This is a genomic window from Candidatus Planktophila lacus, from assembly GCF_002288385.1.
GTDB classification, from domain to species: Bacteria; Actinomycetota; Actinomycetes; order Nanopelagicales; family Nanopelagicaceae; genus Planktophila; species Planktophila lacus_D.
Window position 1 is genome coordinate 970,716 of sequence record NZ_CP016783.1, and the last position, 112,738, is coordinate 1,083,453.

At 47.2% G+C, this 112,738-nt stretch carries 115 protein-coding genes, 4 tRNA genes and 1 riboswitch (2 of these 120 only partly in view); of the genes, 32 read left to right on the forward strand and 87 right to left on the reverse strand.

Features of this window, described 5'->3' with window-relative positions:
• A protein-coding gene (locus A1sIIB60_RS04865) for a mechanosensitive ion channel family protein (RefSeq protein WP_095689334.1) crosses the window boundary here: on the forward strand, positions 1 to 411 show its 3' portion. Its footprint begins 135 nt before the window's first position; the window shows 411 of its 546 coding nt (coding positions 136–546); the start codon falls outside the window, past its left edge; the stop codon is at positions 409 to 411.
• Here A1sIIB60_RS04865 and A1sIIB60_RS04870 read toward each other — a convergent pair.
• From A1sIIB60_RS04870 to ettA, 4 genes are read right to left on the reverse strand one after another with little or no spacing between them, the layout of a single operon-like run.
• Complete coding sequence (locus A1sIIB60_RS04870; protein WP_095689335.1) at positions 383 to 769, reverse strand: globin; 387 nt, start codon at positions 767 to 769, stop codon at positions 383 to 385. The two genes, A1sIIB60_RS04865 and A1sIIB60_RS04870, sit on opposite strands and share 29 nt — an antisense overlap.
• The gene (locus A1sIIB60_RS04875) at positions 766 to 2,034 is read right to left on the reverse strand and encodes an MFS transporter (protein WP_223298658.1); all 1,269 of its coding nucleotides are present in this window, start codon (positions 2,032 to 2,034) and stop codon (positions 766 to 768) included. Before A1sIIB60_RS04875 ends, A1sIIB60_RS04870 begins: the two co-directional genes overlap by 4 nt.
• Positions 2,034 to 2,441: an acyl-CoA thioesterase gene (locus tag A1sIIB60_RS04880; RefSeq protein ID WP_095671345.1), complete on the reverse strand. Its 408-nt coding sequence runs from the start codon at positions 2,439 to 2,441 to the stop codon at positions 2,034 to 2,036. The genes A1sIIB60_RS04875 and A1sIIB60_RS04880 overlap by 1 nt, the downstream gene beginning before the upstream one ends.
• Positions 2,441 to 4,108 carry an energy-dependent translational throttle protein EttA gene (gene ettA / locus A1sIIB60_RS04885; RefSeq protein ID WP_095689336.1) on the reverse strand — a complete coding sequence of 556 codons (1,668 nt, stop codon included), beginning with the start codon at positions 4,106 to 4,108 and terminating at the stop codon, positions 2,441 to 2,443. Before ettA ends, A1sIIB60_RS04880 begins: the two co-directional genes overlap by 1 nt.
• A gap of 51 nt (positions 4,109 to 4,159) precedes the next feature.
• On the opposite strand from ettA, the gene A1sIIB60_RS04890 reads away from it, so the two are divergent.
• From A1sIIB60_RS04890 to A1sIIB60_RS04915, 6 genes are all read left to right on the forward strand, one after another.
• Positions 4,160 to 4,233 (forward strand) — tRNA-Arg (locus A1sIIB60_RS04890).
• Between the two features lies 1 nt (position 4,234).
• A complete protein-coding gene (gene orn, locus A1sIIB60_RS04895; RefSeq protein ID WP_095677550.1) occupies positions 4,235 to 4,807 on the forward strand; it encodes an oligoribonuclease in 573 nt (190 codons plus the stop codon).
• A gap of 51 nt (positions 4,808 to 4,858) precedes the next feature.
• Positions 4,859 to 4,934: transfer RNA gene (locus A1sIIB60_RS04900), tRNA-His, on the forward strand.
• A 42-nt stretch (positions 4,935 to 4,976) separates the two neighbouring features.
• A complete protein-coding gene (locus tag A1sIIB60_RS04905; RefSeq protein ID WP_095677551.1) occupies positions 4,977 to 5,462 on the forward strand; it encodes an inorganic diphosphatase in 486 nt (161 codons plus the stop codon).
• 66 nt (positions 5,463 to 5,528) lie between these two features.
• Complete coding sequence (locus A1sIIB60_RS04910) at positions 5,529 to 6,797, forward strand: ammonium transporter (RefSeq protein ID WP_095689337.1); 1,269 nt, start codon at positions 5,529 to 5,531, stop codon at positions 6,795 to 6,797.
• A 27-nt stretch (positions 6,798 to 6,824) separates the two neighbouring features.
• Positions 6,825 to 7,163: a P-II family nitrogen regulator gene (locus tag A1sIIB60_RS04915; protein WP_095689338.1), complete on the forward strand. Its 339-nt coding sequence runs from the start codon at positions 6,825 to 6,827 to the stop codon at positions 7,161 to 7,163.
• On the opposite strand, the gene A1sIIB60_RS04920 is transcribed toward A1sIIB60_RS04915, so the two are convergent.
• Positions 7,160 to 7,816 carry an HNH endonuclease family protein gene (locus tag A1sIIB60_RS04920; protein ID WP_095689339.1) on the reverse strand — a complete coding sequence of 219 codons (657 nt, stop codon included), beginning with the start codon at positions 7,814 to 7,816 and terminating at the stop codon, positions 7,160 to 7,162. The two genes, A1sIIB60_RS04915 and A1sIIB60_RS04920, sit on opposite strands and share 4 nt — an antisense overlap.
• Positions 7,817 to 7,905: 89 nt before the next feature.
• Here A1sIIB60_RS04920 and A1sIIB60_RS04925 point away from each other — a divergent pair.
• Positions 7,906 to 7,978: transfer RNA gene (locus tag A1sIIB60_RS04925), tRNA-Lys, on the forward strand.
• Between the two features lie 147 nt (positions 7,979 to 8,125).
• Here the strand turns inward: A1sIIB60_RS04925 and A1sIIB60_RS04930 are convergent.
• Entirely contained in the window at positions 8,126 to 9,313 is a 1,188-nt protein-coding gene (locus A1sIIB60_RS04930; RefSeq protein ID WP_095689340.1) for a hypothetical protein, read from the reverse strand.
• A 70-nt stretch (positions 9,314 to 9,383) separates the two neighbouring features.
• Complete coding sequence (locus tag A1sIIB60_RS04935; RefSeq protein ID WP_095689341.1) at positions 9,384 to 10,586, reverse strand: cysteine desulfurase-like protein; 1,203 nt, start codon at positions 10,584 to 10,586, stop codon at positions 9,384 to 9,386.
• Between the two features lie 97 nt (positions 10,587 to 10,683).
• On the opposite strand from A1sIIB60_RS04935, the gene A1sIIB60_RS04940 reads away from it, so the two are divergent.
• Positions 10,684 to 11,547 (forward strand): alpha/beta fold hydrolase, encoded by an 864-nt coding sequence (locus tag A1sIIB60_RS04940; protein WP_095689342.1) that lies wholly within the window; start codon positions 10,684 to 10,686, stop codon positions 11,545 to 11,547.
• Here the strand turns inward: A1sIIB60_RS04940 and A1sIIB60_RS04945 are convergent.
• The 22 genes from A1sIIB60_RS04945 to A1sIIB60_RS05050 form a co-directional block, all read right to left on the reverse strand.
• Positions 11,537 to 13,747, reverse strand: a complete 2,211-nt coding sequence (locus A1sIIB60_RS04945) for a hypothetical protein (protein WP_150131914.1) — start codon at positions 13,745 to 13,747, stop codon at positions 11,537 to 11,539. The genes A1sIIB60_RS04940 and A1sIIB60_RS04945 overlap by 11 nt on opposite strands.
• A gap of 53 nt (positions 13,748 to 13,800) precedes the next feature.
• Positions 13,801 to 15,489 (reverse strand): hypothetical protein, encoded by a 1,689-nt coding sequence (locus A1sIIB60_RS04950; protein ID WP_095689344.1) that lies wholly within the window; start codon positions 15,487 to 15,489, stop codon positions 13,801 to 13,803.
• Between the two features lie 58 nt (positions 15,490 to 15,547).
• On the reverse strand, positions 15,548 to 17,251 hold the full coding sequence (locus A1sIIB60_RS04955) for a hypothetical protein (protein WP_095689345.1): 1,704 nt from the start codon (positions 17,249 to 17,251) through the stop codon (positions 15,548 to 15,550).
• A gap of 116 nt (positions 17,252 to 17,367) precedes the next feature.
• Entirely contained in the window at positions 17,368 to 18,306 is a 939-nt protein-coding gene (locus tag A1sIIB60_RS04960; protein WP_095689346.1) for a sulfotransferase family protein, read from the reverse strand.
• Between the two features lie 9 nt (positions 18,307 to 18,315).
• Positions 18,316 to 19,071: a sulfite exporter TauE/SafE family protein gene (locus tag A1sIIB60_RS04965; protein ID WP_095677560.1), complete on the reverse strand. Its 756-nt coding sequence runs from the start codon at positions 19,069 to 19,071 to the stop codon at positions 18,316 to 18,318.
• Complete coding sequence (gene cysC, locus A1sIIB60_RS04970; RefSeq protein ID WP_095689347.1) at positions 19,068 to 20,891, reverse strand: adenylyl-sulfate kinase; 1,824 nt, start codon at positions 20,889 to 20,891, stop codon at positions 19,068 to 19,070. Before cysC ends, A1sIIB60_RS04965 begins: the two co-directional genes overlap by 4 nt.
• A complete protein-coding gene (gene cysD, locus A1sIIB60_RS04975) occupies positions 20,891 to 21,772 on the reverse strand; it encodes a sulfate adenylyltransferase subunit CysD (RefSeq protein ID WP_095689645.1) in 882 nt (293 codons plus the stop codon). Before cysD ends, cysC begins: the two co-directional genes overlap by 1 nt.
• 53 nt (positions 21,773 to 21,825) lie before the next feature.
• Positions 21,826 to 22,665, reverse strand: a complete 840-nt coding sequence (gene mutM, locus A1sIIB60_RS04980) for a bifunctional DNA-formamidopyrimidine glycosylase/DNA-(apurinic or apyrimidinic site) lyase (RefSeq protein WP_095671380.1) — start codon at positions 22,663 to 22,665, stop codon at positions 21,826 to 21,828.
• A gap of 3 nt (positions 22,666 to 22,668) precedes the next feature.
• Positions 22,669 to 23,127 carry a 6,7-dimethyl-8-ribityllumazine synthase gene (ribH, locus tag A1sIIB60_RS04985; RefSeq protein WP_095689348.1) on the reverse strand — a complete coding sequence of 153 codons (459 nt, stop codon included), beginning with the start codon at positions 23,125 to 23,127 and terminating at the stop codon, positions 22,669 to 22,671.
• Positions 23,127 to 24,320, reverse strand: coding sequence for a 3,4-dihydroxy-2-butanone-4-phosphate synthase (gene ribB / locus A1sIIB60_RS04990; RefSeq protein WP_095689349.1), 1,194 nt, complete (start codon positions 24,318 to 24,320; stop codon positions 23,127 to 23,129). Before ribB ends, ribH begins: the two co-directional genes overlap by 1 nt.
• Positions 24,317 to 24,925, reverse strand: coding sequence for a riboflavin synthase (locus A1sIIB60_RS04995; RefSeq protein WP_095689350.1), 609 nt, complete (start codon positions 24,923 to 24,925; stop codon positions 24,317 to 24,319). The genes ribB and A1sIIB60_RS04995 overlap by 4 nt, the downstream gene beginning before the upstream one ends.
• Positions 24,925 to 25,944 carry a bifunctional diaminohydroxyphosphoribosylaminopyrimidine deaminase/5-amino-6-(5-phosphoribosylamino)uracil reductase RibD gene (ribD, locus tag A1sIIB60_RS05000; RefSeq protein ID WP_095689351.1) on the reverse strand — a complete coding sequence of 340 codons (1,020 nt, stop codon included), beginning with the start codon at positions 25,942 to 25,944 and terminating at the stop codon, positions 24,925 to 24,927. Before ribD ends, A1sIIB60_RS04995 begins: the two co-directional genes overlap by 1 nt.
• 114 nt (positions 25,945 to 26,058) lie before the next feature.
• Positions 26,059 to 26,187, reverse strand: a riboswitch (FMN riboswitch).
• Between the two features lie 8 nt (positions 26,188 to 26,195).
• The gene (locus A1sIIB60_RS05005; protein WP_095689352.1) at positions 26,196 to 27,743 is read right to left on the reverse strand and encodes an inositol monophosphatase family protein; all 1,548 of its coding nucleotides are present in this window, start codon (positions 27,741 to 27,743) and stop codon (positions 26,196 to 26,198) included.
• Positions 27,744 to 27,746: 3 nt separating this feature from the next.
• Positions 27,747 to 28,760: an ABC transporter ATP-binding protein gene (locus tag A1sIIB60_RS05010; protein ID WP_095689353.1), complete on the reverse strand. Its 1,014-nt coding sequence runs from the start codon at positions 28,758 to 28,760 to the stop codon at positions 27,747 to 27,749.
• A 19-nt stretch (positions 28,761 to 28,779) separates the two neighbouring features.
• Positions 28,780 to 29,622, reverse strand: coding sequence for an ABC transporter permease (locus A1sIIB60_RS05015; protein WP_095689354.1), 843 nt, complete (start codon positions 29,620 to 29,622; stop codon positions 28,780 to 28,782).
• Positions 29,622 to 30,482, reverse strand: coding sequence for an ABC transporter permease (locus A1sIIB60_RS05020; protein ID WP_150131915.1), 861 nt, complete (start codon positions 30,480 to 30,482; stop codon positions 29,622 to 29,624). Before A1sIIB60_RS05020 ends, A1sIIB60_RS05015 begins: the two co-directional genes overlap by 1 nt.
• Positions 30,483 to 30,607: 125 nt before the next feature.
• A complete protein-coding gene (locus tag A1sIIB60_RS05025) occupies positions 30,608 to 31,726 on the reverse strand; it encodes an extracellular solute-binding protein (RefSeq protein ID WP_150131916.1) in 1,119 nt (372 codons plus the stop codon).
• A 216-nt stretch (positions 31,727 to 31,942) separates the two neighbouring features.
• On the reverse strand, positions 31,943 to 32,413 hold the full coding sequence (locus tag A1sIIB60_RS05030) for an FKBP-type peptidyl-prolyl cis-trans isomerase (RefSeq protein ID WP_095689357.1): 471 nt from the start codon (positions 32,411 to 32,413) through the stop codon (positions 31,943 to 31,945).
• Entirely contained in the window at positions 32,413 to 33,753 is a 1,341-nt protein-coding gene (gene argG / locus A1sIIB60_RS05035) for an argininosuccinate synthase (RefSeq protein WP_095689358.1), read from the reverse strand. Before argG ends, A1sIIB60_RS05030 begins: the two co-directional genes overlap by 1 nt.
• A gap of 10 nt (positions 33,754 to 33,763) precedes the next feature.
• Entirely contained in the window at positions 33,764 to 34,945 is a 1,182-nt protein-coding gene (locus tag A1sIIB60_RS05040; RefSeq protein ID WP_223298659.1) for a class I SAM-dependent methyltransferase, read from the reverse strand.
• 40 nt (positions 34,946 to 34,985) lie between these two features.
• Entirely contained in the window at positions 34,986 to 36,197 is a 1,212-nt protein-coding gene (locus tag A1sIIB60_RS05045) for a sensor histidine kinase (protein WP_095689360.1), read from the reverse strand.
• A 2-nt stretch (positions 36,198 to 36,199) separates the two neighbouring features.
• A complete protein-coding gene (locus A1sIIB60_RS05050) occupies positions 36,200 to 36,907 on the reverse strand; it encodes a response regulator transcription factor (RefSeq protein WP_095689361.1) in 708 nt (235 codons plus the stop codon).
• Positions 36,908 to 37,052: 145 nt separating this feature from the next.
• Between A1sIIB60_RS05050 and A1sIIB60_RS05055 the strand changes: the two genes are divergently transcribed.
• Positions 37,053 to 37,526: a hypothetical protein gene (locus tag A1sIIB60_RS05055; protein WP_095689362.1), complete on the forward strand. Its 474-nt coding sequence runs from the start codon at positions 37,053 to 37,055 to the stop codon at positions 37,524 to 37,526.
• Here A1sIIB60_RS05055 and hpf read toward each other — a convergent pair.
• From hpf to msrA, 9 genes are all read right to left on the reverse strand, one after another.
• Positions 37,523 to 37,870 (reverse strand): ribosome hibernation-promoting factor, HPF/YfiA family, encoded by a 348-nt coding sequence (gene hpf / locus A1sIIB60_RS05060; RefSeq protein WP_095689363.1) that lies wholly within the window; start codon positions 37,868 to 37,870, stop codon positions 37,523 to 37,525. The genes A1sIIB60_RS05055 and hpf overlap by 4 nt on opposite strands.
• Before the next feature lie 85 nt (positions 37,871 to 37,955).
• Complete coding sequence (locus A1sIIB60_RS05065; RefSeq protein ID WP_095689364.1) at positions 37,956 to 38,339, reverse strand: hypothetical protein; 384 nt, start codon at positions 38,337 to 38,339, stop codon at positions 37,956 to 37,958.
• The gene (locus A1sIIB60_RS07285) at positions 38,340 to 38,492 is read right to left on the reverse strand and encodes a hypothetical protein (protein WP_190277166.1); all 153 of its coding nucleotides are present in this window, start codon (positions 38,490 to 38,492) and stop codon (positions 38,340 to 38,342) included.
• Positions 38,493 to 38,526: 34 nt separating this feature from the next.
• Positions 38,527 to 39,645 (reverse strand): trans-sulfuration enzyme family protein, encoded by a 1,119-nt coding sequence (locus A1sIIB60_RS05070; RefSeq protein ID WP_095689365.1) that lies wholly within the window; start codon positions 39,643 to 39,645, stop codon positions 38,527 to 38,529.
• Positions 39,646 to 39,654: 9 nt separating this feature from the next.
• On the reverse strand, positions 39,655 to 41,202 hold the full coding sequence (locus A1sIIB60_RS05075) for a phytoene desaturase family protein (protein WP_095689366.1): 1,548 nt from the start codon (positions 41,200 to 41,202) through the stop codon (positions 39,655 to 39,657).
• Positions 41,203 to 41,209: 7 nt separating this feature from the next.
• Entirely contained in the window at positions 41,210 to 42,376 is a 1,167-nt protein-coding gene (locus A1sIIB60_RS05080) for a MalY/PatB family protein (RefSeq protein WP_095689367.1), read from the reverse strand.
• A 17-nt stretch (positions 42,377 to 42,393) separates the two neighbouring features.
• Positions 42,394 to 43,407, reverse strand: coding sequence for a LacI family DNA-binding transcriptional regulator (locus tag A1sIIB60_RS05085; protein ID WP_095689368.1), 1,014 nt, complete (start codon positions 43,405 to 43,407; stop codon positions 42,394 to 42,396).
• A gap of 137 nt (positions 43,408 to 43,544) precedes the next feature.
• The gene (gene msrB, locus A1sIIB60_RS05090) at positions 43,545 to 43,949 is read right to left on the reverse strand and encodes a peptide-methionine (R)-S-oxide reductase MsrB (RefSeq protein ID WP_095689369.1); all 405 of its coding nucleotides are present in this window, start codon (positions 43,947 to 43,949) and stop codon (positions 43,545 to 43,547) included.
• Positions 43,949 to 44,479, reverse strand: coding sequence for a peptide-methionine (S)-S-oxide reductase MsrA (msrA, locus tag A1sIIB60_RS05095; RefSeq protein ID WP_095689370.1), 531 nt, complete (start codon positions 44,477 to 44,479; stop codon positions 43,949 to 43,951). The genes msrB and msrA overlap by 1 nt, the downstream gene beginning before the upstream one ends.
• Positions 44,480 to 44,531: 52 nt before the next feature.
• Between msrA and A1sIIB60_RS05100 the strand changes: the two genes are divergently transcribed.
• Together A1sIIB60_RS05100 and A1sIIB60_RS05105 are read left to right on the forward strand one after the other, a co-directional pair.
• A tRNA-Arg gene (locus A1sIIB60_RS05100) sits at positions 44,532 to 44,603 on the forward strand.
• Between the two features lie 166 nt (positions 44,604 to 44,769).
• Positions 44,770 to 45,039 carry a WhiB family transcriptional regulator gene (locus A1sIIB60_RS05105; RefSeq protein WP_095671403.1) on the forward strand — a complete coding sequence of 90 codons (270 nt, stop codon included), beginning with the start codon at positions 44,770 to 44,772 and terminating at the stop codon, positions 45,037 to 45,039.
• A 12-nt stretch (positions 45,040 to 45,051) separates the two neighbouring features.
• On the opposite strand, the gene A1sIIB60_RS05110 is transcribed toward A1sIIB60_RS05105, so the two are convergent.
• From A1sIIB60_RS05110 to A1sIIB60_RS05125, 4 genes are read right to left on the reverse strand one after another with little or no spacing between them, the layout of a single operon-like run.
• Positions 45,052 to 46,521, reverse strand: coding sequence for a sensor histidine kinase (locus A1sIIB60_RS05110; RefSeq protein ID WP_095689371.1), 1,470 nt, complete (start codon positions 46,519 to 46,521; stop codon positions 45,052 to 45,054).
• A 6-nt stretch (positions 46,522 to 46,527) separates the two neighbouring features.
• Positions 46,528 to 46,920 carry a DUF6912 family protein gene (locus A1sIIB60_RS05115; RefSeq protein ID WP_095689372.1) on the reverse strand — a complete coding sequence of 131 codons (393 nt, stop codon included), beginning with the start codon at positions 46,918 to 46,920 and terminating at the stop codon, positions 46,528 to 46,530.
• A 33-nt stretch (positions 46,921 to 46,953) separates the two neighbouring features.
• A complete protein-coding gene (locus tag A1sIIB60_RS05120) occupies positions 46,954 to 48,048 on the reverse strand; it encodes a CpaE/TadZ family protein (protein WP_095689373.1) in 1,095 nt (364 codons plus the stop codon).
• Positions 48,049 to 48,051: 3 nt separating this feature from the next.
• Positions 48,052 to 48,654, reverse strand: a complete 603-nt coding sequence (locus A1sIIB60_RS05125) for an SAF domain-containing protein (protein ID WP_095689374.1) — start codon at positions 48,652 to 48,654, stop codon at positions 48,052 to 48,054.
• Between the two features lie 123 nt (positions 48,655 to 48,777).
• Between A1sIIB60_RS05125 and A1sIIB60_RS05130 the strand changes: the two genes are divergently transcribed.
• A complete protein-coding gene (locus A1sIIB60_RS05130) occupies positions 48,778 to 49,317 on the forward strand; it encodes an Rv3235 family protein (RefSeq protein ID WP_095689375.1) in 540 nt (179 codons plus the stop codon).
• Here the strand turns inward: A1sIIB60_RS05130 and secA are convergent.
• The 13 genes from secA to fdxA all read right to left on the reverse strand — a co-directional run bounded on the left by secA (position 49,314) and on the right by fdxA (position 65,474).
• Positions 49,314 to 51,986, reverse strand: a complete 2,673-nt coding sequence (secA, locus tag A1sIIB60_RS05135) for a preprotein translocase subunit SecA (protein ID WP_095689376.1) — start codon at positions 51,984 to 51,986, stop codon at positions 49,314 to 49,316. The genes A1sIIB60_RS05130 and secA overlap by 4 nt on opposite strands.
• Before the next feature lie 63 nt (positions 51,987 to 52,049).
• Positions 52,050 to 52,709 carry a ComF family protein gene (locus tag A1sIIB60_RS05140; RefSeq protein ID WP_190279196.1) on the reverse strand — a complete coding sequence of 220 codons (660 nt, stop codon included), beginning with the start codon at positions 52,707 to 52,709 and terminating at the stop codon, positions 52,050 to 52,052.
• A 40-nt stretch (positions 52,710 to 52,749) separates the two neighbouring features.
• Positions 52,750 to 54,324: an MtrAB system histidine kinase MtrB gene (gene mtrB, locus A1sIIB60_RS05145; protein ID WP_095689378.1), complete on the reverse strand. Its 1,575-nt coding sequence runs from the start codon at positions 54,322 to 54,324 to the stop codon at positions 52,750 to 52,752.
• Between the two features lies 1 nt (position 54,325).
• Positions 54,326 to 55,012, reverse strand: coding sequence for an MtrAB system response regulator MtrA (gene mtrA / locus A1sIIB60_RS05150; protein ID WP_095671412.1), 687 nt, complete (start codon positions 55,010 to 55,012; stop codon positions 54,326 to 54,328).
• A complete protein-coding gene (gene ahcY, locus A1sIIB60_RS05155; protein WP_095677587.1) occupies positions 55,012 to 56,292 on the reverse strand; it encodes an adenosylhomocysteinase in 1,281 nt (426 codons plus the stop codon). Before ahcY ends, mtrA begins: the two co-directional genes overlap by 1 nt.
• A gap of 95 nt (positions 56,293 to 56,387) precedes the next feature.
• Positions 56,388 to 57,761 (reverse strand): phosphomannomutase/phosphoglucomutase, encoded by a 1,374-nt coding sequence (locus A1sIIB60_RS05160; RefSeq protein WP_095689379.1) that lies wholly within the window; start codon positions 57,759 to 57,761, stop codon positions 56,388 to 56,390.
• 42 nt (positions 57,762 to 57,803) lie between these two features.
• Positions 57,804 to 58,181, reverse strand: coding sequence for a DUF3499 domain-containing protein (locus A1sIIB60_RS05165; protein WP_095677589.1), 378 nt, complete (start codon positions 58,179 to 58,181; stop codon positions 57,804 to 57,806).
• A 42-nt stretch (positions 58,182 to 58,223) separates the two neighbouring features.
• Positions 58,224 to 59,537 (reverse strand): DUF5719 family protein, encoded by a 1,314-nt coding sequence (locus A1sIIB60_RS05170; protein WP_095689380.1) that lies wholly within the window; start codon positions 59,535 to 59,537, stop codon positions 58,224 to 58,226.
• On the reverse strand, positions 59,534 to 62,575 hold the full coding sequence (locus A1sIIB60_RS05175; RefSeq protein WP_095689381.1) for a glycosyltransferase family 2 protein: 3,042 nt from the start codon (positions 62,573 to 62,575) through the stop codon (positions 59,534 to 59,536). Before A1sIIB60_RS05175 ends, A1sIIB60_RS05170 begins: the two co-directional genes overlap by 4 nt.
• Positions 62,576 to 62,580: 5 nt before the next feature.
• Complete coding sequence (locus A1sIIB60_RS05180) at positions 62,581 to 62,889, reverse strand: WhiB family transcriptional regulator (RefSeq protein WP_223298661.1); 309 nt, start codon at positions 62,887 to 62,889, stop codon at positions 62,581 to 62,583.
• 177 nt (positions 62,890 to 63,066) lie between these two features.
• Positions 63,067 to 64,044: a nucleotidyltransferase family protein gene (locus tag A1sIIB60_RS05185; protein WP_095689382.1), complete on the reverse strand. Its 978-nt coding sequence runs from the start codon at positions 64,042 to 64,044 to the stop codon at positions 63,067 to 63,069.
• Entirely contained in the window at positions 64,045 to 65,115 is a 1,071-nt protein-coding gene (gene dapC / locus A1sIIB60_RS05190; protein WP_095689383.1) for a succinyldiaminopimelate transaminase, read from the reverse strand.
• Positions 65,116 to 65,156: 41 nt separating this feature from the next.
• Positions 65,157 to 65,474, reverse strand: coding sequence for a ferredoxin (fdxA, locus tag A1sIIB60_RS05195; protein WP_095671419.1), 318 nt, complete (start codon positions 65,472 to 65,474; stop codon positions 65,157 to 65,159).
• Positions 65,475 to 65,578: 104 nt separating this feature from the next.
• Between fdxA and A1sIIB60_RS05200 the strand changes: the two genes are divergently transcribed.
• Together A1sIIB60_RS05200 and cysS are read left to right on the forward strand one after the other, a co-directional pair.
• Positions 65,579 to 66,562: a GNAT family N-acetyltransferase gene (locus tag A1sIIB60_RS05200; RefSeq protein ID WP_095689384.1), complete on the forward strand. Its 984-nt coding sequence runs from the start codon at positions 65,579 to 65,581 to the stop codon at positions 66,560 to 66,562.
• Positions 66,559 to 67,932, forward strand: coding sequence for a cysteine--tRNA ligase (gene cysS, locus A1sIIB60_RS05205; protein ID WP_095689385.1), 1,374 nt, complete (start codon positions 66,559 to 66,561; stop codon positions 67,930 to 67,932). The genes A1sIIB60_RS05200 and cysS overlap by 4 nt, the downstream gene beginning before the upstream one ends.
• Before the next feature lie 5 nt (positions 67,933 to 67,937).
• On the opposite strand, the gene A1sIIB60_RS05210 is transcribed toward cysS, so the two are convergent.
• The 3 genes from A1sIIB60_RS05210 to moeZ are packed head-to-tail and all read right to left on the reverse strand — an operon-like array spanning position 67,938 to position 70,328.
• A complete protein-coding gene (locus tag A1sIIB60_RS05210; RefSeq protein WP_095689386.1) occupies positions 67,938 to 68,252 on the reverse strand; it encodes a hypothetical protein in 315 nt (104 codons plus the stop codon).
• The gene (gene mshB, locus A1sIIB60_RS05215) at positions 68,253 to 69,119 is read right to left on the reverse strand and encodes an N-acetyl-1-D-myo-inositol-2-amino-2-deoxy-alpha-D-glucopyranoside deacetylase (RefSeq protein ID WP_095689387.1); all 867 of its coding nucleotides are present in this window, start codon (positions 69,117 to 69,119) and stop codon (positions 68,253 to 68,255) included.
• Positions 69,120 to 69,131: 12 nt separating this feature from the next.
• On the reverse strand, positions 69,132 to 70,328 hold the full coding sequence (moeZ, locus tag A1sIIB60_RS05220) for an adenylyltransferase/sulfurtransferase MoeZ (protein ID WP_095689388.1): 1,197 nt from the start codon (positions 70,326 to 70,328) through the stop codon (positions 69,132 to 69,134).
• Between the two features lie 120 nt (positions 70,329 to 70,448).
• Here moeZ and A1sIIB60_RS05225 point away from each other — a divergent pair, with 120 nt between their 5' ends.
• The 3 genes from A1sIIB60_RS05225 to A1sIIB60_RS05235 all read left to right on the forward strand — a co-directional run bounded on the left by A1sIIB60_RS05225 (position 70,449) and on the right by A1sIIB60_RS05235 (position 72,750).
• Entirely contained in the window at positions 70,449 to 71,078 is a 630-nt protein-coding gene (locus A1sIIB60_RS05225; RefSeq protein ID WP_095689389.1) for a TetR/AcrR family transcriptional regulator, read from the forward strand.
• Positions 71,079 to 71,141: 63 nt separating this feature from the next.
• Positions 71,142 to 71,399: a DUF3107 family protein gene (locus A1sIIB60_RS05230; protein WP_095689390.1), complete on the forward strand. Its 258-nt coding sequence runs from the start codon at positions 71,142 to 71,144 to the stop codon at positions 71,397 to 71,399.
• Between the two features lies 1 nt (position 71,400).
• Positions 71,401 to 72,750, forward strand: a complete 1,350-nt coding sequence (locus A1sIIB60_RS05235; RefSeq protein WP_095689391.1) for a DEAD/DEAH box helicase — start codon at positions 71,401 to 71,403, stop codon at positions 72,748 to 72,750.
• On the opposite strand, the gene A1sIIB60_RS05240 is transcribed toward A1sIIB60_RS05235, so the two are convergent.
• Genes A1sIIB60_RS05240 through A1sIIB60_RS05260 form a run of 5 tightly spaced genes read right to left on the reverse strand, consistent with a single transcriptional unit; the run spans position 72,751 to position 76,612 of the window.
• On the reverse strand, positions 72,751 to 73,419 hold the full coding sequence (locus A1sIIB60_RS05240; protein ID WP_095689392.1) for a ParA family protein: 669 nt from the start codon (positions 73,417 to 73,419) through the stop codon (positions 72,751 to 72,753).
• Entirely contained in the window at positions 73,419 to 74,225 is an 807-nt protein-coding gene (locus A1sIIB60_RS05245) for an oxygenase MpaB family protein (RefSeq protein ID WP_095689393.1), read from the reverse strand. The genes A1sIIB60_RS05240 and A1sIIB60_RS05245 overlap by 1 nt, the downstream gene beginning before the upstream one ends.
• A gap of 16 nt (positions 74,226 to 74,241) precedes the next feature.
• Positions 74,242 to 74,859, reverse strand: a complete 618-nt coding sequence (locus A1sIIB60_RS05250; protein ID WP_095689394.1) for a MarC family protein — start codon at positions 74,857 to 74,859, stop codon at positions 74,242 to 74,244.
• Entirely contained in the window at positions 74,856 to 75,701 is an 846-nt protein-coding gene (locus A1sIIB60_RS05255) for a PHP domain-containing protein (RefSeq protein ID WP_095689395.1), read from the reverse strand. The genes A1sIIB60_RS05250 and A1sIIB60_RS05255 overlap by 4 nt, the downstream gene beginning before the upstream one ends.
• Entirely contained in the window at positions 75,701 to 76,612 is a 912-nt protein-coding gene (locus A1sIIB60_RS05260) for a DMT family transporter (protein WP_095689396.1), read from the reverse strand. Before A1sIIB60_RS05260 ends, A1sIIB60_RS05255 begins: the two co-directional genes overlap by 1 nt.
• A gap of 47 nt (positions 76,613 to 76,659) precedes the next feature.
• Here A1sIIB60_RS05260 and A1sIIB60_RS05265 point away from each other — a divergent pair, with 47 nt between their 5' ends.
• Positions 76,660 to 78,009: a magnesium transporter MgtE N-terminal domain-containing protein gene (locus A1sIIB60_RS05265; RefSeq protein ID WP_095689397.1), complete on the forward strand. Its 1,350-nt coding sequence runs from the start codon at positions 76,660 to 76,662 to the stop codon at positions 78,007 to 78,009.
• Positions 78,009 to 78,509 carry a DUF1003 domain-containing protein gene (locus A1sIIB60_RS05270; protein ID WP_095689398.1) on the forward strand — a complete coding sequence of 167 codons (501 nt, stop codon included), beginning with the start codon at positions 78,009 to 78,011 and terminating at the stop codon, positions 78,507 to 78,509. The genes A1sIIB60_RS05265 and A1sIIB60_RS05270 overlap by 1 nt, the downstream gene beginning before the upstream one ends.
• On the opposite strand, the gene A1sIIB60_RS05275 is transcribed toward A1sIIB60_RS05270, so the two are convergent.
• The 9 genes from A1sIIB60_RS05275 to A1sIIB60_RS05315 all read right to left on the reverse strand — a co-directional run bounded on the left by A1sIIB60_RS05275 (position 78,477) and on the right by A1sIIB60_RS05315 (position 84,789).
• Complete coding sequence (locus A1sIIB60_RS05275; RefSeq protein WP_095689399.1) at positions 78,477 to 79,610, reverse strand: Mrp/NBP35 family ATP-binding protein; 1,134 nt, start codon at positions 79,608 to 79,610, stop codon at positions 78,477 to 78,479. The genes A1sIIB60_RS05270 and A1sIIB60_RS05275 overlap by 33 nt on opposite strands.
• Positions 79,607 to 79,915 carry a sec-independent translocase gene (locus A1sIIB60_RS05280; RefSeq protein ID WP_095689400.1) on the reverse strand — a complete coding sequence of 103 codons (309 nt, stop codon included), beginning with the start codon at positions 79,913 to 79,915 and terminating at the stop codon, positions 79,607 to 79,609. The genes A1sIIB60_RS05275 and A1sIIB60_RS05280 overlap by 4 nt, the downstream gene beginning before the upstream one ends.
• A gap of 41 nt (positions 79,916 to 79,956) precedes the next feature.
• Positions 79,957 to 81,090, reverse strand: coding sequence for a S1C family serine protease (locus A1sIIB60_RS05285; RefSeq protein WP_095689401.1), 1,134 nt, complete (start codon positions 81,088 to 81,090; stop codon positions 79,957 to 79,959).
• 12 nt (positions 81,091 to 81,102) lie between these two features.
• A complete protein-coding gene (locus A1sIIB60_RS05290) occupies positions 81,103 to 81,747 on the reverse strand; it encodes an O-methyltransferase (protein WP_223298662.1) in 645 nt (214 codons plus the stop codon).
• Positions 81,726 to 83,276: a leucyl aminopeptidase family protein gene (locus A1sIIB60_RS05295; RefSeq protein ID WP_223298663.1), complete on the reverse strand. Its 1,551-nt coding sequence runs from the start codon at positions 83,274 to 83,276 to the stop codon at positions 81,726 to 81,728. Before A1sIIB60_RS05295 ends, A1sIIB60_RS05290 begins: the two co-directional genes overlap by 22 nt.
• A gap of 9 nt (positions 83,277 to 83,285) precedes the next feature.
• On the reverse strand, positions 83,286 to 83,465 hold the full coding sequence (locus A1sIIB60_RS05300; protein ID WP_020045748.1) for a DUF3117 domain-containing protein: 180 nt from the start codon (positions 83,463 to 83,465) through the stop codon (positions 83,286 to 83,288).
• A 105-nt stretch (positions 83,466 to 83,570) separates the two neighbouring features.
• Complete coding sequence (locus A1sIIB60_RS05305) at positions 83,571 to 83,765, reverse strand: sigma-70 family RNA polymerase sigma factor (protein WP_190279197.1); 195 nt, start codon at positions 83,763 to 83,765, stop codon at positions 83,571 to 83,573.
• Between the two features lie 10 nt (positions 83,766 to 83,775).
• Complete coding sequence (locus A1sIIB60_RS05310) at positions 83,776 to 84,231, reverse strand: SRPBCC family protein (protein WP_095677608.1); 456 nt, start codon at positions 84,229 to 84,231, stop codon at positions 83,776 to 83,778.
• A gap of 9 nt (positions 84,232 to 84,240) precedes the next feature.
• Positions 84,241 to 84,789 carry an LOG family protein gene (locus A1sIIB60_RS05315; protein WP_095671439.1) on the reverse strand — a complete coding sequence of 183 codons (549 nt, stop codon included), beginning with the start codon at positions 84,787 to 84,789 and terminating at the stop codon, positions 84,241 to 84,243.
• 30 nt (positions 84,790 to 84,819) lie between these two features.
• Between A1sIIB60_RS05315 and dapD the strand changes: the two genes are divergently transcribed.
• Positions 84,820 to 85,755, forward strand: coding sequence for a 2,3,4,5-tetrahydropyridine-2,6-dicarboxylate N-succinyltransferase (gene dapD, locus A1sIIB60_RS05320; RefSeq protein WP_095689402.1), 936 nt, complete (start codon positions 84,820 to 84,822; stop codon positions 85,753 to 85,755).
• On the opposite strand, the gene A1sIIB60_RS05325 is transcribed toward dapD, so the two are convergent.
• The 4 genes from A1sIIB60_RS05325 to A1sIIB60_RS05340 are packed head-to-tail and all read right to left on the reverse strand — an operon-like array spanning position 85,752 to position 89,607.
• Positions 85,752 to 86,999: a SpoIID/LytB domain-containing protein gene (locus A1sIIB60_RS05325; RefSeq protein WP_095689403.1), complete on the reverse strand. Its 1,248-nt coding sequence runs from the start codon at positions 86,997 to 86,999 to the stop codon at positions 85,752 to 85,754. The genes dapD and A1sIIB60_RS05325 overlap by 4 nt on opposite strands.
• A complete protein-coding gene (locus A1sIIB60_RS05330; protein ID WP_223298664.1) occupies positions 86,992 to 87,807 on the reverse strand; it encodes an ABC transporter ATP-binding protein in 816 nt (271 codons plus the stop codon). Before A1sIIB60_RS05330 ends, A1sIIB60_RS05325 begins: the two co-directional genes overlap by 8 nt.
• On the reverse strand, positions 87,785 to 88,612 hold the full coding sequence (locus A1sIIB60_RS05335; RefSeq protein WP_095689404.1) for an ABC transporter permease: 828 nt from the start codon (positions 88,610 to 88,612) through the stop codon (positions 87,785 to 87,787). Before A1sIIB60_RS05335 ends, A1sIIB60_RS05330 begins: the two co-directional genes overlap by 23 nt.
• A gap of 11 nt (positions 88,613 to 88,623) precedes the next feature.
• A complete protein-coding gene (locus A1sIIB60_RS05340; protein WP_095689405.1) occupies positions 88,624 to 89,607 on the reverse strand; it encodes a glycosyltransferase family 2 protein in 984 nt (327 codons plus the stop codon).
• A 36-nt stretch (positions 89,608 to 89,643) separates the two neighbouring features.
• On the opposite strand from A1sIIB60_RS05340, the gene A1sIIB60_RS05345 reads away from it, so the two are divergent.
• Positions 89,644 to 90,768 (forward strand): LCP family protein, encoded by a 1,125-nt coding sequence (locus tag A1sIIB60_RS05345; RefSeq protein WP_095689406.1) that lies wholly within the window; start codon positions 89,644 to 89,646, stop codon positions 90,766 to 90,768.
• A 23-nt stretch (positions 90,769 to 90,791) separates the two neighbouring features.
• Positions 90,792 to 92,096: a UDP-glucose dehydrogenase family protein gene (locus A1sIIB60_RS05350; protein WP_095689407.1), complete on the forward strand. Its 1,305-nt coding sequence runs from the start codon at positions 90,792 to 90,794 to the stop codon at positions 92,094 to 92,096.
• 3 nt (positions 92,097 to 92,099) lie between these two features.
• Here A1sIIB60_RS05350 and purE read toward each other — a convergent pair whose 3' ends face one another.
• Genes purE through A1sIIB60_RS05365 form a run of 3 tightly spaced genes read right to left on the reverse strand, consistent with a single transcriptional unit; the run spans position 92,100 to position 94,480 of the window.
• Positions 92,100 to 92,606, reverse strand: coding sequence for a 5-(carboxyamino)imidazole ribonucleotide mutase (gene purE / locus A1sIIB60_RS05355; RefSeq protein WP_095689408.1), 507 nt, complete (start codon positions 92,604 to 92,606; stop codon positions 92,100 to 92,102).
• Positions 92,599 to 93,711, reverse strand: a complete 1,113-nt coding sequence (locus A1sIIB60_RS05360; protein WP_095689409.1) for a 5-(carboxyamino)imidazole ribonucleotide synthase — start codon at positions 93,709 to 93,711, stop codon at positions 92,599 to 92,601. The genes purE and A1sIIB60_RS05360 overlap by 8 nt, the downstream gene beginning before the upstream one ends.
• Positions 93,712 to 93,715: 4 nt before the next feature.
• Positions 93,716 to 94,480, reverse strand: a complete 765-nt coding sequence (locus A1sIIB60_RS05365) for a biotin--[acetyl-CoA-carboxylase] ligase (protein ID WP_190279198.1) — start codon at positions 94,478 to 94,480, stop codon at positions 93,716 to 93,718.
• Between the two features lie 18 nt (positions 94,481 to 94,498).
• Here A1sIIB60_RS05365 and A1sIIB60_RS05370 point away from each other — a divergent pair, with 18 nt between their 5' ends.
• Genes A1sIIB60_RS05370 through A1sIIB60_RS05405 form a run of 8 tightly spaced genes read left to right on the forward strand, consistent with a single transcriptional unit; the run spans position 94,499 to position 103,496 of the window.
• The gene (locus tag A1sIIB60_RS05370) at positions 94,499 to 96,070 is read left to right on the forward strand and encodes an acyl-CoA carboxylase subunit beta (protein WP_095671449.1); all 1,572 of its coding nucleotides are present in this window, start codon (positions 94,499 to 94,501) and stop codon (positions 96,068 to 96,070) included.
• Positions 96,070 to 96,255 (forward strand): hypothetical protein, encoded by a 186-nt coding sequence (locus A1sIIB60_RS05375; protein WP_095689411.1) that lies wholly within the window; start codon positions 96,070 to 96,072, stop codon positions 96,253 to 96,255. The genes A1sIIB60_RS05370 and A1sIIB60_RS05375 overlap by 1 nt, the downstream gene beginning before the upstream one ends.
• The gene (locus tag A1sIIB60_RS05380) at positions 96,255 to 96,857 is read left to right on the forward strand and encodes a Maf family protein (RefSeq protein ID WP_095689412.1); all 603 of its coding nucleotides are present in this window, start codon (positions 96,255 to 96,257) and stop codon (positions 96,855 to 96,857) included. The genes A1sIIB60_RS05375 and A1sIIB60_RS05380 overlap by 1 nt, the downstream gene beginning before the upstream one ends.
• Positions 96,854 to 98,572, forward strand: a complete 1,719-nt coding sequence (locus A1sIIB60_RS05385; protein ID WP_095689413.1) for an acetyl/propionyl/methylcrotonyl-CoA carboxylase subunit alpha — start codon at positions 96,854 to 96,856, stop codon at positions 98,570 to 98,572. Before A1sIIB60_RS05380 ends, A1sIIB60_RS05385 begins: the two co-directional genes overlap by 4 nt.
• Positions 98,573 to 98,627: 55 nt before the next feature.
• Entirely contained in the window at positions 98,628 to 100,259 is a 1,632-nt protein-coding gene (locus A1sIIB60_RS05390) for a phospho-sugar mutase (protein ID WP_095689414.1), read from the forward strand.
• Positions 100,256 to 101,203 (forward strand): deoxyribose-phosphate aldolase, encoded by a 948-nt coding sequence (gene deoC, locus A1sIIB60_RS05395; protein WP_095689415.1) that lies wholly within the window; start codon positions 100,256 to 100,258, stop codon positions 101,201 to 101,203. Before A1sIIB60_RS05390 ends, deoC begins: the two co-directional genes overlap by 4 nt.
• A gap of 22 nt (positions 101,204 to 101,225) precedes the next feature.
• Positions 101,226 to 102,659: an aldehyde dehydrogenase family protein gene (locus A1sIIB60_RS05400; protein WP_095689416.1), complete on the forward strand. Its 1,434-nt coding sequence runs from the start codon at positions 101,226 to 101,228 to the stop codon at positions 102,657 to 102,659.
• Positions 102,660 to 103,496 carry an aldehyde dehydrogenase family protein gene (locus tag A1sIIB60_RS05405; RefSeq protein WP_095689417.1) on the forward strand — a complete coding sequence of 279 codons (837 nt, stop codon included), beginning with the start codon at positions 102,660 to 102,662 and terminating at the stop codon, positions 103,494 to 103,496.
• 3 nt (positions 103,497 to 103,499) lie between these two features.
• On the opposite strand, the gene A1sIIB60_RS05410 is transcribed toward A1sIIB60_RS05405, so the two are convergent.
• The 6 genes from A1sIIB60_RS05410 to A1sIIB60_RS05435 are packed head-to-tail and all read right to left on the reverse strand — an operon-like array spanning position 103,500 to position 109,576.
• Entirely contained in the window at positions 103,500 to 104,594 is a 1,095-nt protein-coding gene (locus A1sIIB60_RS05410; RefSeq protein WP_095689418.1) for an adenosine deaminase, read from the reverse strand.
• On the reverse strand, positions 104,594 to 105,892 hold the full coding sequence (locus A1sIIB60_RS05415) for a thymidine phosphorylase (RefSeq protein ID WP_095671458.1): 1,299 nt from the start codon (positions 105,890 to 105,892) through the stop codon (positions 104,594 to 104,596). The genes A1sIIB60_RS05410 and A1sIIB60_RS05415 overlap by 1 nt, the downstream gene beginning before the upstream one ends.
• A complete protein-coding gene (locus A1sIIB60_RS05420) occupies positions 105,885 to 106,283 on the reverse strand; it encodes a cytidine deaminase (protein ID WP_095689419.1) in 399 nt (132 codons plus the stop codon). Before A1sIIB60_RS05420 ends, A1sIIB60_RS05415 begins: the two co-directional genes overlap by 8 nt.
• Positions 106,273 to 107,262 (reverse strand): BMP family lipoprotein, encoded by a 990-nt coding sequence (locus A1sIIB60_RS05425; RefSeq protein WP_095689420.1) that lies wholly within the window; start codon positions 107,260 to 107,262, stop codon positions 106,273 to 106,275. Before A1sIIB60_RS05425 ends, A1sIIB60_RS05420 begins: the two co-directional genes overlap by 11 nt.
• A complete protein-coding gene (trpS, locus tag A1sIIB60_RS05430) occupies positions 107,262 to 108,260 on the reverse strand; it encodes a tryptophan--tRNA ligase (protein WP_095689421.1) in 999 nt (332 codons plus the stop codon). The genes A1sIIB60_RS05425 and trpS overlap by 1 nt, the downstream gene beginning before the upstream one ends.
• A gap of 23 nt (positions 108,261 to 108,283) precedes the next feature.
• On the reverse strand, positions 108,284 to 109,576 hold the full coding sequence (locus tag A1sIIB60_RS05435) for a hemolysin family protein (RefSeq protein WP_095689422.1): 1,293 nt from the start codon (positions 109,574 to 109,576) through the stop codon (positions 108,284 to 108,286).
• A 179-nt stretch (positions 109,577 to 109,755) separates the two neighbouring features.
• On the opposite strand from A1sIIB60_RS05435, the gene A1sIIB60_RS05440 reads away from it, so the two are divergent.
• A complete protein-coding gene (locus tag A1sIIB60_RS05440) occupies positions 109,756 to 110,838 on the forward strand; it encodes an ABC transporter ATP-binding protein (RefSeq protein WP_095689423.1) in 1,083 nt (360 codons plus the stop codon).
• A gap of 59 nt (positions 110,839 to 110,897) precedes the next feature.
• Here the strand turns inward: A1sIIB60_RS05440 and eno are convergent, their stop codons facing one another.
• Positions 110,898 to 112,166: a phosphopyruvate hydratase gene (gene eno / locus A1sIIB60_RS05445; protein ID WP_095689424.1), complete on the reverse strand. Its 1,269-nt coding sequence runs from the start codon at positions 112,164 to 112,166 to the stop codon at positions 110,898 to 110,900.
• Positions 112,166 to 112,738, reverse strand: partial view of a phosphotransferase family protein gene (locus A1sIIB60_RS05450; RefSeq protein WP_095689425.1) — the 3' portion only. Its footprint extends 399 nt past the window's final position; the window shows 573 of its 972 coding nt (coding positions 400–972); its start codon lies off the right edge, out of view — the gene reads right to left on this strand; the stop codon is at positions 112,166 to 112,168. Before A1sIIB60_RS05450 ends, eno begins: the two co-directional genes overlap by 1 nt.

Consider the following 112,738-nt stretch of genomic DNA (forward strand, 5'->3'; position numbering starts at 1 on the left):
ACGGCTGATCTAAAGCCAGGTCCAGGTTTTGCAAAGCGCCAATCTGAGCGCGCCCGAACAACCGGTTCAGTACTCACTTCGATATTGAAGGCGGCAGTTTGGATTATTGCGATCGCAATGATCCTGGGCGAATTCGGATTTAACTTAGGTCCGGTAATTGCATCAGCAGGCGTGATCGGCGTTGCTATTGGTCTTGGTGCGCAAACTTTGGTGCGCGATATCTTGTCAGGAATCTTTATGTTGATCGAAGATCAATATGGTGTTGGAGATCAGATCACAACTTTGGAGATTGAAGGCGTTGTTGAAAAAGTTGGTCTGCGCATAACAACGATTCGCGATAAAAAAGGCGTGCTTTGGTATGTACGAAATGGCGAAATATTAGTTATTGGGAATGCGTCTCAGAAGCATTAACCATGCCATGCGCGGCCATCTCTAGATATTCGCGCAGCTGCACGCGGTGAAGCTCTGACATCTCCATACCTTCGAGTGCGCCCATCGCACAATCAAGCCAAGCATCGCGCGCTGCTAAATCGATGTGAAATCCTGCATGGCGCATACGAAGGCGTGGGTGTCCACGTTCATCAGAGTAAGTAGTTGGACCGCCCCAATATTGTTCAAGGAACATCTTTAGGCGAAGTGCTGCACCATGCATATCTTTCTCGGGATACATCGGGCGCAATATTGGATCTGTTGCGACTCGCGCGTAAAATTGCGAAACGAAGTCGTTGAAGAAAGGCTCTCCCCCAACTTCTTCGTAAAACGTAGTCATGTTCGCAAGACCTTTTCGTCAACATTGCGCGCGATCTGTAATACAAAGTAAGCGGTAATGATGCACATTGCACCGCTTATGTAGAAGGCAACTGCATAATCTCCAAGTTGAACGCGCAAGATGGCGGCGCCGAATGCGGCAATTGCTCCACCAATTTGATGGCCTGTGAAAACCCAACCGTAAACGATGCTGGCTCTTTCTGGTCCAAGAATTGCGCGGCAGAGCATGATTGTTGGTGGAACCGTTGCAACCCAATCAAGTCCGTAGAAGATAACAAAGACCAAGGTGGATGCATGAATGTCGGAGAATAAAATTGAAGGCAATAGGAATAGAGAAAGCCCTCTTGTTCCGAAATAGAAGAAGAGCAGCTTTCTTGGGTCGTAACGATCAGTTAGCCAGCCACTGAAAACAGTTCCAATAACATCAAAGATTCCAACCATTGCAAGAAGCGAAGCAGCAAGCGTTGTTGGCATACCGTGATCGTGCGCCGCAGGAATAAAGTGCGTGCCAATCAGACCGCTAGTTGAAAGTCCACAGACAAAGAATGACCCGTACAAATACCAGAAATCCTTCTTTTTAGCGCTCTGCTTCAAAGTATCGATAGCTAGTGCGCCAGCACTTAACTCACTCTTTGCAGGTGGTTGCCAATCCGAATTGGCCCCGTATGGAAGGAGACCAACTTCAGCGGGGCTTTCGCGCAAGAAGAAAAATATAAAGGGAACAACCAAGATTGCAAATGACGAGACGGTTATTGAGACGCTCTTCCAGCCATAAGTATTAGCAAGATGTGACAGTCCGGGTAAGAAAATTAACTGGCCGGTTGCAGATGCAGCGGTAAGGACTCCGGTTACTAATCCACGTTTAGCAACGAACCAACGATTTGCAACCGTTGCGGCAAATACCAAAGCCATTGAACCAGTGCCGATTCCGACAATGACTCCCCAGGTAGCAATTAGTTGCCATGGCGCTTGAATAAAAATAGTAAGAAAGGCGCCAATTGAAATAGTTGTTAGCGCCGACATTACGACTCGTCGTATTCCAAACTTTTCCATAAGCGCTGCTGCAAAGGGTGACATCAGCCCAAAGAGAAGAACGTTTATCGCAACCGCTAAAGAAATATCTGAACGAGACCAACCAAAGGCGTCTTCAAGCGGAACGATCAGGACTGATGGCGCTGATCTAAACCCTGCCGTTGCCATGAGCGTTGCAAAGGTGACTGCAACGGCTATCCAGCCTGGGTGAATACGGCGCGAAACTGGAACCACTAATTACTCTCTTGGTAGCGCGAGAGGAATTCTCGCTCCGCATCGGTTAGCGGGCGAGACTTCTTGGTCTCCATAGAAACAGCAACTTGCACAGTTTTGATCTTTGCAAAGACTTTGCCGCCGTCAGAGATTGTGTAGAGAAGAACAAACGAGGTGTTTCCGATTTTCTCAACAGTTATCTCTACATCAACAAAGCGACCGCCTTCGTATATCGGTTCAACGAAATCAACTTCAGCGCGTGCAACAACCATCTCGATTAAAGAGGACTCTCGCATGGCTGCTGCGAATTCTTCAGTTGACCAGATAAAGCGCGCCTCTTGAGCAAAGGTTAAATACTTAGCGTTATTGACATGCCCCATGGCATCAAGGTCATCCCAACGAACAAATTGCTTATTGATGTACTTCATTAACGGGTTAGCTTTCGGTAGGTCGCACGATGTGGACGCGCTGCATCTGCACCAAGGCGAGAGATCTTATTTTCTTCGTAGGACTCGAAGTTTCCTTCAAACCAGAACCAATTCGAATCGCCCTCGTAAGCCAAGATATGTGTTGCTACACGGTCAAGGAACCAACGATCGTGAGAGATAACCACTGCGCAACCCGGAAATTCAAGGAGCGCATTTTCAAGTGAACCAAGAGTTTCCACATCAAGATCGTTTGTTGGCTCATCGAGAAGTAATAGGTTTCCACCGAGCTTTAAAGTCAACGCCAAGTTCAAGCGGTTGCGTTCTCCACCTGAGAGCACGCCGGCCTTCTTCTGCTGATCAGGGCCCTTAAATCCAAAGGCCGAGACGTATGCACGAGAAGGCATTTCAACTTGGCCGACCTTTATAAAGTCCAAACCATCTGAGACAACTTCCCAAAGTGATTTAGAACCATCGATACCACCGCGTGACTGATCGACATAGGCGATCTTTACCGTTTCACCAATTTTTACAGTTCCAGAATCTGCTTTTTCGAGACCGAGAATAGTTTTAAAGAGCGTTGTCTTTCCGGCACCGTTAGGCCCGATGACTCCAACAATTCCGTTGCGCGGCAAGGTAAATGAAAGGTTATCGATCAAGATGCGATCGCCAAAACCTTTAACTAAGTTTTCTACCTCAACAACAACATTTCCAAGACGTGGTCCAGGTGGAATCTGAATTTCATCAAAGTCCAACTTACGCATCTTGTCGGCCTCTGCCGCCATTTCTTCGTAACGAGCAAGACGCGCCTTTGATTTAACTTGGCGTCCCTTTGCGTTCTGGCGAACCCATTCAAGTTCTTCAGTTAAACGCTTAGCGCGCTTGGCATCTTTCTGTCCTTCGATTTTCAGACGCGTTGCCTTGGTCTCTAGATAAGTTGAGTAGTTACCTTCATATGGATAAGCGCGACCACGATCGAGTTCGAGGATCCATTGTGCGACGTTGTCGAGGAAGTACCGATCGTGCGTAATCGCAACGACTGCGCCAGGATATTTATTTAAATGTTGTTCGAGCCACAGAACAGATTCGGCATCAAGATGGTTTGTCGGTTCATCGAGAAGTAAAAGATCTGGTGCTTCCAGGAGCAACTTACAAAGTGCAACGCGGCGCTTTTCTCCACCAGATAGAACCTTCACATCAGCATCAGGTGGTGGACAGCGCAGGGCATCCATCGCCTGCTCAAGTTGTGAATCTAGCTCCCAAGCATTTCGGTGATCTAGCTTTTCTTGTAGGTCGCCCATTTCGGCAAGTAGCTTGTCGTAATCTGCATCAGGCTGTGACATCTCATCGCTGATTGCATTAAAGCGATCGAGCATTGCAACGGTTTCAGCAACGCCCTCTTTAACGTTATCAATTACATTTTTCTCTTCATTTAAAATTGGTTCCTGCATCAAGATGCCAACGGTGTAACCAGGAGTTAGGTATGCCTCACCATTTGATGGTTGCTGCAAGCCAGCCATAATCTGCAAGACCGTTGACTTACCAGCGCCGTTAGGACCGACCACGCCAATCTTTGCTCCAGGATAGAACATCAAGGTGACGTCGTCGAGAATTACCTTTTCACCATGCGCTTTGCGCGTCTTTTTCATCGTGTAAATGAACTCAGCCATAGAGAAAACCTTAGTGGTTGGTTTCGGTACAATTAACTATCGACCCTGCAGGCGCCTGTAGCTCAGTCGGATAGAGCACTCGCCTTCTAAGCGAGTTGTCGCTGGTTCGATTCCAGCCAGGCGCACATGACTACACCTCTGCCCCACCTGATCTGGATCGATTGCGAAATGACCGGACTCGACTTGGCATCTGATGCCTTGGTTGAGATTGCGGTCTTAGTGACCGATTCTGACCTCAATGTAATTGGTGAAGGTGTAGATCTCGTTATCGCAACGACCCCTGAAAAATTGGCGGGCATGAACGAGTACGTAACCCAAATGCACACAACCTCAGGTTTGATCACTGAAATTCCAAATGGAGTAACTGCAAGTCAAGCTGAAGATGCGATAATTAAATATCTCGAATCCACTGAAACTGTTGCGGGTAAATCACCACTTGCGGGAAATTCCGTTAGCGTCGATCGCAATTTCATCGCCCGCGATATGCCCCGCCTTAATGAATACCTGCACTACCGAACTGTCGATGTTTCATCGATTAAAGAGTTGGCACGACGCTGGTATCCCAAGACCTATTTCGCGGCCCCGGCCAAGACCGGCAACCATCGCGCGCTGGGTGATATCCAAGATTCGATCGCTGAACTGGCGTATTACCGCTCAACCTTATTTATCCCGACCGCTACGACAGCCGAGTCAAACTAGATAACAGGTACGACCAGATAACAGGTACTATTGCCTTTCAATCAGCACATGGTGGACGTAGCTCAGCTGGTAGAGCACCCGGTTGTGGTCCGGGATGTCGCGGGTTCGAGCCCCGTCGTTCACCCCAAGTTTTTCTTTCCTACTTAAGCACTAAACGAGAGCGGTAATTATGATCTTCGACGTTGTAGTTGAAATCCCTGCTGGCTCGCGCAATAAATACGAAATCAATCACACAACTGGTGAAGTTCGTCTTGATCGCATGCTCTTTACCGCAACACGCTTTCCGCACGATTATGGATTTGTAAAGAACACTCTCTCAAACGATGGCGATCCACTCGATGCTTTGATTATGTTGGATGAACCAACATTTCCTGGCTGCGTAGTTTCTTGCCGCGTTATCGGAATGTTCCGCATGACCGATGAAAAAGGCGGAGACGACAAGTTGCTCTGCGTTGCAGCTGGAGACATTCGTAAATCAAATCTCAATGATCTAGACGACGTCCCTGTTTACGAACTCGATGAAATCAAGCACTTCTTTGAGGTTTACAAGACGCTCGAGCCAGGTAAGGAAGTTCACGGCGGAGATTGGGTCGGACACGACGCCGCTGAAGAAGAAATCCTCGCGTCATATAAGCGATATAACGAAACCCACTAAGACTCCCCTTTAGCATTGCTCCATTGCTTCGCCACACATTAGGCGGAGCAGATTTCGGAGAGCGCTGTGATTGATGTAAATACTGGTGATACCGCTTGGGTTCTAGCAAGCGCTGCCTTAGTTCTTTTCATGACACCTGGTTTAGCCGTTTTCTATGGCGGCATGGTTCGCGCCAAGAGCGCGCTAAATATGATGATGATGTCATTTGCCGCAATCGGTGTGACAACGATTATCTGGGTGCTTTATGGATATTCGTTGGCGTTCGGTAAATCAAATGGTGGATTAATCGGAAACTTCGATCACATTGGTTTATCAAATACTTTAGATCAAGTAACTGGGGCTGAAGGTCATCAGATTCCTGTTCTTGCCTTTGCCATGTTCCAATTAACTTTCGCGATCATCACCGTTGCACTACTTTCGGGCGCAATCGCAGATCGCGCAAAATACGGCTCATGGGTTGTCTTCGTAGCTGTCTGGATCACACTGGTTTATCTTCCAATTGCGCACTGGGCATTTGCCACACAAGGCGGTGATGGCGGATGGATCATCGACAAACTTGGCGCGCTCGATTTCGCTGGCGGAACTGTTGTTGAAATCAACTCCGGTGCTGCAGCTCTTGCACTCGCAGTAGTTCTCGGAAAGCGGGATGGTTTCAAACGCGATCCAATGCGTCCACACAATATGCCGTTAGTTCTTCTTGGTGCAGGAATGCTCTGGTTTGGATGGTTTGGATTTAACTCGGGATCCGCACTATCTGCAGGATCTCTTGCAGCAACAGCAATGATTAACACTCAAATTTCTACTGCAGCTGCAGCCATGACCTGGATCGCTTATGAAAAGAAGCGTGATGGCAAAGCAACAACCTTGGGCGTTGCATCTGGTGCAATCGCTGGCGCTGTAGCAATCACGCCTGCATGTGGTTTCTTAAATCCAATGGGCGCACTAGTTCTTGGACTAATCGCAGGTGTTGCATCTGCTTGGGCGGTAACTCGCAAATACAAGTTCGGATATGACGATTCACTAGATGTTGTCGGAGTTCACGGCATGGGCGGACTTATCGGAATGCTCTTTATCGGTTTGGCGGCAACAGTTACCGCTAACGCTGCGGGCAAGGATGGCCTCTTCTTCAAGGGTGGCACAGACCTGCTGCAATCTCAGGTAATCGCGATTGTCGCTGTTGCAACCTTCTCTTTCTGCGCAACATGGTTAATCGCAACCGTGATTTCAAAGACCATCGGCTTCCGAGCATTCCGCGACGACGAGCTAAATGGCCTCGATACGACTTATCACGCCGAATCGGCATATGACATAACCGGAAACTCAAACCGGTACTAGAGTTCAAACAAGAGAAGCGAGATAAATATGAAGTTAATAACTGCAATCGTTAAGCCAGCAAAGGTAGATGACATCAAAGTTGCTCTACAGGCAGCCGGCGTTCACGGCATGACCGTCTCTGAAACCCGCGGCTTTGGCCGTCAAAAGGGCCACACCGAAATTTATCGCGGCGCTGAATACACAGTTGATTTCATTCCAAAGGTGCGAATCGAACTTCTTGCAGAAGATGCTGACGCCGCAAACCTTGTAGACATCATTGCAAACACTGCTAACACTGGATCAATCGGTGATGGAAAGATCTGGGTTACCCCAGTTGAAACCGTTGTTCGTGTGCGCACTGGCGAGCGCGGAGCAGACGCTCTTTAATTTGTCGGTGCTTTAAAGCCTGGACATTTAGCAAGCAGGGATTGCATGGCGGCCTTTTCAGGCGGTGTAACCCAAAGGCCATACTTGGCCTTCACGACTATCTGTTGTGACACGTATGCACATCGAATCTCTTTGCGCGGTGGAAGCCAAGTCGCAGCATCGCCATCGCCCTTCTGTGAATTCAGCCGCCCCTTTACCGCCAATAAATTCATCGGGTCATTGGCAAAGGCCAGTCGCTTGTCGTAACTCAATTTAAATGCCCCGGTCTGCCAAGCATTCGACAACGCCACAACGTGATCTATCTGAACATCCATGCTCGATTTAACGCCGCGTTCGAATGAGATCTTCTCCCCCGAATACGGATCCAGCAAAATTCCAGATATAACCACGCAATCTCGAGTCCCTGATTTGTAAACAATTGAAGTTAAATCTCGATACAAAATATCGTTACGGGTATCGCACCCATTGCGGTCGACATCAGACCATGCCGGACCAAATTGCGATCTCTCATACCCAGTCTTTGGCGCTCTACCTTTAACGGCCAACGTTTCCAATACCGCTTCCGCTGTCTTCGTCGAAGCCTCAACTGGTACTTGACCCATGAAAACGCCTGCGGCCAATAGCACCGCAATACGTATCTGCCAGCGACTCATGTCACCATCTTCGTGGCAGCCGAGGTGTTAGACAAGCCGCGCTGCCCTGATAGGGTCTGCTCTGCATTCAAACATTCGACCGTTTGAATGGGTTGTTAGCTCAGTTGGTAGAGCAGGTGACTCTTAATCACCGGGTCGGGGGTTCGAGTCCCTCACAACCCACGTATGTAAGTAAATCCGAGTTCCATTTCCAAACCTTGGATGTGGTTCAAATCCTTGAATAGTGGATATATCTGCCAAACCTTTATATCCAGTATTTGATCTCTTGACTCCTTTAGTCATAGGGAGAAGATGATTTTGGTTAGCGAATTAACGCGCTTCTAGGAACTGCTTTGAAACAGTCCGTGCCAGAATTGGCTTAGCGTTCGCCCAAGAAATTCCGTAGACCTTTTCAAAGGCTTGATCAAAAGTCATTCCTGACGCATATTTATCCAGTACATCAAAGGTAAATGAAATTCCACCAATCGATGTCAGTGCCTCAACAGCTATAAATCCGATGTCATAAATATGTAGACGTGTTGCTGAATCACATGGCTGCTGATGCTGCAGATCAAAGAATTTGTTGATACTTGCTTCTGAAAAATCAGGTAATCCACGCAGTGGCGGACGAAGCCAACTGCGACGGTTCTTTACGTATTCACTTAAACTTGCGCTGCTAGAAGTTTGCCCAACAACCTGCGGCTGTCCCTCAGAAAACCAGCAGGGAATCGAAAATCTCTTCAAGCCATACTTTTTGTAGATTGATTTCTGGATTGTGTGAGTAGTTTCGTGCGCATAGTGAGATCGTATAATTGCAGTATTTGTGTTTGAAGAGTTTGGTAATCCAGACACACCCTGAATTATCAACCCTGAATCAAGTGAAATATTTCCAAAAGCATTGTCACACTCTGCTTGCGAACTACAAGCTACGCCTACTTGATCTGAAAATGTGTCATTTAATGTGAATGGGGACGCAATCGTGCTGAGTCGAGTTTTTGCCCAATCCCTGTCGGTGAAATTAAACGCAACCACTAGGAATTTGGATTGTTTGGGGAAGTTTCCACCGAGTTGTTGAGCTCTAGAAATTCCATACTCAATTTCTGAGTAGGAATAAAGGATTTTTGTAGATTCACCTTTTTCAACATCCACCTTAATTGGCGTGCTCAAGGGTTGAGCAAAGAGTCTCTCGGCATCGACCCACACAGAATTAGGAATACCTTTGTAATTCGCTTCTAAATCTTCGAATGAAGTTGGCATTGCGGGAACGATTTCAATTTTAGGTGTTGGAGTTGGAGTTGGGGTCGGCGTTACGACTGGCATCGGCGTGGACAACTTCACGCCTTTGTTCCATATAAGTTTTTTGCCGGACTTGATGCATTTGTATTTGATTCCAGAAACAGTTGTAGCTGCATTAAGTTTGGTACAAGGCGCTCCCGCCTTAACTGCGCCAGAAGCCGACATCGCAGGAACCAGAACCATGATCAAGGCAAGAACGACTGCGGATATGGATCGCTTCATAGGATGATCTTAGATTTCCTTCTTAGTCGAGGCTAGTGGTGTTGAGGAGATTTTGAAGTGATTTTGTTACTTACCCAATGATTTCTTTCAATCCAGCCACTAAACGATCAACATCGTCGCGCGTGGAATAAGGCGCCAATCCGGCACGAAGTGCACCTGCATCACCGAGCCCAAGCTTGCGAGAAGTTTCCAAGGCATAGAAATTAGATGCCGGAAGTGTCACGGCCTTCTTCGCCATCGCTTTATAGATCTCTGCACTTTCAAAGCCTTTGAATGAGAAGTAAAGCGTAGGCGTGCGTTTCTTAGCATTGCCATAGAGAGTGATCCCCGGCAGAGCTTTCAGTGAACTTTCCATGTATTCCAAGAGTTCGTCTTCATAGGCTTCAAGCGCACGCATTGAGTTAACAATCTTGTCACGACGGCTTGTGGCACCGCCTGGCGCGAGATTTGCAATGTATTCAATTGCTGCAACGCTTCCCGCCATTAATTCATAAGGCAAGGTACCGAATTCAAATCTTTCCGGAACCATGTTAGTTGCAGGAAGCAACTTATCGTTCTGCAAAGTTTCAAGAAGTGCCGGAGCAGCAGCCAGTGCTGCGCAGTGTGGGCCGAACATCTTGTAGAAGGAAAACCCTATGAAATCGGCGCCAATCTCTTTTGCACTGATTGGTGCGTGCGGGGTTAGGTGAACTGCATCGACATAGAAGAGTGCACCAACTTTGTGGACTGCGGCACCAATCGCCTTTAAGTCGGGGCGAGTACCAATAGTGTTTCCAGCCCCGGTTACTGCAACAAGTTTTGTTCTGGCAGATAAAACGGATTCGACGGCTTCTACTGACAACTCTGTTGTATTTGGATCTAACTGTGCCCACCGTACGGTTGCGCCCACTGCTTCTGCCGCCTGTACCCAGGGGCGAACATTGGAATCATGATCGAGAGTAGTGACTACAACTTCATCTCCTGGCCCCCAATTTTTGGCAAGGGTGCGTGAAAAATCGTACGTCAGCTGAGTCCAGGATCGGCCATAGACAACGCCACGTGGATCTACATCGATTAAATCTGCAACTGCTGCACGAAAACTTAGAACGATTTCTTCCGCGTTCTTTTCAGACTCAGTATTCACATTACGATTAGAAATCGGCTTAGTGATGGCATCGGAGATCGTTTTGCCAACAACGTCAGGTACTTGGCTTCCGCCTGGTCCACAGAAAAAGGCGAGGCCTGTATTTAACGATGGGAAACTTGCACGGACTTTGTTGACGTCATAGCTCATAAGGTTGAGGCTAACAGCGGTTGCATGAACTTCTCAATAGCAAAAGAGTGTGGTCGTTTACCTGCAAAACTGAGGCTTTCTCCGATACGCTTTTTAAATGACGCAGACCCGCCAGAATTTCACGCTCTCCGATGGACGCAATCTTGAGTATTTAACTAACGGACTCAAATCAGAGGCCGCGATTATTCTGCATGCCGGAACTACACAAGACATAACTGGTTGGCAGACCTGGCTTGATTACTTCGCGGCTAAAGGCATATTCGCGCTCTCATTTGGACGAAGTGGATATGCCGGAAGTACCAAACAACCAGGACGTATAACTATTGATGTAGCCAAAGATATTGCTGAACTTTCCCAACATCTCGGGATAACCATGTTTGTAAATTTGGGACTCTCTGGTGGTGGGCAACATGCGATCGCAACAGGGTTAGACCCGCGTTCAGTTGGCGTTGTAACGGTTGGAAGCTTGGCTCCCTTTGCTGAACTCGGTGAGCGCTTCTATGACGGCATGCAACAAGCTGATCTCGATGAGTACGCAGATGCACTGCGCAATATCAACGACTTAATCAAACGTTTTCAGGGTTGGCAAGATGGAAACGTTGCCGATTCCGTTGCTGGAGCAGAATTGAGCGAACGCGATCAATTGGCAGCCTCAAAGCCAACTTGGAAAGTTGTTCTCGATTCCTGTGCATTCACAATGGGAAAAGGCTGGGATTGGGTTGCAGATGATTACAGCTCTTATTTGGAGCCATGGGGTTTTGATCCGCGCGATGTAAAGGTGCCAACAGTCATTTGGCAAGCAGAGTTAGATAAGAATGTTCCAGTTCAACACGGAAAATGGCTTTCAGAAAATATGCCAAGCGCCCGCTTAGAACTCCGCGCTGGCGAAAGCCACTTAGGGATTTACGTGAACTACGAGGAAGAGATTATGCAGAGCGCAATTGCCCTGCTTACTGCTTAGCCGGTTGCATCGGTATACCTGGTTGAACTGGATCTAGCGGTAGACCTGGCATGCCTGGTTGTCCTGGTCCCATTGGCTTCATCTGATAACCACTAGGGCATTGCACGGGTGATTTACCTGTAACTTGTTTAGATTCAGCACCTTTTACACAGGTAATAGTTATATCAGCGTTTGGATCAAATTGCGGCGCAGGTGCAATTGGTTGTGGTTTTGTCGGTTGATTTGGAGTTCCTGGTTGTCCAGCCGGTGATTGCGGTGCAGGCATATCTGCAGGTGCATCCGGTTGTTGCGCCGCAGGTTGTGCGGGAGATGATGGCGCTTTTACTGGTGTTGCCGCACTCATTTTGTAACCTGCTGGACATTGTGGCTTTACACCAGTCACTATTTTCTTAGTTGCTCCCTTTGTGCATGTTACGGTCACTTGAACTTGTTGAGCAGCAGGTGCGCTAAAGTTTTGCATTTTGTATCCACTTGGACACTTTGGTTTAACACCCGTCACCTGCTTCTTTGTCGAGCCCTTTACGCAAGTGATCGTAACTTTTCCGCCACCTGAATTCGGTACAGAAGGGGTTGAACCTTGAGCACTAGAGTTAGGAGTTGGTACATTTGAATTTGCAGAAGTTGATTTAACCCATCCATCTAATTTCACGCTAACAGTCGGTGGAGCACCTGTGTACTCGAAGTTATCTGCGTGTAGATTTACCCAATCTTTATTGGTACCAAGAATTACAGACGCTGTTTTCTTCTCACCTGTATCGTCATAAGTAATTTCAACTTTTGCATAAGCTGGCAATTTACTCATTCCATAAACGCACTTGATAAGTTCAGCTTTCATAGCAAATGCATATCGGCCGACATTCTGTGTTTTACCATCCGCCCTATAAGTAGGCGCGGCAATTCGATAACCAAGGGCGCCTTCATTGCCATCCCACTTCGGAGATCCGGGCTCATAAACAGATGCATTGCTAGTAACAATTCCTTGCACTCCATCCGTTTTCTGACAAGGACCAGAAAATTGTTGCCCAGCGCTTGAAGTCGTATTTAGGCGCCAAGAAAGGGCGTTAGAAAGGGCAGAATTGCCGAATAACTTTGAGAGAGAACTGTAGTAGCGAACTGAATTCGCATCATCAGGATCTACACCGGCAATATCTAAATTTTTTGAGCCTGGCGCAGCTGTCTGAGCACGTTTTGTTTCCTCTAGGTACTGTGTGACCGCACCAGTATTGGGTAGCCACTTGCCAGTCATTATCTCTTCGAGAGTGTTGCCTTCAACAATAAGTTCTGAATAGTTTTCGTCGTAATCTTCAGAGTAGGCGACTGGTTTATCGAGACGACCGTTTAGCCACCCAGTGATTACCTTTGGAATTCTCATAACAAGGGCAAATCGTAGATTTGAAGCAAAAGCGATTCTTTGATAACAAACCCCGGTATCAACAGCTAAACATCCAGTAACGCCGGATCCTTCAACTAGCGCCGGGTTCTCGAATTTCTTAACCGGATAAATTGATAGGCGAAGACTTTTTTCGGAGGCATCCCAAGTTGACACACCATTTGGTCTATTAAACAGCGCACTTACCAACCCCAGAATCAGGTAATCGGTACTCTTGCCACCATCGTTGATTCTCCAGATCCAAGGTCCATCAGAACCTGGATAACCTGAATTTGTCTTTGAGTTGAATGTGGATGCCCAACCCGGACTTGTTTTTCTATAAACCCTAGTAACCGGATCCGCTTTAACCTTCGAGCCATCTTCTTTGACTAGGGTCAAACTCTTAATGCATGCAGCTATTTGTCGAGCATCGCACGAACCCATAGCCACGTCATATTTGATTTGTTGAAAAGATGAATCAGCTAGTGCAGAAACACACTTTGGATCATCAGGTGTTAGGCAAGTTACAGCACCGCCTGCACCTGCTTGCCCTGCGCTTTGTTTCTCTAGAGAAATATATGACTTGAAATTAACTTGGTTCTGATCGAAGTAGACCATGGCGTTATCTGAAGAACTTGGTTCAATCACACGCAGAATTGAGCGAGCATCTTTAATAACTTCAGGATCTTCCGGCGGGGAAAATGCTGGACCGTTAGGGGCTGAAGAACCTGGCTGAGGTGTATCAACGGCGAAAGTCGATGTTGGTAATAAGGAGAGGAATAGAACTGAGGTCAACAGAAGAATCGACACTTTTCGCGATGAAATTACCACGTCACTTAGTCTAGAAGTTCTGTCCATAAATAAATAGACCTAGGCTTGGAAATCTACTTCTTCTTAAATCCTGTTGGACAGACCGGCTTAACCGCAGTTACCTTCTTGGAAGTTTTCCCCTTTACGCAAGTAATAGTTGTCTTACTCCCACTTGTTCCGGCCTGAGTGATCTTCATCTTGATAGTTGGTGATGAGAATCCAAAGCCGTAAGCGCCCATTCGGAAGAAACCGTTCTTCTCATTAACAACCGTTGTAGCCACTTGTGCTTGGCCATCGCTACTTAATACTGAAACCGTTGCCCCTATTGGCGCCTTTGAGAATCCATAGAGGCACCGTGCAACGCTTGAGTTGAGAACCAAGTCATAACTTCCTGTAGTCAGCGTGCCATCTGGTTTGGTGTGAGGGGATGCAACTTTGTAATCCAAAGTTCCTTCAGATTTATTGAAAGCTGGTGCGCCAGATGAAAAGACGCTCGCATTGGTAAAGACCAAGCCGGCGAGAGAATTAACGCTTGCTGTACATTTCGAAAGTTCTGCTGCTGTATCGCTATTTAGATTAAGCGTTTGGAAACTCCACTGGCTAGGCATCGCTACCGCTTTATCGCCGAGGAATGGCAACCATGACAAGAATTCATCTATTCCAAGAGCATCATATTTGTTGCTGTGGCCTTTAAGAATTGAGACAGAATCAAATGGATCTTGCCGACTCGCGCCGGCATAGAGACCACCACCGCGATCCTTTTGATATCTCTCGCGCAATTCTGCGGTCAAATCTGAATTCTTCGTCCAACCAAAGACGATTGGCACCTTTACTGGCTCAGCGAGAATTTCTACTTTAACCGAACTACCGCTGGCAGCAGTCACAGACACTTCTGGGTTTGCCATTCGTCCGTAAAGCCAACCGTTAAAGCGCTTAGACATATTTAGGCTAATTCCAAAAGAGTAGTTTGCAGGAAAAGGTTGCGACTTTATACAAGTGGTTCGAGTTGCCATCAAACATCTGTCATCTGTTATGAATCCAGATAAACTGGAGTCCATAGTGTTTGTCCCTGGTCCCACTGGCTTTCCAACGTAAAACATAGGATCTAAATTTGGTCCACCAGGAACGAATTGTCCTGTTTCTACCGTAACCGGATAAATGCTGTTAGTTAGTTGATCTAGAACGAATCTATTTGCTGTGCCTGCGTCACGATGCGTAAAAAAGTCAGATTTGACCAGATATAAATCTCCGGCTGAATGTGCGGCGCTAGGTATCGAAACAACCAGTGGGTTTCCACCATTTGGTAAACCGATACTTGGATCCCCCTTGATTGCAGCGTCAAAGCTTTCAGTTAACTCTGGTCTTGGGGTAAATGAATTTGAAACTGCGCCCGTCGTTAAATTCTTGGTAGTGATTCCTGCAATGCAATCAACCTCGGTTGAGTTTGCGCAGGGAGTTAAATTCATATCCCCCAATTGAAAAGTGAAATTCGTCGGGCACTTATCCAGGGATTTGCATCTGGCCATCCCAGTAATTACCTGATTCTCAACCTTGAAAGTTGCTAAGTTGGTCCAGAATCGAGCAAGAGATCGTGAGTTATTTACTAGGTAGCCGGTGTATCCAGGACCGGGAGGATTTGCAACCTGAAATTGCTCATCAATTTCAGCTACCGCTTGTGCAGAATTCATCGCAGGCGAAGCTAAGAGGCCAAGGCAAAGCGATCCTATGACAACTGCAAATTTAGCGCGGTGAGTGAATTTCATTTAAGTAATCTATCCTTCCTGTCTGGATTGCCCTATAGAGATATGGATGAAATACAAGTTATTTCTTCTTGTAACCAGTTGGGCAGACAGGTTTCACGCCAGAGACTTTCTTGGATGTCTTGCCTTTCACGCAAGTTATAGTGATCTTCTTTGCGACCGCAGGCTTTGCAACCGGAGTAGCAACCGGCTTGTCTGCTTCTTGTGTCAACTTAACGCGAACTGTTGGAGCCGAGTAGGTAAATCCATTTGCTGATAGGTAGAGCCAGCCATTCTTTTCGTTGACTGTAGTTGTCGCTACTTGAGCAGTTCCGTCTGAAGAAATGATACTGACCGTCGCAGATACAGGCGCCTTGGTAAAACCATAAATACAGCGGGCAGATTCTGAACTTATGACCAGGTTGTAATTACCGACATTTTCTTTACCCGCTTCATTGAAGTGCGGTGAGGTAACTCGGTAATCAAGAGACTGCGCCTCTTTGTTGAACGTTGGTGGAGAAGATACGTACATGCCAGCATTGGTAGTGACTATGCCTGTTAGATTCTTCGCATCACCCAGGCACTTGCGTATTTCTTCTCCCGCGCTGGCGACTTCAGAGCTGCTCAAGGTGTGAGCAATCCAGAGGGATTTATCGCCGATTGATTTATCCTTCGCCACATCTAGCCACCACAAATACTCTTTAAAAGTTTCGGCTGTGTATTGATCAAAAGTTTGTAAGAGCTGTACGTTATCCCGAGTATTCCCGATGCCATCTTGATAGGTGAAGAATCCACCCCAATTGGTCATTGCATATAAGTAGTCATACAAGGCTTTGGGCATATCTGTGTTTTTGACCCAAGTGCTCAAAACTGGAACAGCAACTGGTCCTGCTTCAACAGTAAAGAGCTGACGGCCAGAGGGATCGGTCTCTATCTTGATAGTAGGGTCTAGCAAGCGGCCGTGCATAAAACTGGTGATCGGAATACTTGTACGAATCTCAAGGCGATATTTAACATTTTTTGGTAGCGGCCAACTCAAGGCGCACTCACCTTCGACTGATCCATTTGATTGGCAACCATAATTTGAACCATTCCACCAGGTTCGAGTCTTATCTACAACAATATTGAACTTCTGCGCATTGGCTACTTTGCTCTTTGAAATAGCAAAGATTCCCATGTCAAACTGTTGAGGAGAAAGTGGTGGTTTACTTCCAAAAAATACATTTCCATTATGGAAATACCTTGGGAAGACCATGAACTGATCGCCACCTTGATGAGTTATCCCATCAAAAGTCCAAAGTGATGGAAGGCCACCATCTGGGATATTCAGGCCGGCATCGCCTTTAAACGCATATTCGTTTGATTCAGGATAATTCTGTGCATACTTTCCTGGGAATTCCTTCCCATCTTTTATTGCGGTAACCCCAACAACGCAATTTGTATCTGAAGTTGATTTGCATGCCCCAAGAATTGCGTCGTACCAAACATTGTCTGCATTGCTGCAATTTGGATCTGAGTAAGCAACACATGTCTTGGCATCTTTCTGTACCCAGTTACCATTCTTATTCTCAAAATAAAAACCGACCAGATTTGATTGCCGGGTAGTCAGCAGAAATGAATCTTCTACCAGTACGCCTGTATAACCGCCGACGTTCTTAACTGTGGGACCTTGGTCATAAAATTGTTCAATTGGCTTGGTATCTGCGCTGGCGAGAATCGGAACCGATAGCCCCAAAATCAGAAGTGTTGAAAGTAGGCTCTTGATCAGCTTCTTGGACTTGCTCATCTCGGCTCCCCCGCAGATTTAGAACATGGAACTATCTGGAACTTCACCGCATCTGGAAGCCATTTTTATGCGCCAAAGAGGAAAAGTCATCGAAATTCTCTACCTATTTCGTGGAATTATTGAAAGACCACGCCTGCTTTTATGAGTCTGGCGGTCATAGCCGCATAACCAGCGCTGAACTCTGGAGAATCAATCTCTGATTTCCAGCGGCCGCTCGTCGCCGCATCCGGCGTCATTGATTGTGTGAAGAAATCCTGCATGGCGGTTTCATCCAAGAGCTTGAGGAAGTCAAGGAGTCTCTTGTACGTAGCTTCTCGTTTCTTGATTGCGAGATCTTCTAAAGCGATCGTAATTTTCTTTTCTGGCTTAACTGCGGTCAAGGCTTCGTGGCCTGCCAGCAGTCGAGCTTCGATCCAATCCAAACCTTCTAGCGCAGTTGTTGGGCCCCACTTCTTGGTGAGAAGCGAGGCAATAACATCGCGAGGATCGCGAACCATATTTATAAAAAGCGCGTTGGGAAATAGTTCTTGAAGTTTATTAGCCTCTGGAATATTCATGGGAGTTGTCTCGACCCAATAAATCTCATCGCTGGCTTCAAATTGCTTGCTGATGAACGTGGCCATGAAGCGACGGGCAGCCCATTTGCGGTTGATCTTTAAATCGCGTTTAAGTCTCTTGAGTAAGTTTTCAAGATCTGTCTTTGCAATACCTGAGATTAGCCCGCGGCCATGCGGAGGGGGTGCATCAATATCCCACCACTTCTCCCAGATGAATTTATTGAACTCTGCAAGGATCTTAGAAAATCGTTCTTTCTCTTTTCGGTTACGTTTGCGGTAAGTGCGAAAGTTAAGGATTGAAACTTTTCCTGCGCTCTTTTCAATCTCATTGCTATATCCGAAGACCACATCGACAAGCCCCGATTTATTGGTAAGGAACTTTATTTCAATGGGCGTGCTGGTTCTGATCTTGGAATGATTTCCAAGCAGATCTCCAACGACAGTCGTTCCGCTGCGGCCGGTTCCGCCCACAAATACTGGGATGACCTTAGAACTCATTGGGTAAGACTAACTTGCGATGATTCGATAGCCGTTGATTACGATGACAGCTACTCCGACGAGGATCCCGATCTGCTTACGAGGTAACTTCACAACGATGCGAGCAGCGATTGGCGCCATTATGCAGCCACCGAGTGCAAGCCCGCCAACAGCGGCCCAGTTGATATCTAAGCGGTGCAGGTTCGCTAAGAAGCCAACGCTGGCAGAGACGGCAACGATAAATTCTGAGGCGCTCACTGTTCCGATAATTTTGCGAGGTTCTATCTGAGTAGTTGTCATAAGGGTTGGCGTAACTATTGGACCCCATCCCCCACCACCAGATGCATCTACAAAACCACCGGTAAAGCCTAGATAAGTTAAAAACCTTGGGTTGGTAACTTCAAGTGAATTTGTATTCACCTGCGGTTGAAAGATATTTCGGTATAAAAGTAAGAAGCCGAGCAATAGAAGAAGTGTTGAGATAAAGACTTTTGCGCTAGAGAGATCTATAGAAGATAGAAAGGTTGCACCTAGCAATGCGCCAATGCCACCTGGGATTGCGAGTTTAAAGAGAATTTTCTTATCTATGTTTTCCGCATGCCAGTGTGATGCGCCAGATACTAAGGTTGTGCCGATTTCAGCGGCGTGAACTGCAGCGGATGCAACCGCAGCAGATGCTCCTAAGGTCAACAACAGAGTTGAGCTAGTTAAACCAAAACCCATGCCGAGAGTGCCATCAATTAACTGTGCGACCGATCCTGCCAAAGCAAAGAAAATCCAGTTCATAGAGCCACCTTAAGTATCGCGCTAACGCTGGCATCAAGATCTGCAGTGCCATCGATTGTAATCTCAGGTTTTGCTGGGCGCTCGTAATCTTGACCTACGCCAGTGAAGTTAGGGATCTCTCCCTTGGCAGCCTTCTTATACAGACCCTTTGGATCGCGAGAGATACATACATCTACTGGTGTATCTACGAATACTTCAATGAAATCACCTTCTGCAAATATCGAACGTGCGCGCTGGCGATCAACTTCAAATGGGCTAACTAGCGCTGTAATAACAATTAACCCGGCATCGACCATTAGTTTGGCAACTTCAGAGACTCTACGAACATTCTCTGCACGATCTTCGGGGGTAAAGCCCAAATCAACATTGAGACCCATACGTAGATTGTCACCATCTAATACATAAGCATGTGCACCTTGAGCATGAAGGCGTTTTTCAAGAAGGTTGGCGATCGTAGATTTTCCTGAACCCGATAGACCTGTTAACCAGATAACTTTTGCGCGCTGATTTTTAGCCGCTTCGCGAGCAGTTTTATCGACCTCGTAGGCCTGTGCGGTGATGTTTTCACCACGGCGTAATGAGTGGCGAATCATGCCGGCGCCAACTGTTTGGAAGTTGGTGCGATCTACCAGGATAAAGTTTCCGAATTCGCGAGATTGTTTATATGGATCTAGTGCGATCGGTTGGTTTGTTGCAATTTCAACCTCGCCAATTTCGTTCATGGCCAGGGTATTTACTGAGAGGTGCTCACCTGTATGAACGTCAATCTTGTGACGAATCTTGGTGATGATTACTGGAGTCTCGCTAGGGCCTGATACGAGAAGATATGAACGGCTATGAATCAAGGCATCTTCATTTAGCCAGACTAGGTTTGCGTTAAAGCGATCAGATGGAGTTACAGCGCTTTGATTGGCGTAAACCAGATCACCGCGAGTTATATCTACCTCTGGCTCGAGTACCAGCGTCACCGCATCCGACTGAGCGGCAACTTTTTGGCTCTGCATGTCAGAAATTATCTGCGCAATCGTTGCTACTTGATTGCTAGGAAAGATCTTTACCTGATCGCCTAATTTGAAGTCACCTAAGTGAACCGTCCCGGTAACACCTCTGAAATCTTCGGCACGAGCGATAGATTGAACGCGCAGGCGAGCAGTTGCTTCTGCGGATTTGCCTGGTTGCCAACCTTGAATCGCCTCAAGCAAAGTCTCGCCTGAATACCAAGGCGTTGAATTACTGCGATAAACCACGTTATCGCCAGCTAGCGCACTAAGCGGAATAAAGTGAACGTCGGCGATATCAAGGCGCTCTAGAGTCTTTTCAATCTCACTCTTTATCTCGCTATAGATACTCTCTTGAAACCCAACGGCATCTAATTTATTGATCGCAACTAATACTCGCTGGACTCCCATTAGAGAACAGATAGTTAGATGGCGCAAAGTTTGGGTACGCACTCCCTTTGTAGCATCGACTAAAACTATTGAGATCTCAGCGCGTGATGCGGCAACAGCCATATTGCGTGTGTATTGCTCGTGTCCTGGAGCATCAGAGATGATTAAACGTCGTCCATCAAGAAGTGACATCGAGCGATATGCCACATCAATTGTGATTCCTTGTTCGCGCTCTGCTTCAAGGCCATCTGTAAGCAAACTAAAGTCAATTTCACCCGCTGGAATAATCGACCCTGCACGACGTACTTTTCGCGTTGAATCAATCGTGTCATGAGGAACGCTATCGGTCTCAACCAATAGACGTCCGATCAAGGTGCTCTTTCCATCATCAACGCTTCCACAAGTTAAGAGACGAACAATTGGGGTCTGCACTAGAAGTACCCCTCTTTCTTCTTCTTCTCCATCGAATCTTCATTTGCGCCGTCAATTAAACGCGTTGCTCGTTCGCTCAGCTTCACCTTTAAAACCTCGTCAACAACTTCAGAGATCGTTGTTGCAGTTGATTCAACGGCTGCGGTAAGCGGGTAGCAACCGAGAGTTCTAAAGCGAACCATCTTTGGCTCTGGAACTTCTCCAGGGTTAAGTGGGTAGCGATCATCATCGACCATAATTAATTGGTCACCGCGTTTAACCATGGGGCGATTTTTTGCAAAGTAAAGAGGATTTACTTCAATTTTCTCTTGTTGGATATAGCGCCAGATATCGCCTTCGGTCCAATCTGAAAGTGGAAAGACGCGCATTGTCTGACCAGGCGCTAAACGAGTGTTGTAAGAACGCCAGAGTTCGGGGCGTTGATTACGTGGGTTCCAGCTATGGCCTTCATCGCGAACGCTAAAGATTCGTTCCTTTGCGCGAGATTTTTCTTCATCACGGCGTGATCCCCCGATAGCGGCATCTACTTCATAGTGATCGAGCGCTTGCCGTAGTGCAACAGTCTTCATGATGCGCGTGTATTCAGAAATACCGGTAGTAAATGGATTTGCTCCGGAAGTTGCGCCCTCTTGGTTTGTGTGAACAATCAAATTCAATTTGTGATCGGCGACAATCTTGTCGCGGAAGGAGATCATCTCTTTAAACTTCCATGTTGTATCGATATGTAACAACCGGAAAGGAACTGGGGCGGGATAGAAAGCTTTGATCGCTAAATGGAGAAGAACGGAAGAATCTTTTCCAATGGAATACATCATCACGGGATTTCGGAAGGATGCGGCGGTCTCGCGCAGAATCTCTATCGATTCAGCCTCAAGGGCCATTAAAATTCCTTCATTCACATGCACGCGCCTACGCTACTGGTTAATCCTGTGATCTACCTGTATTTCTTCTGGCAGCGCGGGCAAAAATGCGATGATCTCGCACCAAATGTGATCCGGCGAATAGGTGTTCCACAACGCGGGCATGGCTCATCGGTACACCCATAAGCCGCAAGGGCTTGTTCGAAGAATCCACTTTCGCCATTTACATTTATATAGAGATCGTCAAACGATGTGCCACCTTGTTCGATTGCTTCACTCATAACCTCTGTTGCATAACTAATTATCGAAGCAAGCTTCTTCTTGGAAAGATCGGCTGTAGATACTTCTGGATGAACCTTGGCGCGCCAAAGAGTTTCATCGGCATAGATATTTCCAACACCGCTCATGATTTCTTGGTTTAGTAGCGCGGTTTTAATTCGGATCTTTCGCTTTGCAAACTTCTCAATCGTCTCTTGCAGATCAAATTGCGAATCAAAGGGATCGCGCGCAATGTGCTGGGCTGAACTTGGCACGCCATCAATTGTCTCTTCAACTGATACCCAGCCGAAGGTTCGCTGATCATTAAAAACTAGTTCGCGCTTGCGCATCTGCTTGGTCAGGTCAAACTGTGCGCGTACATGCTTTGCTCTGGGATGGCCTTGCTGATGAATTAAGAATTGCCCACTCATTCCCAAATGAGCAACTAATACCTGTGGGCGATCCAAAACAAACCAGAGAAACTTGCCACGTCGATTTAAATCGATGATCTTGGCGCCCTGAATAGATTTTAGCGGTGCGATTGATTCAGGTTTAAGCGCGCGTGGATGTAAATCATGCGCCCCAACAATTTTGTAACCTTTAACCAGGCTGACTAAACCGCGGCGAACCGTTTCTACTTCTGGGAGTTCGGGCACAACTTAACCTTTTTTTATCACGCTAAGTGCGGCAAGTGCGCTGTCATAACCCTTATCTTCTTTGCTTCCAGGAAGGCCAGCGCGCGCAGTCGCTTGTTCTAGGTTGTCGCACATAAGTACTCCAAAGCCAATTGGCTTAGATCTGCTTAGCGAAACATCCATTACGCCCTGAGTGAGGCCCTGACAGACATAATCAAAGTGCGGAGTTTCACCACGAAGAACAAGACCGACAATGACAGCAACGTCAAAGCCTTCATCAAAGGCTAACTGTGCAGCAAGTGGAAGTTCAAAAGAGCCAGCAACTGTGCGAACTACAGGATTAGCTATACCCGACTCTTTAAAACCACGAACTGCACCGGCAACTAGCGCATCACATATATCTGGATGCCAAGCAGCGGTGATGACAATTGCCTTGAGATGTGGCATTTGTGGAATCTTTACTTCGGGGGCATGTCCAGCCATTAGAGCGCTCCTAACGCGTGGTTTAACTTATCTCGCTTGGTTTCTAGATACTTCTGGTTATGTTTGTTAGCAATTACTTCAAGTGGTGCGGTAGTTAGAGAAATTCCAGTTGCCTTTATCGCGGCAATCTTTTCAGGATTGTTGGTCAATAAAGTTAGTGATTTTACTTTTAAGCGGTTAAGGATCTCTGCCGCATCTTCATAGGTGCGATCATCTACAGGCTGACCGATTGAAATATTTGCTTCAACGGTATCTTGGCCAGAATCCTGCAACGCGTAAGCGCGAATTTTCTCAGCAAGACCTATGCCGCGGCCTTCGTGATCGCGAAGATAGATGACATATCCGTGGCCGTTTTCTTCAATCAGGCGAATTGCTTCTTGGAGTTGCGGACCACAATCACAGCGCTTGGATCCGAATACATCTCCAGTTAAGCATTCGGAATGAACGCGCACTACCGGCTGACTACTTGGAGTCTGGGCAAATTTAAGAACTGCGTGTTCTGCTCCAGTTGGTGAAATATATGTGGAGATCTGCCATTGCGCGCTGCCAAGTGGAAGCTCTGCCCATTCAAGGCTTGCTATATCAGCGCTCTTCTTTTCGGGCAGTACGCGAGATAGTTCATCGATAGAGATCACTTCTAAATCATGCGCTTTGGCAAATTCGGTTATCTGAGAACCGCGCATCATCGATCCATCATCATTTACTAATTCAGAGAGAACTGCACAAGGATTAGATCCAGTTAGTTCGCATAGAGCCATACTTGCCTCGGTATGGCCACGACGTTGGTGAAGTCCACCCGGTACTGATATCAGCGGAAACACATGTCCTGGTCGTGCAAAATCTGTCGGCAGTGAACTGGCATTAGCAAGTGCACGCAGTGTGTTTGCTCGCTCGGCTGCCGGAATACCTGTCGAGCGGCCAGCGATTGCATCGACCGTAACGGTGAAAGCTGTTGTGTGGTTATCTTCATTACGCTTAACCATAAGTGGAAGTTTTAGCTTCTTGGCAGTTTCCTCAGTAATGATTCCGCAGATGACACCAGATGTGTATCGAACCATAAATCCGATATTTTCAGGGGTGGCTTTATCAGCGAGGAGAATTAAATCTGCTTCGTTCTCGCGATTTTCATCATCGGTTACGACGATGAACTTGCCCGCCTTGAATTCAGAGAATACTTTTTCTAAATTACTCATTTGTCATCCTGTCCACGTGCAATAAGTCTTTCAACGTACTTTGCTAGAACATCTACCTCGACGTTGAGGGGATCTGAAATCTTTTTGGCAGCAAGATTGGTCTTAGCTAGAGTTTCTGGGATTAACCAAACAGATACTTGATCAAGCCCATCGTTTAGTTCGCCAACCGTCAGCGATACACCTTCAATACAAATAGAACCTTGTGCAACCACGTACTTCATAAGGTGGGCAGGCACTGCAATATCCATGCGCGTCCACTCTTTATCAGCCGAGATTCCAGCAACTTTCGCTACGCCATCAACATGGCCCTGCACGATATGGCCACCAAGGCGATCTTGTGTGCGGGTAGCAAGTTCCAGGTTTACAGGAGAACCAACACCAAGTGCGCCCGTTGAAGTTAGGTTGAGCGTTTGCATCATTACATCTACTTCAAAACTCTGGCTATCAAAAGATGTAACAGTTAAACAGACACCGTTAACGCTAACCGAATCTCCTTGGGCTATTTGAGCGCAAATTTCGGCGCTCTTAATCTGCAACTTGGCGCTGCTTTCCTGGCGCTCAATTGCAGAAACTTGGCCGACTGCTTGAATTAGCCCTGTAAACATTAGCGCCCACCTTCTTCTTGGTTTGCGCTCTTTATAAGTGTTATCTTCAAATCTGCACCGATTACTTCAACATCTGCGATCTCGAAATCTAAACGCTCTGAAATAGTGGCAACTCCCAAATCTGAAATTGATGGTGTGCCCGAGCCAAAGAAAGTTGGCGCCTGATACAGAATTACTTCATCGATTAAGCCTGACTTCAAGAGCGCAGTTCCAAAGGTTGGTCCAGATTCAATTAGCAATTGGTTAAAGCCACGTGCCTTAGCCAAGTTGATTAGCTCTTGCAGATCACGAGATTTGATGGCAATGGTTTCTGCATCGGCGTTAAGAATCTGCGAGCTTGAAGTAATTTCAGAGCTACCCATCACAATACGGACCGGGTTCTTGCCGGCACCTTTACTGGTGAGCAAAGGATTGTCAGCCTTTACCGTTGTTGTAGATGTAACGATGGCATCGGCTTGTGAGCGAAGTAGCGCAACATCTGCTCGCGCTACTTCGCTAGTAATCCATTTGGAAGTGCCATCGGCGGCGGCAACTTTGCCATCCATGGTCGATGCGATCTTCCAGGTGATTCGCGGGCGCTCTTTGGCAATCTTGGTTATCCATGCGCGGTTATCAAAGGCTGCCTCACTTTCCAGCAGCCCTTGCTCTACATCAATTCCAGATGCGCGAAGGTACTCGCCTCCCCCAGAGGCAATCGGATTTGGATCGCTAACTGCATAAACAACTTTTTTGATTCCGGCGGCAATAATCGCTTGTGTGCAGGGTGGAGTTTTGCCCTGGTGGTTACATGGTTCAAGAGTTACATAAATGATTGCGCCCGCTGGAATACTCTTTGCCGCATTTATCGCAACTACTTCAGCATGGTCTGCGCCCTGATGAAAACCTTCGCTTATGAATTCATCGGTAGAGCTGGTTATAACTGCGCCAACAATTGGGTTTGGGAAAGTCTTACCAAGGCCAGCGCGAGCACACTCGATGGCGCGCGCCATCGCGGCTTCAGCACTTAACACTTGGTTCATCTTCAACACCCTTTATCGAGATTTGGTGTTGCATCTCGGGGTGGAAAGGCAGTGGCAGCCGACGCATTAGCCCTTTAAACAAAGTTAATTGCACAAAGGGTGCGACAGCTACACGTTGGTTTTCTCTCATCCGGACTTTAACCGTCGGTTCGGGAATTACACCCAATCCACCGGTCATTGGCTATGACCGGGTCGCAGACTTTCACTGCCGGTTCGAAATTACATCGACCCCGAAAAACAACACTCTTATTCTAGCGCCCCGCTTTGAGGGCTTTCATCCAAATCTCATAAAGTGGTTTTGCCGCCGCCTGTGTAGCGGTCATTACGCCACCTTTTTCAGGAAATAGGTTCTGTTTTCCATCTTCATCCCAGACTGCGCCACCTGCTTCAGCAACGATTAAGAGCGATGCCAAATGATCAATCGGACTGAAATGTCCAACGACTGCGCCAACACCGCGCGCAAGGGCCGGACCAACGATCGTTAGCGTGCCAGAGCCCATGATGCGCATTGTGCAATATTGCTCCGCAAGTCCATCAAGTAACCCAAGCATGCCGGGCCATGGTTGATATGCCGCAAGTTCGGTTGAAACTATTCGTGAAGCTAGTGGATTTTCAACGCCACTTTGATCTTCAATAACTAGCGGTTTGCCATTTCGTTTCGCACCTTTGCCACGCTGTGCTTCATACAACTCATCACGCCATGGATCTATAACAACGCCAACTAAGACATCGCGATTATGTGCAAGTCCGAAACAGAATGAAGTCCAAGGTAAACGGTTTGCAAAGTTAGTTGTTCCATCGATTGGATCGAGATACCAAGATGGAGTATCGGCAAGGTAAGCACCGCCCATCTCTTCGCCAACGAAGTTATGTCCAGGCAAGTTTGCCGCAATAACTTCACGTACGTGGGCTTCGATCATTACATCAATCTCGGTAACGATATCGGCGGCATTTGTCTTTAACTCAATTTTTCCAGGATCCATATTGCTAGCGACTAGAATCGCCCACTTGCCTAGATCGCGGGCGATAACCATCGCGCGGTCTAAATCAATATCTTCTAACTTCATCTTCCGTGGTCCACCTGTATCCATGGTTGGATTTTCAGCGATCACCTTTTGTAATTGAGTTAATTGATTAGAGGTAACTGAATCAACGCCGATAGCTGCTGCCCAGCGCATGGTGGCCTCGTCATCAACCGTCCAGACTGCAACTTTAAAACCTGATTCGTGGAGTGCCTTAACAGACTTCTGAGTAACAAATGAGTAATGCAAATTTATAAATTCGGGCTGCAAAATATCGGTCTCAGCCTTTGTAGGAAGCGCCAACTTATCCCACGGCATCCAGATGCGAGCTTTTGGTGATAGCGAACGGATGGTGTGCATTCCATCGAAATTTCCGCACCAAAATATTTGTTCTTCAGGAAGTGGGCCACCGGCAACAACCTCATAGGTTGGCTTTGCTGGCTCTGGTTGTTCCATATCGATCATCAAAATTGATTTGCTACCGACAAATAACTTTAAGACATCAATTAACAGCGGAATGCGATCTTCACCATGGCCGAGTTGAGAAATCTGCGCCCAATCCATCTCGGTGCTCTCTTTGGATATTCCCCAAAGGCGTTCTAGGTTTGAGTCATGTAGAACAATTACCTTGCCATCGCGAGTTATACGGACATCAATTTCAACGACTTCAGCGCCGGCGTCAATTGCGCTTTGGATAGCAACAATTGTATTCTCACGAAAGCGGCTGGAATCTCCGCGATGTGCGCAGGCAAAAGTTTTGGATTTGGATTCAGACATGGGTTAAGCAGTTCTAACTAGCTTGCCATCCTTGTAAATCAGAGCCTTGTTTATCTTTACAAAGCCAGAATCACCAACTTTAGGAACATCGACTGAAATGAAGGCGCGAAGTGATGCATCAGCGCGCTTTAAGTAGACCTCATGGAAGTGGCCACGAGGAACAACTAATTCGACCGTTGCTGGATAACTACCAGGAGCCTGAGTCTTCGAGAATGCAACATCTTCGGGGCGAATTCCAACTACTTCGTTTCCTGAAACAACTTGTCCATCGCTGTAACCGCCTTCGACGCGATTTAAACTACCGATAAAGTTGGCAACGTATTCGGTTGCTGGACGATCGTAGAGTTCTTGCGGAGTGCTGAACTGTTCAATTCGACCATCGTTCATAACTGCGATGCGATCTGAGATAGAGAGGGCTTCATCTTGATCGTGGGTCACAATGACAGTTGTAATTCCGAGGCGACGCTGTAGATCGCGGATATCTTCACGAACCTTTACACGCAACTTAGCGTCAAGATTTGAAAGTGGCTCATCTAGAAGCAAGATATCTGGCTCTTGTACTAAAGCACGCGCTAGAGCAACACGTTGCTGTTCTCCACCAGAGATCTGTCCTGGGCGAGAATCTTTATGGTGCATCAAATTAACAACTTCAAGTACTTCGTGAACTCGCTTTTCGATCTCGGCTTTACCCATCTTGCGGATCTTTAGCGGGTAAGCAACATTTTTAAATACTGTCATATGTGGCCAGAGCGCATAGTTCTGGAAAACCATCGCACTAGGGCGCTTTTCCGGACCAAGGTTAGTTACATCTTTACCTGCCAGATTTACAGTGCCTTTTTCAGGGATTAAAAAGCCTGCGATCATACGAAGGGTTGTTGTCTTACCGCATCCTGATGGGCCTAGCAGTGAGACCATCTCGCCTTTTTCAACGGTTAAGTTGAGATTATCAATGATGACGCGTCCACCAAGAATCTTGGTTAAGCCAATTAGCTCTAGACCTTGCGTTGCGTTGCTCATTTTAAGCCTTTCGTAGTCATCACTTGATTTGGAAACCTTCTGCTAACTGTCCACCAATAATCTGCTTGCGCGCCAATCCAATCAAAATCACTGAAGGGACTGCCAACAAGATTGAGAAGACCGCTGCAATTTGCACTGGGTAAGTAAGTACCAATGAATACATCTCAGTTGGCATTGTGAAGATCTCTGGAGAACCAACAAGGTATGTACCTTGCGCTTCATCGAAGGCAGAGATAAATGACATAACCATCGCAACTAAAATTCCAGGAGCGGCCATGCGTAGCGTTATGCCACGAAAGACGCGGAATTTAGAAGCACCGGCATCACGTGCAGCTTCTTCTAAGTTCTTTGGAACTGCAGCAAATGCTGCAGCAGGAATCCAGGTCATGTAAATGATTGTGCCGAGCAACTGGATGATAATCACACCCAGCATGGTGCCCATCAAGTTAAGTGTGTAGAAGAGCGTCGCAATCGATGCAAAGAGTCCCAACTTTGGAAACGAGTTTGCAGCAAACATACCGATGAGAAATACACGGCGACCGATGTAGTTATAGCGCGCTGCTGCATATGCCGCAGGAAGACAGATAAAGGCTGATACAAGCACAACTATTGGAGCGGTAATAAATGAGTTGCGGATCGCCTCCACCATTGATGGCGTTTCAAAGACGCGTCTCCACCAAATTAAAGTCCAACCATCTGGCTTCCAATTCGGAAATGTCCAAGAAGATGTAAATGCTTGCAAGGCGAGCCAGATAAGCGGCCCCAAGATAAAGACGCCCATAAATGCTACGAAGGATCCGATAAAGAAGCGAGTAACCAAAGAACCCGATTGGAGATTTAAACCATTATCGCGTTTGGCCATTAGATTCTTCCGCTCTGCTTTGCGCTACGAATATTGGCCCAGATGTAAAGAACGGCAATTCCAGATGCAGCGGCAAAGATAACAAATGCCATAACGATCGACTGTTGTGGTCGGTTATATGCAGTGAAGAAGTTAGAGATTTCAACGCCCAACATCGTCGGCTGATTTGGTCCTAGGAATAGAGGAACCGTGAAAGAACCCATGATTCCGATCGCAGTGAATGTTCCGGCGATAACGATTGGTACGAATGCAAGTGGAACAAGAATGGTACGCACGATGCGCATAAAGCTGGCGCCAGCATCTTGCGCTGTCTCGATAAGGGCATTTGGCACTGATTGCAGCCCAGAAGTAATCATTAAGATCGCAAAGGGAAGTGATGTCCAGATAGTTCCGATGATGATTGCATTTCGTGTTGCGGTAATTATTGGAAATTCGATTCCGAACTGTGACATGAAGGTTCGCATAAATCCAACGCCGTTATAAAACTGGGCGATGGCATAAGCAGCGATTACAACTGGTACAAAGAGTGGAACCAGTGAGAGCATGCTTAAAATTGAAGCGAGTTTGCCACCCTTAATTCTCTGGTAAAGGCCCATGCCCATTGCCATAAACAACACTATGAACGTTGATACAAAGGTAACTACCAACGTAAGTGCGAAATCGGGAAGGAAGCGTGGATCCTTAAAGACAGCGAGATAGGCATCTGCTGTTCCCCACCAACTATTTTTGGTGTAAACATCCTGACCGATTATTGAGATAACTCGGTTAGGTCCTCCGGTGTAACCAATGCTGAAAATAAAGGCGACAAAGATTGGTAGGCCAACAAAGAGAACAATTAGCAAGACCGGTGGTAGCGCCATAAAAAACCCGAGAGTGGAGAGCTTTGCGGTTTTTACCTCCGCAAAGCCCTCCTTCGTGGCTACAAGGTTAGTTGTGGCCACAAGTACCTCTCGAGATTTGTAACTTAGATCTTTGTTTCAAGTAATTACTTACCTGGAACGTTAAGCGACCAAGCGCTCTTTAGATCATCAGAGTTTGCTGGGAAGTAAGGAGCACGCATGTCAGTGACATCGATATCCTTGAAGTTGTCAAACAGAGTTTGATCAAGCTTCTTGCCGTTTACGACCGGAATACCCTTTAGGGTGCCGCCCATAATTGCATTCTGCATCGCTGGTGACAGAACGAAGTTTGCAAGCAAACGTCCGCCTGTGCGGTTTGAACCATTGATTGGAATACCAAGGGTTGCTGGACCACCTGTAAGTGATGGGCTCTTGATAGCAGTTGCCTTGATATTTGCTGGCATAGTGCCGGCTGCCTTGGCAGATGCGAATTGATCTGACCAAACAGTTCCCATATCGATTTCACCTGTTGAAAGAAGGTTCAAAGTCGCAGCGTTATTTGCTGGGTATGTACCGTTCTTACCGTAGGTGTACTTATTGAGATCGCGGAGAGTGTCCCAACCCTTTGCCCACTTGGTCTGGATATCTTTATTTGCAGCAAGTGACATAGCCAGACGCTCATCTGCAGTTAGGTTCATATCAAGAACAGTTTGCGCGAATGAGTAACCAGATCCGCCACCTGATGGAACGTTGTATGTGAACTTACCTGGGTTGGCCTTAATCCACGCTAGAACTTCATCAAGAGTCTTAGGGACTTTAGTAACTTTGGTTGAGTTGTATGCGAGCATAACTGTTGAAGCACGGTAAGGAATAGTTCCATTAGCCTGCTTAATCAGAAGCTTGCTGACATCTTTTAGGTTCGGCATAAGTGATGGGCTTGGACGATAGAGAAGTCCTGCCTGTGATAGACGAACAGCAATTCCACCGTCGATTAGGTCAACGCCTGGATCGCGACGAGTCTCTTTTGCAGCAACGATCTTGGCAAATGTCTGAGCATCGCGAAGTCCGTTACGGTCGAAAGTTACATTGACTTTGTACCCTGGGTATTCCTTTTCAAAGGCTGGAATAAGAACTGTGTTCCAGAGAGTCTGAATATTTGTATCTGCAGAGATCAAAAGCTCAATTGTCTTTGATGCTGCTGGCGCGCTAGGAACAGATGATCCGATAGCGAAAGTTGCCATTACAGCGACAACGGCTGATTTCATTAATTTTGATTTAAACACTGATTTCCCCCGAATTCAGATAAATGAGATGGGGCTTTACCCCATTTCTATGCTTGAACTTATGCCTACCTAGCCCCCTAGTCAAACATCTGGCGGGGATATAGCGGGTTAATTCAAAGCGTTATCAGAATGAGATATTTATTCGCCGCGGCGAGGAGCTGCCTTCCGTGGCGCGATCGGTTTCAGGTCACCTGAGAGTTAGGCAACGCCAATCGCATCGACTACGAAGATTAGAGTTTCATTTGGTCCAATTGGTCCGCCGCCTTGTGCGCCATAACCTAAATCAGGTGGAATAACTAGCAGACGTCGTCCGCCAACTTTCATGCCCGGAATCCCTTGCTGCCAACCAACAATCACATTTGCCAATGGGAAGGTTGCAGGTGAACCGCCGTTCCATGAAGATTCAATCAACTGACCATTTGACCAAGTCATAAGTGTGTAATGCACGGTCATGGTTGAAGTTGGAAGTGCTTCAGCACCGTTGCCAACGATTATGTCTTTTGTTACCAAGGTTGTTGGTGGGTTACCGGCGGGCGCACCAATTGTTGGCGCTTCTCCTTGATTAGTTGTGACTGTTGGCAAGTTATCTGATGAAGCGCTCACTTCTTTATCTCCACATCCAGTTAGTAAAAGGGTACAAACGGCAAATAGTGCTAAAACTTTCTTCATTACTTCTTTTCTCCTTCGCCAATTTCTTGGATTAACTTAAATTCTCCAGAACCAAGTTGGCCTTGATCGCGGTACATCTCAAGCTTGGCGCGGGTATCTGCGATATCAAGGTTGCGCATGGTCAGCTGACCAATGCGATCAACCGGACCAAAAGCAGCATTTTCAGTGCGCTCCATCGACAATTTTTCAGGGTGATAGCTAAGCGCAGGCCCAGTTGTATTGATGATCGAGAAATCATCGCCGCGACGTAGGCGAATTGTTACTTCACCTGTGACAGCAGATGCCACCCAACGTTGCAATGATTCTCGCAACATCAAAGATTGTGGATCTAGCCAGCGACCTTCGTAAAGCAGGCGACCTAAGCGGCGACCTTCTGCGTGATAGTTAGCAATCGTGTCTTCGTTGTGAATCGCACTTAGCAGTCGTTCATATGCAATAAACAAGAGCGCCATACCTGGAGCTTCGTAAATGCCACGGCTCTTAGCTTCGATGATTCGGTTTTCGATCTGATCGGCCATGCCTAGTCCGTGGCGACCGCCAATTTCATTAGCGGCCTTCATGAGTTCAACAACGTCACTAAAATCTTTTCCGTTAATTGCAACCGGGCGGCCCTGAACAAATTGAATCTTTACATCTTCAGATGCGATCGAAACTGAAGGATCCCAGAACTTAACGCCCATTATTGGATTTACGATCTCAATTGAGACATCTAAGTTTTCTAGATCTTTAGCCTCATGCGTTGCACCCAAGATATTGGCATCTGTTGAATAAGCTTTTTCAACGCTGTCACGATATGGAAAATTGTGCGCAACAAGCCATTGGGACATCTCTTTACGGCCACCGAGTTCACGAACAAAGTCAGCATCTAACCAAGGCTTATAGATTCTTAAATTTGGATTAGCTAACAAACCGTAACGATAGAAGCGCTCAATATCGTTGCCTTTATAAGTCGAACCATCTCCCCAGATTTCAACTGCATCTTGCAACATCGCGCGAACCAACAAGGTGCCAGTTACTGCACGGCCAAGTGGGGTTGTATTGAAATATTGCTTGCCGCCAGAGCGGATGTGAAAAGCACCGCAAGCGATTGCAGCGAGACCTTCTTCAACCAGAGAAGTTTTGCAATCAACGAGTCGAGATATCTCAGCGCCATATTCTTTTGCGCGAACCGGAACGGTGTCGATATCTGTCTCGTCATATTGTCCGAGATCTGCTGTGTAAGTACATGGAATTGCACCTTTCTCGCGCATCCAGGCAACGGCTACCGAAGTATCGAGGCCGCCGGAGAATGCGATGCCGACTTTCTCGCCGACTGGAAGAGATGCAAGCACTTTAGACATGCGTGTAAGTCTAACGGTTGAGAAGGGCTGCTAGCGCAGGCTTAACTTTCCAAAGCGAGAGCATCTCCTGATAGCGCTTCTCCTCAGATGAATCGGCAACTGCGCCCGTCTTTACTGCGCGAATCATCAAATTTCGTGGGGTGTGCTCTCCCCCGATAAATTCAATTGCTTCCACGCGATAGCCAGATAGCTTCATTATTTGTATCCGTAAACCATCGGTTATCAGATCGCCCAGTCTCTCCTTCATGATTCCGTTCTTGGTAATCATCGGCCATGGCTCAGGGATCTCAACCATTTGGGCTTGAATATCGTGGTGACAACACGGGGCAACCAAAACAAGTTTGGCACCCGTCGTCACCGACCAGGCAAGAGCATCATCAGTTGCGGTATCGCAGGCGTGAAGTGCAATCGCAACATCAGCGCTCTTAAGAGTTGTCTCCGAGATTTCTTCAGCTCTAAATTCAATCGAATCTGAAATTCCCAACTTCTTAGCGATTTCATTATTTCTAGCACGTGCACTTTCGCGAATATCGATTCCGATTACCTTGACAGCAATTCCTTCATTTCGCAGGTACTGATGGGCGGCAAAGGTAAGGTAGGCATGACCACAACCGAGATCGACGATGGTTAATGGGCTTTTCTCATCTGGTTTATTTATATGCCCGGCTTCAATTGCCGAATTAAGAGACGGAACTAAAAGTCTAAGAAACTCTTCCACCTGTAAGTATTTATCGTTCTTGCTGGCTTTAACTTTTCCACCAGAGTCTGATATCCCAACTTCGATTAGGAAAGGATCCGACGGATCAAGTAGTCGGCTCTTATTTCGATCATGCGAAAGATCGGCGTTAAATTCACCACTGGCTCGGCTTATCAGCGCCTCCCCTTTCTTGGTGATTCGAAGTGAAATTGATTGATCTTTCTCTTCTAGATGGATATTTGCAAAGCCGGCTTCAAGCAGACCTAACTTCAGAAACTCATGTGGTGAGTAATTCTTTGTGGTCATAGCCCGCCCATCGCTCTGGGCTACTTGATATTTGATTTCACCTTTAATCAATACAGGCTTTACATCAATTCGTTCGTTAGGGGTCTGCATATTGCGCCGCCTGCCCGAGAGAACAAGTCTGACAAAGTTATCGGATTTACCGAGCTTCTCAACTATTTCTTTAAGTGTTTCAGCGAGCGGCGTAGCCATGTAATTAAAGTACCGTAATTCTCGAAGTTACTTGCTGATGTTAATTCGGAATCCTGATTGTTACTGCTAATCCGCCTAGTTGGCTCTTGCTAAGTTCAAGTTCACCGTTATGTTCTTGAACTATCGCTGCGATGATGCTCAGACCCAAGCCTGAACCGCCACTTTCGCGTGAGCGCGATGGATCGAATCTATTCATAAATTTGATTTCACTTCCATATGCCGAATCAGGCAGCCCCGGTCCACCATCTTCGATCCTTAACTCGGCGCGTTTGCCGATATTGCGAAGTGAGACTGAAACTGGGGCATCTATCGGAGTATGGCGGAGAATATTTGAGAGGCAATTTTGAATCAAGCGGCTTAGATGTTCGCGAGATCCCTGGACGAAGCAGTCATCCGGTATTGCGGTAGTAACAGTGCGCGATGTATTTAGTACTTGAAAATCATTTAGATGTGCGTTAACTAGCTCGTCAAAATCAACTTCAGCGAAATTTACTGGCTTGCTCTCTCCAAGTTCGGCAAGAAGTAGGAGATCGTGAATCAAACTTTCCATTCTTTCAATCTCAGAACCGACTCTTGAAAATGCGCGCGCTTGGTCTGGGGCTTGCGTAAATTGCCCTTTACTCAACATTTCGTTGTAACCCTTGATGACCGTCAATGGAGTCCTTAATTCATGCGAAGCATCACCTAAAAATCGCTGCATGCGTTGGAGCGCTTGGGCATCTAGCCCACGGTTGTGACGTCTTAAGAAGTAGATTGAGAAAAATATTGCTAGCGCATCAGCTCCCGCGGTAAACAGGCCAAGGCTCTTCAAGTTTGATATGAAATTCTCATTTAATTTATCAAGCGAAGATGCGATTACTAGATAGTCACCTCCAGCAATCGCTGCGGATTGAAAACGAAACTCTGTAGGTTTTGCTGTAGTTACTGCGCCAGCCAAGCCCTTATTTACCAAAGATAAGTCGGTAATTCCTGGATAGATTAATTGCGATTCGTTGATAATCGTCTCATCGCCCTCTTGCGTTACTAGAGACAGGGTTAAATCCAAACTTTCATCTTCGATCGTCAAGATTGCAGCTGAAATCGCTTCCGATGGAAAGGCGTTAACCCTAGTTACAACTTTTTGAAGTGATTGATCGATCTGCGCTAAATCTGCACTCCGAGCCGCAAGGGTTGCATATCCCCCAATAAGCGTTGAAAGAACTGTTGTTACGATTATTGAGATTACTGCAAACTTGCTACCCGACTTCTTCATACTTACTTCTGCTCAGGTTTAGGCTGGGGCTTGGGTTCCTGTATTACAAAGCCAACGCCTCTCACAGTCTTTATCCCCTCAAATCCATCACGATGCAATTTCTTACGAAGGTAAGAGATATATGTATCTGCAACGGTGCTCTCAGATTCAAAGGTAATTCCCCATACTTCATCAAGTAGCAAACTCTTACTTAAGACTCGATTTTTATTTTCAACCAAAACTTGCAAAAGTCGGAATTCAGTTGGGGAGAGATCGACTAGCTCACCAGCAAAGGTCACGGTGTGGCTTGCTTCATCTACCTTTATCGGACCGCACGTAAGATCTGCGCCATTTGATGTTGAGATCTGTGAACGGCGCAAAATAGCCTTAACTCGCAAAAGAAGTTCTTCCAAGCCAAATGGCTTAGTTACATAATCATCTGCGCCAAGAGTTAATCCGCGCGTTACATCTGCACGATCTGCCCGCGCGCTAAGCATCAGAGCAGGAGTGTTATCTCCGGTAGAGCGAAGCCTTTCAACTAACTCGAAGCCATCCATTAGCGGCATATTGATATCAATTATCAAAAGGTCTGGCTTCTTATTTCTAATTGCCGTCAGCGCTGACATTCCATCTGAGGCGGTAGCTGTCTCAAAGCCCGCGATACGGAGGGCATCGCCCAATAACTCGCGAACTCCGGCTTCATCATCTACGATTAAAATCATCTCAGCCATGTACTAAGCCTTCCATGTCGGCGATGAAATAGCCAAGCCTCTCGCAGAAATCTCTTCGATAAAGGTGTTTTCACCGAAATTTCACAAACTTAACCTTGATACTTAGGGCTAATTAATAAGGGTGCATTCGAGAAAGCGGAGCCAGGTGAATAAGACTAGAACAGCGGCAGTATCTGCTCTCGTCATTGCCTTTTCATTCGTGGCGCTGCCTTTAGCAAGCGCTGACAATAAGAATCCAAACTCTCCATCTCCGACCGAAGTAAGTAAAGACTTTAAATCTGCGATGGAGAGATTTAAGGAAGATCAAAAGACATTTTCTGAAGCGGTAAAGGCTTACGACGCCGCCAGACGAACAATAAATAAGGCTTTTAAAGAGAGCGTGGATAAAGCCTTATCCGATGCAAAATCTTTGAGCGCACCTGGACAAACTCAACTCCAGAAACGTCAGAGCGCTGTAGCAAAGCAGAGCGCGGTTATTGCCGCCACCGCAATCAGAGACGCCGCTATTGAAGCGCTCGGGCCGGCACCTGTACCTCCGACTCCACCTGCTAAAGCACCACGCATGGAGAAGAGCAAGAAACCACAAACCGGTATTTCACCAAGCCCGTCCTCAAATTAATCTGAATCTGCAAGCGGTTTATTTCGTAAAGTTTCGCGATCGTGGCTCTTTGATTTCTCGTGATGCTTGCGAATTTGTAATTCAAAGTTCTTAATCGCTTCATCAAATGCAGCAAGGTCATTAAACTCGGCGGCTTCTGCTCGCATCAGTGGCCCTGCGCCATGGGAAGTTAAAATAACGCGGTGTGCGTGTTTTCCTTGACGTGGATTTTGTTCATGCAAGATCTCTACTTCAACACGATCAATGGTGACGTTAAATCTCTCCATGCTCATTAGCTTCTCATGGGCAATCTCGCGAAAATCTTCAGCGAGTTCTGCGTGACGGGCATGAATAACAATTTTCATATTCTCTCCCTGTGTAGCTACTTTGTAGTTACAACCATTGCACTCTTTGGATACTTTGGAAAGGGATAATCTGAATTAACTGGAATTAAAGAGGTGGCGCTGCGACTGCTGCGGTGACCAGCAGCGCGTAAAGTGCGCTCTGGGCAAAGATCTTAATCGCAGTTTTTCGGTCGGCTGCGCGATCTGCCTGATCTGAAACTTTTGAAAGTTTCCCGAGAGTTCCAAAATTGAATGTACCCGCAAAGCCATAAGCAAGGCAGAAACGTTTACGAGATTGCACCCAGCCAACTGACATAACAAGTGCCGGCAGGAAAATTCCCAAGCGAGATTGCCGGCTTGCCTCGGTAGAGATGAGAGTCGCCGCTGAAGATAAGGTAAGAATCAAACCTAGAACTGCAACCATTCGACGACGAGCGAGCTCTCCCCCACCGATATTGCAAGTGCCGGGTATGTATTCTGTTTGGCTCACTTATGCATCCTCAAATTCATCTTCATCTTCATCGATCCAAGCATCAGCTGGAGCATCTTCTTGGCGCTGTGCCCATGAAAGAAAACTTCCTACCGCCTGAAAGGCGACAGCCAGCACGGCGAAGAAGGCCAACGCTCTTCGGAAGAATTTCATAACCTAAAAATACTACCTATCGCGGAGAATTTCCTTATTTAGCAGCGTGCAACGCGGAGTCGATATCTGCCCAAAGGTCTTCAACGTTTTCGCAACCAACAGAGAGACGGATCAAGGTTTCTGGGACGCTAGAACTTTCGATGGGCCAGCGACGACGGCGCTCCCAAAGTGATTCAACTCCACCAAGGCTGGTTGCATAAGTAACTATCTTGGAAGAGGCGCAGACTTTATCTGTACTTTCAGCGCTACCGACATATTCGAAGGAGACAATAGCTCCAAAGCTTTTCATAAAGGCTTTAGCTTTTTCATGTTGCGAATCAGTAGGCAGACCTGGATATCTAACGTTTTTTACCAATGGGTGCGCGCTCAGGCGCTTGGCAAGTTCGAGTGCATTTTCGCAGGACTTCTGAAAGCGCAGTGGGAAGGTGCGAATACCGCGCAGTGCCAGCCAAGCTTCAAACGGACCAGGAATAGATCCATTAAATTTACGCGCATCTTCTAACGTCTTAAATTGCGCCGCATCTGCGGTGCTAAGTGAGCCAAGAACAACATCGCTATGTCCAGCTAAATACTTTGTCACAGAATTCATGACGATATTTGCACCTAGGGCAAGTGGCTTCTGACTCAGCGCAGTGGCAAAAGTGTTATCTACCGCAACGGTTACGCCCTTTTCTTTTGCCGCCTTGATGAGTGCGGGAAGATCGGCAACTTCTAAACCTGGATTAGTTGGAGATTCGATCCAGAGCAGAGTTGCGCCAGGTAACTCGTTAATAACCGCTGAAGTATCAGTAACTGATACAAAGGAAACTTTTAAGCGATTTGCTGTTGCATAGTTGTTGAGCAGAGTCATTGTTCCTGAGTAGCCCTGATTTGATGCGATCACCTTTGCACCAACAGGAAGAGTTGAAAATACTGCGGTGACAGCAGCCATTCCAGATGAGTAAGCCAGAGTGCGTCCGCCTTCTAGCGCGCTGATCGCTTCTTCAAGTGCCAGCCAAGTTTCATTTCCGTAACGCCCATAACCAACTGCTCCACCTGCAACAAAAGTTGAGTTAAGTGAGATTGGATGATTCAAAGAACTATCTGGACCTACTGTTGGACGGCCCGCGGTAATTGCGATCGTCTCGGGGCTTAGCCCTTTATCTAAATTCATGACCTAAGCCTAATCCTTTGCCAACACTGCCATCGCTGCATTATGGCCAGCGATACCGCTTACTCCGCCTCCACGTCGCGCACCAGCGCCTGCCAGAAAAATGTGGGAATCATCTGTTTCAGATCCCCATTTGATTGGGGCGCTCTCGGTTCCATCAATAAATGGAAAATCTAAATCGCGGTGGAAGATATTTCCGCGCGGCAGGCCAAGATCGTTATCCAAATCGATTGGAGATTTCGCTTCGATGGCAAGAGAGCCATCGCCACAGACAGCTAGTACCGATTCGATTGGTTCTTCTAAATATTGATTAAGGCTAGAAATCGCCGCAGCTTTAGCCGCCTCTTTTGCACCACTTGGATCTGCATCAAAGAGCGCAGCCGGAGTATGTAACCCAAAGAGGGTCAAGGTATGGAATCCGCGCTGGCTTAACTCTGGAGAAAGAATTGTCGGATCGGTCAAGGTATGGCAATACATTTCAAGTGGCAGGTCACTTGGAATATCACCAAGCTTTGCAACTTGATATGCCTTTTCTAACTGTGAATATGTTTCGTTAACATGAAAGGTACCCGCAAAGGCTAACTTCGGATCTACTCCAGATTTTAGTCGCGGAAGTTTAGATAGCAGCATATTGATTTTCATCTGCGAGCCATCAAGAGATGCGGGAGCGCTCTTGCCACGCAATTTCGCCAGGGTCTGTGGCGCTCCAGCGAATAACAGATCCGTCGCGACATATTTATCTCCGGTTGCAGTAGTGACTGCAACACTGCTGGAGCTTGAATCAATATCGGTTACGTGTGAATTCAGATTGATTTCTACACCGTTTAAAAGCGCAACGCGATTTAACTCGGTGACAAATGCGCCCATACCGCCTTGTGGGACTCTCCATTGCCCGGTGCCATTTCCGATCAAGTGATACAAGAAGCAGCGATTTGCTTGCAAATCTTGCGCTGAAGAAAAGGTTCCAATGAGCGCATCCGTTAACACGACGCCGCGAACAAGATCATCTTGAAAGCGATCCTGAATTACCTCACCGATTGGTCGCTCCATCATGAACTTCCAAACTTCCGGAAGACCGATTTCAGATTTCAAATCAGCAGCAGATTTAAGGGGTTGCAACATATATGGAGCAATTCGCTCAGCAAGCACGGCTATTTCGCTATAGAACTCTTGCCACTTCTTGCCTTCTTCATCCCCACCAGTTAGCTCACGAAAACTTTCCGCAGTTCGAGCATCCCAGTTTTGAGATATCAAAAGCCCGCCATCTTTACCGCCTTTTTTATATGGCGTATATGAAGCGATGGATCGTTCTAAAGTCTTAAAGTTAATTCCTAGATCTGCAACGATCTGGTCAGGTAGAAGTGAAACCAGATAGGAGTATCGAGAAAGACGGGCATCGTATTCAGGGAAAGGTCGCACGCTAGTTGTAGCCCCACCTAGTTCGGAGGCGCTTTCCAATAGAACAACGCTCTTTCCCGCTTTCGCTAAATAAGCTGCGGCGACAAGTCCGTTGTGGCCACCACCGACAACAACGGCATCGTATTTACTATCGGTAGACATGTTGGAGTTAGAGCGCGCGCGCCATGCGATCGAAGGCTTCGGTAATTATCTCAGGGCTGGTTGCAAAGTTGAGGCGAACATAATCTTTTCCTAAGGCGCCATAGATATGGCCGGCGTTAAATGCCACTTTAGCGCGCTCCAATATGGCTGCGCCCGGATCTTCGCCAAGATTTAACTTACTTACATCAAGCCAAGCCAGATATGAACAATGTGGAATCGTGTAGCCAATAGTTGGAATTTTAGTTTTTATAAGTTCAGCGATTAGCTTTCTATTGTGATCTAGTTGATCAAGAACTGTATCTAGCCAAAGCTCACCTTTTTCAAAGGCGGCAACTGTGGCAAAGGCGCCAAGCAAAGAAGCGCGATAGTGCAAGGCCGGTGGAAGTTCATTTAACTTCTCATGCATCTTCGCGCTCTGCGAAATGATAATTGCGCACTTGAGCCCTGCGATATTCCATCCTTTGCTAGCCGCGTTCACGGCCACGCCTACTTCAGCGGCATCTTCACCCAGTGCTAACAATGGGGTAAACGGCTGCTCTTTAAAGGTTAGCGGCGCATGAATTTCATCTGAGATAACTATGACGCCATGCTTCTTGGCTAGCGCAACTATGCGAAGTAAATCTTCGCGGCTGTAGACCTTGCCCATTGGGTTATGAGGGCTGCAAAGTAAATGCACCTTTAACCCGCTTTGATAAGCCTTTTCAATGCCGGCCCAATCGTGGCTCCAACCTGTTCCATCGGCTTCTTCTGCGTTCTTTATAAATGGAACATCGACCATTGCAATCTTGGTCTCATTAATCCAGGTGTAGAAGTTTTGATAGACAGGTGAGCTGATTAAAACCTTATCTCCCGGCTTGGCGAATACACGCAATAACTCGACCACGGCAACTCCGACATCAGTTGCGATGCGCACAAAAGTTGGCTCCACATCCCAGTTCCAACGGCGCTTTGCGAAACCAGAAAATGAAGTACCCATCTCGGGGATTGAGCCGAGATATCCCAAATCTGATTTCGAAATCATTTCAGATAAAACTTCGCGAATGCCGTCCGCTACTGGAAAATCCATCTCGGCGACAGGCAGCGGAAGGATGTCATGGGTAAAGCCTCGCCATTTCTCGCTGCGATGTGTCTGTAACTCAGCAAGAGAAGGTGCAGAAATCAGGCGATCGCTCATGTGCGTGAGTATGCCAGTTAAGCCTCGTTTGGTGAAAGGCGGCGCGTTGAATTTCGTACGACAAGCGTTGTTGGAAGAACTAGCGAATGCGGTTCAGCGCTTGGTTTTCTTAACCGTTCCATAATTGACCACGCTGCCATCTCACCCATTAACTGCACTGGTTGTTCGATAGTTGTTAAATCGGTGTATTCAGACATTTCATGGCCATCAAAACCCACAATAGAGAGATCCTCTGGCACTTTTAAGCCGTGGCGGCGAGCAGCTTGCATTGCACCAAATGCCATCTCATCTGATTCGCAGAAGATTGCAGTTGGGCGATTTGGGCGAGCCAATAGATCATCCATCGCTCTTGCTGCTGTGTGCATGGTGAAATCTCCGTGGACCTCAAGTGATGGAACCCATTCAATCTTGTTTTCTTGCAACGCTTGAATAAATCCTTTGCGGCGATCTTGTGGAACGCTGAAATTAAAGGGGTCGTCCGGATGTCCCGACATCAAGCCGATTCTCTTATGGCCTTGATTTACTAAATGTTGCGTTGCAGTTCTTGCTGCAGCAACATCATCGATTGCCACGCTAGAACATTTGTCATGGTGCATCCCAACTAAAGAGACAGGTATGCCAAGATTTAAAATTGAATCGAATTCTTCTTCAGTTGGCGGAAGGCTAATCACGATCAAGGCATCAACTCGCCCCTTTAGAAGTTGGTGCTGGAAGAGCCGCTCGCGGCCTTTTAGTTGGCTAAAGTTGTAGAGAAGTAGATCAAACCCAGCCTCGCGCAGCGCTTGTTCTGCTCCGCTGATTACTTGAGCGAAATACCACCGTGAAATATAGGGCGCGACAACTCCGATGCTATTTGTTCGACCGAGCGAAGTTCGAATCGTTGCTGGAGAGATTGGGTAGTTAAGTTTCTCTGCGGCAGCCACGATCTTGGCGCGAGTTGCATCGTTGACATGGTGAAAGCCGCGTAGTGCGCGCGAGACAGTGGCAGTGGAAACTCCCGCCTCTTCGGCAATCTCTTTAATTCCCGCCATAGCTCCCCCCTTCACCGCTCCTGCAACCTCTGAAAATTTCTGCAACAGATGATGCAAGAACTGCAAAAGTACGGCAAAGGTGGTGCAGGTTGCAATAGGTGGAGTTGATTTACTTTATTTAGGTTACCTGAATTAAGTTATGTGGCTTCCAGGATCATTGAGACAGAGTTGATGCACCAGCGTTGATCAGTTGGAACCTCATAACCTTCGCCCTCAAAGACATGGCCTAGATGTGAGTCACATGATGCGCAACGAACTTCAGTGCGAACTCGTGGCGCAAGCGAGCGGTCTTCGATCAAGGTGACGGCATCATCGGCGGTAGGTGCGTAGAAAGAAGGCCAGCCGCAGCCGGAATGAAACTTGGTCTCCGAGCGAAAGAGTTCTGCGTTACAAGCTTTGCAGCGATAAATTCCCACAGTTTCGCTATCGGTGTATTCGCCAGTAAATGGTCTCTCGGTAGCGCCATTACGTAATACTTCATATGAAAGTGGATCGAGTTTTGCCTTTAACTCTGCTTCAGTGAGCTCAACTTTTTTCGCCATTAGATGTTCGCTCCTTGAGGAAATGCCGTGCCGGTACTTGAATGGCAGTCATATCCGTTGGGATTCTTCGCTAGATATTTCTGGTGGTACTCCTCGGCCAAGTAGTACACAACGCCAGTGGAGCTAAGAATTTCAGAGACAATGGGGCCGATTCCATCTGCTGTGAGCGCGTTTTGATACAGATCTCTAGTTGCGAGCGCCTCAGCCATTTGTTCAGGCGTTGTCGTATAGATCGCGCTGCGATATTGGGTTCCGATATCTCCACCTTGCGCATTTAGCGAAGTTGGATCGTGCATCGTCCAAAACTCTTCAAGTAATCTGCGATAAGTAACAATTGCTGGATCGAATTCAACACAAACCATTTCCGCGTGGCCTGTTGCTCCTGTACACACAGCTTCGTAGCTCGGATTGGCGATTGTGCCGCCCATGTAACCAACGCTGGTATTTGTTACTCCATCAATCTTCCAATAACGCCTTTCAGCGCCCCAGAAGCAGCCAGTTGCGAAATATGCGATCTCCATAGCGCGCATTCTTTCAGGTGATAGCGATTCCTGCTCAGTTAGGTAACCTAGGTCTACCTGCGCCCCCGTAGCTCAGGGGATAGAGCACCGCCCTCCGGAGGCGGGTGCACAGGTTCGAATCCTGTCGGGGGCACGCGACCTAAATCACCTCTCATTTACCAAATCTCTTTCCATTCATCCTTGTTTATCAACCTAGTAACAGGGAGAATTGGTTACTTACGCGAGAAGATTTTGAGCTCACTTTGTCTTGATTTCATCGCGTCTTGGATTTCACTGCATTTACTAGAAGGAGATAACTCATGGATTGGCGACATCAATCAGCATGCCGCGACGAAGATCCAGAGCTCTTCTTCCCCGTAGGAAATACCGGCCCCGCCCTAACTCAGATCGAAGAGGCGAAGAAAGTCTGTAATCGCTGCATCGTTAAAGATGCTTGTTTAGCTTGGGCGTTAGAGAGTGGACAAGATGCTGGTGTTTGGGGCGGTCTCTCTGAAGATGAGCGTCGTGCACTTAAGCGCCGTGCGGCACGTAATCGTGCGCGCATGATGGAGCAGAACAACTCCATTTAGTTTTAAATCTATTTAGATCGGAAAAGTTAAACGCGCTTCGGTTCCTGCAGTTGTACGAACCAGATCAATATTTCCGCGTAACTCATTTTCAGTCAATGTGCGCACTATCTGCAAACCTAGGTTTGAAGATTCCGCCATTGAAAATCCTTTTGGTAGGCCGACTCCATCATCAAAGATAGTTATCTCGGCGCCACTTTGGCTGCGGGCAACCGTTATCGCTAAATGGTTTCCTGATTCGGCTAGGCCATGCTCTAGCGCGTTATGAATTAGCTCGGTCACAACTAATGAAAGCGGTGTTGCGATGCGCGGATCAAGAGCACCAAGTTCTCCCGTACGCGCGATCTGTAGCTGCCCCATTCGCGGACTTAGGTCTAATGCATGGGCGACTAATCGATCGAGAACATCATCAAAGGCAACAGATGCTTCGGCGCTACTGGAAAGCGTTTCGTGAACTAGGGCAATAGATGCGATACGACGGACTGCTTCATTTAACGCAGCACTTGCGGCAGGATCTTCAATGCGCCGTGATTGCAATCTAAGTAAAGCCGAAACAGTCTGCAAATTATTTTTAACGCGATGATGGATCTCGCGAATTGTCGCATCTTTTGTTACTAGTTCGCGCTCGCGACGACGAAGTTCTGTAACGTTCTGCAAAAGTACAATTGCACCGATTCGATCGCCACCTGCAAGCAATGGAAGCGCTAAGAGATCAACAGTTCCACCTGCGTTTTCGATTTCAACTCTCCGCAAAGCTTTGCCGCTCAAACCTACTTCGATCGCTTCTTCGTGCGCTTCAAGTTTTACAACCGAGACTTTACGTGCGGCTTGTCCGAGATTATTTCCTTCAAGTTCACCGGCCCATCCCATTCGGCTAAAGGCCGATTTTGCATTTGGGCTGGCGTAGATAATTGCTCCGTTGATATCTAGGCGAATCAAACCATCTCCAACACGTACTGCCGGATCGAAGAGCTCGCTATGTTCGGTATACGGAAAAGTTCCTTCTGCCACCATTCGATAAACGTTATGGGCGACTTCTCGATAATTTAACTCAAGGCGACTTGGTTGGCGCATGAGTTCGGCGTTGCGATGTCGCGAAATTACTGCGATTACCTGATCACCGAGAATTACCGGAATTGTCTCTTCTTTAATAAATATTTCGCCAAACTTTTCTGGTTGCGCATCGCGAATAATTTCGGCCTCCGATAGCGCCTGATCGATTCTGGGGCGCGCACCCCATGCGATTTCATCGCCGATTACATCCTGGTTAAAGACCGTCGCAGCAGTTGTTGGGCGAATATGTGCAACTGCAACATATCCAGAGGGCCAAGTTTTAAAATCTTTACGAAGTGGGACCCATAAAATTAAATCTGCAAACGAGAGGTCGGCTAGGAGTTGCCAGTCAGAGGTTAACTCGCGAATGCGCCTAATCTGTTTAGCATCTAACGGGCTTCGATCCCGCAAAAACTCTTCTAATTTAGGCATCGCAAACTACCCCTGCAACCAATCGCTAAGCGCTGGCTTTATCTCCTGAGTCGCAAACCAAGTTAGCTCTTCACCATCTGGTGAGACCATGAAAGCGCATTGCACGTTCTCCCACTTGGCGAGATCTTTAAGAATTACAAAGTTTTCACCGTGTTCAGTAATTTCAGGATCGCTAACTTCCAGCGCCAAGATAAAGCCGGCACTTGTTGGATTTGCGCGCATCTCTAGCGCTTCATCGGCTGCGAGCATTGAAAGCAGGAATTCGCCCTCTTCTTCATCCATCTCGCTATTTGCTGTTAGAAACTTAATTGTTGGGGCATATAAAGGTCCGCACTCCATAGATTGTGATTCTAGGAATGCGGCGATTTCTTCAACGGTTACTGGAAGATACCCACGCATGGCGCTAAGGGTATAAGAGATTTAAGGCTCGTTTTACTTCTGAGAAACCGCGCTTATCGCCTGTGCCATCTTGGCAATCTCTTTGCGCAGCGCTCCCCTTTCAGCAGATTGCACCAGAGTTGTGCGTTCATCGATTGCTAACTGGCAAGATCGCGGATCCCAAGGAAGGTTCCACAGAACTGCAGATTTCAGTGACGCCTTCCTTGAAGCGCTTATCTCCGGCGCCCGCTTATTGGATGAATGAGTATTCACCAGGTGAATATCGGCGGATAGGGAGATTTTTGTAAGACTTTGTACAAACTCATCCCATCGTTTCTGCGCCAGAAAAGTTGAATTAGTTGTAAATATAAATTGATCAGCGTTACGAACCGCCCAGATCTTTACCGCTGAACTCCAACGCCTATCGGATAGTTCTCTAGCCAAGAAGGCGATTGAGCCGAGATCGATAACTATCAGGTCGAAGGTTTCTCCTGCAGCCATAATTCGTTGCTCAAAATCTACGATTGTCTCTTGGGTCAACTCCATAGCTGCTAAATTCTCTGAAACATCACGCCATCTTGTTTCGCTAGATAACTTACGTAAATCCAGTAACGCTGCGATAGCTGGTGCTTGAAAGTTGGCATCAATTAGCAGAGTTTTCACAGCTAACAGGGCGCTTTCTTGCGCCAGATTTATCGCGATCGTTGTAGTAGCTGTTGTATGCCCGATTCCTCCAACCGCAACTACCTTGGCTCTGCACTTTGCACTTGCGTGGATCATGGGAGTGCGAACTCCGGAGGATCTAATATTTTCTAAGATAATTAGAGTCAACTCTTCGGGAGAAGTTGGCCTTGCGAATATGTTTGAAAAACCTCGATCGTTTCCAGATTGATCAGCAAAACCAAAGAGTGAAACTCTGGGAGCTGCCAACTTTTCTATCTCAACTGCGCCAGATCCGGGTAGATCCGTTGAGAATATAAGCAGGAGGCTCTTTCCTGAGTTAACAGATACCGCCCTTTGCAGCTCTGAAAAATCCATTACTCGGGCGATAACGTTCCATCCTTGGCTAAATAACGCCCGTGATACCAGCCCCTCAAATTCCGGATCCGAGATTGCAGTTATTACCGTTGGTACTTCTAAAGGATCCATTGGCTATCCCAAAGAGCGAACGATTACCAGGCGCCCACTAACTGTGGCATCCAGCAAGTTGATGATTTGCGAATCTATAAGCGAGATTGTTAGGGCGATTTCGGATGAGAAATTGGCAGATTTTCTATCAATAGATCGGATGTAGGCGTTCTTTGCGACTACTTCTGGAATACCAATCTGGACGCCTCCCATCGACGGCTCAGGGACCCAATAAATATTGATCGCCTCACCAATTGAGATATCGATAGGTAAATCAGAACTGCGAACTGCAATCGGCACCTGTTGCATGCGTTGACTTGGCGCCAGATCGCTCACATCATCTATTGAAATTAACTCACCAGCGCTTTGCGCCCTTGTAACAAAGCTGCCTATTAACGTTGTGCGACTTGAAAAATATCTAGATCCGCTCTCGCCCAGTGCGACCTTCACCAGAGTTATCTGGTCACGTGAGATTTCAACACCCGGTGCAAGCGCGCTCTTTGCTATCCAATAACTATCTGTTCTGTTACCTAAAGCAGTAAGCGCTAGCGCAGAGATTAAAGCTGCGGCAAATAGCGAGACAGCAACGATAAATCGAGTTTGGGCAGCCTTCTTCTGTGTATTCATAGTGGGGTACTAAATGCGATCTGTGCACTTCGGCGGCTCGCTTATCCACAGTAGTACTTTCGGATGAGAAGAAGCAGCACTTTAGATTGATGAAGGTTCTCGCGTCACGAGCGACCCTGCGCCATGACTACTCAAAGAGAATATAAAGAAGGTAGAAGAGAACTGCGCCTAGTTTCTAGTTGTGAGGATCCAGCGCTATGGACTCATCCACAGTTAGATCTTTACTCGCTTTCCGAGATTGCAAATAAGAAGAAATTTGAGCCACTTCCCCAGCAAAGTGCAAAACTTTATTTAATTCCTTCCAGCTTTGGTGAAGAGTATGAACCAGGGTTTGAACCAGTTCCGACATCGGCAAGTGAGTTACCTGATTTACATACTTGGACGATGAAGTTTGCTGTCAGCGTTGTAGAAATTTGGGCCGGTCGCCGCCAGCCAGCACAATTGATATCACGCTGCCATCGCCATATCTATATGCAATTGTTAAAGCAGGTGGGAAGTCAGAAAGAGATTGGACGAATCAGAACTATCCATCAGAGCCAACCCTTAGATGGCATTTGCGAATCAACGATAACCGTTAGATACGGTGATCGACTACGCGCGATGGTGATCCGCTTTGAAGGCGTTGATAAGCGTTGGTTATGTACGGAACTGCGTCTGCTTTAAGCAGCGCCGTGGCAACGTTTAAATTTCTTACCTGAGCCACATGGACATTGTGCGTTACGCGAAATTTCACCCTTTGTCGAGACTCCAGATTCATCGGCTGCTGTGTATTGCAGCGCAGATAGATCAGCAGGTTTCTCAGTGATACCTGCCGCAACAACTTCGGAGCCATCGCCTTGTACAGAGACCTGTACGTTAAATACCAAACTTGCTAGCTCTTCTTTGATTCCATCCATCATGGCCGAGAAGAGTTCGTAACCTTCACGTTGGTACTCAACAAGAGGATCACGTTGTGCCATTGCGCGCAGCCCGATTCCCTCTTGTAGATAATCCATCTCGTAAAGGTGTTCACGCCACTTACGATCTAGAACTGAGAGCAATACCTTGCGCTCTAATTCGCTCATGACACCCGCACCTAGCTCGAGCTGGCGCTTTTCATAAGCGGCTGTGGCATCGACAAGGATTTGATCAGCTAAGTAATCGACATCTAGCGCGGCGCGTGAGCCAATCTTTGCGATCATCTCTTCGGCGGTAAAGCCAATTGGATAGACCAGCTTTAGCGCTTGCCATAGTCGATCAAGATCCCAATCTTCGCCGTAGCCTTCAGCGGTCTCGGCATTTACATAGGCAATTAAAGTATCTGCCAAGAAAGTTTGTACTTGCGCCGAAATATCTTCGCCTTCAAGTACTAGGCGTCGCTCACCGTAAATTACTTCACGTTGGCGATTCATGACATCGTCATATTTCAAAACGTTTTTGCGGATCTCGAAGTTCTGCGCTTCAACCTGGGTTTGAGCAGAGCGAATGGCATTGCTGACCATCTTTGATTCGATTGGTTCGTTATCTGGAAGGCCTGCCGCAGATAAGAATCGCTCAACTAACGCTGAATTAAAGCGACGCATTAGCTCGTCTTGCAATGATAGATAGAAGCGAGATTCACCTGGATCGCCTTGGCGTCCAGAACGTCCACGTAACTGATTATCAATACGACGAGATTCGTGGCGTTCGGTACCAAGAACATAAAGACCGCCAAGTCCAACAACTGCCTCATGATCTTTGGCAACTGCGGCTTTCTGCTTGGCAATTTCTTCAGGCCATGACGCTTCATATTCAACTGGGTTATCAACTGGTGATAGTCCGCGTCGTTGAAGTTCGAAGTCAGCCATGAATTCAGGGTTACCGCCGAGCATGATGTCTGTACCGCGGCCGGCCATATTTGTAGCAACTGTAACTGCGCCGCTTACGCCGGCACGAGCGATGATTGAAGCTTCGCGTTCGTGATGCTTAGCATTTAGAACTTCGTGAGGAACTCCTGATTTCTTAAGAAGATCCGAAAGTTCTTCAGACTTTTCAACTGAAACTGTTCCGACGAGAACAGGTTGGCCTTTGCGATGGCGCTCGACGATATCTTGAGTAACCGCCATAAATTTTCCGAGTTCAGTCTTATAGACCAGATCGGCCTGATCCATGCGCTGCATTGGGCGGTTGGTAGGAATTGGGACCACGCCGAGTCTGTAAATCTGTTGAAATTCAGATGCTTCGGTCATTGCTGTACCGGTCATGCCTGAAATAGTTTCGTATAGGCGGAAATAGTTCTGGAGTGTGATCGTAGCTAAAGTCTGGTTCTCATCTTTAATTTCGATACGTTCTTTAGCTTCAAGCGCCTGATGTAAACCTTCGCTATAGCGACGACCCGACAACATACGGCCTGTGTGCTCATCAACAATTAGTAGTTCGCCGTTCATGACAACATAGTCTTTATCGCGCTTAAAGAGTTCCTTTGCGCGAACTGAGTTATTTAGATAACCAATTAGCGTTGTATTTGCCGCCTCATAGAGGTTTTCAATCTTGAGAAGATCTTCCACCTTAGTTACGCCATCTTCAAGGATTCCGATGGTCTTCTTCTTCTCATCTACTTCGTAGTGAGTATTACGTTGTAACTTGTCGGCAATATTTGCAAACTCTACATACCACTTGGTGGCCTTGTCAGCAGGTCCGCTAATGATCAGCGGTGTACGTGCTTCATCGATAAGAATTGAGTCAACTTCATCGACGACTGCAAAGAAATGATCGCGCTGAACGCAATCATCTAGCGTCCACGCCATATTGTCGCGTAGGTAATCGAATCCAAATTCATTATTTGTACCGTATGTAATATCTGAGTTATAGGCGGTGCGACGTTCTGTAGGAGTCATACTATTTACAATTACTCCAACGCTGAGTCCAAGGAAACGGTGGATACGACCCATCCATTCGCTATCGCGCTCAGCTAGATAATCGTTAACGGTAACGACATGCACGCCACGACCAGCAAGCGCATTTAAATATGAAGGAAGAGTTGCAACTAGAGTCTTTCCTTCACCAGTTCGCATTTCAGCGATATTCCCGCGATGCAGCGCAGCTCCACCCATAATCTGTACGTCATAGTGGCGCTGACCAAGTGTGCGCTTTGCCGCTTCTCTGACAACTGCGAAAGCTTCAGGAAGTAAATCATCGAGAGTTGATCCGGCAGCAAAACGAGATTTAAATTCATCTGTCTTGGCGCGCAGGGCTTCATCTGAAAGTGCGGAGATCGCAGGCTCAAAGGCGTTAACTTGATCGACAACCTTGCTTAACTCGCGAAGAAGCTTTCCTTCGCCAGCCCGCATGATTCGGTCAATAATCTTTGACATTTACGACCCTTTCCAACCTGATTCCTACCCAATTCCTACCCAATGCCTACAAATCTAGACCCCTTATCGTAGGGGTTTAGCCGTACAACTTGTTACCGCGCCAAGCACGGTAAAGCCTGCAGTACGCAAGGCCCGGATCGCCTCGGCCAGGGTGGCCCCAGTGGTGATCAGATCATCAATAACAATAATCTTAGGTCCAGTATTCCCTGCGCAAATTTGAGTGGTGAAATCAGGTGAAATTGAAAGCGCCCCAGAAATATTCTCTGATCTATCCACGAGATTTAACTGAGATTGATCTCTGACTTTACGAATATGTGTCAATGGAGATTGGTGAGGTAGCCCCACTTCAAGTGCGACCTGCGTTGTAATCTCGTGCAAGAAATTCCTGCCACGTTTGCGATTAGCCGATTTTCTCGAAGGTATAGGTATCAGAGTTGCAGGGCCGTGACGATTTACAAATAGTTTAAGTGAGTGAACTATTCCATTAATAATTAATTGATCTGCCGCTTTGATTCGCGATTCCTTTGCGCTTAACAAGACACGTGAAGCGATCGGTGAATATTGGATAGCAGAGAAGACTGGGAAGATCTCGCCGCGCCAATTTATCGCTCGTTTATAAAGATGCGGGTGCCAATGTTTGCGACATTCAGAGCAGATCGAAATTCCTAGCCTGGAACAACCAATACAACGGGAAGGAAAGATAATTTCGGTGAGGTTAAACACCGCAGGAGTATTGCTCCAAAGATAAGGAGGGGAACTCAGATTAAATTGGTTGAGGATAATCTTTCGGTTGCGGACGTATTGGTCTACCCGAAATCTGAGATCCTGCGATTAGCGGAAGTGTAAGAACGAAGTGAGCTCCCTGGCCGAGCGCTCCCCAAGCATCGAGTTCTCCATTGTGTAAGCGCGCATCTTCGAGCGCAATTGAAAGACCAAGTCCTGTGCCACCGCGCACGCGCGCTCGAGATGGATCAGCGCGCCAGAAGCGATCGAAGACTCGTGAGAGTGCTGCAGGGTCCATTCCAGGACCAAAATCTCTAACTCCAACTCCAACTTCGGTTGCCGTTGCAACTACTGAAACATGAATTGGTTTCTCATCTGCGTGATCGAGAGCATTTGAAAGTAAGTTTCGCATTATGCGCTCAACGCGTCGAAAATCTGCTCGCACCATTACCTGCTCGGTTTCGTGGTCAATTTCCACAGAAATAGTGTGGTCATGGGCGTTGGCTCGGACATCTTCAATACATCTCTCGATCAGCCTTACCAAGTCGAATTCAACTGGTTCAAGCACCGCTACTTCTGCATCAAATCGACTAACTTCTAACAAGTCTTCAAGTAACTTCTCAAAGCGATCAAGTTGGGCAACCAGCAGTTCAGAACTCCGTGCGATATTTGGATCAAAGCTAGCCTTCGCACTGTAGATAACTTCCGATGCCATACGAAGGGTGGTTAGCGGAGTACGAAGTTCGTGCGAAACATCTGAAACAAATCTCTGCTGTACGCGAGATAAGTTTTCCAAACGTGTGATCTGTGATTCCAGCGAGAGAGCCATCTCATTAAATGCCGTACCCAATGTGGCAATTTCGTCAGAGCTTTCCACCTTCATACGCTGTGAAAAATCGCCTTCCGTAAATTGTTGGGCAATGCGGGCAGCTTCTCTAACCGGTCGGACAACTTGCCTTACTACCAACCAAGTAATTAAGCCGATCAGGAATAGCAGCGCCAAGCCGGTAAATAGCAAAGAACTCTTGATTAGCGAAAGAGTTGTATTTTGATTGGTCAGTGAGTAAACCAAGTACATCTCGTAGTTGCCGGAGTCAGGAATCGCAATTCGTCGACCTGCGATCAAGACATTGGCATCTGCGCGGTTTTTATATTTTACTGTTGCGTACTTGTATTCAACTATGTCACTGGCACGAACGCGTTGTCTGAGCTCGGTGGGAAACGATGAGATATCTAACTCATCTGTTGCAGTGCTGTAATCGGGCGCTATTTCAGTACCTAATGGGTCTGCGCTCTGACCGAAGCGACTGAGAAAGATAGATTTTCGATCTTGGTTAAGGCTTACTTCGGTCGAAGAAATAATTATCTCTTGAACTGTCTCGGTGATGATCTTGGTGTTTGCACCCTTTACCAAGAGAAATTCATATTGCGCATTGAAGAAGGATGAGCGAGCTTCGGCAAGTGAGGTCTCTAAATTAACCTGCTTAACGCCATCAGATAGCTGGGAATAAAGCGCTGAGCCAGTCAGCCACACAACACCGAGTGATAGAAGAACCGTTGAGAAAATTACCTTAGAGGCAAGTGAATTTCTGAAGGAAAAAATATTTCGGTTCATACTAGGAACCGCCCAAGACTCCTGCTTTATATCCAACTCCGCGCACAGTCATGATGATGTGTGGGTGCTCTGGATCATGCTCAACCTTGGAACGCAGGCGCTGCACATGGACATTTACAAGACGAGTATCCGTTGAGTGGCGATAGCCCCAAACCTCACCTAACAGCGCATCGCGTGTAAAGACGCGACCCGGCTCTTTAGCTAAGGCAACTAATAGATCGAATTCCAAACGAGTTAGCGCAATCTTCTTTCCGGCTCTGCTTACTTCATGGGCTGTAACATCAATTGAAAGATCACCGATTACGAGTAGCCCAGAGATGTCTGCATTTGTGCGACGCAAGCGCGTGCGAATACGAGCGATTAATTCGGAAGGATGGCGAAATGGCTTAACCATGTAATCATCTGCACCAGCTTCAAGTCCGCGCACGACATCATGTGAGTCACCTTTTGCGCTCAACATAACAATCGGCACCATGGATTCGGCGCGAATTAACTTACAAACTTCAATTCCATCTAAACCAGGAAGCATTACATCTAGCAGTACGAGATCTGGAGGATTGTTTCTAAATACCTCCAGAACCTCGTCACCACGACTTACGAGATCGACATCGATGCCGGCACCAGTTAATACGATGCCGAGCATCTCTGCCAGGTCTTGGTCGTCATCGACGACCATAACCAAAGTCATTAGCTACCGTGCTCCCAAGAGTTGAGGTACATATCTTGTGCAGGAGTTAGCGTGTCGATACGGCCACCCATCGAAATCAACTTCAAGCTGGCAACTTCCTTATCGATATAAGTTGGAACGTTATGAACACCAGCAGGAAGATTCTTCGCTTCCTTAACTAGGTATTCAGCAGTTAGCGCTTGATCAGAGAATGACATATCCATGACTGATGCTGGGTGTCCTTCTGCTGCTCCTAGGTTAACTAGGCGACCTTCTGCAAGAAGCAATAGACGGCGTCCATCTGCAAGAACGTATTCGTCAGTTTGGTGACGCATCTTCGCATTCTTCTTCTTAGCGTTCTGCTCAAGCCAAGCAACATCGATTTCGATATCAAAGTGGCCTGAGTTAGCCATGATTGCGCCATCTTTCATTACAGCAAAGTGCTCATCACGAAGTACATCGCGGTTTCCTGTAACGGTGATGAAGACATCGCCAAGCTTTGCAGCTTCGACCATAGGCATCACGCGGAAGCCTTGCATCATCGCATCTAGCGCCTTGGTTGGATCGATTTCAGTAACAACTACATCGGCGCCCATACCTTTAGCGCGTTCTGCAACGCCCTTGCCGCAATATCCAAATCCAGCGACAACTACTACGCGTCCTGCAAGCAGGAAGTTTGTAGCGCGGAAGACTGCATCAAGTGTTGATTGACCAGTTCCGTAACGGTTATCGAACATGTGCTTGGTGTCGGTGTCGTTGACAGCGATCATTGGGAATGTGAGTGCGCCATCTTTGGCCATTTGGTTAAGACGAATCACGCCTGTTGTTGTCTCTTCGCAGCCGCCAGCAATGTTAGGAAGAAGTTCCTTGCGAGTTGTGTGAAGAGTGTTTACGAGATCGCAACCATCATCGAATACTTGGTGAGGTTCGATATCTAGCGCTGCGTTGATATGTGAGTAGTAACCATCGCGGTCAACTGCATTGCGAGCAAATACAGAGATTCCGTATTCGTGTACTAGCGCTGCTGCGGTGTCATCTTGTGTTGAAAGTGGGTTTGAGGCGCAAAGTGCGATCTCTGCACCGCCGGCCTTAAGTACGCGCATCAAGTTTGCGGTCTCTGTTGTCACATGCATACATGCAGAGATACGTACGCCTGCAAATGGTTGTGACTTTTCAAAGCGCTCACGAATCTGAGCAAGTACTGGCATATTGCGTTCTGCCCATTCGATGCGCTTGCGGCCCTCGGCTGCAAGAGATGCATCTGCGATATCGTGTTTTGGAATTGTTGTTACAGGTGTCATTGAAATATATCTCCCTAGTTTAAACGGCTGTTTTTTCGCTTGACCTTCGGCGTAGGGCTCTACTGTGCTAGTCGGCTATAGGCATAGCGTACTAGTTAAGGGATTAATACGAGGATGTCTAGGTCGCCACGGATCATGTTAAGTACATCATCTCGAACCTTTTTCATACGGGCTTCCGTGGAAGCCTCAACGTTGAGTCGAAGGAGGGGCTCAGTATTTGACGCACGTAGGTTAAACCACCAGGTATCGCCACTTATCGTCAGCCCATCAAGGTGATCGGCTGCTACGCCATCTTTCTTGAGATAAATCTCTTCAACGTGCTTCATCGCAGCGTTTGCATCTGCGACTTCAGAATTGATTTCGCCACTAGAGATATATCTTGAATAAGGTTTAAGAAGAGTCGAAAGTGAACCCTTCGCTTCGCCGAGAGCTGCAATGGCGTGGAGTGCTGCCAACATTCCAGAATCTGCTCTCCAAAAATCTTTGAAGTAGAAATGTCCAGAATGCTCTCCGCCAAAAACTGCTCCGGTATCTGCCATTAATTGCTTTATATAAGAATGGCCAACGCGCGAACGAATAGCCTTCCCGCCTTTTTCTTCAACAATTTCAACGACTGCTCGGGAAGAAATTAAATTGTAAATAATATTTGATCCTGGATATTTCTTTAATTCACGATCTGCAATTAAAGCCGTGAGAGTAGATGGATTTACCAAATCTCCGTTTTCATCGACTAAGAAGCATCGGTCGGCATCGCCATCAAATGCTAATCCGATATCTGCCTTATGTTTTTTAACCGCCTTCTGCAAATCTTTCAAATTCTTGGGATCTATTGGATTGGCTTCATGGTTTGGGAATGTGCCATCTAACTCAAAATACATCGGAATTACTTCGCAGTTAAGTCGGTCAAAGACCGCTGGAGCGGTGTGTCCAGCCATTCCGTTTCCAGCATCAATGACCACCTTTAGCGGGCGGATCTCTGATAGATCAACCAATGAAAGTAGATGATCTACATATGAAGAAAGTAAATCCTGCTCTGACTCTTTACCTACGCTTCGAAAATCAATTGGAGATCCTTCACTTACAAATCGCTCAATAGTTAAGAGCCCCGACTCTTTTCCTATTGGGCGGGCTCCACTTAAGCAGAGTTTGATCCCGTTGTATTCGGCTGGATTATGGCTGGCGGTAAACATCGCCCCAGGGAAATTGAGTTTGCCTGCTGCAAAATAGAGCATGTCGGTAGATGCCAACCCGATACGGATTACATCTAAACCTTGCGAGGTCACTCCTGCTGAAAAAGCATCGGCGAATAATGGTGATGAAGGGCGCATATCTTCGCCGATAACAACTGTTCCGGGTTCACGTTCTTGTTGCAGGAATCTGGCAAAGGCAACTCCTGTTGCAAATGTAAAGTCAGCGGTTATTTCAACATCAACTAATCCGCGAATGTCATAAGCTTTAAATATTGGAATTTTCTCTTCCTTCGCTAATTAATCCGGAGAAGTAGCAAGAATCTAAGACGGGACTGCGCGTAAGTGTCCGCGCCGTCCAAGTGATGCGTTATCGGTTGTAACAGGATCCCCGTTTTGATCTTGCATCGACTCATGGTTTGCAGCAACTTCACGGACTGCATCTGCAATTGCCATCAGATCATCTTCGGATGGTCCAAGGCCTGCCTGCGAAGACTCTTCCTTGATTACTGTCCAACCATTAGGAACGGTTAGGCGCTTTCCATGTGCTTCGCAGAGATCATATGAATGTGGTTCTGAATAAGTAGCCAGTGGGCCAAGCACTGCTGTTGAGTCCGCATAAATATAAGTAAGCGTCATCGAAGCCATGCTTCGGCAACTTACCCGCGAACAACTGCGCCCTGTGCGCGCCAACTTACTCATGACGCTAAGGCTAGTGGTTGGGTAGCAAAAAAACTGGGATTGTCAGGGAGTTAAGACGCGAATATTCGACATTGGAACTGATGATTTAGTCAGAACGCTTCCTGCTGTAAGTGGGAAATATCCATAGCCGCTCTTGGTTGCAACCAGCCCTGCGCCATAAATTCCTTTTCCTGCTTCGGTTATTGATATCGAGCGAACCCCATCTGGAATCCTTACTGCGGCGATATCTTCCCCATTAACGCGAACGGTTTTACGTTTTCCATTATTGAAGAGAAGTACAAGCTCGGCTTTAACTTTCGCTCCAATAAAGATTAATTGTGGTGCAAGACCGGCCACTGAAAAGTTGGATTGGGTCAATTCGGCAGCTGCGGTGCTCCAGATAAAGTCTGATTTACCTTCAGAAATTGTCTGTGAAAAAACTGAAGCAACTATCGGCTCATCGGAAGAAATTCTGATTCCAAATTTGCTCGCTGGTAAATTCGGATTTAAATCTAAAGTCGCTACCGATCCGCTCTTGATAACTTTGCCTTCTAGCCCTGCAGGAATAAATGATCCATCGGTCGAGTAGACAGAGACGGTAATGCGAGCATCTATTTCACCAGGCGCCAAGATACGTAGAGTGTGAGGTAACTCAACTGATTTTGAGCCGACTTTACGGACCGTGTGTGGAATGGCAGGGATAAATACCTCTTTACTTGCCTTTGGCGCAAAATTAACTATGTCGCCACCAAGAGCGCGTAACCCACGTCCGCGTTCATCGATCATATAACTCGTAACTCGACCCGCTCGTGTGATTGTCTTGATCACGAGAGATTGTGAACCTGGAGAAAGTGAATCAACTCCAACTTCGAGATATGAGTTTGCCTTAATGGTGATTGCCTTGGTTGGTTGCGCTCCGATTTCATTCCAAACTTCAATATCTACGATTGCAGCGCTTAATCCGCTGTTAACCAGGATCAGCTTTCCCTTACTTGTTACATCAGCGGCCCCACCAACAAACCATTGCTCGCTCTGCAAGGAAGAGCAAATAGTGGAGCCAGCCCAAACTCCTTTTCTAATCTGCCATACAACTGGCGTTGCACCTTGTGATTCTAAAATTATTGGCGCTTTACTCTGCATGTAGCGGAGAGTTTGTGCCGGAATAAATGAAAGAGATTTTGTTCCTGTGGAACGTATCTGGCTCTTTGATGAAGGTAGAGATATCGCTGTGGTTAAACCGCTTGGCGTTGATGGACAGACAACGGCTGGGTAATTTGAAGAGAATTTTCCATCAGAGACCGTGACATCTACAGCGTTGGAAAGCGCTACAACTAAAATTAGGCCAGATGCCAAAGCTAATGGGCGCGTGATCTTCATGCCAGCTCCGAATCTTCAATTTCGCGACGACGACGCCCGGCGGGAAGTGCCAAGACCACGACGGTGATAAAGATGATTAACTCTAGAGAAACTAACGCACGACGCAAGGTTCCGTCGTAAAGGAAGATGACTGGCCCTGGTTGCAATACTTCAAAGACTGGCAAGTTATCCACGCTGCGATTTCGATCCAATCGCTGGCCTTCCTGCATCGCTCGCCAGCCTTGAGCATAATTTTCAGTAAGAGTTAAGGTACCTGGCTCTGGCACCGTTACTTCAAATTCATTTTGACTTACTGGAAGAACAGTTGCCTTGCCAGCAAGATTTGTAAATAAAACCGTGCCAGTGTTTGCAGAAATCTTCCAGACAATTCCTGCATTTGTAGATGAGGCTCTAGTGAATCCTCCTAAGCCATCGATAATGCGAACTAAGTTTTCATCGGTCGGATTTTTAAGGAATAGATACTTGATTCCATTTAACGCAAATGTTGAACTAGAAGTTAGCCCACTTCCATCGGCAAGCTCAAGTACAGCATTGGTGATTTGTTCACGATTTGATGGTGCAATATCTGGGTCGCCAAGCATTGCATCGCCACCACGCGCCAAATAAAAGTTAAGTGATACATCTTCACCTACTGTGCGCGGTCTAATAACCATTGTCTTGGCATCTTTTTCAACCGCTAAGAATGGAGGAAGGACTATCTCGCGACCGCTTTGCAGAGGCGCAGAACCCGCAGTTGTTGCTACCCAAAGAGTTGAAGAGAGTGCATACGTGGCGGTCGCAGCGAGCATTACCGCAGCTGAGATGTGACGGAAATTCACATGAGTTGCTTTAAGCCTTTCTCGCAACTTGTCAGATACGGCAATTGCGGAGGCGATTGCTGTCATTGTTGTGATTGTCATGAGCGTGCCGGGATAAAGCTGAGTTGCAATATTGGTGCCGTTGCCGGTTATCGAGATGGTGCTGAAAAGAATTGAAATCAAGAGAGATACAAATCCAATTTCAGCGATAAAGCGCGCACGGGTGGATGAGAAAAGCGAAATTGCTAGTACCAAGGTGAGTGGACTAATTAGGTACCACGGTAGAGAGCCAGGGCCACCCGGGTTGCCCACTAGGGAGAAGTTCGGGCCGCTTCCTTGCAATAAGAAGCCCGAATCCAATAAAAATCTATTTGGATTGAAGATTAACTCGAAACTCCAGGGTGCGCAGATGAGAAATGGCGTAAATGTCAGCGCAAGACGGCGATAGAGACGAGCGTTGAATAAGACGAGATTTATTCCGCTGTTGCTATCAATGTAGTCGCGATAAATCGAAAAACCAGTAAGTGCAATTCCTAAAATAAAGATAAATGGAGAAAATGCAAAGATGATCGAGACGAGTAGAGAAAGTGCAAAAACCTTGCGCCAAGAGAATTCTTCTATTTCAAACCAGCCTCGAGCGGCGATCGCCAGCAGTGGCAGAAGCAGCAAGACGATTAAGGTGCTCAAGCGACCAGAGTTAATTGCTGAAATGGCAACCGGTGAAAGGGCATATAGAACGGCGCCAGATGTGGTGAGCCATCTATTTGTTGAGAACTCTTTTAAGAAGTGATGTCCGGTTAGCGCCAGCAATACTGGCGCCAGGAAGAAGAGCGCTGCAATAAAAAAGTTAACGTTTCCAAAGAAAGGAGTTGCGGCAATCGCAAGAAAAGCCATCCATGTAGGGGCTGATGCGGATGTGCCCATAGCGATGGAGTGCCAACCGCTGAAATAGGTATTCCAGAGCGCACTTACACCAGAAGGTTGTTCGGGTAAGGCGCCGCCAGAGATAGAACCTAATCTAAATCTTGACCAGAAGAGCGTCAGAACAAATAAGAATAGGGAGGCAGCGATTAGTGGACGCTTTAAGAGCGTTGTCCAACTGCGACTGTTAGCGGGAGTAAGCAAATCTTCTTCATCTAAATTCTCATCAAGCAGAGATGGATTTCGGACTTCGGTAATCTCACTTGGGAATATCTGCTCACGAATCCACTCTGCCGAACGCGAAGCAGCCATTCGCAGTTGCGACCATCTAGAAGGAATAAATCTCAGCGCGATGCCTGAAGGAACAAGGCGTTGCAACTTTCTTATCTTTCGGGCGCGAACTAGTTCGGCAGGATGTAAAAATTGCGTTCCTACAGCCAAAATTTCATCACCGGCATAACCAGGTAGTTTTGCAAAGAGAAAGGCAATTGATCTAAATATTGCACCGGCTAGCAATTGCACAGTGAGCAGCGGAAGTCGCCACCACGAGGAATTAACTAGAAGAACATATGCGGCATTTCTGCGATCTAATAAAAGTGGGCGATGCAAGAACGCTTCGGCCACATCGACCGAGCGCCGCTCATTTGCAGAAGCTTCCGCATGGAATGCAACAGCGCTCGAAACCGCTATTGCGGCAAAACCTGCTGAGTAAAGGCGCCAACCAAAATCGACATCATCACGGAATAAATCTAAATTAGGATCGAAACCACCAAGTTGTTCAAATACATCTCTACGAATTAAAGCTCCTGCGGTGCTAACTGCAAGTACTTCATGTACGCCATCGCGCTGTCCTTGGTCATATTCAGCTGGCTCAAGTCCGGTCCATCGATTTCCATTTGCAGCGATGCTGATACCAATTTCCAAAAGATGAGTGCGATCATGCCAACCAAGGAGTTTTGGACCCGCCATTGCAACGTTTGGGCGAGAATCTACTTCTGCAATTAAATTCTCAAGTGCAGACCGATCTACTGAAAGATCGTCGTGAATTATCCAAAGCCATTCATGATCTGGATCATTTGAATTGGGAAGGGTTGCAACAGCATGAGCAACTGCTTCGCCGAATCCAGTATCGCGATCCATAGGTAGAACTGGAATTCTTGCGCCTTTAACAAGTTTCGCTGATGAATCGATAGAACCTGTATCAACAGCAACTATTGAATCAACTGGAAGGGTCTGTGAAGTTAAAGAGGCAACTACTTCTGGCAACCAAAGTTGTCCATCATGTAGTACCAGAATCGCGGTGACGCGATGTGAACTCATGAGAGTTACGCTGGGCGGCGCTTCAAACGGCGACGCTCACGTTCGGAGAGTCCACCCCAGATTCCAAAACGCTCATCGTGTGCGAGCGCGTATTCCAAACATTCTTGACGAACATCGCAAGAGAGGCAGACGCGCTTTGCTTCGCGAGTTGAGCCACCCTTTTCCGGAAAGAATGCTTCTGGATCTGTTTGTGCGCAGAGTGCGCGTTCTTGCCAAGAGAGCTCTAGGTTCTCTCCGTTTGCTAATTTAATTGATGGGCCAGCAGTAGGGGCTGTTGGATTGCCAGTGGGTGTTGCTTCTGGACGAATCGGCATCGACTAATCTCCTCAAGACCTTCGCAGCCAGCCTCGTGATGAGGTCGGCTTCTCTAGAACGAATTACACGCTTGTAATCCCGTTTAGTCAAGTGCGATCCCGAGGTTGAGGCTTGAAAATCTGCACATTTCTCAAAAATTGCCGCCAAATCCACCACTTTTTCGGTGATTTATCGACTTAAGTAGGTGATATTTCCAAATTTTCACTCGGAGATAAGTATCTAGAGACGATCTGCGCACCATATTGAACATCACTGCCGTGGAGAATAAATGAATCGCGAATCTGCGCGCCATCACCGATCTTTACGCCATCACCGATGATCGAGTTATCAATAGTTACACCCTGACCGATATCGCAATTAGCTCCGATACTCGAACCACCAGTTGCCAAGCTGTCGGGACCAAAAGTGGTGCCCTTCCCCGCTGCAAAAGCGCCATTTACTAAATCACGAGAGCCCTTAAATAGCGCCGCCGGGGTTCCGATATCAAGCCAGTAAGACTGCTCGCTATATCCAAACACCGGGCGCCCTGAATTTACTAAGTTCGGGAAAGTTTCGCGCTCAACACTTACAACTTTATTAAGTGGAATATCTGAAATTACGCTAGATGAGAAGACGTAGCAACCGGCATTTATGGCGTTGGTTACTGGGTTATCCATTTTCTCTAGAAATGCTGTAACTCGACCGTCTTTATCGGTTGGAACACAGCCGAATGCACGAGCATCTTCGACATTTATCAAATGCAAGGTCACATCAGCTTTATTTTTACGATGAAACTCTAACTGCGTGGCAATGCTGTGGTGGCTAAGTACATCACCATTAAAAATCACAAATTCTTCATGAGCAGCTTTTGCTGCTTCTAAATCAATTAGCTCTGCAGCATTTCGAATCGCACCGCCCGTACCTAAAGGTTCTTTTTCAACGGCATATTTAAGTTGCATTCCCCATTTTGAGCCATCCCCAAAGTAAGGGATAAAAACTTCAGAAAGATATGAAGTAGCCAGAATTACCGTTGTGATCCCAGCTTTCTTCGCCGCAAGAAGTTGGTGCTCTGTTACTGGCAGGCCTCCCACTGGCAACATTGGTTTTGGAGTTTGATTTGTCAACGGCTTCAGGCGAGTGCCAAATCCACCAACTAAAAGAATTCCGATTGCCATTTAAATCGCCGCTTTAATGCGCTGTGCAGCATCGGATATCTGCTTATCTGTCGCCGTCATTGCGATTCGGATATGTGAAGCACCGAGAGCGCCATAGAAGGAGCCTGGTGTTGCGACGATGCCCAATTTGGCCAGCCATTCCACAGATTTCCAGCAATCTTCTGACCTAGTACACCAGATATATAAACCGGCGGCAGATTCTTCAATTTTAAATCCAGCTTCAATCAGCGCTGGGGAGAGCGCAGCGCGTCGGGCGTTATAGCGATTGCGTTGCTCAACTACATGGGTCTCATCACTTAGCGCTGCCACCATTGCGTTCTGAATTGGCAACGGAACCATCATGCCGGCATGTTTGCGGACTTCTCGAATTTGCGAAATCAGTTTTGCATCACCAACCAAAAACGCTCCACGATAGCCAGCCATAGAAGAGCGTTTAGATAGGGAATGAACCACCAAAATATTTGAGTTATCTCCATCTGTGTATTTTAAAAGAGATGAGGGAGTAGTGGAATCTCCGAAGTCGATATAACACTCATCGCAAACCAGCGTTGCACCCTGCTTACGCGCCCATTTAATCGTTTCGCGAAGTTCGGATTCAGAGTGAACGCGCCCAGTTGGATTAGATGGTGTATTTACCCATGCAAAATCCGCGCTCGGCCAATCTGCCGCATCAATTCCAACTGCAATAGGTTCCGATTGCGCAAGTAACGCTCCAACTAAATAAGTTGGATATGCGATATCTGGATAGATAACTTTCTGGCTTTGCAAAAGCGTTGGTAGCCAAGCTACTAACTCTTTAGATCCGATAACCGGAAGTACATCAAAATCTCCCGTTGCACCTAAGTGGTTGATCGCCCAATTGCGAATAGCCTCTTGTAACTCTTTTGTTCCGGCGGTTACGGGATAGCGCGGCGAATCAGAACTTTCTTTAAGTGCGCTTTGAATAAGTTGCGGTGTTGCATCAACTGGCGTTCCTTGTGAAAGATCTATCGCACCATCTGGATGTTGACGTGCGATTTCAGAATATGGGGCGAGGGCATCCCACGGGAAATCCGGCAGTTTTTGACGCATCGTTTTTTCGGTGAGTTAAGCGAACTAGCGTCTCTTGGGAATTATTCTTTAGGAGGAAGCGAAACCACATTTGGGTGGTCGCTATTAGTCAGGCCAACCTTGGCCGCTCCACCTGGTGAACCTAGTTCTACGAAGAACTCGGTATTTACCTTTGAGAAATCTTTCCACTGTGATGGAACATCATCTTCGTAGTAAATCGCCTCTACTGGGCACACTGGTTCGCACGCTCCGCAGTCGACGCATTCGTCGGGTTGGATGTAAAGCATGCGGTTACCTTCATAGATGCAATCAACCGGGCATTCCTCGATACAAGACTTATCTTTGATATCAACACACGGCTGAGCAATTATGTAGGTCACGAGAGTTCCTCCAAATAAAGTCCACATCGCTCTGGGTGTTCAGAGCCTGCGATGGCGCTAATTCTAACCATGCACTTGGGCCAACGCCCGATTAAAGTAACGACATGAGCCCGTCTAGCCAGAAATCGCAACCTAACCTGGCTGCTGCAATTGGCGCACGAGTCACAGTTCGGCTTCATGAAGCAAATGGTGGCTTTAGGGATATCGTCGGGATTCTGCAGAGCTGCGGCGATGGCGTAAACGAGTTACTTAACTCGAAAGGGCAAACAATTTCCTTCTCAGAAGATGAGATTGCTATCTGGCGCGAGATTAAAGCGCTGCCCGACCGCGCAGGAACTGGAGCTCCTTTCTCGCTACGAATTCAAGAGCTAGAACATCTCTCTGATTTAACTTGGCCAGCAGATGAGATTGAAGAAATAGGTAAATGGCGGCTAAGAATTTCAGATGGCTTCACTATGCGCGCAAATTCGGTTCTACCCACAGGTGCTGCACCATTTGGAGAACCTAATTTAGATATAGAAAAGGCAGTTGACGAAGTCGTAAAGATTTATCAGCAGAAAGGGCTAACGCCAACATTTACTTTGCCTTTGCCGCTCTATGAAGAACTTGATAATTTCTTAGGTGATATTGGGTGGGGAGTAAAAGTTGGTGCAGAGTATTTAGTCAACGACATTCCAGATAACCTCGATCTTGAAAGTGCCGATTTTAAAATTGTGATCTCCACGGAGCCAACTCTTGAATGGCTAGAAGTTCAATCTGATCATCAACTTGAACGAATCATGCGAAATTATCCAGCGCGATATGCACAAATCAAATTCCAGAACAAGACAATTGCTATAGGCAGAATTGCAACTTTTGGAAAATGGTCGCTGGCTACTCGCGTATTTGTTAACCCTGAATTTAGAGGTAAAGGTATCGGCGCTTTGCTAATGCGCGCGCTTATGGCAGCTGCAAGCGAACAGGGTGCCACGAAAATTGGTTTACAGGTAGATAGCGAAAACGGCGCAGGATTGGCCCTCTATAAATCAATGGGCTTTCGTTTCCACCATTTCTATAACTACCGCGTTCTTTCGGATGTGAGCAAATGAGTATTTTCTCAATCTATAACACTCAGAGCCGTGATCTACAGACGGTAAATGTCACTGGCAGACCTGTTCATATCTATTGCTGCGGGCCAACTGTTTATCGCGATGCCCATGTTGGTAACTTGCGGACATTTCTCTTAGCCGACTTGATTTCAAGGACTCTCAAATTATCTGGGCTAGATGTTTTACTGATTCAGAACATTACCGATGTTGGTCATATGTCAGAGGATTTTGAATCCGAAGATAAAATGCTTAGCCAAGCCAAATTGGAAAAAGTAGATCCTTTTGAGATCGCCCGCAAATACGAAGAGAAGTTTCATACCGATCTCGCTCGATTGAATATTGCACCTGCCAAGAGCTACCCACGAGCAAGTGAAACTATTCCAGGCATGCTTTCGAGTATTCAAACGCTGATTGAAAATGGCAGCGCATATGTCAGCGAAAGTGGCTCGGTCTATTTCAGCGCCGAGTCCTTTCCAAGTTATGGCGCAATAAGTGGTAATCGCCTTGATTCGCTAAAGCCCGGACATCGCTACGAATACTCAGATGATGGAGAAAAGAAGTTCCACGCCGATTGGGCGCTCTGGAAATCAGCCGGCAACCGCAGTGAAATGGTTTGGGATTCACCTTGGGGTCGCGGATTTCCTGGTTGGCATATTGAGTGCACAGCGATGTCACTTGATCTTTTGGATAGCCACGTAGATATTCATGTTGGTGGAATTGATCTTCGCTTTCCACACCATGAAAATGAACGTGCGCAATCAAATTCCATTATCGGAAGCGAAGCGGTTGATCTTTGGGTACATGGTGAACATCTACTCTTTGAGGGTCGCAAAATGTCAAAGAGCGCCAATAACGTTGTCCTTGTTGAAGATTTAATCTCGCAAGGCTTAGATCCACTCTCACTACGTCTGGCGCTAATGGAGAACCGCTATAGATCGCAAATGGATTTAACATGGGACTCACTACGTGCAGCAAATTCGACTCTTAACCGTTGGCGTAGCGCAATGGCTAGTTGGGGCAACTCTGAAACGATTGGTTTTGACTCCGAAATTCATTCTGCCTTACTTGCAGATTTAGATACTCCCCGCGCCTTGCTGAGATTGCGCGCTGTCGAAAAAGATCAATTACTTACACAGATGCAGAAGCGTGAAATATTTAACTACGCCGACCAAGTATTTGCCTTAGATTTGAAACGAGTGGTCGAGGTTAAGCCGCTGACTTCTGAACAATCTGCTTTGCTAGAAAGCCGAGCAACGGCCCGTGTCAATAAGAATTGGGGCGAGAGCGATCGCATTCGAGATTTGTTAGCCCGCGATGGAATAGTCGTAAGTGATAACCCAGAAGGTCAGAGCTGGGCTTGGTCTATCTGACCATTTTAATTCGCTGGTAAGAGAAGTGCTGCGATAATTGCAATAAATGAGAAGGCTAGAAAATAGTTTCCTAAAGAATCTCCCTGGATAAAGATTTCGTTTCCATTTCCGAAAGATGCGCCGCGAGTGAAGATAAACATCCAAGCCAGCGTTGCCAAGGCTTTGTATCTGCGTTTTCCATAACTTCTGCCAACGGCCCAAATAGCGGTAAAGGTTCCAATAACCGCTAAGGCGATACCAAAGGGTGGAAGAAAAAGATGTAGAAACACTGCGGCAACCCCGGCTGCTGCCCCCGCGACAAGAGAAGCAATTATCTTCATTTAAAGTTTGACTCCGGCAAAGATGTCGCGCTCTCTACCATTTTCATCAAATGGCTCTGCTTTATTTCCACGAACTAAGGTGTAGTACTCATCGCCCCAGACTTGAAGCCCTAAATTATTAGATAGCGCAAAGAAAGGTCCGTCAGTAGAAATCTGAGTTACATGCGCCTTCATCGCCGCCATCTTCTTCTCAACCTGAGAATTTCCATCAATTAACGTTGTTACAAAGTGATCATCCTTTGCGAAGGGGAGATCATCAACGCTTTCGGCCCCGAAGAAATCAGATCCAAGTTCTTTCATCTTTGCCATGCTTTCGGCGATTACTGATTTAGGCATTGTGTTCCAATAAATCTTTTGAATCTGCCAAGTCGATTTATCCGCCGCCAGCATCGCAATCCGGTGAGCCTGTATGTGATCGGGGTGGCCGTATCCCCCAATTTCATCGTAGGTAATCAAGACATGTGGCTTAACTTCATTAATTACCGATACAAGATATTGCGTTGCTTCTGCAAGATCTGCCTGCCAGAAAACATCTGGGCGGTTATTTGGATCCGTACCCATCATTCCGCTATCTCGGTAAACCTTCTTACCTTCGGCTAAGAAGCGGTGATCGGTTATGCCCAACTCATTCATTGCATCGGTAAGTTCAGTAATTCGGTGCTCGCCTAACTTATCTGTGGCGCCGCTTGCTAGATGTGTTAGTTCTGGAACGAGAATGTCGCCTTCTTCACCGCGCGTGCAGGTTATGAGCGTTACAGATGCGCCAAGCTCTGCATAAAGCGCCATTGTTGCGCCATTGTTTATCGTCTCGTCATCGGGATGCGCGTGAACAAGAAGTACGCGATAACCCGAATAAGACTTTGTCATTAACGCTGCTCTTTAATAAACCGGTAGCGAGGTATCGATTTGCTTGGCCCAAGCGATGACTCCACCAGAAACATGAGAAGCGCCTGAAAAACCTGCTCCTTTAAGAATGGCAAGACATTCGGCCGAACGTACCCCGCTCTTGCAGTGCAAAATAATTGGTTTATCTTGCGGCAGATCTGCCAGAACAGTTCCGTCTAAGAATCCTTGTTTAGGTAGCAGATGCGAACCTGGGATACGAACAATTTCAAATTCGCTTGGCTCGCGCACATCAATAAGATAGAAATCTTCTTTGTTGTCCATCTTTGATTTGAGTTCGCTTACAGAAATTGTGGAGTCTTTAACTGCAACTTCTGCAGCATCTGACAGAGTTCCACAGAATGCTTCGTAGTCTGGGAGAAGCTCAGTCTGAGTTGGATTGTCACCGCACAATGGACACTTTGGATCTTTGCGAATCTTTACTTTGCGGAACGACATTTCAAGTGCGTCATAGACCATGAGTGAGCCAACCATCGGTTCGCCAACTCCAGTAATGACCTTTATCGCTTCGGTAGTTTGAATAGATCCAATGGTTGCGCAGAGAACTCCGAGTACGCCACCTTCGGCACAACTTGGCACCATTCCAGGAGGTGGCGGTTCTGGATATAGACAGCGGTAGCAAGGTCCGTATTCGGCCCAGAAAACGCTCGCTTGTCCATCAAAGCGATAGATCGAGCCCCAGACATAAGGTTTCTTTAACAAAACACAGGCATCATTTACGAGATAGCGAGTTGCAAAGTTATCTGTTCCATCAACGATGATGTCGTACTGCGCAAAAATTTCCTTCACATTTGTAACATCAAGACGAACTTCATGAGTAATCACATTTACATAAGGATTAATCTCTGAGATTTTCTCTTTCGCAGATTGCGCTTTGCTCTTTCCAATATCGGATTGACCGTGAATTATCTGGCGCTGCAGATTAGATTCATCGACGGTATCGAATTCAACTATTCCGAGAGTTCCAATTCCGGCTGCAGCTAGGTACATAAGGGCTGGCGAACCAAGTCCTCCTGCGCCTACGCAAAGGACCTTTGCATTCATTAGCCGTTGCTGACCTGTCATAGCAACATCAGGAATAATTAGATGTCGGCTATAGCGGCGAACCTCATCAACAGTTAGCGCAGGGCCGGGTGAAACTAACGCTGGTATTGAATCGCGCTGTGAAGTCATGGTTCGTATTCTGCCGTAGCCATCGGCTGAGTGCCAATTCGATAACTTTCTTGCTGCAAACGACTCTCAACTGCATATCTCTCTTTCGCATTTGCCAGTATTGCCTCTACGATATGCGCAATGACTACTGTTGATCTAAATTCAAAAGGCGACAAGGCCCGCTTGCCACGCGATGAGCGTCGTGCAATTCTCTTAAACGCGGCGCTAGAAGTATTCACTGCAGCTGGCTACCACTCCGCTGCAATGGATGAGATCGCAGATCGCGCCAATGTCAGCAAGCCGGTTCTTTATCAGCATTTTCCATCGAAATTAGATCTTTACTTAGCGGTTCTAGACCTTCACATTGACTCTCTGGTCTACGAAATTCAAAAGGCAATATCTTCAACTCCAGATAACGCAAAGCGCGTACATGCAACCGTGGTTGCCTACTTCGAATTTATCGAAAATGAAGGTGAAGCATTCCGCCTGCTATTTGAAAGTGATATGAGCGTTGAACCACAAGTTCGTGAGCGTTTAAATCGCATGACCTACGATTGCGCGGCTGCAGTAAGCGCTGTGATTTCAAATGACACTGGACTTCCTAAAGATGTAGCAATGCTGCTTGGCGTAGGTCTAATTGGCTACGTCCAAGTAGCCGCTCGCCACTGGTTGGATCGCGACAGCAAATTATCTAGACAACAAGCCGTTGAACTCGTTGAGAATTTGATGTGGCGCGGAATTTCAGGGTTCCCGCTCTCTGGCGGCAATTAACTCACCTTTTATCGCTTAATTTCTGGCAGATCTCTCTGATGGATTTGCCGATAGGATAAGGACATGAGTACAAAGAAGATTGATTCTGGCGCAGCAACCCAAGTGCGCATCTCCGTAGCAAATATTTCAGCAGATCTCGTATTTGAGACCAATTCTTCTGTTGCAGAGGTAAAGAGCGCAGTTGCGGCAGCGTTGGCAGGCGGCACCGCCTTAAATCTCCAAGATTCACGTGGGCACGAGATCATCGTTGCTGGCGACAAGATCGGTTTCGTCGATATCGGCGTCGCAGCAGATCGTCGCGTTGGTTTCGGCGCTCTCTAAGGTGTCTATAACTTTTGCCGATCTTCCGCTACGTCCTGAGACGCAAGCGGCTCTTGCTGAGCATGGATTCAAATCTCCCTTTCCAATTCAAGAGATGGTTCTACCAATTGCGCTCGGCGATGGCGATGTAATCGGTCAAGCAAAGACAGGCACTGGAAAGACACTTGCTTTCGGCATTCCCCTTATCGAGCGAGTAATCGCACCACTGGATAAAGAGTGGGACGCGCTAGTTGCCAAGGGGCTTCCACAAGTACTTGTTGTTGTTCCTACTCGCGAACTTTGTGTTCAGGTTACAAAAGATATCGACGAGTTAACCGGCAACCGCGGCATTCGTACCCTTGCTGTTTATGGTGGGCGCGCCTTTGAACCACAAATCGAAGCGCTCGAAAAAGGCATTGAAATAGTTGTAGGTACACCAGGCAGACTCTTAGATCTCTATCGCCAAGGACAGTTAAAGCTAAAGGAAGTTTCGCGCGTTGTTCTAGATGAAGCAGATGAGATGCTCGATCTAGGATTTCTTCCGGATGTAGAAAAGATCTTCACGAGCACTCCAAACCGTGCGCAAACAATGCTTTTTTCAGCAACCATGCCTGGAGATATCATCGCTTTGGCGCGCAGGTTCATGAACCAACCAATTCATATTCGCACTCAAGATAATGAAGATGAAGGCGCGGTTGTCTCGCGCATCAAGCAATATGTTCTACGCGCACATGCCCTAGATAAGATCGAGATGTTGGCGCGAATTCTGCAAGCCGATGGCCGCGGACCAACCATCGTTTTCTGCCGAACTAAGCGCACCTGCCAGAAGACATCTGATGATTTAGCAGAACGCGGCTTCCGCGCCGCTTCAATTCATGGTGATCTTGGACAAAGCGCGCGCGAGAAAGCGCTTAACGACTTTAAGGCCGGTAAATCTGATGTTTTAGTTGCAACAGATGTAGCCGCTCGCGGAATCGACATTGATGGAATAACTCACGTAATTAACTATCAATGCCCGGAAGATGAAAAAACTTACGTGCACCGTATCGGCCGCACTGCTCGCGCCGGTGCAGATGGAATCTCAGTAACTTTTGTTGACTGGGATGATTTAGCGCGCTGGAAGATGATTGATACTGCGCTAACTCTGGGCCTAGGTGAACCTGAAGAGACGTACTCATCATCTGAGCACCTATATGAAATGTTAAATATTCCAGCAGGTTCTAGCGGTCGAATGGTTAAAGCTAAGCCAGTAAGTGAAGCTCCAAGAAAAGAGCCAGCAAAGTCCTCTCCAACTAAAGACAAGCCAGCAAAAGAGAAGAGCGAAGACCGTACCGCTCGGGTACGAACCCGCACCAAGAAATTTACTTCTTAACTACTCAAGCCCTAACTTTTCCAGTATTGAGTAGCCAACGTTTCTAAGGCTTTCTGCACTTTCACTTGCCTTGTCATGAGTCAAAATTGATAATTTGGTTGCGGCAGCTGCCTCTAACTCAGTTGATTCAAGGAGCGGCTCATCAATTAGCTCTGCCGCAGCGATTAGTGTGTTTTCGCCGATCGCTAGAGCCTTAACTTCAACTCCTGCCGAAATTGATTTGATCTGTAAATAGCCTCTGAAAGAGTGCAGGTTATTTCTAACTGGTACAACTACAAGTTGAGATACGGAAAGCGCCATAGATAAAGGCTGAGATAGAGATCCTGGTAGGTCCAAGACAACTACGTCATAGCTCTTGGGAAATTCAGATAGAACCTTGGAAAGTGCATCTACTGAGAAATTAGCAACGAGTCGTGAATCGGCAGGAATGAAATCAAATCTCTCTGAAGTTGTTACCAAGTTTGAATCAGTTATCTTGCTTCCGCTTAAGAAATCTGCGATTGATGTGCGCGGATTTTCAAAACCCAGTCGGAAAGTCAGCGCACCAGCGGGATCTAGATCAATCAGCAAAGTCTTCTTGCCAAATTCGGTAAATGAAACTGCAAGAGCGTGCGCCAGAGTTGTTTTCCCGACACCACCTGCAGAATTGGCTATTGAGAGAACCTTCATTATGCGGCCACAGAATTCCAGCGAACTAACGCCTGCTTATATACGGGAGGCGCGAGCAAAACTTCAGGAATTACTCCAAAGGTCGAGCGAACTGCCTTCAGTGAGATATCGGTAATTAAATTTTGGCCTGGTATCTGAGGAGTTCCATAAAGTCTGCGCGCCCATTGCGGCAGTGAACTTGCCGCAAGAAGTGCAAGCGAAGCCCAGGCAGGAGCTGCCGGGGTTGCAAACCTAACCGCGCTTGGCATGGGTGGAATCGTTAGAAATAGCGCTGCTCTCTTTGCATCATCTGATGCGCGCAGTTCCGAAGCAATATTCTGAAAGTAGCTCTGCATCTCTGCCATATTTGCTGGAACATCGGCAGTTGGAACTCCAACTAACTCTGCGAATAAAACCATCTCTGATACATATTGATCAGCTTCTAGATCGCTAATCGCCATACCCGAGCGACGAGCGATATCAAGGAATGAATCGACCATCGACATATGCACCCAGAGAAGCAGATGAGGATCATCTAAACCAAGAGAAGTATGAATTTTTCGCACCCGTGCTGCAAGGGCTTGTGCCTGACTTCTATCACCAAAGGTAATTGTTGAAACATAGTCGCCAGTGCGTTGCAGTCGCCCCCACGCATCTTCGCGAAAGTTTGAATTCTGAGCCACACCATCCATGGCAATTGGATGAAGTGCTTGCTGTAGAAGGGCGCGAATTCCGCCAACTGCCATCGCGGGATCTGAATGAATCTTCCAGGTCATAGTTTCGGGTGAGAAAAGTCCGCGGGGATCTTCAAGTATTTGGGTAGTCATAAATTATCTTTGCTCGCTACTGCGCGGTGAAGGCTTTAATCGCATCGACCAACATCTGAACCGCAATTGCGGCAAGTAGCAAGCCGGCGATGCGCGCTAGCAAAGTGACTCCAGAATCTTTAATAATTCCGAGGATTGTTGTAGAAGCCATAAGTGAAACAGCAATCACAACGTGTACTGCAACAACTGCTGCAATTAAGCCGAGGCTTTGCGCAGGAGTCTCGATTTGTTGGACAAAAATCATCGTTGCAACGATCGCTCCAGGTCCAGCTAATAGCGGCGTCCCTAGAGGAACAAGTGCAATGTTCTTATCTTTGCCGTCGGTACCGCCCATATCTCTACCGGTAAGAAGTTCTAACGCGACATAGAGAAGTAATAAACCACCAGCGGCTTGCAGGGCCTCGATGGAAACGTTCATATATTCGAGAATGAAGCGTCCAAAGATCGAGAAGAAGGCGATAACAATTAAGGAAACTAGCGCTGCCTGCCAGGCGAGTTGAATCCGCTCGCGCTTACTTTTATCAGCAACTAAGCCAAGAAAAATTGGGGTGGCACCTGGTGGATCTAAAATCACCAAGAGAGTAACGAATGCTTGAATAGAGAAAGTTAAGGTGCTGACTTCAGCAATATTCATGGCGTAACTACCCTTCGTTGACTTGCCAGCGACTCCAAGCGCTCCCATTGTGCAGGATCAGTGAGGTTTTCGCCTAATGAATTTAACTTTCCTTGGCCGTGATAGTCGCTTGCCCCAGTAATTACTAGATTCAACTCGGCTGCAACTTGCCTTAACTCAGTGCGCTCACTTGCAGTGTGGTCACGATGATCGATCTCGATCCCATGCAATCCTGCCGCAACTAAATCTGAAAAAATAGAAGTAGAAATTACATCTCCGCGCCGCGATGCCATGGGATGCGCAATTACTGCGACTCCCCCGGCTGCAACGATGGTGCGGATAGCCACTTGAGGTGTCGGCGTTGCATGGGTTACGTAATACTTTGAATCGTTTGTTAAAAGTTCTGCAAATGCCTCATCTCTCGATTTAACGACGCCATTTTTCACAAGCGCATCGGCTAAATGTGGTCTTCCTAGGGTTGCACCCTCTGGAGTCGCTGCGATTACATCTTCCATCGTTATAGCGAATCCATCGTTACGAAGTAGTTCAACCATCTTCTTCATTCTGGGAATACGGGTATCTCGGGCGTCAGATAACATCGCTTGGATCTCAGAATTTTCTCCATCGAAGAGTAATCCGAGCATATGAACGCTAATTCCATCTTCGGTGAGCGTAGAAATTTCTGCACCAAGTGCCAGCGAAATTGGTTTTCTTGCGGCAGAAATTGCTTCCGCCCAACCTGAAGTTGTGTCGTGATCGGTTAATCCAAGAACTGTGATTCCAGCAGAAAGCGCTTTATTAACTAACGCAAAAGGAGAATCAGTTCCATCGCTTGCGGTGGTGTGGGTGTGTAGATCAATCATTACTCGGCCGTCTCTTTACTTGGAGCGCTAGTTGGACGTGTACGAAGAACTACGAGTGCGCAACCGAAGAGAATAAGTGCGATTCCTGGAACAACACCGAGAGGTGGTCGTTGATCCATCCACCACATTGCAAGGATCGCACTTACTGGAACTTCAAAGAAGACGATCAGTGATACGACCGCCGGTGAAACTCTCTTCAATACCGAGTTAAACATAGTATGGCCAAGAAATTGTGCACCAAATATCAGTCCTAACAGGATCCACCATTCGCGCGCTTCAAAGCTAAAGATCTGATTTCCGGCGATCAGCGCCATTGGTAGCGCAGTAATGGCGCAGAAGAAATAACAGATCGCTGTGTAGGTTGAAGTTTCTAAAGTCTGTTGCGCTTTCGATCCAACCAACATATAAACAGCTGCTAACGCTGCAGAGATAATCGCTGCTACATCACCGAGAAATGCCCGAAGTGAAATCTGGAGGTCGACTCCGGAAATCAAGAGCACTCCCCCAAAGCTAACAAACATGCCCATCCAGGCACGCGATGGAATATCTCCACCAGTTAGCTTTACAAAGAGCGCTGCAAATATTGGCTGAAGTGCAACGAGGGCAGTTCCTGCAGCAACTGTTGTCATTCGCATAGCGAGAAAGAATCCGATGAAGTGAAGTGCAAGAACGATTCCTGAAAAAATTGCCCATTTTGCGCCGGTGCGATCAATGCGATGGCGCAGCGCAAATGGCGCCGTCATTAGCGATCCGCCTAGATTTCTCCAGAAGATCAAGGTGAGTACTGGCATTGCGCTCATGGCAATCAATGGACCTGAAGTGCCGATGCCAATAATTCCGAGGCCTAAGCGAATTAAATCTGGACGCGCAGGAATTTGTGTGTGGTTATCACGAGATAAAGGCTGCGACATGGAAGTAAAGGTAGCCGATACCCTTAGCCAATGAAGGGAGGCCGAAAATGAGCGTTAGCCAAATAAATCGAGTCTTTATCGCCCGTCTAGCGGGTACCGCAGTATTTGATCCAAATGGAGATCCAGTTGGCAAAGTTCGCGATGCAGTTGCAACTCTGCGCAGCAACAATCAGCCTCCCCGAATTCTCGGCCTAGTTGTCGAGGTTCCATTACGTCGTCGTGTCTTTGTTCCGATTACCCGAGTTACTTCAATCGAATCTGGCGCAGTTGTTATTACTGGCTTAGTGAATATGCGTCGCTTTGAAGCACGAGCTGGTGAGTTGCTGGTTCTTGGCGAACTACTCGATCGTTCTATCAATTTAATTGAAAGCGGCGAAGCCGTAGTTGTTGAAGATATGGGTATGGAACAAACTCGCACTGGTGACTGGTTTGTTAACCGAGTCCATATTATGAAGAAGGGCAGCGGCTTACGTCGCAAAGGCGCTACCTCAACTGTTCAATGGGAAGAGGTAACTGGTTTCGCCCTACCTGAACATAACCAAGGCGTTACTAACTTACTTTCAACGATCAGTAATTTGCGCGCTGCCGACCTTGCTGCGGTTATTCAAGATCTAGCGCCGAAGCGTCGTGTGGAAGTTGCGCGCGCACTCGATGACGAGCGACTTGCTGATGTGCTGCAGGAAATGGATGAGGCCGAACGTGTTGCTCTCTTGGCTGAACTTGAAGGTGAACGTGCTGCAGATGTCCTTGGCGAAATGGATCCAGATGACGCTGCAGATTTGTTGCGTGAGGTTGGCGAAGAAAAGGCGCAGGTTCTAATCGATTTAATGGAACCAGAAGATGCTGAAGATGTGCTTCGCCTAATGACTTATGAGGATTACTCAGCCGGCGGCATGATGACAACTGAGCCGATTGTGATGAGCGCTGATTATTCAGTTGCCGATGCCTTAGCGAGTGTTCGAGCGCGAGAAGTTTCTCCAGCGCTAGCTTCGCAAGTATTTGTCTGTCGCCAACCGCTAGAAACGCCAACTGGTCGTTACATCGGAATGGTTCATTATCAGCGTTTATTACGCGAGCCACCTTCAACTTTGCTCGGTTCTATCGTCGATACAGATACGCAAGGGTTAAATCCCAACGCATCTCTGCATGAGGTTTCGTCATACTTAGCTAGTTACAACTTGTTATCTGTGCCTGTTGTGGATGCAAATGAGCGTCTACTTGGCGCAGTTACTGTCGATGATGTACTCGATCACTTGTTGCCTGAGAACTGGCGTCTGGAACATCGCGACTCAACCCGCGGAACTGGGCCAAAGTTAAATCTCTCTGATGTAGCAGGTTCAGAAGTTAGTGAAGAAGATCTTGAATTAGATAATCAGATGGAAGAGGAGGCGCGCTAATGGCACGTTCAACCAGCCCTCGCAATAACGGTCTCGACACTCCGCGCGAATCACGTCGTTCAATTCGTCCAAATTACGATCCAGAAGTTTTTGGCCGACTATCTGAGCGCTTTGCACGTTTTCTAGGCACAGCTCGTTTCTTGGTCTACATGACCGTCTTTGTACTCTCATGGGTCTTCTGGAATGCGCTAGCGCCACGAGATCTGCGCTTTGATGACTATCCATTTATCTTTCTGACTTTAATTCTTTCGCTCCAAGCATCTTATGCTGCACCGCTAATTTTGCTCGCGCAAAATCGTCAAGCAGACCGCGATCGAATTTCCCTAAATGAAGATCGCGCTCAGAACGCGCGCTCAGTGGCAGATACCGAATACTTAACGCGAGAGCTAGCAAGTCTGCGAATAACGCTAGGTGAAGTTGCTACACGTGATTTCTTGCGCAGCGAAATTGAAGATTTGGTAAAAGAGTTACGTGCTAAGCCCGAGTCGGACGCCAAGTAGCGAACTGCTACGCACAACTAGTTTTTCAGCGATCGCATAAATAGCTTGCGCACTTGGAGAATCTGGTGCGGCAATTACGATCGGTGCTCCATTATCTCCTCCGGTGCGTAGCTCGGTACTAAAGGGAACTTTTCCAAGCAGTGGAACATCGCTGCCGACTAAATTAGATAGACGAGTCGCGGTTTCTTCTCCGCCTCCTGCACCAAATAAGGCAATTTCATCGCTGCAATGTGGGCATGGAAATGCTGACATATTTTCGATAACGCCAACTACGCGCTGATGAATTTGGTGAGCAATGCGACCGGCGCGCTCTGCAACTTCGGCAGCGGCGATTTGTGGTGTTGTTACAACGACAATTTCGGATGTTGGAATCAACTGACCAAGCGAAATCGCTAAATCGCCAGTTCCAGGTGGTAGATCAATCAACAATAGATCTAAATCTCCCCAGTAAGCATCAGAGAGCAGTTGTTCAAGGACTCTATGAAGCAGCGGTCCGCGATAAGCCACAGCATCAGCGCGCTCTGGCTTAAACATCTCCATCGAAACAACTTTTACGCCATAAGCCTCAAGTGGAATAAACATCTGGTCGATAGCAGTTGGACGTTGCCCCATCAGACCCATCAGCCTTGGAATTGAATGGCCGTAAACATCTGCATCTAAAATTCCAACACGTAAACCCTTGCGCGCTGCAGCGACAGCTAAATTAGTGGTGAGTGAAGATTTTCCTACTCCACCTTTACCTGATGCAACGCCGATGACGCGAGTAAGTGATTCGGGCTGCGCAAATGGAATAAACTTTTCGCGTCCGCCACGCAATAACTTCTTTACATTATTGCGCTGCTCTTCATTCATGACCCCAAAGAGAACTTCTACATTGGAAATACCAGAGACTTTAGTTACCGCTTCAGTAATATCGCCGCGCAACCTATCTTGCATTGGGCATCCCGAAATAGTTAATAGAATTTTAAGTTTTGCCACGCCTTGCGTGATTTCTACTGATTCAACCATTCCGAGTTCAGGAAGCGGGCGATGGAGTTCAGGATCAGAGACAGTTGCTAGCGCAGCGTTAACTTGCTCTAGCAATTCAGCGGCGTTGGTCATGGCAGGTCTGGATCAATCTTGGCTTTGAACTTCGGTGCTCTCTCTGCCGCATCTACTTCATCTAGCGCGTTTGCAATATGTTTTTTGATGAACGTCTTGGGGCGCAAATCAGAAGGTGAAAGATCTTCGAAGCCTGGTCCAAGATTTTCGCGCAATTCGGTAGTTGCGTTAGTTGCCATGGCTCTGACCTTCTTAATCAGCTTTGCCGTATCTACCGCTAACTGTGGAAGACGTTCTGGTCCAACTAAAATCACAGCGAGAACGCCCAAACCAAATATCTCACCGGCGCCAAAATCGAAGAACATAGTTGTTGATACTACTCTTTAATCAAAGATCCACACGCCGACTATTTGCCCGCGGTCAGAGTCACAGTTGTGGTGGCAGTTACACCGTTTCGGATGTAAGTAAGTTGTACTTTGTCGCCGACGCTCTTTGAACGAATGGCCACAATCAACTCTTCTGAGGTGTTAATTGTTCGGCCATCAAATTTGGTAATTAGATCTCCTGCTTTGAGACCAGCCTTAGCTGCTGGGCCACCTGGCAAGATCGCCTTATCGTTAGCGGCAATTCGTGCGCCATCGCCTTCAAATTTCATATCTATTGATACGCCGAGTACTGGGTACGTTGCCTTGCCGTTCTTAATCAACTGATCTGCAGTCTTGCGCGCTTGATTGATCGGAATTGCAAAACCTAGGCCGATAGATCCAGATTGTGATCCAAATGATGAACCTAACGTTGCGATTGCAGAGTTAACGCCAATTACCGCACCAGTTGAGTCAATTAGTGGGCCACCTGAGTTTCCAGGATTAATTGCCGCATCTGTTTGAAGTGCGTTAATAAATGAATTATCACTTCCGGTTTCACCAGCAGTTACCGCGCGATCTTTTGCACTGATAATTCCGAGTGTGACTGTTCCAGAAAGTCCAAGCGGTGAGCCGATTGCGATTACTGAATCTCCAACTGCGACTTTGTCGCTATCTCCTAATTGAAGGGCAGTTAAACCAGTTGTTGCAATCTTTATTACCGCTAAATCATATGAGGCATCTCTTCCGATAATTTTGGCAACGTATTTCTGGCCATTATTAAGAGTCACATCAATATCGCCGTTGTTAGTTGCTGCTTCAGCAATCACGTGGTTGTTGGTGAGGATGTATCCATTACTTTCGATGACAAATCCTGTTCCCGTTGAGCCACCATCTTTTGAGCTTGCTTCAATTGAAACTACGGAAGGAATTACGCGCTGCGCCAGGTCGGCTACTGATCCAGGTGCACGTTCTACAGAATTTGTAACGCGCGATAAGTTTATTGATTGACCAAATAGTGAACCCGAGGATGATGCACCAAAAATTGCACCGACAAGGCCTGCGACAAAGGCGAGCAAGATGGCATTGGCACGGGTAATGAAATTAGCTTTACCGTTTCGAGAAGCCGGCACCCACCAAGGTCCTGTGTTTGGTCCACCAATTTGCGGAGAAGTCATTACGCCATCTTCCTATAACTTAGTTGCTAGTAACAAACCATCGCCGGTTGGAATGAGTGAAACCACCCAATTCTCTGACTCGTTTTTCAAGGATTTCCCAGATTCGCGCAGCGCTACGGTTTTTGGATCGCGCTGCGCAGGATCTGAAACCTTTGATCCACCAAAGAAATTATCGATCACAAATACACCGCCACTGCGCAATATGCGATGTGCTTCGGTGATTGCATAAGGCAAATCTTCTGGGTTGTGGCGAAATATAACTAAGTCATAAGCGCGATCTGCCAGTTTGTTCATTACATCCATGACCGGATTGGTAATCAATCTAAAGCGCGCTGGTGCAATATCAGCATCCTGAAACGCTGTCTTTGCAATATTGCTATGTTCCATTTCGTCGTCAATTGATGTCAAAGTTCCGCTGGCTAGCATTCCTTCTAAGACCCAGAGCGCACCAACACCTGAACCAGTGCCGATTTCAACTACTGATTGCGCAGAAAGGTTATGTGCCAAATGTTTTAAGTAAGCACCTGCTCCAGATGTTGCATCGATAACGCCAATTTCTTCACCGCGAGAACGGGCGCTCTTCTTAACTTCATCTTCGGAGATAAAGCTCTCAGCATAAGAATGTGGATCGATGATCATGAGAGAGATGTTAGCCATTCGATGAGCAATCGCACGCCGAAACCTGTGCCGCCTTTAGGATTTTCTCCAGAGTCGCTTTCACTGCGCGCAACGCCTGCAATATCAAAGTGAACCCAGGTCCGATCTCCGGCAAAGTGCTCTAGGAATAGGGCTGCGGTGACTGAACCTGCACTGAAATGTTTCTTCGATGTGATGTGGCTTAGATCTGCGATTGGACTTTCTAGCGCTTCCTTATAGTCATCTACCAACGGCATATGCCAGACACGGTCTCCAGATCGCTCCCCCGCTTCTGAAAAACTCTTCGCAACTTTCTCATCCCGTGTATACATCGCAGCGTGTTGTCTACCTAAGCCAAGTGTTGCCGCGCCAGTAAGAGTTGCAATATCGATTAGGTAATCAGGGTTTAAATTTATATCTGCAAAGGCCAGGCCATCGGCAAGTACTAGGCGACCTTCTGCATCTGTATCTAATACTTCAACGGTCTTGCCACCGTAGTGGGTAATGACATCACTTGGGCGTTGGGAAGTTCCAGATAACGCATTTTCGGCGAGCATCATCAAGACTGTTACTTGCACTTGTGGCTGGAAATATGGAAGAGCTGAGATAGCGCCTAACGCCGCAGCAGAGCCAGCCATATCTGATTTCATCGCTGTCATAAATTCGTAAGGGCGCTTTAGAGATACACCACCGGTGTCGAAGGTAATTCCTTTACCGACTATTACAACGTGCGGGAGTATCCCTGCAGATTTTTTCTTACCCTTTGGGTGATATGAGATTTGAACGAAACGTGGCCCGGGCTTTGGTGATGAATTACCAACTGCACGCAAGCCACCAAACTCTGCCAATTCTTTACCTGCTAAAACCTTTACTTCTAAACCGCTATCGGCGGCGATCTTCACCGCTTCATCTGCCAGCCAGAGCGGGGTCTTGATATTTGATGGGGTATGAATCAGATCTCTTGTGCGAGAAATAGCGCTTGCGATCGTTGATGCATCATTAATTACCACTGGGGAATCTGTATGAAATAGAAAGAGTGGGATTTCTTGGGTTGGTCCAGTTTTCTGTGTCCAAATATAAGCACCGAGTTGGACTGAGATGGCAAAGGCTTTTAACTGTTGTTCGTCTGAAACGCAGAGCGATGCGATTGTTACCGCTTTGCCTCGACCTTTTCTTCCAAGCGCCGCACCTGCTTGTCGTATCGCAGAATTTGACTCATCTCCAAGTCCGATTAAGAGAATTCGATCGGCAACAAATTGATTTGATGAAACAGGAATTTCAAAAATCTCTCCAGCTTTTCCAGTTGCTGCGAAGAAGGCCAATTCATCGCGCAGGTCTATCTCAAAAGTTTCTTCTAATTTTTCAATTAACTTAAGGTGAGACGGGAAGTTGTATTCCGGTTTCTCTTCTTTATCTGGATTTTTCTCTAGTTTTTTCTCTGGATTTTTCTCTAGATTTTTAATTGCTTGCGTAAACCCAATTGCAATAGATTGCGCATCAGCGAGCGCATCAGATAAAGATTTAAGGTCTACAGCAATGGGCTGAAGCACAAAAGTTACTTACTTCTTGATAAGTGCTACAGCTGCTTCAAGGGCGGCGCTGAGATTATTTGCTTCTTGGGGGTTGAGTTCGACGACAAGGCGTCCGCCACCTTCTAGCGGAATACGCATAACTAGCGAGCGCGCTTCCTTGGTCACTTCCATGGGTCCATCACCAGTACGGGGTTTCATGGCTGCCATGGGGAGAACTCCTTTGATACATAAATGTCGGCCAGATTGCGCCGTTGGTTACTTAAGAGGAGAAGTATCTCGCAGAACTGGCTGAGTATGAAATCGGAGGTTGAATTAGCCCATTCCAAGCAGGGCGGTAATGCGAGATTTTCCCGAAGCCATCACCGTTGAGACTGATTTTTCAGGAACGCCTAAAAGGGTGGCGATATCTCCGACCGACATCTGGCGAAGGTAATGGAGCGAGAGGATTATCCGCTCCTCCTCGGGCAACTGCGCCAAGGCCTCAGCCAAGGTAAGGGGCGCAGTCATAGCCCCAAGGTTACTCGCGTGGGCGCAGTGATGTGGAGAGGCGAGCCAATGAGATTCGCACTCCAACCCAGAGAAACGGTGCGATCGCTAGAAACTTTAAGCGAGAACACTCAATTGTCTCTGACCAATTGAATTTTGTTGATGTGGAGTTAATCGGTGAAAGTACAAAAGAACCGGTTCCTTTAAGAACTTTTCCGGTGTGCACTACATCGCAAATTTCAGGTGGTTGCCACTTTGTTACAACCATGGTGTCTAAAAGACCGAGCGATGAAAACTTCGGATAGAACTTATAAAACGGACCCGTAAATGCTGATATCGAAGTTCCGGCGCCTTCGCGAATTTGTGAAGTAACCCAAACTTTAGTTTGCAGCATCCAGTTGCCTTGTGATTCCCAATCTGCAATCGCCGCCCAAGCGCGTTCTTGAGGGCACGGTAGGTCAATTGTGATTCTAAGTGTGTTTGACATTTGCTTGCGCTACTTACTACTCGAGTTAATAGTTGCGATATCGAGAGCTTGGTCAACGCTCTTTGCCCAATGTAGAAGCTCTCGCTGCCCTGGCTTCACAAAACCATGCTCTTCTAGATGATCAATCAAGGTAGCAAGCGGGGCATATAAATCGTAAGGATCTAAAATGATGACTGGCTTATTGTGAAACTTTAAGAATCGCCCAACCCAAATTTCAAAGAGCTCTTCTAGTGTTCCGATGCCACCAGGTAGTGCAATAAATGCATCGGAAAGATCTTCAATCATCGCCTTTCGATTGCGCATCGAATCCACGATATGCAGTTCATCGCACTCTTTATCGGCAAATTCAATATCTACTAAGCGCTGCGGGATAACTCCGATTGTTTTGCCACCGGCTTCGCGTGCACCGCGGGATACCGCTCCCATCGCCGAAATATGTCCACCGCCTGAGACCAATTCCCAAGAGCGAGCGGCAATTCCTGCACCCAACGAATGAGCCAGGTCGATGTATTTGGGATCGATGGCAAGGGATGAAGAACAGTAAACGGCGATGCGCATGTGGGAAAGGATAGGGGTTAGGCTTATCGCATGTCTGCTTCGCAAAATTCGCCACATCTGGCATCTGGCCACGGAATTGCAACTTATTCTGGAGAAACACTTTTGGATGTCTGGTTCCCAGAACCAGTTCTCGGTACGAATACTTCAAAAGCGCCTGCTGCGCTAAATGAACTTGCCGGAGTTGATGAAGTTAGAAAAGTAAGACGTGAAGTTATCTCTATTGAGATAGATCTCAATGTGGCGCCGACAAGTGCTGCTGATGCCTACTTGCGCCTTCACTTACTTTCACATCGCTTAATCAAGCCACATGGCGCGGTTATGGATGGCATCTTCGGGTTGCTCACCAACGTTGTTTGGACATCTGCTGGCCCATGTGCCGTCGAAGGTTTTGAATTGATTCGAGGAGCGCTGCGCAACAAATATGGCCACGTCACAGTATTCGGCGTCGATAAATTCCCGCGCATGGTTGATTACGTAATTCCATCTGGTGTTCGAATTGCCGATGCTGATCGCGTGCGACTTGGTGCACATCTAGCACCAGGTACAACAGTTATGCATGAAGGCTTTGTTAACTTTAACGCCGGCACTTTAGGAACTTCTATGGTGGAAGGTCGAATTTCAGCGGGCGTCGTCGTAGGCGACGGTAGCGATGTAGGTGGCGGCGCTTCAATCATGGGCACCTTAAGTGGCGGCGGTAAAGAAGTGATTTCGGTTGGCGAAAAGTGTCTGCTAGGCGCCAACTCTGGACTTGGAATTTCACTTGGCAACAACTGCGTAATTGAGGCAGGAACTTATATAACCTCGGCCTCAAAGGTAAAACTTCCAGATGGTGAAATTGTGAAAGCTGCATCTCTTTCTGGTGCCAGTGACTTGCTCTTCCGTCGTAATTCTCTAACCGGTGGTTTAGAAGTAGTAATGCGTACTGGAACTTGGGGTGGGTTGAATTCCATCCTGCACGCTAACTAATTTACCGAAAACCAAGCTGAAGGCAGTTTGCTACGGCTTCTAAAAGTTTCACCGCGAAGTACGGCAAATGATCCATCTGAACTAATCGCTTGGATTAGCGCGACTGATCCTGCAGGGTTATTTGATAGAACTGTTAACGAGATAACATCCGGCAACGCAAATGCTTGAGCAATAACTGCTTGAGATATTTCTCTGGTCCATGAAGCAAAGCGAGGATTAAGTGCAACATCAACGCTTGCGCTATCAGGAACGCTAACTGTGTAAGGGGTTGCAGTACCCCAGGCGTGCTCAGATGTTTCTGTTGTACCGCCCGATGATGAAGAGAAGTAAGCGGTAATTGGACGACCTTCGTAGGTAATTATCGAGCCTGCAGTTCGGTTAACTGCCGCCTTCCAAATTTCCCCAAATCTAGGTTCGCTCTCTTTTGAATAACCAGCAAAGGTTTGATCGCTGATCGTTGCGTATAAATGGCAATCACAGGCGGACCGGATCTTTGTAGATTTTGCATAGGCATATGTTCTAGATGCGATCGCTTGCGCTTCGAGCGCTTGAGTTGGCCAAGATGAGGGCACCTCACCAATCCCCCATAGATACTCATCTTGTAGGCGCACAGAGTTGATAATCGCCAATCGCTTTCCCAAGGTTTTATCTCTAATTACTTTGAGGGATATCTGTCCATGGCGATATTTCTTCGTTGCGCCGTTAGTTGTCAGCGAAATAACAGTTGGTGAACCAGCTTGATAGCGAGTTCCGGACCAACGTAGAGTGAAAGCACTTCCGGTCGTAATTGCCTTGCTAGTAGTTCCCCGCGTTGTACTAATTGCAAGTAGCCCATCAGTTAAATTCAAATTGAGTGAGGTCTTGCTTGGAAAGGTAAGTAAAGGTGTTGCCGTTTGTGTTTCACCTAAATCACCTGCAAATAGTTGAAGTTCTGCACCCTTAGAGTCACTTCTTAGCTTCGCAGATGTGAGTAAATTTCCAAGGTTAATTCGAAGGATCTGCGTATCAGTAACCGTTTCAACAATTGTTCCAGTGTAGTAATACTGCAAAATAGCGGTCGCAGATTCACCGGCTAAAGCTTTCGCTCTGGCACCGATCTGGCTCATTCCGACGCCATGGCCGTAGCCACTTCCTTGAAATGCAAAAGTTGCTGGAACTGTCTCAGCGTTGGCAGCGTTTGGTAGGAAAGTGATCGGTGAGACTGCAATTGAGATTGCAAGTGCAATCAGAGGCTTTTTAGACATCCTCATTTGCTGCTGCGCTCTTTCCGACCTGCATAAATTCGCGATACTGCTTGATAATCTCCGCTGGATTTCCGCGCGCCATCAACTTACCTTTATGTAACCAAGCAACTTCATTACAAACATCTTCGATCGTCGCCATTGCGTGGCTCACCAAAATAAGTGCACGGTCTGCGGTGCGTAGCTCTTTAATGCGGTTCAGGCTCTTCTCTTTAAAGTGGGCATCACCAGTACTGAGGGCTTCATCAACTATCAAAATATCTGGCTGCACCGTTGCCGCTACTGAAAATGCTAGGCGCGCATACATTCCAGATGAATAAGTGCGCATTGGAGCATCTATTGCATCTCCGAGCTCTGAAAACTCGGCGATCGCATCGAACTGGCTATCAATCTCAGCGCGCGACATTCCTGCAGCAAGACCACCTAAGTAAACATTTGCGCGCCCGGTCATAGACGGGTTAAATCCAACACCGAGGGCCAAGAGCGTACTAACGGAACCGTGAACTTCAATGCGTCCTTGGGTTGGGGGAACAATTCCGGAGATAACTCGCATCAGCGAAGATTTGCCGGCGCCGTTTGATCCAATGACTCCGAGCACCGTGCCGTAGTGGACATCAAGATTTACGCTATTTAGCGCGTTAACTACTCGAGTGTGTTTGTTTGAACGTCCAATAGTTTTTAGGCGCGCTTTTAAAGTAGGTCGCTTTACAACCGAAGTCTTATAGGTAAGTCCAACGTTCTGCACCGAAACTGCGAGACCATTTTTTGGGTGAATTGAATTCTGTGAATTAGAGGCGGACAGCGAAATCACGCTCCCTGGATAAGAAGAAATAAGTACCGATAAAAAAGATTGTTAGCGCCCAGATGAGTGCATGCGCTAACGAGAATAAATCTGGGGCTTGGGCATAGACCATTACTTGCGACCAAGCATCGAGGAGATAGAAAATTGGATTTACAATCTCAAAACGCTTTAACTCTTCCGTTAAGTCACTTGCCTGATAAAGAATCGGAGATAAGTAAAGAAGGCTGCGAGTCATGTAAGGCAGGAAACTTGCGATATCTCGGAAATAGACGTTGATACAAGAGATCAGAATCGCCATTCCAAGACCCATCAATAAGGCGATCAGCAATATCGGAATAGCCCAGAACATATTCCACGAGTACTCAAGGCCCAGCGCTGTTCGCATAATGAAGAAGATAAATAAGGTTGGAATAAATTTAAATAGCGCAATCACCGATGCAGAAATTGGAAGCATCACGCGTGGGAAGGCGGTATTTAAAATCAAACGTTGACCAGCGGTGATCGACTTAACGCCGCCACTTAAGCTATTGCTGATCAAATAAAAGAGAAAGAGGCTGGCAGTTAGATGGCCGTATCGAGTGGCATCGCTTTGGCCACCGATAATGTAGATCAATAGAAAGTAAACGCCAGAAAGAAGTAGTGGATTTAAGACCAACCAGAGCTGGCCGAAGACCGAGCCATAGTTTTGTTCACGTAGTTCGGACCTTGAAAACTCTGAGATAAATGAGCGGCGGGCCCAAAGGGAGCGCAGGTATGAACCCAACGGCGGCATGCCAGCGCGAAAGGGTTCGTAAACGGTTACAGGAGCGCTCATATGGGTAAAGGCTACCGCAGCGTTTTAGTTGAGGTGATGAACCCCGCGCCCCAAGCGAAATGCATTGTTGGAATAATCGCTAGAAGTGAAAAAAATTCACGCATTGACCGCGAAATCAGCGCAGCAGATAGCCCTACGAAAACTCCATAAACAAAGACTGGAATATAGAGAATCGGATGAATCAAAGCTCCACCGATTACTGAAGTTACACAACCGATTAGTGTCACCGGTGGGGCTAAGTAACGTAAATTAATTGTTCCGCTATGGCTACGCGAAACAACTCTTCGCCAAGTTCCATACTGAAAATATTGCTTCGCTAGCTTTCTTAAATTCGGGCGCGGGCGATATGTAACTTGAAGTCTGGGATCGAAGTAAATCAATCCACCGTTTTTGCGCAAGCGAAAATTTAACTCCCAATCCTGTGCGCGGGTATATCGCTCATCAAAGCCACCTGCTTGGTTAATTGCTTCTCGTTTAAATGCTCCGAGATAAACGGTGTCTACTTCTCCGGCTTCTCCACCAGTGTGAAAACGTGACGCGCCAACTCCCAATGGACTGCGCATCGCACGAGCAACCGCCTTTTCAAATGTACTTACTCCTTCTGCTGCCATAACTCCACCAACATTTACGGCGCCGGTCTTTTCAATAATCTCTACCGCCAAAGTTAGGTAGTTCTGTGGAATTTTTGCATGGCCATCAACGCGAACAATTATTGGGTGCGTGGATGCAGCGACCGCCAAATTAAGCCCAGCCGCTGTTTTTCCAGATGGGTTGGCTACCAATTTAACTCGCTGATCTCTGGCTGATAGCGACTCTGCAATTTCATCTGTGCGATCTTGCGAGGGGCCAAGGGCAAGAATTACTTCAAAGACCCCGCGATAATCCTGAAAAAGGATTGCCGATATAGATTCTTCTAAGTGCGCCTCTTCATTTAGAACGGGAAGAATTACGCTAACTGCTGGTGAGACAGATAACTCGCCCATAGATGTCGACATAACCCCTCTACGCTATCGCCCAAGTAGAGTTCGTATGTGAAATCGACGCGAGCAATAAAGGTTATTACATCACTTTCTGTGGGTGTAGTACTTCTCGCATCGCTATCTTGGATCGGATTAGGCCAAGTAAGCGGCAGAATCGATCGCATTAGCGTCTTCGCTGGGCTAGATAATCGCCCTGAGAAAACATCTAAGGCTCTTAACTATTTATTGGTTGGTTCAGATACTCGTGAAGGCCTAACAAAAGAAGAGATGAAAGCCCTACGCGTTGGAAATGCTCAAACCGCGGCTGGTGGAAGATCTGACACGATGTTGTTGGTTCACATCAGCAAGAAACGGGATAAGGCATTTCTTATATCCCTACCTCGTGATTCGCTCGTAACAATTCCTGCTCATTTGAGCACAGATGGAAAATCACAGATTCCTGATCGCGAGAATAAGTTAAATGCCGCATTCGCCTTCGGTGGTGCACCACTACTTATCGAAACCATTGAACGTGCGACTAATTTAAAGATGGATCATTACATTGAAGTGAGCTTTGCCGGTTTTGCTGGAATCGTTAACGCTCTTGGCGGCATTGAAGTCTGTACCAAGGTAGATATCGATGATCCAAAGAGCCACCTGGTACTTAGCGCTGGCACACATACCCTCGATGGAATTGAAGCCCTTAAATATGTCCGCACCCGTGACTTTGATGGGCGCGGCGATATCGGACGTATGCAACGTCAACAACAATTTATGAGTTCTGTAATCAAGAAGGCAACAAGCACTGGAGTACTTCTCAATCCAATTAAATTAGTTAACTTTTTGAATGCGGCGATCTCTACCGTAAAAATGGATGAAAACTTAAGCAAGAACGATTTATTGGATCTTGCTAAACAGATGCGCGGACTCTCTTCCGGAAATGTTCGCACATTGACGGTTCCGCTAAAGACCGCAAATGGCAGACACCCAACCGCGGGTTCGGTAGTAATTTGGGATCCAGTGTTAAGCGCTGATTTATGGACGAGAATTCGTGATGATGCAGCGCTAGTAGATGAAGTGACTCCATCACCATCAGCAAGTTCATCTTCATCGGCATCAGCATCTGCCAAGCCAGTTATTGTCGATAAATTTAAGACGCGTACCGCAGCGGAAAATCCATGCGGGGAAATCAAATAGAAGGTGCTTTAGACTAAAACCCTATGAAACTCTCAGTTATTGGCTGTGGCTATCTCGGTGCCACTCACGCAGCATGTATGTCATCACTTGGCTTTGAAGTTGTTGGCGTTGATACCGACCAGCACAAGGTAGATCTACTCTCGCGTGGCGAACTGCCTTTCTATGAACCAGGTTTAGATACTTTGCTCGCAGCAGAGATGAAGACCGGGCGACTCTCATTTACAACAGATTTTTCAGCAGTTGCCGATGCCGACGTTCACTTTATTTGTGTTGGAACACCACAGAGTAAAGATGGCCTTGCTGCAGATTTAACATATGTGAAATCCTCTGTTGCAGCGATCGCGCCACATTTAAAGGACGGCTCACTCGTTGTTGGAAAATCAACAGTTCCAGTGGGCACCGCCCAAGCGCTGCGCGATATTTTGGCTACATCTGCACCACAGGCTGATTTAGCTTGGAACCCAGAATTTCTTCGTGAAGGTTTTGCAGTAGAAGATACTTTGACTCCCAACCGCCTCGTGGTTGGCGTTGTTAATGATCGCGCTGAAGAGATTCTCAAAGAGGTATACAAACCGATCATCGATCTTGGAACCCCTTGGATTCGCGCCGATCTTCCAACTGCTGAACTTGTAAAGGTTGCGGCAAACTCATTTCTGGCAACGAAGATTTCATTTATCAACGCTATGGCTGAAGTTTGTGAAGCAGCCGGCGGAGATGTCACTGTGCTTGCTAAGGCCATTGGTTACGACCCACGAATTGGAAATCGCTTCTTGCAGGCAGGTATTGGTTTCGGTGGCGGATGTCTGCCAAAAGATATCCGTGCCTTTATGGCGCGCGCACAGGAACTTGGCGCTGATCAAGCGCTCGAATTCTTGCGAGAGATTGATGCAATCAACCTACGTGCACGTCAGCGCGTAATTGATGTTGTGCGCGCTGATCTTTCAGAAGATTTAACGCAATATAAAATTGCAGTACTCGGTGCGACATTTAAGCCCGATAGCGATGATGTTCGTGACTCCCCCGCACTTGATATCGCTGCACAACTTCAAGCCGCAGGTGCCACAGTTGTTGTCCACGATCCAAAGGGAATTGAGCCAGCACGTAAGCGTTTCCCAAACCTTGATTTCGCCGAGAAAGTTACCGATTGCGTTAAAGGCGCCGATGCCATCCTCCACTTAACAGAGTGGAAGGAGTACCGCGAACTAGATCCATCAGTTATCGGTCAACTCGTTAAATCAAAGTTCCTGATTGATGGTCGCAATATGCTCGATCGCGACAAGTGGCGCGCAGCAGGTTGGCGCGTTCACGCTCTCGGTCGCTCAGATTAAGGGCTAAAAACCAGTTTTGTGATTACGGCGTGCGCTTAAATTCTCGCCTTTGGCTTTAGCTTCCTTATTAATCTCAGCGAGGTTTAAAGCAACTTTCGCTGAAATTTCAGAATCACTTACTCCTAAGATTCGTGCGGCAAGAATTCCAGCGTTCTTGGCGTTATCGATTCCTACAGTTGCCACTGGAATTCCTGCTGGCATCTGAACGATTGATAGCAGAGAGTCCATACCTTCTAAATTCTTAAGCGAGACTGGAACACCGATTACTGGAAGCGTTGTAAGCGAGGCGACCATTCCAGGTAAATGTGCGGCTCCACCTGCGCCAGCGATGATTACCTTGTAACCCTTAGTCGCTGCATTCTTTGCAAACTCAACCATTTCCTCTGGCATGCGATGGGCTGAGACAACATCGGCGGTGTAACTAATTCTAAATGAATCAAGAGCCTTCGCTGCTTCTTCCATTACCGGCCAATCAGAATCTGATCCCATGATGATTGCTACATCACTCATCGATTTCTCCGCTCATATAGTCGCGCGCGTGGGCGATAACTTCAGTTAATTCTAGAAGGTTTTCGCCGACAACGGTAACGTGGCCAACTTTTCGCCCTTTGCGGATCTCTTTCTTATATTGATGGAACTTCAGATCCGGATTACGTGCCATTAAATGTAGGTAAGGCCGGAACATATCTGTTTTATCTCCACCTAAGATATTTCCCATAACTGCGTAAGGGGCAACCATTGAAGGATCTCCCAACGGAAGATCGAGAATAGCGCGCAAGTGTTGTTCAAATTGGCTGGTCTTTGCGCCTTCGATAGTCCAGTGGCCAGAGTTATGTGGGCGCATGGCAAGCTCGTTAATAAACAATTGTTCGCCCTTAACAAACATCTCAACTGCCATAACCCCAATTAAGGCTAGGTCGTTTGCAATCGAGAGGGCTAAGTGTTGTGCTTTCTCGGCGAGATCGAGAGAAAGTTTAGGAGCTGGTGAAATTGTGCTGGTGCAGATCCCATCCGACTGAACAGTTTGGGTTGGCGCCCAAGTAACTGCCTGGCCATGTGCTGATCGAGCAACCATAACTGCAATCTCAAAATCGAATTCAACTAGCTCCTCAATTAACAACTGAGGAATCTCGTTTAATACCTCATCTAAATCATCGTGGTTCTTGATCTTCCAAACCCCACGGCCGTCATATCCCCCGCTGATGCTCTTTGCTATAAATGGGAAATCCAGTAAATCATCGCCATCGTTAATTACTTTCCATTTTGGTGCTGGATATTCAGTTAGTCGCTGGCGCATTAACGCCTTATTTTGCGAATACTGAAAAGAGTCTGAAGTTGGGAGAACTTTTACGCCCGCTGCTTCTAACCCTTTTATTACCGCTATTGGAACTAGCTCGTGTTCAAAGGTTACGAAATCGCATTGCTTAGCGAAATCCTTTAGCGCTTCGAGGTCGCGGTAATCACCGACTACATGCGGGGCAATTTGAGCAGCGCTATCTTGGTCGCTTTCTGCAAAAAGTAAGAGATTAATTCCAAGTGCTTCTGCCGGAGCTACGGTCATCCGAGCGAGTTGGCCGGCGCCAATGATGCCGACAGTCGGGAAGCGCTCGTTCACGTCACTATCGTAGATGAACTACATCTCCCACGTTAACTTCAGTGCCATCGCTAAGAATTAGCGCGCCCTGTGCGGTGATTGCTACCGCTTCTGCCTCAATTGAATCTCGCCCAAGCACTTCAACTCGTACATGGCGACCGAGAGTCGAACTTACCTGGCGATACTTTTCTAGAAAGTCACCTCCGGAATCCCACGCTTCGAAGATATCCGCAAAGCGATTTAAGAAAGCGCTGAGCAATAAATTGCGATCTAAATTATTTGATCCAGCCAGCGCCAGTGATGTCGCAGTTGGAACCGGAAGTTCATCAGCGCTCATTGCAACATTTAGCCCAATTCCGAGAATTACTCCATCGCCGATTTGTTGCGCAAGCAAACCCGCAACTTTGCTGTCGCCAATTAAAATATCGTTAGGCCATTTTAGCGAGACTTTATCTTTAATATCTTTTGAAATAACTTCGCGCATGGCGAGAGCGGCTAAGAAAGAGATAAAACTCCAATCGCTGCGAGCACGCTTTGGTGCAACGTAAAGAGAGAATAAGAGCGCGCTCTTTGGCGGCGCTTCGAATGTTCTATCTAGGCGACCGCGTCCATTACTTTGAAATTCTGCAGCAATTACTTCACCAGATTTTGCTACTGAAGAGTTAACTAACTCTGCAAGATCGCTTTGTGTGGATGCAGTGAGATCAACCACGCTTACCCGCCAGTACTGCGAAATATTTGCGTCGATGATCGACTTATTAAGTGGCGCTCTTGGCGCTTGGCTACCCACGACTAGTACCGTAGAGCCATGAGCCCAGATCTGCATACAACTTCAGGAAAAATTGAAGATCTCCGACTTCGTGTCGAGGAAGCGGTCCATGCCGGATCAGCGCGCGCCGTTGAAAAGCAGCATGCCAAAGGAAAGTTAACTGCTCGTGAGCGTATTGATCTACTGGTCGATGCTGACTCCTTTACCGAGATCGATGAATTTGCGCGCCACCGTTCTACGCAATTTGGAATGGAGAAGAACCGTCCCTATGGAGATGGTGTTGTAATCGGAACTGCCACAGTTGATGGGCGTCCGATCGCGCTTTACTCACAAGATTTCACCGTTATGGGTGGAAGTCTTGGTGAAGTTCATGCCGAAAAAATTGTAAAGATCGCTGAGTTTGCACTTAAGAGCGGTATCCCATTAATTGGAATAAATGACTCTGGTGGAGCCCGTATTCAAGAAGGCGTGGCATCGCTTAATGGATATGGAAAAATCTTCCGTTTAAATACCCGTTCTTCTGGAGTTATCCCTCAGATCTCTTTAATTCTTGGGCCTTGCGCCGGTGGTTCTGCTTATTCGCCTGCCTTAACGGATTTCACGGTAATGGTTAATGAGACTTCTCATATGTTTATTACAGGTCCTGATGTAATCAAAACGGTTACTGGTGAAGATGTCGATATGGAAGAACTCGGTGGCGCATTTACTCACAATACGCGTTCCGGAAATGCTCATTACCTAGCTGATAGCGAAGCAGATGCTATTGATTATGTGAAGGCACTTCTTTCATATCTGCCATCTAACAATATGGATGGCTCACCGCATCTTCCTCCAACTCAGAACCTAGATGAAAACGCGGCAGATGCTGCGCTAAATACCTTGATTCCAGATAGCCCTAACCAGCCATACGATATGAAGACTCTGATCACCACTCTGGTTGATGAGGGCGAGTTCTTAGAAGTACACGCTTTGTATGCGCCAAATATCGTCGTCGGCTTTGCGCGCATTGAAGGCGAATCAGTTGGCATTATTGCCAACCAACCATCGCAACTTGCCGGCACTTTAGATATCAATTCCAGTGAAAAAGCAGCGCGCTTCTTACGTTTCTGCGATGCCTTTAATATTCCAATTCTTACCTTGGTAGATGTTCCTGGATTCTTACCTGGCACCGAACAAGAGTGGAACGGAATCATTCGCCGTGGCGCAAAGTTGCTTTATGCATACGCTGAAGCATCAGTTCCGCTAGTTACTTTGATTACCCGCAAAGCCTACGGTGGAGCTTTTATCGTTATGGGTTCAAAGTATTTGGGTAGCGATATTAACTTTGCATGGCCGAGTGCGGAAATCGCAGTTATGGGCGCACAAGGTGCGGTAAATATCTTGTACCGCAAAGAGATTGCCGATGCTAAAGATCCAGAGAAGGTTCGTGCAGAGCTAGTTTCTGATTACACCGAGACGCTATCTAATCCATATGCAGCCGCAGAGCGCGGCACCATCGATAGCGTAATTGAGCCTCATCAATCACGAGCCTACATAACCAAAGCCTTCCGTACTTTAAAGACTAAGCGCGATACTTTGCCGGCACGCAAGCATGGGAATATTCCGCTCTAATGAAATTTACAATCACATCTGGCAATCCAACTGATGAGGAATTGCTTGCTCTCAAGGCTGCAATTGATCACCATAAGATTCAGAATTTGGTTCCAGTAATTAAGCGCAGCGTCTTTGGTCTGCCACAATTGCGCCAACCGCTTCCCCATCAGATCACCTTTGGTGCCCGGAGAAAATCTCGCTAATGCCAAAGATAGTTCTTGCTTCACAATCAACTTCGCGCCGCCGCTTGCTGGAGGGCGCTGGAATTAATCCGACGATCATCGTTAGCAACGTAGATGAAGAAACCGATTTCTTTAACGCGATGTCACCGGCTGACATGGTTATTGCGCTAGCCGTGACGAAAGCTCACACAGTTCGCGAGCAGATTGATTACCCCGCGCTGATAATTGGGTGCGATTCAACTTTTGATGTTGACGGCGTCTCATTCGGAAAGCCAGGAACTCCAGATATAGCCCGCGAACGCGCCAAGAAAATTAGCGGTCGATCAGGTTTGCTACATACCGGCCACTGCATTATCGATACCGCTCAGGGACGAGAAATAGCAGATCGAGTTACAACAAAGGTGACTTTTTCAGAGTTAACCGATCACGAGATCGAGGATTACATAGCATCCGGAGAACCGCTTCAAGTTGCAGGTGGTTTTACTCTAGATGGTTTTGGTTCGCCATTTATTCCTGTTATCGAAGGCGATTACACAAATGTGGTCGGGTTATCAATGCCGTTCTTACGATCTGCAATGTCACAACTTGGATACTCTTGGCCAGAAGTTAAGGAGATGCGATGAAACGCGTTCTAATTGCTAACCGTGGCGAAATCGCGCTACGCGTTATTCGCGCTTGTCATGATCATGGACTTGAGAGCGTCGCTGTTTACGCTGAAGAAGATCGCGATGCGCTCCATGTTAAGAACGCAGACTTTGCCTTCTCGCTAAATGGTGTTACTGCTACTCAAACTTATTTAGATATCTCAAAGATCATTGCCGTTGCTAAGAAATCGGGCGCCGATGCTGTGCATCCAGGATATGGATTCCTTTCAGAGCGAGCAGATTTTGCACAAGCAGTTATTGACGCTGGATTGATTTGGATCGGCCCACCTCCTGCCGCGATTAGCGCGTTAGGTGACAAGGTTTCAGCGCGACGAATCGCTGCCAAAGCAGGAGCACCACTAGTCGCCGGAACTAAAGATCCTGTGGCAGGTGCGGAAGAAGTCACCGCCTTTGCAAAAGAACATGGCTTACCTGTCGCAATTAAGGCAGCTTTCGGTGGTGGCGGTCGTGGATTAAAGGTTGCGCACACCATGGAAGAAATTCCTGAACTATTTGCATCTGCTGTTCGTGAGGCTATTGCTGGTTTCGGACGCGGCGAATGCTTTGTAGAACGCTACTTGGATAAGCCTCGTCACGTAGAAACCCAAGTCTTAGTTGATCAACATGGAAACGCAGTAGTTGTTAGTACGCGTGACTGTTCGCTGCAACGCCGCCATCAAAAGCTTGTAGAAGAAGCGCCCGCTCCATTCTTAACTGATGCGCAGAATGAAGAGCTCTACCGCTCAAGTAAAGCGATCATGAAAGAGGCTGGCTATGTGGGTGCCGGTACCTGCGAATTCTTAGTTGGCGCGGATGGAACTATCTCCTTCCTAGAGGTTAATACGCGCCTGCAAGTCGAACACCCAGTCAGCGAAGAAGTAACTGGAATCGACTTGGTACGTGAACAATTTAGAATTGCGATGGGCGAGAAACTTGGTTTCACGGATCCAGAAATTCGTGGCCATTCTCTTGAATTTCGAATCAACGGCGAAGATCCAGGACGTTCATTCCTGCCAGCCCCAGGTCAAATAACACAATGGAATTTACCCTCTGGTCCTGGAGTACGCGTTGATGCGGGATTTAAGAAAGGCGACACAATCGGTGGCAACTTTGATTCACTTCTAGCGAAGTTGATCGTCACTGGCGCAACGCGTAAACAAGCCATCGAGAGAGCACGTCGCGCACTTGCAGAATTTGAAGTGGATGGTTTAGCAACAGCAATCCCATTCCATCGCGCGATTCTGGAAGATCCGGCATACACAGAAGAATTCAAGGTCTATACAAGTTATATTGAAAATGAATTTAAGAACGATATCCCGGCATTTTCCGCCACACCTATTCCTGTAACAACTAAGGTAGCGGCAGAACATTTAGTTGCTGAAGTAAATGGAAAACGCTTCGAGGTAAAACTGCATACGCCAGAACCTGTTGTTAAGCGCCATCGTGCTAAAGAATCAAAGGTAAGCGGTGCAGGTGGATCAGGTTTAGCAAGCCCAATGCAAGGAACAGTAGTAAAAGTTGCAGTTGAAGAGGGCGCTCTTGTTGAGATTGGTGACTTGGTTATTGTCTTAGAGGCGATGAAGATGGAGCAACCACTGCTTGCCCACAAAGCAGGCAAAATCGCTAATCTAAAAGCGGTTATTGGCGAAATTGTTTCAAGTGGCACAGTTTTGTGCGACATTCTTGATGCATAATTTCCTTTCCTAACTCGCAATTCACAAGTTGATTTAATCCAGTTACGCTGGGGCTATGAACGCGCAGCTTTTGGCCGAAGTACAAGCCTGGATAGCCGATGATCCAGACCCAAAGACCGCAGCGGAGTTAGCCAAACTTGTCGCAGCTGGAGATGAAGTAACTTTGAAGAAGTACTTTGCAGGGTTTCTTCAATTCGGAACTGCAGGACTGCGCGGGCCTATTGGCCCTGGTCCTTCATGTATGAATCGCGCTGTTGTAGGGCGCACCGCTGCCGGTTTAGTTGCTTACATGAAAGAGCGCGGACTCAGCCGCGTGGTAATTGGACGCGATGCGCGTTACGGATCAGGAGATTTCACAGAAGAATCTGCGCAGATATTTTCAGGTGCAGGATTTGAGGTATTTGTCCTGCCGCGACCACTTCCAACTCCAGTACTAGCTTTTGCTACCCGTGAACTTAACTGTGATCTCGGCGTTATGGTCACCGCTAGCCATAATCCACCGCAAGATAATGGCTACAAGGTTTATATCGGGCCAACTGCCGACGGTATTGAATACGCCGCATCACAAATCATCAATCCAACTGATGGCTTTATCGCGAAAGAGATTGATTTAGTCAACTCTCTAAAGGATGTACCTAGAGGTAAATCATGGACTGCTTTAGATGATGTAGTTGTAGATAAATATGTTGCGCGTACAGCAAAACTTGCGCCACGACCTGGTTCTCTCAAAATCGTATACACCGCAATGCACGGCGTTGGTACTGAGACTGTAGAAAAGGTATTTGCTAAAGCCGGCTTTCCAAAATTGGTTTTAGTAAGTGAACAAGCGCAACCAGATCCAGATTTCCCAACTGTGGCATTTCCAAACCCAGAAGAACCAGGTGCGATTGATTTAGCGCTAGCCAAAGCGCGCCAAGTTGGCGCCGATTTAGTTATCGCCAATGACCCAGATGCCGATCGCTGCGCTGCTGCAGTAAATGATCCAAATAGTGGTTGGCGAATGCTGCGAGGTGATGAACTCGGCATAATCTTCGGAGAATGGATTGCGCGATCGATGGCGCAAGATAAGACAAAGACCGGCGCCTTTGGTAATTCGATCGTCTCTTCATCTGCGCTGCGCAAGATTGCTGCTCACTATGTAATCGACTTTAAAGAGGTTTTAACAGGCTTTAAGTGGTTAGCCAAAATCGAAGATCTCGCCTTTGGTTACGAAGAAGCGATCGGTTACTCAGTCGATTCTGAGACTGTTAACGATAAGGACGGCATTTCTGCAGCACTTTTCTTAGCTCAAATTGCAACTGATCTAAACGCTGACGGAAAAACGCTCGTAGATCTATTAAATGAGGTTTGGGCACGTCACGGTTTCCATGGCACAGAACAAATCTCAATTCGAGTTAGCGATATGTCCCGCATTACTGAACTTCTGGCGGGATTGCGCAAGAACCCTCCTGCAGAAATTGCCGGTCGTACGGTATCTTCGATTGATGACTTGGCTGCACCTAAAGATGGGCTTCCCCCAACAGATGGCTTACGAATCTGGCTTGATGGAGGAATTCGCATCATTATCCGTCCGAGCGGAACTGAAGCAAAGATGAAGTGCTACATCGAGGTCATAACTAAAGATGAAAAGTCGGCAAACGATCTTTTGAATCAATTGCGCCAACCACTTAAGGATTTTCTCGCATGAGTTTCTACGGAATAGTCGATGGCAGTGAAAGTTCGCTTAAGAACTTTCTCTCACAACTTCCTGGCGTAGACCAAGTCGGCGCTGAAGCGCGCGCTGCCATGTTGGCAACTCGAAGTATCAAGACGACAAGTAAGCGTTGGGCGATAGACACTGCCATTTCAATGGTTGATCTAACAACTTTAGAAGGAGCCGATACTCCGGGAAAGGTTCGCGCGCTTTGCACAAAGGCAGTGCGCCCTGATCCAACTGATTTAACGATTCCAAGTGTTGGTGCGGTCTGCGTTTACAACGATATGGTTTCGATTGCACGAACCCATTTAGATGCGATCGGCGGCAAGCACGTTCCAGTTGCTGCTGTCTCAACTGCATTCCCATCAGGTCGCGCATCAATGGAAGTTAAAATCCAAGATACTCAAGATGCGATCGATGCCGGCGCGGCCGAAATAGATATGGTGATCGATCGTGGCGCTTTCTTATCGGGCAATTTTGGGCTGGTCTTTGATGAGATCGTAAAGATCCGCGAAGTTTGCGGAGATCGTGCACATCTAAAAGTTATCTTTGAAACTGGCGAATTAGTTACCTATGACAATGTTCGCAAAGCCTCATATTTAGCGATGCTGGCTGGCGCAGATTTCATCAAGACTTCAACGGGAAAGGTCGCACCTGCCGCTACTCCCCCAGTTGTCCTTGTGATGTTAGAGGCGGTCCGTGATTTCTATGCGCTGACAAATCGTCGCATCGGAGTAAAGCCTGCCGGCGGAATTAGAAATACTAAAGATGCGATTAAGCAGCTAGTACTAGTAAATGAAACTGCCGGCCCAGAATGGTTAACACCAGAGTTTTTCCGCATTGGAGCCAGTGCGCTACTGAACGACCTTTTGATGCAACGCATGAAAATGGACGATGGCTACTACGCTAGCCCTAACTACGTAACGATCGATTAAGAGAAGGCGCCAAGGATCAGTCATGACTTTCGAATATGCACCAGCACCCGAGTCTCGCGCTATCGTTTCGATTAAGCCGAAGTACGGACACTTCATAGATGGCAAATTTGTTAATGGGCGTAATCACTTTGCCACAATTAACCCAGCAACTGAAGAAGTACTAAGCCAGATCGCTCTCGGCAGCGCCAGCGATGTTGATAAGGCAGTTATTGCAGCACAGAAGGCTTACACAAAAACTTGGTCAAAACTATCTGGCAAAGAACGCGGAAAGTATCTCTATCGAATCGCGCGCATCTTGCAAGAACGTGCCCGCGAATTTGCAGTCCTTGAAACTCTAGATAACGGTAAGCCAATTCGCGAAACCCGCGATATCGATATTCCGCTAGTTGCCGCGCACTTCTTTTATCACGCTGGATGGGCCGATAAATTAGATTACGCCGGCATGGGTAAGTCACCAAAGCCACATGGCGTTGCCGGCCAGATCATTCCTTGGAACTTCCCGTTATTGATGTTGGCGTGGAAGGTAGCGCCCGCACTTGCAACTGGAAATACCGTTGTTCTAAAACCAGCTGAGACAACTTCCCTTACCGCACTTTTATTTGCTGAGGTTTGCCAACAAGCAGAACTTCCAGATGGCGTTGTAAACATTGTTACTGGCGATGGATCTACAGGATCTGCGATCGTTAACCACCCTGGCATCCATAAGATCGCATTTACTGGTTCTACTGAAGTCGGCAAGAAGATTGCTCGCGCCATCGCCGGCACCAATAAGAAAGCCACCCTTGAACTAGGCGGAAAAGGTGCAAATATCGTCTTTGATGACGCCCCTGTCGATGAGACGGTCGAAGGCATTGTTAACGGTATTTTCTTTAATCAGGGACATGTCTGCTGTGCTGGATCACGTTTGATTTTGCAAGAAGGTATCGCAGATGAAGTTACCGAAAAGTTAAAGGCTCGCATGTCAAAGATTCGCGTTGGCGATCCTTTAGATAAGAACACTGATCTGGGCGCTATCAACTCACGCGAGCAGTTAAATAAGATTAATGAACTTTCTGCAGCAGGAGATTCTGAAGGCGCCGAACGCTGGAGCCCGGCTTGCAACCTATCCGATAAAGGTTTCTGGTTTGCACCAACTATCTTTACTGGCGTTACGCAAGCCCACCGCATCGCGCGCGAAGAAATCTTTGGACCAGTACTTTCTATTCTCACTTTCCGCACGCCACAAGAGGCGATCGAAAAAGCAAATAACACTCCATTTGGGTTATCTGCAGGCGTATGGAGTGAGAAAGGCTCGCGAATTCTTTGGGCCACTCAACAACTTCGCGCCGGCGTCATCTGGGCCAATACCTTTAACAAATTTGATCCGACATCACCATTTGGTGGATATAAAGAATCTGGCTGGGGACGCGAAGGCGGAAAACATGGCCTGGCTTCTTATCTGAAGGAGGGAAAGTAAATGTCACGTCTTGAAGTGAAGAAGACTTACAAGCTCTACATCAATGGCGCTTTCCCACGTAGTGAATCAGGGCGCATCTACGAAGTAACCGATGCAAAGGGAAACTTCATCGCTAATCCTGCGCTGGCATCACGTAAAGATCTACGCGATGCAGTTGTGGCAGCGCGCGCAGCGCAACCAGGTTGGGCAAAGGCAACTGCCTACAACCGTGGACAGATTCTCTATCGCATTGCAGAGATGTTAGAAGGTCGCGCAGATCAGATCGCCAATGAAATTTCTGCAACATCTGGCGTAACTCCCAAGAAGGCGCATGAGCAACTTATGGCTGCGATCGATCGTTGGGTTTGGTATGCCGGTTGGAGCGATAAGTTAGCTGCAGCATTTGGCTCAACAAACCCAGTTGCTGGCCCTTATTACAACTTCACTATCCCTGAAGCGCAAGGCGTTATCGCAGTTGCGCCAAAAGATGAATTCTTAGCCTTTATCGATTCCATTGCGCCAGTTATTACATCTGGAAATTCAGTTATCGCCCTAGTGCCTGGTGCATCAGCGGTTCCGGCGATGACCTTTGCCGAAGTATTAGTAACTAGCGATCTACCTCATGGAGTTATAAATATCCTCACTGGTTCACATGATGAGCTTGCTCCTTGGGCGGCATCGCATATGGATATAGATGGCATGGATATATCTGGAATCGATAAGAAGAAACGCGCCGCACTTAAAGAAGCCGGCGCTGAAAACCTAAAGCGGATCCACCACTTTGATGATGCGCAGACTCCAAATCGCATCTATGCATTTATGGAAGCAAAGACGGTCTGGCACCCAATCGGGGTTTAACTATTATTCAGCAGAAATCTTTGCAAAGCCTGGCTTTACGATCTCATCGATAATCGCCAGGCGCTCTTCAAAGGGAATGAACGCGCTCTTTAGCGCATTGATAGTCACGCGCTGCAGATCTAAGAAACTCCAGTTAAATGCCTTAACTAACTCGTTCATTTCGCGGGTCATCGAAGTTGCTGACATTAAACGGTTGTCGGTATTAACTGTTACACGGAAGCGAAGTTTGGCGAGATCTCCGATTGGGTGATCCGCAAAATTTGCAGCAGCTCCCGTTTGAATATTTGAAGAAGGACACATTTCCAATGGGATGCGACGATCACGAACATAAGCGGCAAGTTTTCCAAGGCGCGCAGGTGTATGGTTCAAATCAATATCATCGATGATTCGCACACCATGACCGAGGCGCTCTGCACCGCAGAGTTGAATCGCTTCCCAGATTGAAGGAAGTCCGTACGCCTCACCCGCATGGATCGTGAAGTGAGCATTTTCGCGACGTAAGAATTCAAAGGTATCTAACTGATCACTTGGCGGGAAGCCATCTTCAGGGCCTGCGATATCGAAGCCAACTACGCCACGATCGCGGTATTTAACAGCTAATTCCGCTACTTCTTGCGAAAGTTTATTCTGACGCATTCCACAAAGGAGGAGAACTGCGCGAACCTTGCCTCCAGTTTTAGCAACTTCTTTCTCGCCTTCTTGGAAACCTTGCAAGATCGCTTCAATCGCTTGCGAAAGAGTTAAACCTTTTTCGGTTAACAACTCAGGAGCCATACGAACTTCGGCATAGACAACGCCATCTTCGGCCAAATCAGTTACACACTCACGCGAAACCCGCACAATATCTGCTGGGCGCTGCATTACGGCAACTGTATGCGCGAAGGTTTCGAGATAGCGGACTAGCGAACCTGAATCACATGATGCGCGGAACCACTCGGCTAACTCTGTTGCATCATTCGTTGGGAGTTCGTGGCCAATCTCTTTGGCAATATCAATAATTGTTTGTGGGCGAAGGCCCCCATCCAAGTGATCGTGCAGCAAAGCCTTAGGTAAGCGCTTGACTTGTTCTGGGGTTGGAATCAAATTTAAAGTGCTCATTAACCTATCCGCTCGATTACTAGAGGCAGACGATTTACTGTTCCACCTTCCTTGATGGAAATTGCACCTTCTAGAATTTCTAAGGCGCGTTCAAATCTAGCTGGTTCATCGGTATGCAAGGTAAGTAACGGTGCACCTGCCTGAACATAATCTCCAGGTTTGGCATGCATCTCGATACCTGCACCTGCTTGCACCTTCTCGCCTTGCTTAGAACGGCCTGCGCCTAAGCGCCATGCACTTACGCCGACTTTCATCGCATCCATCGTGGTCATCGTTCCAGAATTTTGAGCGGTGATTACATGTTGTTCGCGTGCAACTGGCAGTTTGGCATCTGGATCTCCGCCTTGTGCGGCAATCATGCGGCGCCAATGATCCATCGCAGAACCATCTTGCAGGGCAACTGCAGGATCTTTTCCAACAATTCCGGCGGCATCGATCATCTCGCGCGCCAAAAGAATGGTTAACTCAACAACATCTGCAGGTCCCCCACCAGCTAAAACCTCAATAGATTCACGTACTTCAAGGGCATTTCCGGCCGTTAGCCCAAGTGGAACATCCATCGCCGTAACGAGAGCACGTGTCTTCACACCAGCATCGATGCCAAGTTGAACCATGGTGCGTGCAAGTTCGGCGGCTTGCTTCGGATCGCTCATAAATGCTCCACTGCCAGTTTTCACATCTAGCACTAGCGCTGAAGTACCTTCGGCAATCTTCTTAGACATAATTGATGACGCAATAAGTGGGATCGCTTCAACTGTCGCTGTTACATCACGCAGTGCATAAAGTTTCTTATCGGCGGGAGCAAGACCAGCACCTGCTGCACAAATTACCGCTCCGGTATCTTGCAATACTTTTAACATCTCTTCATTGGAGAGCGAGGCACGCCAACCGGGAATTGATTCGAGCTTATCGAGCGTGCCACCTGTGTGGCCGAGGCCGCGACCTGAAAGTTGCGGAACGGCGCCACCGCATGCAGCAACTAGCGGCGCCAATGGAAGAGTTATCTTGTCGCCAACGCCACCAGTTGAATGCTTATCTGCAGTTGGGCGATCAAGCATCGACCAGTTCATGCGTTCGCCAGAGTTAATCATCGCCGTTGTCCAACGTGAAATTTCACGGGAGTTCATGCCATTTAGCAAGATCGCCATCAGGAGAGCTGACATTTGCTCGTCAGCAATTACTCCGCGAGTGTAGGCATCAACTGTCCAGTCAATTTGTTTATCGGTAAGTTCGTTGCGATCACGTTTAGCGGCGATAATCTCTACTGCGGCAAATGGTTCGACAGAGTTACTAGTCAAGACGCTTTTCCATCTCTTCTGGGCCAAATGCCCAGGGTAATAGGTCGGCTAAGTTTTTAATTCCATCATCTGTTGCCAATTGCAGTTTTGAGCCGCCGTGTTCTTGAAGAAGTTGGCGACAGCGACCGCACGGCATTAACAAGTTCCCTGAGATATCAACACAGGTAAATGCAATTAAGCGTCCGCCACCAGAGTTAATAAGTGAAGAAACCAATCCGCATTCTGCGCATAAAGTGAGGCCATAACTGGCATTTTCTACGTTACAACCGGTCACGATGCGACCGTCATCTACTAGCGCTGCAACTCCTACTGGAAACTTTGAATACGGCGCATAGGCTTGTTTCATCGCAGCAGTTGCTTGCTCTTTAAGAAGCTCCCAATTAATTTGCATACGCTGCACTCGCTGCCGCATTGATCGCTGCGCTTTGGGCAGCTAACGGCTTAGATTTAATAACAATCTCAATTCCTTTATCGCCGATTCCGTAACGGTGTCCGTAGATGCCGGCTTTAGCATCAATAACATCCGAGAGTTGGCTGTTGTTAATGGCTTTGCCGATAATCGCAGATACTGCGATATCTACTCGTTTAACAACTGAAGCAATTAGATATTTTGAAGTTGCAGGAGTGACGCTTAGATAAAGATCAGGTTCGGTAATAATCAAATTAACTTCAGGGGCGTTCTTCTTACGATTCTTAGATGTGTTTGCCTTAACGATCGCCTCAAATAAACCATCAGCTGATCCAGTTGTTGCATCATAGATAACATCTATACCTAGGGTAATAAGCGCCTTTGCGGAGACCACAGATTCAGTTGCGGTGTATTTCACAAATGAGCGTACGTTCTTCTTTGCTGCTGCAACACCAAGGAGAAATCCATTTTCATAACCATCTGCATTGGAAGGTGTAGTCACCATCGCTACCTTGCCGCTTTTAGTGGCTAGCGCTGCGCTATAGCCCGCTAAGAAAGCCGCTTCGTTCTCAGAGAAGATAATTGATGTGACATTTAAGGAAGGGATTGAAGCATCTCCGATAATCGCAAATTGGGTATTTGGAAATTCAATTGCGAGTGGTTCGATAATTCTTGCGTATTGACCGCCAACTGCAATTATTGTTGTGCAACTCTTGGTAGTGAGTGTGCGGATTCGCTTAGTCCGATCGGCGTTGGTGCCATCAGTAACAACGCTTTCGAATGTAAATGAGTACTGGCTCTGCGCTTTTTTAACGCCGGCAAGAGTTGCATCGTTAAATGAGCGATCTCCTGGCCCACCAGTGTCATAAGCGATACAGATATTGCCTGCTGCACTGGCTTGTGGAGCGCTAAAAATCGAAAGCCCGATTGCAGCTATCGCTAGCGCTGCACGAAACTTCATTAGAGAACCAAGCCTAAATTTTTATAGGTCTGCGCCAGAGTTGCGCTGGCGACGGCGCGCGCTTTATCAGCGCCATCGTGAAGGACCTTGATTAGATGAGCCTCATCCTGCAGAAGTTCCAACGCCTGAGTGCGGATGGGACGTAGGTACTCAACAACTACTTCGGCAACCGCGCCTTTAAAGTCTCCATAACCTTTTCCGGCAAATTCATTCTCTAAATCTGCAACGCTCTTTCCAGAAAGGGTTGAATGGATAGTTAATAAGTTGCTAATGCCAGGTTTGCTTTTTTCATCAAAGGTTACTTCGCGGCCCGCATCAGTAGTCGCGCTCTTAATCTTCTTGGTATTTGCCTCTGGCGTATCCATAATTTCTAAAACACCTGCGACCGAGCCTGCTGATTTACTCATCTTATTTGTTGGCTCTTGTAGATCGTAAATTTTTGATCCAGATTTTAGAATATAACCCTCAGGTATTTTGAAGGTATCGCCAAACTTTGTGTTAAATCGGATCGCTAAATCGCGTGTTAACTCGATGTGTTGACGTTGGTCTTCTCCAACAGGTACTTGATCTGCTTGATAAAGCAGAATGTCGGCGGCTTGCAACATTGGGTAGGTAAAGAGTCCTACGCGCGCAGTATCTGCCCCACCTTTTGCTGACTTATCTTTAAATTGGGTCATACGGTTAGCTTCGCCAAAGCCCGCTATACATTCCATAATCCAACCGAGTTGGTTATGTTCGGCAACATGTGATTGCACAAAGAGCGTAGATTTCTCTGGAGAAATTCCTAAAGCAATCAACTGCGCCGCAGATGAGAGAGTTCTTTTGCGAAGCAGCGCTGGATCGATATCACCGGTTAGGGCGTGCAGATCGACGATGCAGTAGAAGGCATCATTGCCGCTCTGGAGTTCGACCCATTGCTTTAGCGCACCGAGATAGTTGCCCAGGTGGAAGGAGTCACTGGTGGGCTGGATGCCCGATAGAACTCTCTTCTTTGTCATAGTTGTAATTCTCGCATGAATCGCTAGTTACGCGATATCAATAACTGCCCAGCGCGCTTGCCTTCCATAGTCAAAACAGTGATTCGAATCCCGTTAACGCCAACGACATCGTGTTCTACGGGAATTCTGCCTAAGAAATGCATTACAAAACCGCTCGCTGTTTCATATGGGCCTTCAGGAATTTCTATACCTGTCTGCTCACGTAAGTCATCGATCGAGATCAGCCCGTCAACCTCAAAATCACCTGTGCGAGATTCGAGAGAAACATCGGCTTCATCGGTGTCGTATTCATCTTTGATATCGCCGATCAGACATTCGACTAAATCTTCGAGGGTCACGATGCCGTCGGTGCCACCGTATTCATCTAGCACGATAGCTAAATGCTGGCGTTGATTGCGCATCTCAGTAAGGGCAGGCAAAACTCCCTTGGTGCCAGGCAGAAACATGATATTTCGAACAAGCTCTTGAATCTTTCCGCCGGCGCTCACCAACGTTGTATCAAGTAGATCGCGAACGTGGATAAATCCAATTACCTCATCGGTTGATCCACGAACAACTGGATAACGTGAGTGAGCGCGATCAACGGCGAGCGCGATCGCTTTGCCTACAGTTAATGAGGCATCCATGAAATCGACCTCTGTGCGCGGAACCATAACTTCATGCACTTGACGCTCTGAAGCGTTAAATACTTCTTCCACGATATCGCGTTCTTCAGCGGTCAAGGCGGCATGGCCTGTTACCAAATCAAGGAGTTCTTCTTCAGACATCTGGCTGCGTTGTTCTTTTGGATCAATTCCAAAGATACGTACAACAACATCAGTAGATCTAGAGAGAAGCCAAATCACAGGTCTAAAGAATTTGGCGGTTAAATCAATAGGGCCAGCGCTCCAAAGCGATATCTCTTCAGTGCGAAATAGCGCAAGACGCTTTGGAACGAGCTCACCAAAAACAAGTGAGAAGTAAGCGATTACTAAGGTGACGCCGATTAGCGAAGTTACATTTGCCGCATCATCTGACAGACCAAGATCAACCAACTGCGGAATGACATAAACGCCAAGTCTTTCTGCGCCAAGTGCGGCAGATAAGAATCCACAAACAGTTACGCCAACTTGAGCAGCGGCTAAGAAGCGATTTGGGTTAGAGGTAAGGACGGAAACCTTGGCGCCACGTTTACCTCTACTTGAGAGTTGGCGGACTTGGCTTTCACGAAGTGAGATCAAGGCGATTTCGGCTGCCACAAAGAATGAGCCGAGCAAGATCAGGCCAGCTACGGAGGCGAGATCGCCGATTAAAGAACCAATCGGGTAAGGGTCCATGATGGGGGTAATTCTACGGCTTAGAACTGAGAGATGTGAACTCGCCCAGAGGCTATCTCTCTAGCCCCTTCCCTATTTGCCCACGCTTGGCATATCCTTTGCGAGCCTAGCCAACCGGCTAGCACCTTCATCCTACGGACCGTCGGGCACGTACCTGCCCGGAGAAGGAGATACCTTAAATGGCATCTGTTGTATTCGAAAACGCAACACGTATCTACCCAGGCACAACCAAACCTGCAGTCGACAAGTTAAACCTAACCGTTAATGACGGTGAATTCTTGGTTCTTGTTGGTCCATCAGGTTGCGGTAAGTCAACATCACTACGTATGTTGGCAGGACTCGAAGAAATCGACGAAGGTCGCATTCTTATCGGTGACCGCGATGTAACAAATGTTGCTCCAAAAGATCGCGATATCGCAATGGTTTTCCAGTCATATGCGCTTTACCCACATATGACTGTTGCAGAGAACATGGGATTCGCACTTAAGATCGCTGGAGTTTCCAAAGAAGAACGCGAAAAGCGCGTTAATGAAGCAGCGAAGTTGCTCGACCTTGAGCCATATCTAGAGCGTAAGCCAAAGGCTCTCTCTGGTGGACAGCGTCAGCGCGTTGCTATGGGTCGTGCGATTGTTCGCGAGCCACAGGTATTCCTTATGGATGAGCCTCTTTCAAACCTTGATGCGAAGTTGCGCGTTGCAACTCGTACCCAAATCGCTGCACTACAGCGCCGTCTTGGAATCACAACTGTTTATGTAACACACGACCAAGTTGAAGCTATGACTATGGGCGATCGCGTAGCAGTTCTTAAGGATGGTCTATTGCAGCAAGTTGATACACCTCGCAACCTTTATGACTCACCTGCAAATGCATTCGTTGCAGGCTTCATCGGCTCACCTGCTATGAACCTTCTCTCTGCTCCAGTAAGTGGCGGAAAGGCGATGCTCGGAGATCTCGCAGTAGACGTTCCAGGATCTGCTGGTTCATCAGTAACTGTTGGAATCCGTCCAGAAGGCTTTGCTCCTGCATCATCTGGCTTCAAGGTTCTAGTTGAAGTTGTCGAAGAACTCGGCGCAGATGCATTCGTATACGGCAAGCCTGCAGATTCATCTGTGAACTTTGCTAACTCAACTGATGAAGGCGCACAAGTAATTGTTCGCTGGGATCCAAAGAACCCACCAAAGCCAGGCGACACAATAACTGTCACCGCTGCGGCTGCATCAGTTCACCTCTTCAACGCAACAACCGGAGAGCGTTTAAAGTAATTAATAAGTAGTAAATAACCCCCGTCACTTATTGTGGCGGGGGTTATTTACTTTGATTGTTATAAAGCTTGAAAGGGGCGCGCGAACTCTGTCTCTTCGGTTGCCTCTAACTCAAGCAAACGATTCCATTTCGCAGTGCGCTCTGATCCATGTGTAGAGCCGACTTTAATCTGCTGCGCCCGCCAACCGGTTGCAATATCTGCCAGCCAAGAATCTTCAGTTTCACCGCTGCGGGCCGAGACAACCGTTGCAAAGTTATTTGCATGTGCGTGATCTAGGACGCGATGAGTTGAGGTAAGCAATCCATTTTGGTTGGCCTTGATCAAAATAGCGTTAGCGCTCTTTTCTGCAATGCCTCGCTCCAAGCGATGTAAATTAGTTGTAAAGAGGTCATCTCCAAGAATTTGTAGATGTGCAGGAGCGCTTGCGGCAAAGGCTGACCATGAGGCCCAATCATCTTCGGCAAAGGGATCTTCAATCGATGAAATTGGGTAGGTAGTAACTAGATCAAGGATCTCTTCTACGAATTGATCTGGCGAATAAACCTGCCCAGATGTAGTTAATGAGTACTTGTTATCGGCAAAGAACTGGGTTGATGCAATATCGAGTGCCAGTGAAACTTTTCCAGATAGCCCAAGTTCTTCGATCTGCGACAAAACAAACTCGCAGGCATCGTCGGTTGTTGGGAATGAGAGTCCTAATCCACCTTCATCAGCAACTAGATGTGTAACGCCATGAGCCTTGCCATCACTTGCTGCTCGTTCACGAATTGCAACGATCCAGGAAAGGGCTTCGGCAAAATTACTTGCGGCATGAGGAACAACTAGAACATCTTGAATATCAAGGCTGCGATTGGCGTGGGCTCCCCCAGATAAAATATTTACCATCGGCATCGGCAGTAAGAGCGCACCTTCTGGCTGAAAGTATCTGACCAGAGATTTACCTGATGCATGCGCTGCTGCTTTTGCAACAGCGAGTGAGGTTGCTAGCGTTGCATTAGCGCCAATTACCTGATGACCCGGAGTTGGATCAACCTCGACGAGCAACCCATCTATCGCAGCTAAATTCAGGCTGTGGCCCAATAACTTAGGTGCAATCTTGGAATTAATATTTTCAACAGCTGAGTAAACAGATTTTCCCGCGTAGTAACTCTCTGCCTTGGTTGTTCCGGCATCCCTGAGCTCGCGTGCCTCATGTGCACCCGTTGAAGCCCCTGATGGCACTCGTGCGGTGTGTAGTGAGCCATCGCTTAGGGTAATTGTTACTGCAACCGTCGGTCGACCCCGAGAATCGAGTACTTGATAGCCAAGTAACTTCTTAATATTCATTACTGGGCGCTTTCAAATAGCTGCTCATAAGTCATAGTCGAATCTAACAGGGCGGCTTTAGTTATTACTACCAATTTCTGCTGGGCCGGCTCATCCAAGTAATTTACTGGTGACACCCCTTCAACTCGAGCCAAAGTGATGAGAGCAACATGTAGCGGAAGACTCTTGGCGATGCTTATCTGACTTGTTTGACGATAAGAATCGAGGAAGTTCAAGGCAGTAGTGGCTAACGCCTCTTTCTCCACTTCGCTCTGCGTTCTAATCGTTTTGCATAATAGATGTGCGCTGATAAAAGCTAAATCAAAGACCGGATTGCCAGTATGTGCGACCTCGAAATCTAAGACTATGGGGTTGTGATCAGGCGTTGCCAAGATGTTCTTTGGCGAAAAATCTCCATGCACCAATGCAATTTTCTCAGTCGTAATCTCTTCGATTAATGAGTTGATAACTTGCTGGAGATTAGGGTTCTTATCTGCAACTGCGCGATAGAAAGGGCTAACGCGCAACTGTTCAAAGAGTTCGCCTTCCATAAACTTTGCCTTGATCGCTGCATCAACGGCAGTTGAGTTATG

Excerpts from the sequence above, each read along its gene's own strand:
- A1sIIB60_RS04870 (WP_095689335.1), bottom strand. The coding sequence starts at position 769 with ATGACTACGTTTTACGAAGAAGTTGGGGGAGAGCCTTTCTTCAACGAC.
- A1sIIB60_RS04880 (WP_095671345.1), bottom strand. The coding sequence starts at position 2,441 with ATGAAGTACATCAATAAGCAATTTGTTCGTTGGGATGACCTTGATGCC.
- ettA (WP_095689336.1), bottom strand. The coding sequence starts at position 4,108 with ATGGCTGAGTTCATTTACACGATGAAAAAGACGCGCAAAGCGCATGGT.
- orn (WP_095677550.1), top strand. The coding sequence starts at position 4,235 with ATGACTACACCTCTGCCCCACCTGATCTGGATCGATTGCGAAATGACC.
- A1sIIB60_RS04905 (WP_095677551.1), top strand. The coding sequence starts at position 4,977 with ATGATCTTCGACGTTGTAGTTGAAATCCCTGCTGGCTCGCGCAATAAA.
- A1sIIB60_RS04915 (WP_095689338.1), top strand. The coding sequence starts at position 6,825 with ATGAAGTTAATAACTGCAATCGTTAAGCCAGCAAAGGTAGATGACATC.
- A1sIIB60_RS04920 (WP_095689339.1), bottom strand. The coding sequence starts at position 7,816 with ATGAGTCGCTGGCAGATACGTATTGCGGTGCTATTGGCCGCAGGCGTT.
- A1sIIB60_RS04930 (WP_095689340.1), bottom strand. The coding sequence starts at position 9,313 with ATGAAGCGATCCATATCCGCAGTCGTTCTTGCCTTGATCATGGTTCTG.
- A1sIIB60_RS04935 (WP_095689341.1), bottom strand. The coding sequence starts at position 10,586 with ATGAGCTATGACGTCAACAAAGTCCGTGCAAGTTTCCCATCGTTAAAT.
- A1sIIB60_RS04940 (WP_095689342.1), top strand. The coding sequence starts at position 10,684 with ATGACGCAGACCCGCCAGAATTTCACGCTCTCCGATGGACGCAATCTT.
- A1sIIB60_RS04950 (WP_095689344.1), bottom strand. The coding sequence starts at position 15,489 with ATGAAATTCACTCACCGCGCTAAATTTGCAGTTGTCATAGGATCGCTT.
- A1sIIB60_RS04955 (WP_095689345.1), bottom strand. The coding sequence starts at position 17,251 with ATGAGCAAGTCCAAGAAGCTGATCAAGAGCCTACTTTCAACACTTCTG.
- A1sIIB60_RS04960 (WP_095689346.1), bottom strand. The coding sequence starts at position 18,306 with ATGAGTTCTAAGGTCATCCCAGTATTTGTGGGCGGAACCGGCCGCAGC.
- A1sIIB60_RS04965 (WP_095677560.1), bottom strand. The coding sequence starts at position 19,071 with ATGAACTGGATTTTCTTTGCTTTGGCAGGATCGGTCGCACAGTTAATT.
- cysD (WP_095689645.1), bottom strand. The coding sequence starts at position 21,772 with ATGGCCCTTGAGGCTGAATCGATAGAGATTCTGCGCGAGACCGCCGCA.
- ribH (WP_095689348.1), bottom strand. The coding sequence starts at position 23,127 with ATGGCTGGACATGCCCCCGAAGTAAAGATTCCACAAATGCCACATCTC.
- ribB (WP_095689349.1), bottom strand. The coding sequence starts at position 24,320 with ATGAGTAATTTAGAAAAAGTATTCTCTGAATTCAAGGCGGGCAAGTTC.
- A1sIIB60_RS04995 (WP_095689350.1), bottom strand. The coding sequence starts at position 24,925 with ATGTTTACAGGGCTAATTCAAGCAGTCGGCCAAGTTTCTGCAATTGAG.
- ribD (WP_095689351.1), bottom strand. The coding sequence starts at position 25,944 with ATGAACCAAGTGTTAAGTGCTGAAGCCGCGATGGCGCGCGCCATCGAG.
- A1sIIB60_RS05005 (WP_095689352.1), bottom strand. The coding sequence starts at position 27,743 with ATGTCTGAATCCAAATCCAAAACTTTTGCCTGCGCACATCGCGGAGAT.
- A1sIIB60_RS05010 (WP_095689353.1), bottom strand. The coding sequence starts at position 28,760 with ATGAGCAACGCAACGCAAGGTCTAGAGCTAATTGGCTTAACCAAGATT.
- A1sIIB60_RS05015 (WP_095689354.1), bottom strand. The coding sequence starts at position 29,622 with ATGGCCAAACGCGATAATGGTTTAAATCTCCAATCGGGTTCTTTGGTT.
- A1sIIB60_RS05020 (WP_150131915.1), bottom strand. The coding sequence starts at position 30,482 with ATGGCGCTACCACCGGTCTTGCTAATTGTTCTCTTTGTTGGCCTACCA.
- A1sIIB60_RS05025 (WP_150131916.1), bottom strand. The coding sequence starts at position 31,726 with ATGAAATCAGCCGTTGTCGCTGTAATGGCAACTTTCGCTATCGGATCA.
- A1sIIB60_RS05030 (WP_095689357.1), bottom strand. The coding sequence starts at position 32,413 with ATGAAGAAAGTTTTAGCACTATTTGCCGTTTGTACCCTTTTACTAACT.
- argG (WP_095689358.1), bottom strand. The coding sequence starts at position 33,753 with ATGTCTAAAGTGCTTGCATCTCTTCCAGTCGGCGAGAAAGTCGGCATC.
- A1sIIB60_RS05040 (WP_223298659.1), bottom strand. The coding sequence starts at position 34,945 with ATGGCTACGCCGCTCGCTGAAACACTTAAAGAAATAGTTGAGAAGCTC.
- A1sIIB60_RS05045 (WP_095689360.1), bottom strand. The coding sequence starts at position 36,197 with ATGAAGAAGTCGGGTAGCAAGTTTGCAGTAATCTCAATAATCGTAACA.
- A1sIIB60_RS05050 (WP_095689361.1), bottom strand. The coding sequence starts at position 36,907 with ATGGCTGAGATGATTTTAATCGTAGATGATGAAGCCGGAGTTCGCGAG.
- hpf (WP_095689363.1), bottom strand. The coding sequence starts at position 37,870 with ATGAAAATTGTTATTCATGCCCGTCACGCAGAACTCGCTGAAGATTTT.
- A1sIIB60_RS07285 (WP_190277166.1), bottom strand. The coding sequence starts at position 38,492 with ATGAAATTCTTCCGAAGAGCGTTGGCCTTCTTCGCCGTGCTGGCTGTC.
- A1sIIB60_RS05070 (WP_095689365.1), bottom strand. The coding sequence starts at position 39,645 with ATGAATTTAGATAAAGGGCTAAGCCCCGAGACGATCGCAATTACCGCG.
- A1sIIB60_RS05075 (WP_095689366.1), bottom strand. The coding sequence starts at position 41,202 with ATGTCTACCGATAGTAAATACGATGCCGTTGTTGTCGGTGGTGGCCAC.
- A1sIIB60_RS05080 (WP_095689367.1), bottom strand. The coding sequence starts at position 42,376 with ATGAGCGATCGCCTGATTTCTGCACCTTCTCTTGCTGAGTTACAGACA.
- A1sIIB60_RS05085 (WP_095689368.1), bottom strand. The coding sequence starts at position 43,407 with ATGGCGGGAATTAAAGAGATTGCCGAAGAGGCGGGAGTTTCCACTGCC.
- msrB (WP_095689369.1), bottom strand. The coding sequence starts at position 43,949 with ATGGCGAAAAAAGTTGAGCTCACTGAAGCAGAGTTAAAGGCAAAACTC.
- msrA (WP_095689370.1), bottom strand. The coding sequence starts at position 44,479 with ATGCGCGCTATGGAGATCGCATATTTCGCAACTGGCTGCTTCTGGGGC.
- A1sIIB60_RS05105 (WP_095671403.1), top strand. The coding sequence starts at position 44,770 with ATGGATTGGCGACATCAATCAGCATGCCGCGACGAAGATCCAGAGCTC.
- A1sIIB60_RS05110 (WP_095689371.1), bottom strand. The coding sequence starts at position 46,521 with ATGCCTAAATTAGAAGAGTTTTTGCGGGATCGAAGCCCGTTAGATGCT.
- A1sIIB60_RS05115 (WP_095689372.1), bottom strand. The coding sequence starts at position 46,920 with ATGCGTGGGTATCTTCCAGTAACCGTTGAAGAAATCGCCGCATTCCTA.
- A1sIIB60_RS05120 (WP_095689373.1), bottom strand. The coding sequence starts at position 48,048 with ATGGATCCTTTAGAAGTACCAACGGTAATAACTGCAATCTCGGATCCG.
- A1sIIB60_RS05125 (WP_095689374.1), bottom strand. The coding sequence starts at position 48,654 with ATGAATACACAGAAGAAGGCTGCCCAAACTCGATTTATCGTTGCTGTC.
- A1sIIB60_RS05130 (WP_095689375.1), top strand. The coding sequence starts at position 48,778 with ATGACTACTCAAAGAGAATATAAAGAAGGTAGAAGAGAACTGCGCCTA.
- secA (WP_095689376.1), bottom strand. The coding sequence starts at position 51,986 with ATGTCAAAGATTATTGACCGAATCATGCGGGCTGGCGAAGGAAAGCTT.
- mtrB (WP_095689378.1), bottom strand. The coding sequence starts at position 54,324 with ATGAACCGAAATATTTTTTCCTTCAGAAATTCACTTGCCTCTAAGGTA.
- mtrA (WP_095671412.1), bottom strand. The coding sequence starts at position 55,012 with ATGACTTTGGTTATGGTCGTCGATGACGACCAAGACCTGGCAGAGATG.
- ahcY (WP_095677587.1), bottom strand. The coding sequence starts at position 56,292 with ATGACACCTGTAACAACAATTCCAAAACACGATATCGCAGATGCATCT.
- A1sIIB60_RS05165 (WP_095677589.1), bottom strand. The coding sequence starts at position 58,181 with ATGAGTAAGTTGGCGCGCACAGGGCGCAGTTGTTCGCGGGTAAGTTGC.
- A1sIIB60_RS05170 (WP_095689380.1), bottom strand. The coding sequence starts at position 59,537 with ATGAAGATCACGCGCCCATTAGCTTTGGCATCTGGCCTAATTTTAGTT.
- A1sIIB60_RS05175 (WP_095689381.1), bottom strand. The coding sequence starts at position 62,575 with ATGAGTTCACATCGCGTCACCGCGATTCTGGTACTACATGATGGACAA.
- A1sIIB60_RS05180 (WP_223298661.1), bottom strand. The coding sequence starts at position 62,889 with ATGCCGATTCGTCCAGAAGCAACACCCACTGGCAATCCAACAGCCCCT.
- A1sIIB60_RS05185 (WP_095689382.1), bottom strand. The coding sequence starts at position 64,044 with ATGGCAATCGGAATTCTTTTAGTTGGTGGATTTGGCACTCGCCTGAAG.
- dapC (WP_095689383.1), bottom strand. The coding sequence starts at position 65,115 with ATGCGTCAAAAACTGCCGGATTTCCCGTGGGATGCCCTCGCCCCATAT.
- A1sIIB60_RS05200 (WP_095689384.1), top strand. The coding sequence starts at position 65,579 with ATGAGCCCGTCTAGCCAGAAATCGCAACCTAACCTGGCTGCTGCAATT.
- cysS (WP_095689385.1), top strand. The coding sequence starts at position 66,559 with ATGAGTATTTTCTCAATCTATAACACTCAGAGCCGTGATCTACAGACG.
- A1sIIB60_RS05210 (WP_095689386.1), bottom strand. The coding sequence starts at position 68,252 with ATGAAGATAATTGCTTCTCTTGTCGCGGGGGCAGCAGCCGGGGTTGCC.
- mshB (WP_095689387.1), bottom strand. The coding sequence starts at position 69,119 with ATGACAAAGTCTTATTCGGGTTATCGCGTACTTCTTGTTCACGCGCAT.
- moeZ (WP_095689388.1), bottom strand. The coding sequence starts at position 70,328 with ATGACTTCACAGCGCGATTCAATACCAGCGTTAGTTTCACCCGGCCCT.
- A1sIIB60_RS05225 (WP_095689389.1), top strand. The coding sequence starts at position 70,449 with ATGACTACTGTTGATCTAAATTCAAAAGGCGACAAGGCCCGCTTGCCA.
- A1sIIB60_RS05230 (WP_095689390.1), top strand. The coding sequence starts at position 71,142 with ATGAGTACAAAGAAGATTGATTCTGGCGCAGCAACCCAAGTGCGCATC.
- A1sIIB60_RS05240 (WP_095689392.1), bottom strand. The coding sequence starts at position 73,419 with ATGAAGGTTCTCTCAATAGCCAATTCTGCAGGTGGTGTCGGGAAAACA.
- A1sIIB60_RS05245 (WP_095689393.1), bottom strand. The coding sequence starts at position 74,225 with ATGACTACCCAAATACTTGAAGATCCCCGCGGACTTTTCTCACCCGAA.
- A1sIIB60_RS05250 (WP_095689394.1), bottom strand. The coding sequence starts at position 74,859 with ATGAATATTGCTGAAGTCAGCACCTTAACTTTCTCTATTCAAGCATTC.
- A1sIIB60_RS05255 (WP_095689395.1), bottom strand. The coding sequence starts at position 75,701 with ATGATTGATCTACACACCCACACCACCGCAAGCGATGGAACTGATTCT.
- A1sIIB60_RS05260 (WP_095689396.1), bottom strand. The coding sequence starts at position 76,612 with ATGTCGCAGCCTTTATCTCGTGATAACCACACACAAATTCCTGCGCGT.
- A1sIIB60_RS05265 (WP_095689397.1), top strand. The coding sequence starts at position 76,660 with ATGAGCGTTAGCCAAATAAATCGAGTCTTTATCGCCCGTCTAGCGGGT.
- A1sIIB60_RS05270 (WP_095689398.1), top strand. The coding sequence starts at position 78,009 with ATGGCACGTTCAACCAGCCCTCGCAATAACGGTCTCGACACTCCGCGC.
- A1sIIB60_RS05275 (WP_095689399.1), bottom strand. The coding sequence starts at position 79,610 with ATGACCAACGCCGCTGAATTGCTAGAGCAAGTTAACGCTGCGCTAGCA.
- A1sIIB60_RS05280 (WP_095689400.1), bottom strand. The coding sequence starts at position 79,915 with ATGTTCTTCGATTTTGGCGCCGGTGAGATATTTGGTTTGGGCGTTCTC.
- A1sIIB60_RS05285 (WP_095689401.1), bottom strand. The coding sequence starts at position 81,090 with ATGACTTCTCCGCAAATTGGTGGACCAAACACAGGACCTTGGTGGGTG.
- A1sIIB60_RS05290 (WP_223298662.1), bottom strand. The coding sequence starts at position 81,747 with ATGGCTAACATCTCTCTCATGATCATCGATCCACATTCTTATGCTGAG.
- A1sIIB60_RS05300 (WP_020045748.1), bottom strand. The coding sequence starts at position 83,465 with ATGGCAGCCATGAAACCCCGTACTGGTGATGGACCCATGGAAGTGACC.
- A1sIIB60_RS05305 (WP_190279197.1), bottom strand. The coding sequence starts at position 83,765 with ATGACTGCGCCCCTTACCTTGGCTGAGGCCTTGGCGCAGTTGCCCGAG.
- A1sIIB60_RS05310 (WP_095677608.1), bottom strand. The coding sequence starts at position 84,231 with ATGTCAAACACACTTAGAATCACAATTGACCTACCGTGCCCTCAAGAA.
- A1sIIB60_RS05315 (WP_095671439.1), bottom strand. The coding sequence starts at position 84,789 with ATGCGCATCGCCGTTTACTGTTCTTCATCCCTTGCCATCGATCCCAAA.
- dapD (WP_095689402.1), top strand. The coding sequence starts at position 84,820 with ATGTCTGCTTCGCAAAATTCGCCACATCTGGCATCTGGCCACGGAATT.
- A1sIIB60_RS05325 (WP_095689403.1), bottom strand. The coding sequence starts at position 86,999 with ATGTCTAAAAAGCCTCTGATTGCACTTGCAATCTCAATTGCAGTCTCA.
- A1sIIB60_RS05335 (WP_095689404.1), bottom strand. The coding sequence starts at position 88,612 with ATGAGCGCTCCTGTAACCGTTTACGAACCCTTTCGCGCTGGCATGCCG.
- A1sIIB60_RS05340 (WP_095689405.1), bottom strand. The coding sequence starts at position 89,607 with ATGTCGACATCTATGGGCGAGTTATCTGTCTCACCAGCAGTTAGCGTA.
- A1sIIB60_RS05350 (WP_095689407.1), top strand. The coding sequence starts at position 90,792 with ATGAAACTCTCAGTTATTGGCTGTGGCTATCTCGGTGCCACTCACGCA.
- purE (WP_095689408.1), bottom strand. The coding sequence starts at position 92,606 with ATGAGTGATGTAGCAATCATCATGGGATCAGATTCTGATTGGCCGGTA.
- A1sIIB60_RS05370 (WP_095671449.1), top strand. The coding sequence starts at position 94,499 with ATGAGCCCAGATCTGCATACAACTTCAGGAAAAATTGAAGATCTCCGA.
- A1sIIB60_RS05375 (WP_095689411.1), top strand. The coding sequence starts at position 96,070 with ATGAAATTTACAATCACATCTGGCAATCCAACTGATGAGGAATTGCTT.
- A1sIIB60_RS05380 (WP_095689412.1), top strand. The coding sequence starts at position 96,255 with ATGCCAAAGATAGTTCTTGCTTCACAATCAACTTCGCGCCGCCGCTTG.
- A1sIIB60_RS05385 (WP_095689413.1), top strand. The coding sequence starts at position 96,854 with ATGAAACGCGTTCTAATTGCTAACCGTGGCGAAATCGCGCTACGCGTT.
- A1sIIB60_RS05390 (WP_095689414.1), top strand. The coding sequence starts at position 98,628 with ATGAACGCGCAGCTTTTGGCCGAAGTACAAGCCTGGATAGCCGATGAT.
- deoC (WP_095689415.1), top strand. The coding sequence starts at position 100,256 with ATGAGTTTCTACGGAATAGTCGATGGCAGTGAAAGTTCGCTTAAGAAC.
- A1sIIB60_RS05400 (WP_095689416.1), top strand. The coding sequence starts at position 101,226 with ATGACTTTCGAATATGCACCAGCACCCGAGTCTCGCGCTATCGTTTCG.
- A1sIIB60_RS05405 (WP_095689417.1), top strand. The coding sequence starts at position 102,660 with ATGTCACGTCTTGAAGTGAAGAAGACTTACAAGCTCTACATCAATGGC.
- A1sIIB60_RS05410 (WP_095689418.1), bottom strand. The coding sequence starts at position 104,594 with ATGAGCACTTTAAATTTGATTCCAACCCCAGAACAAGTCAAGCGCTTA.
- A1sIIB60_RS05420 (WP_095689419.1), bottom strand. The coding sequence starts at position 106,283 with ATGCAAATTAATTGGGAGCTTCTTAAAGAGCAAGCAACTGCTGCGATG.
- A1sIIB60_RS05425 (WP_095689420.1), bottom strand. The coding sequence starts at position 107,262 with ATGAAGTTTCGTGCAGCGCTAGCGATAGCTGCAATCGGGCTTTCGATT.
- trpS (WP_095689421.1), bottom strand. The coding sequence starts at position 108,260 with ATGACAAAGAAGAGAGTTCTATCGGGCATCCAGCCCACCAGTGACTCC.
- A1sIIB60_RS05435 (WP_095689422.1), bottom strand. The coding sequence starts at position 109,576 with ATGGACCCTTACCCGATTGGTTCTTTAATCGGCGATCTCGCCTCCGTA.
- A1sIIB60_RS05440 (WP_095689423.1), top strand. The coding sequence starts at position 109,756 with ATGGCATCTGTTGTATTCGAAAACGCAACACGTATCTACCCAGGCACA.
- eno (WP_095689424.1), bottom strand. The coding sequence starts at position 112,166 with ATGAATATTAAGAAGTTACTTGGCTATCAAGTACTCGATTCTCGGGGT.